98 protein-coding genes, 6 tRNA genes, 3 rRNA genes, 1 pseudogene and 1 riboswitch (1 of these 109 running past the window's edge) are annotated in these 113424 nt (G+C 62.7%); of the genes and pseudogenes, 66 read left to right on the top strand and 42 right to left on the bottom strand.

What is annotated here, in order from left to right; all coding sequences use genetic code 11:
- Window positions 1-368: the beginning of a formate/nitrite transporter family protein gene (locus ACOKS3_RS22895; RefSeq protein ID WP_103449464.1), read on the bottom strand. The gene continues 514 nt to the left of window position 1, outside the view; the window shows 368 of its 882 coding nt (coding positions 1-368); its start codon is at window positions 366-368; its stop codon lies off the left edge, out of view.
- Between the two features lie 456 nt (window positions 369-824).
- Here ACOKS3_RS22895 and ACOKS3_RS22890 point away from each other — a divergent pair.
- From ACOKS3_RS22890 to ACOKS3_RS22840, 11 genes are all read left to right on the top strand, one after another.
- Window positions 825-2361 (top strand): 16S ribosomal RNA (locus tag ACOKS3_RS22890).
- Between the two features lie 85 nt (window positions 2362-2446).
- Window positions 2447-2523 (top strand) — tRNA-Ile (locus ACOKS3_RS22885).
- A 21-nt stretch (window positions 2524-2544) separates the two neighbouring features.
- Window positions 2545-2620 (top strand) — tRNA-Ala (locus ACOKS3_RS22880).
- A 236-nt stretch (window positions 2621-2856) separates the two neighbouring features.
- A 23S ribosomal RNA gene (locus tag ACOKS3_RS22875) occupies window positions 2857-5748 on the top strand.
- Between the two features lie 130 nt (window positions 5749-5878).
- A 5S ribosomal RNA gene (gene rrf, locus ACOKS3_RS22870) occupies window positions 5879-5994 on the top strand.
- Together the 16S, 23S and 5S rRNA genes with 2 tRNA genes alongside form the textbook arrangement of a ribosomal RNA operon.
- A 300-nt stretch (window positions 5995-6294) precedes the next feature.
- Window positions 6295-7938: an acetolactate synthase large subunit gene (locus ACOKS3_RS22865; RefSeq protein ID WP_103449465.1), complete on the top strand. Its 1644-nt coding sequence runs from the start codon at window positions 6295-6297 to the stop codon at window positions 7936-7938.
- A gap of 126 nt (window positions 7939-8064) precedes the next feature.
- Window positions 8065-8619, top strand: coding sequence for a UPF0149 family protein (locus ACOKS3_RS22860; protein ID WP_103449466.1), 555 nt, complete (start codon window positions 8065-8067; stop codon window positions 8617-8619).
- A 76-nt stretch (window positions 8620-8695) separates the two neighbouring features.
- Complete coding sequence (locus tag ACOKS3_RS22855) at window positions 8696-9367, top strand: glutathione S-transferase family protein (RefSeq protein WP_103449467.1); 672 nt, start codon at window positions 8696-8698, stop codon at window positions 9365-9367.
- Between the two features lie 28 nt (window positions 9368-9395).
- Window positions 9396-11411: a pyridoxamine 5'-phosphate oxidase family protein gene (locus tag ACOKS3_RS22850; RefSeq protein ID WP_103449468.1), complete on the top strand. Its 2016-nt coding sequence runs from the start codon at window positions 9396-9398 to the stop codon at window positions 11409-11411.
- A gap of 61 nt (window positions 11412-11472) precedes the next feature.
- Complete coding sequence (locus ACOKS3_RS22845; protein ID WP_103449469.1) at window positions 11473-12369, top strand: LysR family transcriptional regulator; 897 nt, start codon at window positions 11473-11475, stop codon at window positions 12367-12369.
- A 195-nt stretch (window positions 12370-12564) separates the two neighbouring features.
- Entirely contained in the window at window positions 12565-13866 is a 1302-nt protein-coding gene (locus tag ACOKS3_RS22840; RefSeq protein WP_103449470.1) for an MFS transporter, read from the top strand.
- Here the strand turns inward: ACOKS3_RS22840 and ACOKS3_RS22835 are convergent.
- The 8 genes from ACOKS3_RS22835 to ACOKS3_RS22800 all read right to left on the bottom strand — a co-directional run bounded on the left by ACOKS3_RS22835 (window position 13841) and on the right by ACOKS3_RS22800 (window position 21784).
- Window positions 13841-14710 carry an aldose 1-epimerase gene (locus tag ACOKS3_RS22835; protein WP_103449471.1) on the bottom strand — a complete coding sequence of 290 codons (870 nt, stop codon included), beginning with the start codon at window positions 14708-14710 and terminating at the stop codon, window positions 13841-13843. The genes ACOKS3_RS22840 and ACOKS3_RS22835 overlap by 26 nt on opposite strands.
- The gene (locus ACOKS3_RS22830; RefSeq protein ID WP_103449472.1) at window positions 14710-15630 is read right to left on the bottom strand and encodes an EamA family transporter; all 921 of its coding nucleotides are present in this window, start codon (window positions 15628-15630) and stop codon (window positions 14710-14712) included. Before ACOKS3_RS22830 ends, ACOKS3_RS22835 begins: the two co-directional genes overlap by 1 nt.
- Before the next feature lie 160 nt (window positions 15631-15790).
- Complete coding sequence (locus ACOKS3_RS22825) at window positions 15791-17071, bottom strand: TRAP transporter large permease (RefSeq protein WP_103449473.1); 1281 nt, start codon at window positions 17069-17071, stop codon at window positions 15791-15793.
- On the bottom strand, window positions 17072-17599 hold the full coding sequence (locus ACOKS3_RS22820; protein ID WP_103449474.1) for a TRAP transporter small permease: 528 nt from the start codon (window positions 17597-17599) through the stop codon (window positions 17072-17074).
- 67 nt (window positions 17600-17666) lie between these two features.
- Window positions 17667-18638 carry a TRAP transporter substrate-binding protein gene (locus ACOKS3_RS22815; RefSeq protein WP_103449475.1) on the bottom strand — a complete coding sequence of 324 codons (972 nt, stop codon included), beginning with the start codon at window positions 18636-18638 and terminating at the stop codon, window positions 17667-17669.
- A gap of 74 nt (window positions 18639-18712) precedes the next feature.
- Window positions 18713-19588, bottom strand: coding sequence for a glucurono-1,5-lactonase (locus tag ACOKS3_RS22810; RefSeq protein WP_103449476.1), 876 nt, complete (start codon window positions 19586-19588; stop codon window positions 18713-18715).
- 25 nt (window positions 19589-19613) lie between these two features.
- Window positions 19614-20420 (bottom strand): NAD-dependent epimerase/dehydratase family protein, encoded by an 807-nt coding sequence (locus ACOKS3_RS22805; RefSeq protein WP_103449477.1) that lies wholly within the window; start codon window positions 20418-20420, stop codon window positions 19614-19616.
- A gap of 119 nt (window positions 20421-20539) precedes the next feature.
- Window positions 20540-21784: an OprD family porin gene (locus ACOKS3_RS22800; RefSeq protein WP_103449478.1), complete on the bottom strand. Its 1245-nt coding sequence runs from the start codon at window positions 21782-21784 to the stop codon at window positions 20540-20542.
- A 311-nt stretch (window positions 21785-22095) separates the two neighbouring features.
- On the opposite strand from ACOKS3_RS22800, the gene ACOKS3_RS22795 reads away from it, so the two are divergent.
- The 3 genes from ACOKS3_RS22795 (at window position 22096) to ACOKS3_RS22785 (ending at window position 25402) form a co-directional block, all read left to right on the top strand.
- The gene (locus ACOKS3_RS22795) at window positions 22096-24477 is read left to right on the top strand and encodes a glucose/quinate/shikimate family membrane-bound PQQ-dependent dehydrogenase (RefSeq protein ID WP_103449479.1); all 2382 of its coding nucleotides are present in this window, start codon (window positions 22096-22098) and stop codon (window positions 24475-24477) included.
- 441 nt (window positions 24478-24918) lie between these two features.
- Window positions 24919-25158 (top strand): type II toxin-antitoxin system RelB/DinJ family antitoxin, encoded by a 240-nt coding sequence (locus ACOKS3_RS22790; protein ID WP_103449480.1) that lies wholly within the window; start codon window positions 24919-24921, stop codon window positions 25156-25158.
- Window positions 25148-25402, top strand: coding sequence for a type II toxin-antitoxin system RelE family toxin (locus ACOKS3_RS22785; RefSeq protein ID WP_103449481.1), 255 nt, complete (start codon window positions 25148-25150; stop codon window positions 25400-25402). The genes ACOKS3_RS22790 and ACOKS3_RS22785 overlap by 11 nt, the downstream gene beginning before the upstream one ends.
- Before the next feature lie 232 nt (window positions 25403-25634).
- On the opposite strand, the gene ACOKS3_RS22780 is transcribed toward ACOKS3_RS22785, so the two are convergent.
- From ACOKS3_RS22780 to ACOKS3_RS22765, 4 genes are all read right to left on the bottom strand, one after another.
- Window positions 25635-25889, bottom strand: a complete 255-nt coding sequence (locus ACOKS3_RS22780; RefSeq protein ID WP_146048992.1) for a hypothetical protein — start codon at window positions 25887-25889, stop codon at window positions 25635-25637.
- Between the two features lie 187 nt (window positions 25890-26076).
- Window positions 26077-27327: a ribonucleotide-diphosphate reductase subunit beta gene (locus ACOKS3_RS22775; protein ID WP_027918055.1), complete on the bottom strand. Its 1251-nt coding sequence runs from the start codon at window positions 27325-27327 to the stop codon at window positions 26077-26079.
- A 409-nt stretch (window positions 27328-27736) separates the two neighbouring features.
- Complete coding sequence (locus ACOKS3_RS22770; RefSeq protein WP_422762943.1) at window positions 27737-27865, bottom strand: hypothetical protein; 129 nt, start codon at window positions 27863-27865, stop codon at window positions 27737-27739.
- Window positions 27866-28004: 139 nt separating this feature from the next.
- Entirely contained in the window at window positions 28005-30884 is a 2880-nt protein-coding gene (locus ACOKS3_RS22765; RefSeq protein ID WP_422762944.1) for a ribonucleoside-diphosphate reductase subunit alpha, read from the bottom strand.
- Window positions 30885-31542: 658 nt separating this feature from the next.
- Between ACOKS3_RS22765 and ACOKS3_RS22760 the strand changes: the two genes are divergently transcribed.
- Together ACOKS3_RS22760 and ACOKS3_RS22755 are read left to right on the top strand one after the other, a co-directional pair.
- Window positions 31543-32241, top strand: coding sequence for a response regulator (locus ACOKS3_RS22760; protein ID WP_103449483.1), 699 nt, complete (start codon window positions 31543-31545; stop codon window positions 32239-32241).
- Window positions 32238-33839 (top strand): ATP-binding protein, encoded by a 1602-nt coding sequence (locus ACOKS3_RS22755; RefSeq protein ID WP_422762945.1) that lies wholly within the window; start codon window positions 32238-32240, stop codon window positions 33837-33839. Before ACOKS3_RS22760 ends, ACOKS3_RS22755 begins: the two co-directional genes overlap by 4 nt.
- Window positions 33840-33842: 3 nt before the next feature.
- Here the strand turns inward: ACOKS3_RS22755 and ACOKS3_RS22750 are convergent, their stop codons facing one another.
- Window positions 33843-34544 carry a 4'-phosphopantetheinyl transferase family protein gene (locus ACOKS3_RS22750; protein ID WP_422762946.1) on the bottom strand — a complete coding sequence of 234 codons (702 nt, stop codon included), beginning with the start codon at window positions 34542-34544 and terminating at the stop codon, window positions 33843-33845.
- A 67-nt stretch (window positions 34545-34611) separates the two neighbouring features.
- On the bottom strand, window positions 34612-35406 hold the full coding sequence (locus ACOKS3_RS22745; protein ID WP_422762947.1) for a dienelactone hydrolase family protein: 795 nt from the start codon (window positions 35404-35406) through the stop codon (window positions 34612-34614).
- Window positions 35407-35531: 125 nt separating this feature from the next.
- On the opposite strand from ACOKS3_RS22745, the gene ACOKS3_RS22740 reads away from it, so the two are divergent.
- The 4 genes from ACOKS3_RS22740 (at window position 35532) to ACOKS3_RS22725 (ending at window position 39927) form a co-directional block, all read left to right on the top strand.
- Complete coding sequence (locus ACOKS3_RS22740) at window positions 35532-36137, top strand: outer membrane protein (RefSeq protein WP_103449487.1); 606 nt, start codon at window positions 35532-35534, stop codon at window positions 36135-36137.
- Window positions 36138-36288: 151 nt separating this feature from the next.
- On the top strand, window positions 36289-36966 hold the full coding sequence (locus ACOKS3_RS22735) for a response regulator (protein ID WP_103449488.1): 678 nt from the start codon (window positions 36289-36291) through the stop codon (window positions 36964-36966).
- Window positions 36963-38309, top strand: a complete 1347-nt coding sequence (locus ACOKS3_RS22730) for an ATP-binding protein (RefSeq protein WP_103449489.1) — start codon at window positions 36963-36965, stop codon at window positions 38307-38309. The genes ACOKS3_RS22735 and ACOKS3_RS22730 overlap by 4 nt, the downstream gene beginning before the upstream one ends.
- Before the next feature lie 295 nt (window positions 38310-38604).
- Complete coding sequence (locus ACOKS3_RS22725) at window positions 38605-39927, top strand: dicarboxylate/amino acid:cation symporter (RefSeq protein ID WP_060509215.1); 1323 nt, start codon at window positions 38605-38607, stop codon at window positions 39925-39927.
- A 53-nt stretch (window positions 39928-39980) separates the two neighbouring features.
- Here the strand turns inward: ACOKS3_RS22725 and ACOKS3_RS22720 are convergent, their stop codons facing one another.
- Together ACOKS3_RS22720 and ACOKS3_RS22715 are read right to left on the bottom strand one after the other, a co-directional pair.
- Window positions 39981-40475: a SprT family zinc-dependent metalloprotease gene (locus ACOKS3_RS22720; RefSeq protein ID WP_422762948.1), complete on the bottom strand. Its 495-nt coding sequence runs from the start codon at window positions 40473-40475 to the stop codon at window positions 39981-39983.
- 145 nt (window positions 40476-40620) lie between these two features.
- Entirely contained in the window at window positions 40621-41220 is a 600-nt protein-coding gene (locus ACOKS3_RS22715; RefSeq protein ID WP_103449491.1) for a Yip1 family protein, read from the bottom strand.
- A 263-nt stretch (window positions 41221-41483) separates the two neighbouring features.
- On the opposite strand from ACOKS3_RS22715, the gene ttcA reads away from it, so the two are divergent.
- Complete coding sequence (gene ttcA / locus ACOKS3_RS22710; RefSeq protein WP_027918067.1) at window positions 41484-42308, top strand: tRNA 2-thiocytidine(32) synthetase TtcA; 825 nt, start codon at window positions 41484-41486, stop codon at window positions 42306-42308.
- A 4-nt stretch (window positions 42309-42312) separates the two neighbouring features.
- Window positions 42313-42984, top strand: coding sequence for a DNA-3-methyladenine glycosylase I (locus tag ACOKS3_RS22705; RefSeq protein WP_103449492.1), 672 nt, complete (start codon window positions 42313-42315; stop codon window positions 42982-42984).
- Between the two features lie 31 nt (window positions 42985-43015).
- Here ACOKS3_RS22705 and ACOKS3_RS22700 read toward each other — a convergent pair whose 3' ends face one another.
- Genes ACOKS3_RS22700 through arsC form a run of 3 tightly spaced genes read right to left on the bottom strand, consistent with a single transcriptional unit; the run spans window position 43016 to window position 44377 of the window.
- Entirely contained in the window at window positions 43016-43429 is a 414-nt protein-coding gene (locus ACOKS3_RS22700; RefSeq protein ID WP_103449493.1) for a DUF2069 domain-containing protein, read from the bottom strand.
- A complete protein-coding gene (gene wrbA / locus ACOKS3_RS22695) occupies window positions 43422-44027 on the bottom strand; it encodes an NAD(P)H:quinone oxidoreductase (protein ID WP_016501124.1) in 606 nt (201 codons plus the stop codon). The genes ACOKS3_RS22700 and wrbA overlap by 8 nt, the downstream gene beginning before the upstream one ends.
- Complete coding sequence (gene arsC, locus ACOKS3_RS22690; protein ID WP_103449494.1) at window positions 44024-44377, bottom strand: arsenate reductase (glutaredoxin); 354 nt, start codon at window positions 44375-44377, stop codon at window positions 44024-44026. Before arsC ends, wrbA begins: the two co-directional genes overlap by 4 nt.
- Before the next feature lie 85 nt (window positions 44378-44462).
- Here arsC and ACOKS3_RS22685 point away from each other — a divergent pair, with 85 nt between their 5' ends.
- The gene (locus ACOKS3_RS22685) at window positions 44463-44927 is read left to right on the top strand and encodes a TlpA disulfide reductase family protein (protein ID WP_103449495.1); all 465 of its coding nucleotides are present in this window, start codon (window positions 44463-44465) and stop codon (window positions 44925-44927) included.
- 34 nt (window positions 44928-44961) lie between these two features.
- Here ACOKS3_RS22685 and ACOKS3_RS22680 read toward each other — a convergent pair whose 3' ends face one another.
- The 4 genes from ACOKS3_RS22680 to ACOKS3_RS22665 all read right to left on the bottom strand — a co-directional run bounded on the left by ACOKS3_RS22680 (window position 44962) and on the right by ACOKS3_RS22665 (window position 49682).
- Window positions 44962-45366, bottom strand: a complete 405-nt coding sequence (locus ACOKS3_RS22680; RefSeq protein ID WP_422762949.1) for an META domain-containing protein — start codon at window positions 45364-45366, stop codon at window positions 44962-44964.
- Window positions 45363-45800, bottom strand: coding sequence for a hypothetical protein (locus tag ACOKS3_RS22675; RefSeq protein ID WP_079226860.1), 438 nt, complete (start codon window positions 45798-45800; stop codon window positions 45363-45365). The genes ACOKS3_RS22680 and ACOKS3_RS22675 overlap by 4 nt, the downstream gene beginning before the upstream one ends.
- A 31-nt stretch (window positions 45801-45831) precedes the next feature.
- Entirely contained in the window at window positions 45832-46821 is a 990-nt protein-coding gene (locus ACOKS3_RS22670) for a 2-hydroxyacid dehydrogenase (protein ID WP_103449496.1), read from the bottom strand.
- 101 nt (window positions 46822-46922) lie between these two features.
- Window positions 46923-49682 (bottom strand): response regulator, encoded by a 2760-nt coding sequence (locus ACOKS3_RS22665; protein ID WP_422762950.1) that lies wholly within the window; start codon window positions 49680-49682, stop codon window positions 46923-46925.
- A gap of 193 nt (window positions 49683-49875) precedes the next feature.
- Here ACOKS3_RS22665 and ACOKS3_RS22660 point away from each other — a divergent pair, with 193 nt between their 5' ends.
- From ACOKS3_RS22660 to ACOKS3_RS22630, 7 genes are all read left to right on the top strand, one after another.
- Window positions 49876-50592 (top strand): response regulator transcription factor, encoded by a 717-nt coding sequence (locus ACOKS3_RS22660; RefSeq protein ID WP_463581455.1) that lies wholly within the window; start codon window positions 49876-49878, stop codon window positions 50590-50592.
- 3 nt (window positions 50593-50595) lie between these two features.
- Window positions 50596-51993 carry a histidine kinase sensor domain-containing protein gene (locus ACOKS3_RS22655; RefSeq protein WP_422762952.1) on the top strand — a complete coding sequence of 466 codons (1398 nt, stop codon included), beginning with the start codon at window positions 50596-50598 and terminating at the stop codon, window positions 51991-51993.
- A 108-nt stretch (window positions 51994-52101) separates the two neighbouring features.
- On the top strand, window positions 52102-53001 hold the full coding sequence (gene cysM, locus ACOKS3_RS22650; RefSeq protein WP_422762953.1) for a cysteine synthase CysM: 900 nt from the start codon (window positions 52102-52104) through the stop codon (window positions 52999-53001).
- Window positions 53002-54360: a 23S rRNA (uracil(1939)-C(5))-methyltransferase RlmD gene (gene rlmD, locus ACOKS3_RS22645; RefSeq protein ID WP_422762954.1), complete on the top strand. Its 1359-nt coding sequence runs from the start codon at window positions 53002-53004 to the stop codon at window positions 54358-54360. It begins immediately after the preceding gene.
- Window positions 54361-54456: 96 nt separating this feature from the next.
- Window positions 54457-56697, top strand: coding sequence for a GTP diphosphokinase (gene relA / locus ACOKS3_RS22640; protein ID WP_103449502.1), 2241 nt, complete (start codon window positions 54457-54459; stop codon window positions 56695-56697).
- A 62-nt stretch (window positions 56698-56759) separates the two neighbouring features.
- The gene (gene mazG, locus ACOKS3_RS22635; RefSeq protein ID WP_422762955.1) at window positions 56760-57593 is read left to right on the top strand and encodes a nucleoside triphosphate pyrophosphohydrolase; all 834 of its coding nucleotides are present in this window, start codon (window positions 56760-56762) and stop codon (window positions 57591-57593) included.
- Window positions 57594-57619: 26 nt separating this feature from the next.
- Complete coding sequence (locus tag ACOKS3_RS22630) at window positions 57620-58159, top strand: DUF2058 domain-containing protein (RefSeq protein WP_103449504.1); 540 nt, start codon at window positions 57620-57622, stop codon at window positions 58157-58159.
- Window positions 58160-58219: 60 nt separating this feature from the next.
- Here the strand turns inward: ACOKS3_RS22630 and ACOKS3_RS22625 are convergent, their stop codons facing one another.
- From ACOKS3_RS22625 to purM, 4 genes are all read right to left on the bottom strand, one after another.
- Complete coding sequence (locus ACOKS3_RS22625) at window positions 58220-58402, bottom strand: hypothetical protein (RefSeq protein ID WP_103449505.1); 183 nt, start codon at window positions 58400-58402, stop codon at window positions 58220-58222.
- 170 nt (window positions 58403-58572) lie between these two features.
- A complete protein-coding gene (locus ACOKS3_RS22620; protein ID WP_103449506.1) occupies window positions 58573-59283 on the bottom strand; it encodes a DUF3108 domain-containing protein in 711 nt (236 codons plus the stop codon).
- A gap of 8 nt (window positions 59284-59291) precedes the next feature.
- Window positions 59292-59945: a phosphoribosylglycinamide formyltransferase gene (gene purN, locus ACOKS3_RS22615; protein WP_422762956.1), complete on the bottom strand. Its 654-nt coding sequence runs from the start codon at window positions 59943-59945 to the stop codon at window positions 59292-59294.
- On the bottom strand, window positions 59945-61003 hold the full coding sequence (gene purM / locus ACOKS3_RS22610) for a phosphoribosylformylglycinamidine cyclo-ligase (protein ID WP_103449508.1): 1059 nt from the start codon (window positions 61001-61003) through the stop codon (window positions 59945-59947). Before purM ends, purN begins: the two co-directional genes overlap by 1 nt.
- 254 nt (window positions 61004-61257) lie before the next feature.
- On the opposite strand from purM, the gene ACOKS3_RS22605 reads away from it, so the two are divergent.
- The 5 genes from ACOKS3_RS22605 (at window position 61258) to ACOKS3_RS22585 (ending at window position 65713) form a co-directional block, all read left to right on the top strand.
- Window positions 61258-62328, top strand: coding sequence for a DUF2066 domain-containing protein (locus ACOKS3_RS22605; RefSeq protein WP_103449509.1), 1071 nt, complete (start codon window positions 61258-61260; stop codon window positions 62326-62328).
- An 11-nt stretch (window positions 62329-62339) separates the two neighbouring features.
- Entirely contained in the window at window positions 62340-63413 is a 1074-nt protein-coding gene (locus ACOKS3_RS22600; protein ID WP_422762957.1) for an AI-2E family transporter, read from the top strand.
- Window positions 63414-63566: 153 nt separating this feature from the next.
- Window positions 63567-64274 (top strand): DnaA regulatory inactivator Hda, encoded by a 708-nt coding sequence (hda, locus tag ACOKS3_RS22595; protein ID WP_008092169.1) that lies wholly within the window; start codon window positions 63567-63569, stop codon window positions 64272-64274.
- 127 nt (window positions 64275-64401) lie between these two features.
- Window positions 64402-65040 carry a C40 family peptidase gene (locus ACOKS3_RS22590; protein WP_103449511.1) on the top strand — a complete coding sequence of 213 codons (639 nt, stop codon included), beginning with the start codon at window positions 64402-64404 and terminating at the stop codon, window positions 65038-65040.
- 139 nt (window positions 65041-65179) lie between these two features.
- On the top strand, window positions 65180-65713 hold the full coding sequence (locus tag ACOKS3_RS22585; protein WP_103449512.1) for a C40 family peptidase: 534 nt from the start codon (window positions 65180-65182) through the stop codon (window positions 65711-65713).
- Between the two features lie 91 nt (window positions 65714-65804).
- Here the strand turns inward: ACOKS3_RS22585 and ACOKS3_RS22580 are convergent, their stop codons facing one another.
- Entirely contained in the window at window positions 65805-66383 is a 579-nt protein-coding gene (locus ACOKS3_RS22580; protein WP_103449513.1) for a hypothetical protein, read from the bottom strand.
- A 165-nt stretch (window positions 66384-66548) separates the two neighbouring features.
- Window positions 66549-66770, top strand: a riboswitch (cobalamin riboswitch).
- A 119-nt stretch (window positions 66771-66889) separates the two neighbouring features.
- Between ACOKS3_RS22580 and cobO the strand changes: the two genes are divergently transcribed.
- The 15 genes from cobO (at window position 66890) to ACOKS3_RS22505 (ending at window position 79395) form a co-directional block, all read left to right on the top strand.
- The gene (gene cobO / locus ACOKS3_RS22575) at window positions 66890-67501 is read left to right on the top strand and encodes a cob(I)yrinic acid a,c-diamide adenosyltransferase (RefSeq protein WP_422762958.1); all 612 of its coding nucleotides are present in this window, start codon (window positions 66890-66892) and stop codon (window positions 67499-67501) included.
- Window positions 67498-68793 carry a cobyrinate a,c-diamide synthase gene (locus ACOKS3_RS22570; protein WP_103449515.1) on the top strand — a complete coding sequence of 432 codons (1296 nt, stop codon included), beginning with the start codon at window positions 67498-67500 and terminating at the stop codon, window positions 68791-68793. The genes cobO and ACOKS3_RS22570 overlap by 4 nt, the downstream gene beginning before the upstream one ends.
- Window positions 68790-69440: a 5,6-dimethylbenzimidazole synthase gene (gene bluB / locus ACOKS3_RS22565; RefSeq protein ID WP_103449516.1), complete on the top strand. Its 651-nt coding sequence runs from the start codon at window positions 68790-68792 to the stop codon at window positions 69438-69440. Before ACOKS3_RS22570 ends, bluB begins: the two co-directional genes overlap by 4 nt.
- Window positions 69437-70345, top strand: a complete 909-nt coding sequence (cbiB, locus tag ACOKS3_RS22560; RefSeq protein WP_103449517.1) for an adenosylcobinamide-phosphate synthase CbiB — start codon at window positions 69437-69439, stop codon at window positions 70343-70345. Before bluB ends, cbiB begins: the two co-directional genes overlap by 4 nt.
- On the top strand, window positions 70338-71330 hold the full coding sequence (gene cobD / locus ACOKS3_RS22555; RefSeq protein ID WP_422762959.1) for a threonine-phosphate decarboxylase CobD: 993 nt from the start codon (window positions 70338-70340) through the stop codon (window positions 71328-71330). Before cbiB ends, cobD begins: the two co-directional genes overlap by 8 nt.
- A complete protein-coding gene (locus ACOKS3_RS22550; protein ID WP_422762960.1) occupies window positions 71327-72781 on the top strand; it encodes a cobyric acid synthase in 1455 nt (484 codons plus the stop codon). The genes cobD and ACOKS3_RS22550 overlap by 4 nt, the downstream gene beginning before the upstream one ends.
- A 1-nt stretch (window position 72782) precedes the next feature.
- Window positions 72783-73304, top strand: coding sequence for a bifunctional adenosylcobinamide kinase/adenosylcobinamide-phosphate guanylyltransferase (gene cobU, locus ACOKS3_RS22545; RefSeq protein ID WP_422762961.1), 522 nt, complete (start codon window positions 72783-72785; stop codon window positions 73302-73304).
- On the top strand, window positions 73301-74356 hold the full coding sequence (gene cobT / locus ACOKS3_RS22540; RefSeq protein WP_422762962.1) for a nicotinate-nucleotide--dimethylbenzimidazole phosphoribosyltransferase: 1056 nt from the start codon (window positions 73301-73303) through the stop codon (window positions 74354-74356). The genes cobU and cobT overlap by 4 nt, the downstream gene beginning before the upstream one ends.
- Window positions 74353-74910: an alpha-ribazole phosphatase family protein gene (gene cobC, locus ACOKS3_RS22535; protein WP_103449522.1), complete on the top strand. Its 558-nt coding sequence runs from the start codon at window positions 74353-74355 to the stop codon at window positions 74908-74910. Before cobT ends, cobC begins: the two co-directional genes overlap by 4 nt.
- A gap of 1 nt (window position 74911) precedes the next feature.
- Window positions 74912-75640: an adenosylcobinamide-GDP ribazoletransferase gene (locus ACOKS3_RS22530; RefSeq protein WP_103449523.1), complete on the top strand. Its 729-nt coding sequence runs from the start codon at window positions 74912-74914 to the stop codon at window positions 75638-75640.
- A 146-nt stretch (window positions 75641-75786) separates the two neighbouring features.
- On the top strand, window positions 75787-76965 hold the full coding sequence (locus tag ACOKS3_RS22525) for a glycoside hydrolase family 5 protein (RefSeq protein ID WP_422762963.1): 1179 nt from the start codon (window positions 75787-75789) through the stop codon (window positions 76963-76965).
- 42 nt (window positions 76966-77007) lie between these two features.
- A complete protein-coding gene (locus ACOKS3_RS22520) occupies window positions 77008-77412 on the top strand; it encodes a MarR family winged helix-turn-helix transcriptional regulator (RefSeq protein ID WP_103449525.1) in 405 nt (134 codons plus the stop codon).
- Window positions 77413-77475: 63 nt separating this feature from the next.
- Window positions 77476-78678, top strand: coding sequence for an MFS transporter (locus tag ACOKS3_RS22515; RefSeq protein ID WP_103449526.1), 1203 nt, complete (start codon window positions 77476-77478; stop codon window positions 78676-78678).
- Window positions 78675-78797: a hypothetical protein gene (locus ACOKS3_RS22510; protein WP_258035899.1), complete on the top strand. Its 123-nt coding sequence runs from the start codon at window positions 78675-78677 to the stop codon at window positions 78795-78797. The genes ACOKS3_RS22515 and ACOKS3_RS22510 overlap by 4 nt, the downstream gene beginning before the upstream one ends.
- Window positions 78798-78843: 46 nt before the next feature.
- Window positions 78844-79395 carry a glutathione peroxidase gene (locus ACOKS3_RS22505; RefSeq protein ID WP_103449889.1) on the top strand — a complete coding sequence of 184 codons (552 nt, stop codon included), beginning with the start codon at window positions 78844-78846 and terminating at the stop codon, window positions 79393-79395.
- A 46-nt stretch (window positions 79396-79441) separates the two neighbouring features.
- On the opposite strand, the gene ACOKS3_RS22500 is transcribed toward ACOKS3_RS22505, so the two are convergent.
- A complete protein-coding gene (locus ACOKS3_RS22500; RefSeq protein WP_103449527.1) occupies window positions 79442-79702 on the bottom strand; it encodes a DUF2798 domain-containing protein in 261 nt (86 codons plus the stop codon).
- 114 nt (window positions 79703-79816) lie between these two features.
- Here ACOKS3_RS22500 and ACOKS3_RS22495 point away from each other — a divergent pair, with 114 nt between their 5' ends.
- The gene (locus ACOKS3_RS22495) at window positions 79817-80746 is read left to right on the top strand and encodes a LysR family transcriptional regulator (protein ID WP_103449528.1); all 930 of its coding nucleotides are present in this window, start codon (window positions 79817-79819) and stop codon (window positions 80744-80746) included.
- A gap of 260 nt (window positions 80747-81006) precedes the next feature.
- Here ACOKS3_RS22495 and ACOKS3_RS22490 read toward each other — a convergent pair whose 3' ends face one another.
- From ACOKS3_RS22490 to ACOKS3_RS22475, 4 genes are all read right to left on the bottom strand, one after another.
- The gene (locus tag ACOKS3_RS22490) at window positions 81007-82032 is read right to left on the bottom strand and encodes an IS110 family RNA-guided transposase (RefSeq protein WP_422762964.1); all 1026 of its coding nucleotides are present in this window, start codon (window positions 82030-82032) and stop codon (window positions 81007-81009) included.
- A gap of 111 nt (window positions 82033-82143) precedes the next feature.
- Entirely contained in the window at window positions 82144-83409 is a 1266-nt protein-coding gene (locus ACOKS3_RS22485) for an OmpP1/FadL family transporter (protein WP_103449529.1), read from the bottom strand.
- Between the two features lie 146 nt (window positions 83410-83555).
- Entirely contained in the window at window positions 83556-84038 is a 483-nt protein-coding gene (locus ACOKS3_RS22480) for a hypothetical protein (protein ID WP_103449530.1), read from the bottom strand.
- A gap of 248 nt (window positions 84039-84286) precedes the next feature.
- Window positions 84287-84511: a hypothetical protein gene (locus ACOKS3_RS22475; protein ID WP_103449531.1), complete on the bottom strand. Its 225-nt coding sequence runs from the start codon at window positions 84509-84511 to the stop codon at window positions 84287-84289.
- 956 nt (window positions 84512-85467) lie between these two features.
- Between ACOKS3_RS22475 and ACOKS3_RS22470 the strand changes: the two genes are divergently transcribed.
- Window positions 85468-85827: an SEL1-like repeat protein gene (locus tag ACOKS3_RS22470; protein WP_103449890.1), complete on the top strand. Its 360-nt coding sequence runs from the start codon at window positions 85468-85470 to the stop codon at window positions 85825-85827.
- Window positions 85828-85979: 152 nt separating this feature from the next.
- Window positions 85980-87353, top strand: a complete 1374-nt coding sequence (locus ACOKS3_RS22465) for a DNA recombination protein RmuC (RefSeq protein WP_422763050.1) — start codon at window positions 85980-85982, stop codon at window positions 87351-87353.
- Here the strand turns inward: ACOKS3_RS22465 and ACOKS3_RS22460 are convergent.
- A complete protein-coding gene (locus ACOKS3_RS22460) occupies window positions 87325-90801 on the bottom strand; it encodes a hybrid sensor histidine kinase/response regulator (protein WP_103449533.1) in 3477 nt (1158 codons plus the stop codon). The genes ACOKS3_RS22465 and ACOKS3_RS22460 overlap by 29 nt on opposite strands.
- Before the next feature lie 111 nt (window positions 90802-90912).
- Window positions 90913-92091: an MFS transporter gene (locus ACOKS3_RS22455; RefSeq protein ID WP_422762965.1), complete on the bottom strand. Its 1179-nt coding sequence runs from the start codon at window positions 92089-92091 to the stop codon at window positions 90913-90915.
- A 151-nt stretch (window positions 92092-92242) separates the two neighbouring features.
- Between ACOKS3_RS22455 and ACOKS3_RS22450 the strand changes: the two genes are divergently transcribed.
- The 3 genes from ACOKS3_RS22450 (at window position 92243) to ACOKS3_RS22440 (ending at window position 95202) form a co-directional block, all read left to right on the top strand.
- Window positions 92243-92974 (top strand): GntR family transcriptional regulator, encoded by a 732-nt coding sequence (locus ACOKS3_RS22450; RefSeq protein ID WP_103449535.1) that lies wholly within the window; start codon window positions 92243-92245, stop codon window positions 92972-92974.
- Window positions 92975-93076: 102 nt separating this feature from the next.
- Window positions 93077-94351: an MFS transporter gene (locus ACOKS3_RS22445; protein ID WP_103449536.1), complete on the top strand. Its 1275-nt coding sequence runs from the start codon at window positions 93077-93079 to the stop codon at window positions 94349-94351.
- A 17-nt stretch (window positions 94352-94368) separates the two neighbouring features.
- Window positions 94369-95202 (top strand): amidohydrolase family protein, encoded by an 834-nt coding sequence (locus ACOKS3_RS22440; protein WP_103449891.1) that lies wholly within the window; start codon window positions 94369-94371, stop codon window positions 95200-95202.
- Window positions 95203-95324: 122 nt separating this feature from the next.
- Here the strand turns inward: ACOKS3_RS22440 and ACOKS3_RS22435 are convergent, their stop codons facing one another.
- Both ACOKS3_RS22435 and ACOKS3_RS22430 read right to left on the bottom strand, forming a co-directional pair.
- Entirely contained in the window at window positions 95325-96188 is an 864-nt protein-coding gene (locus ACOKS3_RS22435) for a methyl-accepting chemotaxis protein (RefSeq protein ID WP_374755332.1), read from the bottom strand.
- A pseudogene (locus ACOKS3_RS22430) lies at window positions 96180-97244 on the bottom strand (methyl-accepting chemotaxis protein); the annotation flags it as partial. The pseudogene ACOKS3_RS22430 and the gene ACOKS3_RS22435, both read right to left, overlap by 9 nt.
- A 266-nt stretch (window positions 97245-97510) precedes the next feature.
- On the opposite strand from ACOKS3_RS22430, the gene ACOKS3_RS22425 reads away from it, so the two are divergent.
- The gene (locus ACOKS3_RS22425) at window positions 97511-99388 is read left to right on the top strand and encodes an MFS transporter (RefSeq protein ID WP_103449538.1); all 1878 of its coding nucleotides are present in this window, start codon (window positions 97511-97513) and stop codon (window positions 99386-99388) included.
- Between the two features lie 10 nt (window positions 99389-99398).
- Here the strand turns inward: ACOKS3_RS22425 and sugE are convergent, their stop codons facing one another.
- The 3 genes from sugE to rdgC form a co-directional block, all read right to left on the bottom strand.
- Complete coding sequence (gene sugE / locus ACOKS3_RS22420; RefSeq protein WP_103449539.1) at window positions 99399-99716, bottom strand: quaternary ammonium compound efflux SMR transporter SugE; 318 nt, start codon at window positions 99714-99716, stop codon at window positions 99399-99401.
- 95 nt (window positions 99717-99811) lie between these two features.
- Window positions 99812-100777 (bottom strand): bile acid:sodium symporter family protein, encoded by a 966-nt coding sequence (locus ACOKS3_RS22415; protein WP_422762966.1) that lies wholly within the window; start codon window positions 100775-100777, stop codon window positions 99812-99814.
- Window positions 100778-100885: 108 nt separating this feature from the next.
- Entirely contained in the window at window positions 100886-101806 is a 921-nt protein-coding gene (gene rdgC, locus ACOKS3_RS22410; RefSeq protein ID WP_422762967.1) for a recombination-associated protein RdgC, read from the bottom strand.
- A 216-nt stretch (window positions 101807-102022) separates the two neighbouring features.
- Between rdgC and ACOKS3_RS22405 the strand changes: the two genes are divergently transcribed.
- The 4 genes from ACOKS3_RS22405 (at window position 102023) to ACOKS3_RS22390 (ending at window position 102524) form a co-directional block, all read left to right on the top strand.
- Window positions 102023-102098: transfer RNA gene (locus ACOKS3_RS22405), tRNA-Val, on the top strand.
- Between the two features lie 13 nt (window positions 102099-102111).
- Window positions 102112-102188, top strand: a tRNA-Asp gene (locus ACOKS3_RS22400).
- Between the two features lie 170 nt (window positions 102189-102358).
- Window positions 102359-102434 (top strand) — tRNA-Val (locus tag ACOKS3_RS22395).
- A gap of 13 nt (window positions 102435-102447) precedes the next feature.
- Window positions 102448-102524: transfer RNA gene (locus tag ACOKS3_RS22390), tRNA-Asp, on the top strand.
- Between the two features lie 79 nt (window positions 102525-102603).
- Here the strand turns inward: ACOKS3_RS22390 and map are convergent.
- Entirely contained in the window at window positions 102604-103452 is an 849-nt protein-coding gene (map, locus tag ACOKS3_RS22385; protein WP_422763051.1) for a type I methionyl aminopeptidase, read from the bottom strand.
- A 267-nt stretch (window positions 103453-103719) separates the two neighbouring features.
- Here map and ACOKS3_RS22380 point away from each other — a divergent pair, with 267 nt between their 5' ends.
- The 5 genes from ACOKS3_RS22380 (at window position 103720) to ACOKS3_RS22360 (ending at window position 113180) form a co-directional block, all read left to right on the top strand.
- A complete protein-coding gene (locus ACOKS3_RS22380) occupies window positions 103720-107730 on the top strand; it encodes a molybdopterin-dependent oxidoreductase (RefSeq protein WP_422762968.1) in 4011 nt (1336 codons plus the stop codon).
- 280 nt (window positions 107731-108010) lie between these two features.
- A complete protein-coding gene (nirB, locus tag ACOKS3_RS22375) occupies window positions 108011-110560 on the top strand; it encodes a nitrite reductase large subunit NirB (protein WP_422762969.1) in 2550 nt (849 codons plus the stop codon).
- A complete protein-coding gene (nirD, locus tag ACOKS3_RS22370; protein ID WP_103449545.1) occupies window positions 110560-110922 on the top strand; it encodes a nitrite reductase small subunit NirD in 363 nt (120 codons plus the stop codon). The genes nirB and nirD overlap by 1 nt, the downstream gene beginning before the upstream one ends.
- A 66-nt stretch (window positions 110923-110988) precedes the next feature.
- Window positions 110989-111921, top strand: coding sequence for a pca operon transcription factor PcaQ (pcaQ, locus tag ACOKS3_RS22365; protein WP_103449546.1), 933 nt, complete (start codon window positions 110989-110991; stop codon window positions 111919-111921).
- A gap of 503 nt (window positions 111922-112424) precedes the next feature.
- Window positions 112425-113180 carry an FKBP-type peptidyl-prolyl cis-trans isomerase gene (locus ACOKS3_RS22360; protein ID WP_027918134.1) on the top strand — a complete coding sequence of 252 codons (756 nt, stop codon included), beginning with the start codon at window positions 112425-112427 and terminating at the stop codon, window positions 113178-113180.
- Window positions 113181-113424: the final 244 nt, after the last annotated feature.

Genomic DNA, 113424 nt, shown 5'->3' with positions numbered 1-113424 from the left:
TTGGCCAGAGTTGGCCTGGTCATGACCGGCAGCACGGCGGTGAGGGTGTTTTCGGTGAACAGTTGCTGACGTGCCAGGATCACCGCGAGAAAACCGGCGCTGTAGCCGATGCTGGCGATGACCTGGGCGCTTTCACCTTCAGGCAGTCGGGCATAGAACAGCCCCATGGCCATTAATGACAGGCCCATGGTCAGGCCGGCGGCAAGGGCAGACCACCACAGTGCCGCGAGCGTGCGCTCCAGTTCCTGATCGCCCTGGTAACGAATGATTTCGTGCAACACCGCAGCCCGCGGCGGCTGGTTATGGCTGACTTCCTTTTCTTCGTCCGCCGACAGGCCAGGGGTCTTTTCGCTCTGCGCATCGCTCATGGCCGTCACGCTCCACAGGTTGTTTCTCTACAGAGCGGCGCTTCATGCATTTAGTTGCCAGGTGGCCGCAGATGAAGATCGAAAGTTTTTCAGATCAAGGTGTTGACTCTGATTTCAAAGCGCGTATTATTCGCCTCCTCGCAGCGTTGAACGCAACGAGGCAAGCGGTAAGTTGTTGAAGTTGAACGCTTTTGAAAGAAAGCAGCTTCGAAAGAACTTCAAAATAACGCTTGACAGCAAGTGAGGAAAGCGTAGAATGCGCGCCTCGGTTGAGACGAAAAGCTCTTAACCAAACGCTCTTTAACAAATCGAATCAAGCAATTCGTGTGGGTGCTTGTGAGTACGGACTGATAGTCACAAAGATTATCAGCATCACAAGTGGCCATGCGAGAAATCACATAGTCATTTGAGATTGCTGAGCCAAGTTTAGGGTTTCTTAAAAACCCAAGCAGTATTGAACTGAAGAGTTTGATCATGGCTCAGATTGAACGCTGGCGGCAGGCCTAACACATGCAAGTCGAGCGGATGACGGGAGCTTGCTCCTTGATTCAGCGGCGGACGGGTGAGTAATGCCTAGGAATCTGCCTGGTAGTGGGGGACAACGTTTCGAAAGGAACGCTAATACCGCATACGTCCTACGGGAGAAAGCAGGGGACCTTCGGGCCTTGCGCTATCAGATGAGCCTAGGTCGGATTAGCTAGTTGGTGGGGTAATGGCTCACCAAGGCGACGATCCGTAACTGGTCTGAGAGGATGATCAGTCACACTGGAACTGAGACACGGTCCAGACTCCTACGGGAGGCAGCAGTGGGGAATATTGGACAATGGGCGAAAGCCTGATCCAGCCATGCCGCGTGTGTGAAGAAGGTCTTCGGATTGTAAAGCACTTTAAGTTGGGAGGAAGGGCAGTAAGTTAATACCTTGCTGTTTTGACGTTACCGACAGAATAAGCACCGGCTAACTCTGTGCCAGCAGCCGCGGTAATACAGAGGGTGCAAGCGTTAATCGGAATTACTGGGCGTAAAGCGCGCGTAGGTGGTTTGTTAAGTTGGATGTGAAAGCCCCGGGCTCAACCTGGGAACTGCATCCAAAACTGGCAAGCTAGAGTACGGTAGAGGGTGGTGGAATTTCCTGTGTAGCGGTGAAATGCGTAGATATAGGAAGGAACACCAGTGGCGAAGGCGACCACCTGGACTGATACTGACACTGAGGTGCGAAAGCGTGGGGAGCAAACAGGATTAGATACCCTGGTAGTCCACGCCGTAAACGATGTCAACTAGCCGTTGGAATCCTTGAGATTTTAGTGGCGCAGCTAACGCATTAAGTTGACCGCCTGGGGAGTACGGCCGCAAGGTTAAAACTCAAATGAATTGACGGGGGCCCGCACAAGCGGTGGAGCATGTGGTTTAATTCGAAGCAACGCGAAGAACCTTACCAGGCCTTGACATGCAGAGAACTTTCCAGAGATGGATTGGTGCCTTCGGGAACTCTGACACAGGTGCTGCATGGCTGTCGTCAGCTCGTGTCGTGAGATGTTGGGTTAAGTCCCGTAACGAGCGCAACCCTTGTCCTTAGTTACCAGCACGTTATGGTGGGCACTCTAAGGAGACTGCCGGTGACAAACCGGAGGAAGGTGGGGATGACGTCAAGTCATCATGGCCCTTACGGCCTGGGCTACACACGTGCTACAATGGTCGGTACAGAGGGTTGCCAAGCCGCGAGGTGGAGCTAATCTCACAAAACCGATCGTAGTCCGGATCGCAGTCTGCAACTCGACTGCGTGAAGTCGGAATCGCTAGTAATCGCGAATCAGAATGTCGCGGTGAATACGTTCCCGGGCCTTGTACACACCGCCCGTCACACCATGGGAGTGGGTTGCACCAGAAGTAGCTAGTCTAACCTTCGGGAGGACGGTTACCACGGTGTGATTCATGACTGGGGTGAAGTCGTAACAAGGTAGCCGTAGGGGAACCTGCGGCTGGATCACCTCCTTAATCGACGACATCAGCCTGCTGATGAGCTCCCACACGAATTGCTTGATTCATTGTAAAAGACGATGCTGTAACGCGACCCTGTTATAGGTCTGTAGCTCAGTTGGTTAGAGCGCACCCCTGATAAGGGTGAGGTCGGCAGTTCAAATCTGCCCAGACCTACCATTACTTGGTTCAGCCGTATACGGGGCCATAGCTCAGCTGGGAGAGCGCCTGCCTTGCACGCAGGAGGTCAGCGGTTCGATCCCGCTTGGCTCCACCACTTTGCATCACTGTTCAGAACTTAGAAATGAGCATTCGGTTTGAATGTTGATTTCTGACTTTTGTCAGATCGTTCTTTAAAAATTCGGATATGTGATAGATATAGACTGAACACCAGTTTCACTGCTGGTGGATCAGGCTAAGGTAAAATTTGTGAGTTCTGCTCTTAATTGAGCGAAATGCGAATTTTCGGCGAATGTCGTCTTCACAGTATAACCAGATTGCTTGGGGTTATATGGTCAAGTGAAGAAGCGCATACGGTGGATGCCTTGGCAGTCAGAGGCGATGAAAGACGTGGTAGCCTGCGATAAGCTTTGGGGAGTCGGCAAACAGACTGTGATCCAGAGATCTCTGAATGGGGGAACCCACTCAGCATAAGCTGAGTATCTTGTACTGAATACATAGGTGCAAGAGGCGAACCAGGGGAACTGAAACATCTAAGTACCCTGAGGAAAAGAAATCAACCGAGATTCCCTTAGTAGTGGCGAGCGAACGGGGACCAGCCCTTAAGTTGGTTTGAGATTAGTGGAACGCTCTGGAAAGTGCGGCCATAGTGGGTGATAGCCCCGTACACGAAAATCTCTTATCAATGAAATCGAGTAGGACGGAGCACGAGAAACTTTGTCTGAACATGGGGGGACCATCCTCCAAGGCTAAATACTACTGACTGACCGATAGTGAACCAGTACCGTGAGGGAAAGGCGAAAAGAACCCCGGAGAGGGGAGTGAAATAGAACCTGAAACCGTATGCGTACAAGCAGTGGGAGCCTACTTTGTTAGGTGACTGCGTACCTTTTGTATAATGGGTCAGCGACTTATATTCAGTGGCGAGCTTAACCGAATAGGGGAGGCGTAGCGAAAGCGAGTCTTAATAGGGCGTTTAGTCGCTGGGTATAGACCCGAAACCGGGCGATCTATCCATGGGCAGGTTGAAGGTTAGGTAACACTGACTGGAGGACCGAACCGACTACCGTTGAAAAGTTAGCGGATGACCTGTGGATCGGAGTGAAAGGCTAATCAAGCTCGGAGATAGCTGGTTCTCCTCGAAAGCTATTTAGGTAGCGCCTCATGTATCACTGTAGGGGGTAGAGCACTGTTTCGGCTAGGGGGTCATCCCGACTTACCAAACCGATGCAAACTCCGAATACCTACAAGTGCCGAGCATGGGAGACACACGGCGGGTGCTAACGTCCGTCGTGAAAAGGGAAACAACCCAGACCGTCAGCTAAGGTCCCAAAGTCATGGTTAAGTGGGAAACGATGTGGGAAGGCTTAGACAGCTAGGAGGTTGGCTTAGAAGCAGCCACCCTTTAAAGAAAGCGTAATAGCTCACTAGTCGAGTCGGCCTGCGCGGAAGATGTAACGGGGCTCAAACCATGCACCGAAGCTACGGGTGTCATCTTTGATGACGCGGTAGAGGAGCGTTCTGTAAGCCTGTGAAGGTGAGTTGAGAAGCTTGCTGGAGGTATCAGAAGTGCGAATGCTGACATGAGTAACGACAATGCGAGTGAAAAACTCGCACGCCGAAAGACCAAGGTTTCCTGCGCAACGTTAATCGACGCAGGGTTAGTCGGTCCCTAAGGCGAGGCTGAAAAGCGTAGTCGATGGAAAACAGGTTAATATTCCTGTACTTCCAGTTATTGCGATGGAGGGACGGAGAAGGCTAGGCCAGCTTGGCGTTGGTTGTCCAAGTTTAAGGTGGTAGGCTGAAATCTTAGGCAAATCCGGGATTTCAAGGCCGAGAGCTGATGACGAGTGCTCATTAGAGCGCGAAGTGGTTGATGCCATGCTTCCAAGAAAAGCTCCTAAGCTTCAGATAACTGGGAACCGTACCCCAAACCGACACAGGTGGTTAGGTAGAGAATACCAAGGCGCTTGAGAGAACTCGGGTGAAGGAACTAGGCAAAATGGCACCGTAACTTCGGGAGAAGGTGCGCCGGCGAGGGTGAAGGACTTGCTCCGTAAGCCCATGCCGGTCGAAGATACCAGGCCGCTGCGACTGTTTATTAAAAACACAGCACTCTGCAAACACGAAAGTGGACGTATAGGGTGTGACGCCTGCCCGGTGCCGGAAGGTTAATTGATGGGGTTAGCGCAAGCGAAGCTCTTGATCGAAGCCCCGGTAAACGGCGGCCGTAACTATAACGGTCCTAAGGTAGCGAAATTCCTTGTCGGGTAAGTTCCGACCTGCACGAATGGCGTAACGATGGCGGCGCTGTCTCCACCCGAGACTCAGTGAAATTGAAATCGCTGTGAAGATGCAGTGTATCCGCGGCTAGACGGAAAGACCCCGTGAACCTTTACTATAGCTTTGCACTGGACTTTGAATTTGCTTGTGTAGGATAGGTGGGAGGCTTTGAAGTGGGGACGCCAGTTCTCATGGAGCCATCCTTGAAATACCACCCTGGCAACTTTGAGGTTCTAACTCAGGTCCGTTATCCGGATCGAGGACAGTGTATGGTGGGTAGTTTGACTGGGGCGGTCTCCTCCCAAAGAGTAACGGAGGAGTACGAAGGTGCGCTCAGACCGGTCGGAAATCGGTCGTAGAGTATAAAGGCAAAAGCGCGCTTGACTGCGAGACAAACACGTCGAGCAGGTACGAAAGTAGGTCTTAGTGATCCGGTGGTTCTGTATGGAAGGGCCATCGCTCAACGGATAAAAGGTACTCCGGGGATAACAGGCTGATACCGCCCAAGAGTTCATATCGACGGCGGTGTTTGGCACCTCGATGTCGGCTCATCACATCCTGGGGCTGAAGCCGGTCCCAAGGGTATGGCTGTTCGCCATTTAAAGTGGTACGCGAGCTGGGTTTAGAACGTCGTGAGACAGTTCGGTCCCTATCTGCCGTGGACGTTTGAGATTTGAGAGGGGCTGCTCCTAGTACGAGAGGACCGGAGTGGACGAACCTCTGGTGTTCCGGTTGTCACGCCAGTGGCATTGCCGGGTAGCTATGTTCGGAAGAGATAACCGCTGAAAGCATCTAAGCGGGAAACTTGCCTCAAGATGAGATCTCACTGGGATCTTGAATCCCCTAAAGGGCCGTCGAAGACTACGACGTTGATAGGTTGGGTGTGTAAGCGCTGTGAGGCGTTGAGCTAACCAATACTAATTGCCCGTGAGGCTTGACCATATAACACCCAAGCAATTTGCTAACGCAGATTGCGGTGGTGAAGACGAAAGAACCGAAAGTTCGCAACATCACAAATTCACATATCCGAATTCGCCAAGAGTGTTCAACAGACATTCTGGCTACAGAATTTCTTGACGACCATAGAGCATTGGAACCACCTGATCCCATCCCGAACTCAGTAGTGAAACGATGCATCGCCGATGGTAGTGTGGGGTTTCCCCATGTGAGAGTAGGTCATCGTCAAGATTCATTTCGCAAAACCCCTATCTGCGCATGCAGGTAGGGGTTTTGTCTTTTCTGCCCTCTGGCTTTCCCGCCCTGCGGCGCTTTGGCGCTGCAGCCAAATGTCTTTTGTCTGTATCCTCCTATCTGCACCGTTTGTACGGTGCGACAATATTTCTCGCAAATTAACGTGACTTATTTACGCTTAAGCTGCGTCAAGACTTAAGTTCGGGGCAATCCTGGCCCCCGAACCGAGCGATGCCAGCGTACCGTGCTGCGCATTTCTGGACTTCCACTGTCCGATCACTTGAGGTTACAAGCAAGATGGCCAAGGCCGCCGATGTCGTTGTGCAATGCCTGGAAAACGAAGGTGTCGAGTATGTGTTCGGCATTCCTGGTGAGGAAAACCTCGACCTGCTGGAATCCCTGCGCAAGTCGAAGATCAAGCTGGTACTGACCCGCCACGAGCAGTCCGCGGGCTTCATGGCCGCCACCTATGGCCGCCTGACCGGCAAGACCGGCGTCAGCCTGTCGACCCTGGGCCCTGGTGCAACCAACCTGGTAACCGCCAGTGCCTACGCCTACCTGGGCGGCATGCCGATGATGATGATCACCGGCCAGAAGCCGATCAAGAAGTCCAAGCAGGGCCGCTTCCAGATCATCGACGTGTGCGGCATGATGGACCCCATCACCAAGTACACCCACCAGTTCGCCTCGGCCGACAACATCCCGGCGCGTATGCGCGAAGCGTTCCGCCTGGCTGAAGAAGAAAAGCCGGGTGCAGTGCACCTTGAGCTGCCGGAAGACATCGCCGCCGAGCAGACCGACGCCCTGCCGATCCCGCGCAGCCTGCACCGTCGCCCGCTGGCCGAGCACGTGGCCATCGAAGCTGCCGTCGAGAAACTGCAGAAGGCCCGCAGCCCGATCCTGGTGATCGGCGCCGGCGCCAACCGCAAGATGACCGCCAAGGTCCTCAAGCAGCTGATCGACAAGACCGGCATCCCGTTCATCACCACGCAGATGGGTAAAGGTGTGGTCGACGAGCGTCACCCGCGCTTCCTGGGTAACGCGGCGCTGTCCTCCGGTGACTTCGTCCACCGTGCCATCGAAGCGGCGGACCTGATCATCAACATCGGCCACGACGTGATCGAGAAGCCACCGTTCTTCATGGTCCGTGGCGGCACCGAAGTCATCCACATCAGCTTCCGCTCCGCTGAAGTCGATGCCGTGTACTTCCCGCAGGTCGAAGTGATCGGTGACATCGCCAACGCCGTGTGGCAGATCAGCGAAGCGCTGAACGACACCGCGCATTGGGACTTCACCCGCCTGATGGCGATCCGTGAAGCCAACGAAGTACAGATCGCCGAAGGGGCCGACGACAACCGCTTCCCGGTCTACCCGCAGCGCTTGGTCGCCGACATCCGTCGCGCATTGCCGTCCGAAGGCATCGTGGCCCTGGACAACGGCATCTACAAGATCTGGTTCGCCCGTAACTACAAAGCGCACAAGCCGAACACCGTGCTGCTCGACAACGCCCTGGCGACCATGGGTGCTGGCCTGCCATCGGCAATGGCTTCGCATCTGGTGTACCCGGATCGCCCGGTCATCTCGGTATGCGGCGACGGCGGTTTCATGATGAACAGCCAGGAGCTGGAAACTGCAGTTCGTCTGGGCATGCACATCACCGTGGTGATCCTGCGTGACGACGGCTACGGCATGATCCGCTGGAAGCAGGCCAACATGGGCTTCACCGATTTCGGCCTGGACTACGGCAACCCGGACTTCGTCAAGTACGCCGAAGCCTACGGTGCCAATGGCCACCGCGTGGAGAGCGCCGAAGCCTTCCTGCCGCTGCTCGAGCACTGCATCAAGACCCCAGGCGTGCACGTGATCGACTGCCCGGTCGACTACAGCGAGAACGACCGCATCCTCAACAGCGAGCTGCGTGAGCGCGCGTTGGCGGTATAAGGCTTAGCTGCCTGATCGCGGGGCAAGTCGGGTCGCCGCACCCGACTTGCCCCGCGAATGCTTTCTGCAGACGCAATCCCCCATGTGCTAGGGTGCACGCAAATCTTCACCCCAGGACACCCACACATGCTTCCCGCCCTCAGCGAAAAAGAACTCGCCCGCCTCGAAGACCTGCTGATCACCTACGGCAACGACTATTCGGTGCTCAACCTGGCCGAGCTCAATGGTTTTTTCACCGCCCTGGCCAGTTCCCCGGTCGACGTGCTGCCAGAGCAATGGCTGCCCACCGTCGCGGGCGGCAAGGTACCGAAGTTCAAGAAACCCGCCCATGAGGAGGCTTACACCGCCTTGATGCTGCGCTATGCCTACCAGGTTGCCGAGCAATTGGCGGAGAACCTCGAAGGCTTCCAACCGCTGTTCGAAGAAAGCGAGGCCGAAGAAGGGCCGGCGATCATCATGGAAGAGTGGTGCTTCGGCTACATGCGCGGCACTCAGGTAGCGGCTTGGGGCGAGTTGCCGCCCGAGCAGGATCAACTGCTCAAGGCGATTTCACTGCATGGGCTGGAAGACAACTTCGAGTTGCTCGATGCCATGAGCTTCGCTGAGTTGCAGGCTTGTGTACCGCATGTGGTCGAGGCTGCGCGGGGCCTGTATCGCTATCAGAAGCAGTCGCGGCACTGATCACCCGATTATTTCGCCAGTCGAAATTATGGTTTGTTCCTTGCACTGATTCTGCTGCCAGCCGAATCAGGGCAGGATGGGCTCCAGCTGGCACCACCCCGGTGCCAACCCTGGAGCCCAGCCCGTGATCACACTCTACAACTTTCCCAAGTCCGGCCACGCCCACCGCATTGAGCTGATGCTGTCGTTGCTGAAGCTGCCCACCGAACTGGTATTCGTCGACCTGGCCAAAGGCGCGCACAAGCAGCCGGAGTTCCTCGCCCTCAATCCGTTCGGCCAGGTACCGGTGATCGATGACAACGGCATCGTGATCGCCGATTCCAATGCAATTCTCGTCTACCTGGCGAGCACCTACGACAAGGCGGGCAAGTGGCTCCCCCATGACCCGGTAAAGGCCGCCCGCGTCCAGCGCTGGTTGTCGGTTGCCGCCGGCCCATTGGCCTTCGGCCCTGCAGCGGCTCGCCTGGTGACGGTGTTCGGCGCTTCGTTCAACACCGACGAAGTCATCGCTCGCGCGCACACCTTGCTCAAGGTGATGGACGCTGAGCTGGCCAAGTCGGCGTTCCTCGTCGGCATTGAACCGACCATCGCCGATGTCGCCAACTACTCGTACATCGCCCACGCCCCCGAGGGCAATGTCTCGCTGGAACCTTACCCCAACGTGCGTGCCTGGCTGGCGCGGATCGAAGCGTTGCCTGGCTTCGTCGCCATGCCACGTACTGCCGTCGGCCTGCAGACCACCGTCTGAGCCGCCATCCCACGCGAGGAATGCCGCCATGGCGCAACTCCCCGATCATCGCACCTCCTCGCCCTGGCATGCCGGCGAGAAGCGCCTGCAGGAGCATGCAGGTGTGTCGGAGCGCATGGACGTGTTCGGGCAGAAAGTCATTCGTGACCACATGCCCGACCAGCACCGCACGTTCTACCAGCAGTTGCCATTTATCGTCGCCGGCGCTGTGGATCAGGGCGGCAGGCCGTGGGCGACGCTGCTCGAAGGCCCGGAAGGCTTCGTCAGCTCGCCCGACCCTCGGCAACTGCTGATCGATATCCACCCGGCCAGCGATGACCCGGCAACGCCTGGGCTGGCAACTGGCGGGGCCATCGGCCTGCTCGGCATCGAGTTGCACACACGCCGGCGCAACCGCATCAACGGTCTGATCGCTCAGGCCGCTGATGGGCGGCTGGACGTGCAGGTGGAGCAGTCGTTCGGCAATTGCCCGCAGTACATCCAGCTGCGCGAATACACGCGCGTCGATGAACCGGCGCAAGGTAGAATCGATGCGCAAGGGCTGGATGCCACGGCCGTCCAGATGATCACGAACGCGGACACGTTGTTCGTCGCCAGTTATATCGATCACCCCGACGGCATGCGTTCGGTGGACGTCTCGCACCGTGGCGGGCGCCCCGGCTTCGTCAGGGTCGAAGGCAATCGCCTGACCCTTCCCGACTATGCCGGCAACCTGCATTTCAACACCCTCGGCAACCTGCTGGAGAATCCGCGAGCCGGGCTGTTGTTCGTCGATTTCAGCAGCGGTGATGTACTGCAGGTGACCGGGCGCACCGAGGTGATACTCGACAGCCCGCTGATCACGGCATTCGAGGGCGCCGAGCGGCTGTGGACGCTGGACATCGAGCACGTGGTACTGCGCCGTGCGGCGGTGAGTTTGCGCTGGGCCTTTCAGGAATATGCGCCAACCAGCCTGATGACCGGCACCTGGGCCGAGGCGCAGCTGCGGCTCCAGCAGCGTGAACGGCAGCGCCAGTGGCTCGCCTGGCGGGTGGCGCGTGTGGAGCAGGAGAGTCGCGACATCCGCTCGTTCTATTTCGCTGCGGACCAATCGGTGGCGTTCTTGCCCGGCCAGCACATTCCCGTGCGTATCCCGCTGGGTACCGATGCACCCCTGATACGCACCTACAGCCTGTCCTGCGCGCCGTCCGACGGCTACCTGCGGATCAGCGTCAAGGCACAGGGCCCGGCGTCGCGCTATCTGCATGAGCGTGTCAGGGCAGGGGACAGGCTGGAGGTGCGTCTGCCCATGGGCAGCTTCACCCTGGATAGCGCCAGCGACAGGCCTGTCGTGCTGATCGGTGCAGGCGTGGGCATTACACCGCTCATCGCCATGTTGCGCGAGTTGTTGGCGAACGGGCAGGGGCGCCGCATCCATCTGTTCCACGGGGCCCGCAGCCTGAATGATCTGCCATTCCAGCAGGAACTGGCCCAATTGCGTCAGCGAGCCGGTACAGCCTTGAGCGTGCATCGTTCGTTGAGCCAGCCTGAGGCCGAAGCCGTACAAGGGCGTGACTACGAGCACAGCGGGCGCCTGGGCATCGAGCAGGTGAAGGCAACGCTGGCGCTGGATGATTACGACTTCTACCTGTGTGGGCCGGCCAGCTTCACCCAGGACTTGTATGAGGGACTGCGCAGCGTGCATGTGCCGGATGCCCGCATTCATGCCGAAGCCTTCGGGCCATCAACGCTGCGGCGGCATGGCGACGACAACCGGCCCACGCTGCAACAGCCAGCGGCTGCCAGCGAGCCGGTGCCAGTGTACTTTGCCGGCTCTGCCAAGGAGGCGCGTTGGGCGCCTGGGGCTGGCACCTTGCTAGAGCTGGCCGAGGCACGCGGGCTGTCGCCGGAGTTCAGCTGCCGGGGTGGTTCTTGCGGGACGTGCAAGACCAAGGTGGTGAGTGGGCAGGTGCATTACCCGAATCCACCTGCCGAGATGCCAGAGGAGGGCACTGCACTGATCTGTTGTGCGGTGCCGGCCCAAGCGTTGGTGCTGGACCTATGAAGCCGGCACCGGTAACGCAAATAGCCGATAATCCCCGGACCCCCATTGCCCAGGAACCCGCATGGACCAGATCCACCTGATGAAGGTGTTCGTCGCTGTCGGCGAGCTGGAAAGCTTCGCCGCGGCCGCCCGTCGCCTGGACATCTCACCTGCCGCTGTCACCCGTGCCGTCAGCGCCCTCGAAGAGCAGATCGGGGTCAAGCTGCTGTTGCGTACCACCCGTAGCGTGCGCCTGACCGAGGCGGGCAGCCGCTACCTGGAAGACACCCGGCATATCCTCGCAAGCATCCATGAAGCCAATGAAGCCGCGGCCGGTATCAACGCCACGCCCAAAGGTGAGCTGGCGATCACCGCGCCGATCCTGTTCGGCAAGAAGTTCGTCATGCCTTGCATCGTGCGTTACTTGCAGCAATACCCCGAGGTCGATGTGTCGGCGTACTTTCTCGACCGCGTGGTGAACATGGTCGAGGAGGGCATGGACGTGGCCGTGCGCATCGGGCCGCTGCCCGACTCCGGCCTCAAGGCGCTGCGTGTGGGCCGGGTGCGGCGGATGCTGTGCGCATCGCCCGACTACCTCGCACGCGTGGGCGAGCCGCAGCATCCTTCGGACTTGCCGGACCATGCAGTGATCGCCACCACCAACCTCTCGCCGCGCGCCGGCTGGCGCTTCGGCCTGGCCGACGAACCGACCCTGGTGCGCATGAAACCGCGGCTGACGGTCACCAGCAACGATGGTGCGATCGCTGCGGCAGTGAGCGGGTTGGGCATCGCCCGGCTGCTGTCGTATCAGATAGTCGATGAACTGGCCAGCGGCCAGTTGCAGGTCATTCTTGCCGAATACGAGGAGGCCCCCTGGCCGATCCATGTCTTGCACCGCGAGAGCAAGTACGGCTCGGCCAAAGTGCGATCGTTCATCGACATGCTGGCGCGGGACCTGCGGGCTCGGCAATTGGATTGATCGTTGAGATCGTACAACAAAACTGGGTTTTCTTCATTCTCAATGATTTCCTCCCATTTTGCTGACCAATAACATTTGCTGTTGTACGACGACCTATGACATGGCACTCTTCACCTGAAACAATTTGTCTCATTTCGCCCTGCCGGCGCGTGAGGCAGATCACCCGTCACTCTAAAAACAAGATTCAGGTGAACAATGAAGATCAAAGGCATCCGTTGGTGGATGGTCAGCCTTGTCACGGCCGGGCTCGTCGTCAACTACCTCGCCCGCAACACCCTCTCGGTGGCAGCCCCCACGCTGATGACCGACCTCTCCATCACCACCGAGCAATACGCCAAGATCGTCGCGACCTGGCAGATGTGCTATGCGCTCATGCAGCCGATCGCTGGCTGGCTCATTGATTTCGTCGGCACCAAACTGGGCTTTGCCGTGTTCGCCCTGGCCTGGTCGCTGGCCTGTGCGGGGGCCGCCCTGGCCAGCGGTTGGCAGAGCATGGCGTTCCTGCGCGGGTTGCTGGGCATGACCGAGGCCGCCGGCTTGCCGGCCGGGGTCAAGGCCACCACTGAATGGTTCCCAGCCAAAGAACGCTCGGTCGCCATTGGCTGGTTCAACATCGGTTCGTCGCTGGGGGCATTGCTGGCGCCACCGCTGGTGGTCTGGGCGATCCTGCACAGTGGCTGGCAGCTGGCGTTTGTCATCGTCGGCGTGTCCGGTGTGCTGTGGACCTTGCTGTGGATGCTGCTGTACAAGCACCCGCGTGATCAGAAGCGCCTGAGTAACGAGGAACGTGACTACATCCTGTCCGGCCAGGAAGCTCACTTCAAGGCCGAGAAGCGCGAGAAGGGGGCTTGGAGGCGCATCTTCAAGACCCGCAACTTCTACGCCATCGCTTCGGCACGCATCCTCTCCGAGCCGGCCTGGCAGACCTTCAACGCCTGGATTCCGCTGTACCTGATGACCGAGCGGCACATGAACATCAAGGAAGTGGCGATGTTCGCCTGGTTGCCGTTCCTCGCTGCCGACATCGGCTGCGTGCTCGGTGGTTACCTGAGCCCGATGTTCCATCGTTACTTCAAGGTTTCGCTGTTCACCTCGCGCAAGATGGTGCTGGTGTTCGGCGCCAGCTGCATGATCGGCCCGGCCTGCATCGGCCTGGTCGAAAGCCCGTACACGGCGATCCTGCTACTGTGCATAGGCGGCTTTGCCCACCAGACTTTATCGGGGGCGCTGTACTCGATCACCTCGGATTCCTTCAGCAAGGACCAGGTGGCGACCGCGACCGGCATGGGCGGCATGTGTGGTTATCTGGGGGCGGCGGTGTTTACCCTGGTGTTTGGCATTCTGGTCACGCAGATTGGCTACAGCCCGCTGTTCGTGGTGCTGGCGGCGTTCGATATCGTGGCGGCGGTGCTGGTGTGGAAGGTCGCACGCGAGGTGAATGGGGCTGCAAAGCAGCCCCATTATCAGGTAGTCACAATGCCTGATACTGCATCCTGAATCCCAGGCTGGTTGCTTCGCCTTTCTGCAACAGTCTCAGGCCCGGTCTTCCCGGCAGATGATGTGCATTGATCGGGTGGCTGACCGGCTCGAAACAGAAGAACGGCTGCTCATGCGGGCAGAACAATAGAAAATGCTCAGCGCCGCTGGCGCTGCACACCAGCCGATACCCCGCGCCCGGTTGCTCGATCACGCAGTTGCCGGGCCATTCGCTGAAGGCATGGTCGACCACCGTTTTTGGCAATCTACGTGCGCAGGTGAAATTCCAGTGATCAGGTATCTCGGCTTGCCGTGACGGCAACGGGCCATTCTCCGCCAGCCACACGGTGCGCGCTTGAGCATGCAATCGCGTATCGGGATGGCGCGGGAAGTAAGGATGCAGCCCCAGTCCATACCAGGTGGCCGGCGAATCCAGATGCGTCACCTGCAGGTCGAGGCTCAGGCAGCCCTCGTGCAGGTGCACATCCAGCGTTGCCCGGTAGGCAAACGGTATTGTGCTGTCGAGCCTCAGGCGGGCGTGGTGTTCGCTGTGCTGCTCAACCTGCCAGGGTTGCTGCCAGGCACTGCCGTGGATCGGGTAGGGGTCATGCCCGGTGTTCGGAGCCAGGGCCAGCCAGCCATCAGGGCGCTGGAAGCCGCCCTCGGCGATGCGGTTGGACCACGGCGCCAACGGGTAGCAGCCCAGGCGCCGCGGGCTGCCGCTGGCCAGGGCGGCTTCGTCGGCGGGGCGCAGCAACGCTTGCCCATTGGCGCTGGCTTGCCAGTTGACCAGGCTGGCACCCAGGTCGGGGGCGATGCTCAGGCGGGTAAGTCGGTCTTGCAGGTGCAACAGGGGGACGCTCATCAAGGCCTCCGGTAGGTCAACAGGACGATGCCGCACACCACCACGGCACCGCCAATCAATTGCATGCTACTGAGTTGCTGGCCGAGCAACGCCCAGCCCAGCAGCAACGTAGCGATGGGCTCGACGTTCATTACCGGTGCGTTCTGCGCCATGTTCAGCTTGGGTACGCAGACGAATAGCAAGGTGAAGGCAACGCCATACAATGCCACCAGGCTGGCCAGCGCTATCCAGCCGCTGGCGCTGCCCGGCAACGACAAGCCGGCCGGCATCACACCGCTGATGCCGGCGACCAGCATGCTGGTGAACACGATCAGCAAGGTCAGCAGGCTGCGCACCGGGCCGCGCACGGCGGCCAGCTTGTGGTCGGTGATCCACAGGGCGCAGGCGAACACGCAGGCGGCGCAGAACGCCAGGCCCACCCCCAAGGTCCAGTGCGGGTTGGCATCGCCACCGTCGGCCAAGCGTGCCGGAACATCCAGCGCCAGCACCAGGCCGCACAGGATCAGCCCCATGAACAACACCGTGCGCCCGCTCGGGCGGGTACCGCCCAGTGCCCAGGTCAGCAGCGCCAGGAGCATGGGGAAGGTATTGCCCACCAGCAGCGCCAGGGCCACCGGAATGCGTGCCACTGCCGAATACAGGCACAGGCTCTGGGTCGCGATCAGCAGGCCCAGTAGCAGCTGCCAGCGCCGTGTGCCGGAAGGCAGGCGCAGCGGTTGGCGCTGCCACAGCACCAGGCTGGCCAGCACCAGGAACGTGATTCCCGAGCGGCAGAGAATGGCCAGCAGCACGCCGGTGTCGTCGTCGAAGGCGATGCGTGCGGCGATGTGGTTGCCGGCGAACGAGCAGGCCAGCAGGGCCAACAGGGCAATGGCCAGTTTGCGCGGGAAGAGGGTTGTAGCAGAAGAGGGGGCAGCCATGTGCAGGATCCGTTTGCAGGGAAGAACCTGGGGCCGCTTCGCGACCCATTCGCGGTACAAGCCCGCTCCTACAGGGATCGCACAATGCCCAGGTTTGTGTGATGCCTGTAGGAGCGGGCTTGTCCCGCGAATGGGCTGCAAAGCAGCCCCAATACCAGAATTACAGGACGACGCTCGGCAGCCATAGTGAGATGGCCGGAATGTAGGTCACCGCCATCAGCACCAGGAACAGCGCCACGTAGAACGGCAGCAGCGCCTTCACCGTGGCTTCGATGCTGACCTTGCCAATCGCTGACCCGACGAACAGCACCGCACCCACCGGCGGTGTGATCAGCCCGATCCCCAGGTTGACCAGCATGATCATGCCGAAATGCACTGGGTCCACGCCGATACCGGTGATCACCGGCAGCAGGATCGGCGTGAGGATCAGGATCAGTGGCGCCATGTCCATCACCGTGCCCAGCAGCAGGAGCATGAAGTTGATGCACATCAGGATCACATAGCGGTTGTCCGATAGGGTCAGGAAGGCGGTGGTGATCTTCGACGGGATCTGCATCAGGGTCATCACGTAGCCGAAGCTGGCGGCGAAGGCGATCAGGATCATCACGATCGAGATGGTCCGTACCGTGCGGTGCATCAGCTTGGGCAGGTCGCGCCACTTGTAGTCGCGGTAGATGAACATGGTCACGAAGAACGACCACACCACCGCCACAGCCGCCGATTCGGTCGCCGTGAACACGCCCGACAGAATGCCGCCGAGGATGATCACCATAGCCATCAGGCCCCACAGCGCTTCACCGGCGATCTTCAGCGCCTCGCGCAGCGGAATCACCTCGCCCTTGGGGTAGTTGCGCTTCTTGGCGAAGATCAGGCACAGGCCCATCATCACCGCGCTCAGTAGCAGCCCGGGCATCACCCCGGCCATGAACAGCGACGCGATCGACACCGTGCCACCCGCTGCCAGCGAGTACAGCACCGAGTTGTGGCTGGGCGGGGTCAGCAGCGCCTGCACCGAGCCGCTGACGGTCACGGCAGTGGAGAACTCGCGCGGGTAGCCCTTGCGTTCCATTTCCGGGATCAGCACCGAGCCTACCGACGCGGTATCGGCCACCGACGAGCCGGAGATGGCGCCGAAGAAGGTCGACGCGGTGATGTTCACCAGCGACAGCCCGCCGCGCACGAAGCCCACCAGCACCCCGGCGAATGCCACCAGGCGCCGCGACATGCCGCCCTCCGCCATGATCGCGCCGGCCAGTACGAAGAACGGAATGGCCAGCAGCGAGAACTTGTTAACCCCACTTGCTACCTGGATCATCATCGCCTGCAGCGGGATGTCGATGTACCAGGCGCCAATCAGCGCCGACAGGCCCAAGGCGTACGCCACCGGCATGCCCAACAGGATCAGCGCGACGAAACTGCCCAACAGAATGAACGCATCCATTTACGCCGCCCCCTCGTTTTCTTCCACCAGGTCGTACTGCACCACCTTGCGCTGGCTCTGATCGCCTAGCAGGAGTTTCTCCAGCACGAAGATCAGCGTCAGCACGCCGCCGATCGGGATCGGCGCATAGCTCATGCCCACCCGAACGCTGGGCAGCGAGGCCATGTACTGGTTCCAGGTGGTAATGCACAGCTTGAAGCCGTACCAGGTCATGAACACACAGACGCCAACCATCAACAGCTGGGTGAACACCGCCACCAGGCGGCGCAGCGGTGCTGGCAGGCGGTCGGTGACCATCGCCACCGCCATGTGCGCGCCGGCGCGGTAACTGGCAGCGGCGCCGATGAAGGTGAACAGCACCATCAGCAGGATCGCGACCGGCTCCGGCCAGCTGGCGCCGGTGCCGAGCACGTAGCGGGCAAAGATGCCCCAGGGAATGATCAGCGACATGCTCAGCACCGACAGGCCGGCAACCCAGATGCAGGCGCGGTAGAGCGTGTCGTTGACGCTCAGGAAAAGCATTTTCATAGGCATCACCAAAGCGGCAGGGCGACGGGTATCGCACTGCCGAGGTCATTTGCGAGGAGGGCCGGGATTACTGGACTGCGTCGATACGCTTCATCAGGTCGGCGTACTGCGCACCGTACTTCTCGCGCACCGGGGCGGTGGCGTCGTAGAACGGCTTGGTGTCGACGGTGATGAACTCGACTCCGGCTGCCTTGAGCTTCTCTTCGCTGGCGGCGGACTTGGCGTCCCACAGTGCGCGTTCTTCCATCTGCGCTTCGCGGGCGACTTTCTTTACCAGGGCCTGCTGCTCGGACGAAAGCTTGTTCCAGGTGGTCTTGGACATCACCACTGGCTCCGGCAAGATCAGGTGATTGGTCAGGGTGAAGTACTTGGCGCTCTGGTAGTGGTTGTGTTCGAGCAGGGTCGGCGGGTTGTTCTCGGCGCCGTCGATCACTCCGGTCTGCAGGGCGCTGAAGATCTCGCCGGTGTCCATGGCGATGCCGTTGCCGCCCATGGCATTCATCATGTCGATGAACAGCGGGTTGCCCTGCACGCGGATCTTCATACCCTTGAGGTCTTCAAGGCTGCGCACCGGTTTCTTGGTGTAGAGGCTGCGCGAGCCGCCATCCATCCACGCCAGCGCGACCAGGTTGAATTCGGAATTGGTGATCTTGTCGAGGATTTCCTGGCCGATATCGCCGTCGATGATCTTGCGCATGTGCTCATGGTCGCGGAACACGAACGGCATGTTGAACACGTTCACGTCCGGCACCACCGGGCCGACGATGCCGAGGCTGACGCGGGTCATCTGCACCGCACCGATCTGTGCCTGCTCGATCACTTCCTTCTCCGAGCCGAGCACGCCGCCAGGGAACATCTTGAAGGTGATTTCGCCATTGCTGGCCTGTTCGAGCTTCTTGCCCATGTTCTGTTCGGCGACCACGGTCGGGTAACCGGCCGGGTGGATCTCGGCAAACTTGATGTCGAGTGCCGAGGCCGGCAGCGACAGGCTGAAAGCGAACGGGAGTGCGGCAAGAAGCAGCTTGCGTTTGAAGGTCATGGTGAAACTCCGTGGTTTTTATTATCTGGTTTCGCGCGTGAGTGTTGGATGCTGCGATGTTGCGTGAGCCGTGGTCAGCCGCGCCAGGCAGGTTCCTCCAGGCCCTGGACGCCGGGGCGCAGGGCGAACACACCACCGGCCAGGGGCTGATCGCTGAGGTCGTTGCCTGCAGGGCGGATCGAGGTGACAAACAAGGTGTCGAGGTTGGCGCCGCCGAAGGCGCACATCGCCGGCTTCTTCACCGGCACGCTGAGCGAGCGGTCGAGGCGACCGTCGGGGGTGAATCGGTGGATCTGCCCGGCGTCGTTGCCGCAGATCCAGTAGCAGCCGTCTGCGTCGATGGCGGCGCCGTCGGGGCGGCCGGGGAAGGCGCGCATGTCGACGAACAGCCGTTGGTTGTGCGGCGTGCCGCTGTCGATGTCGTAATCGAAAGTCCAGATCTTCTGCACGTTGGGGTGCGAGTCGGACAGGTACATGCGTGCGCCGTCCGGGCTGAAGGCCAAGCCGTTGGGCACGATCATGTCCTTGAGCTGCTGGCGCAACTGGCCTTCGCCATCGACCCGGTACAGCGCGCCGACGTGGGCACCTTGCTGCATGTCCATGAGCATGCTGCCGGCCCAGAAACGGCCCTGGCGGTCGCAGCGGCCATCGTTGAAGCGCATGCCGTGTTGCGGGTGTTCGACTGCGGCGAACAGGCGGCTGTCGAGGCTGCCGTCGGCCTGGGCCTGCAGCTGGAAGATGCCGCTCTGCATGCCGGCGACCCAACCCTGCTCGGTACGGGCGATGCAGGCGAGCATCTCGTCGCCTTGCCAGACCTGATGGGCGCCGTCCTGCCAGCGGTGCAGCTGGCGGGCCGGGATGTCGACCCAGTACAGGGCTTGTTCGCTGGGGTGCCACACCGGGCTTTCACCGGTGCCGTTGCGGGCGTCGACGATCAGTTCGCAGTGCATGCTGGAGCCTCTTGGCAGGGCAGTCTCAGTTGAATGGGCCGGCAGCGACGAAGGCGCCACCCTGGTAGACCATGCTCGGGTCGTCGGCTGCAGGCGCAGGTTTGGCCTCTACCGCGGCGCGGAATACTTCCGAACTGTCCTTGGGCTGGTAGCCCAGGTGCGCGGCATGGCGGTTGTCCCACCAGACGGTACGGTTGTCGGAAGCGCCGTAGACCACGGTGTGGCCGACATCGGCGGTGAACAGGCCGCGCTCGATCAGCTGGGTGAGGTCGTCGTAGCTCAGCCAGGTGCTGAGCATGCGTGGGTTCTGTGGCTCGTCGAACGAGGAGCCGATACGGATGCTGACGGTCTCGATGCCGTAGCGGTCGAAGTAGAAGCTGGCGACATCCTCGCCATAGCACTTGGACAAGCCGTAGTAGCTGTCGGGCCGGCGCAGGGCATGGGCGTCGATTGTCTGATCCTGGCGGTAGAAACCGATCACATGGTTGGAGCTGGCGAAGATGATGCGCCTTACCCCGTGCTTGCGTGCGGCTTCGTAGATGTGGAAGACGCCGCAGATGTTGGGGCCGAGGATCTCTTCGAAAGAATGCTCGGTGGACACGCCACCGAAGTGGACGATGGCGTCGACGCCTTCGACCAGGGCATGGACCGCAGCCTTGTCGGCCAGGTCGCAAGGGATGATTTCTTCATGGGGGCCGGTGGCGGGAGCCATCGGCGCGATGTCGGAAAGGCGCAGGACTTCGGCGCAGCCATTGAGGCGTTGGCGAAGCACCTTGCCCAGGCCGCCTGCGGCTCCGGTGAGCAGCAGGCGCTTGAAGGGGGTGGTGGTCATGGCGGCTCTACTTGTGATTGTTGTAAGTTGTCGTATGACTTTGCTGATTATCGGCAGCGGTTTCCGGGGTTGTCAATGCTGCTCGATTTTTAAAAGCTGGCGCGATCCCTGTGGGAGCGTTACAGCAACGACAGGGGATAGTTGAAGATCAACCGGTTCTCATCGAACTCGTTGCTGCTGTAATCGCGGCGAATGGTCGAGTTGCGCCACTTCACGCTCAGATCCTTGAACGGCCCGCTCTGGATCACATAGGCCAGTTCCGACTCGCGCACCCACTCCTTGCCGTCGGTCACCACCCCGGAATGCACATCGCGGCCACTGATATAGCGGTTCATCAAGGTCAGCCCCGGTACCCCGAGCGTCACGAAGTTGAAGTCATGGCGCACCTGCCACGAGCGCTCTTCGGCATTGTCGAAACTGGAGTTGTAGCTGTCGTTGGCCAGGGTTCCGCCGCTGGTGCCGTTGACCCGCATCCAGGTATCGCCATCGACCTTCTGCAGCCCGACCCAGAAGGTGTTGCCGCCGTACTTGGCCGAGAACATGCCCGAGTAGGTCTTGTTGTCCAGCTTGCCGGCGCGTTCCGAGCCGTCCTCGCCACCGTGGAAGTAGCCCAGGTTGGCGCCGAGGGTCCAGTCGCCCAGCGGCTGGCTGTGGCTCAGTTGCAGGTACTGCTGCTCGTAGACATCCTTGAGCACCGCGTTCCACAGCCCGACCAGGGTGCGGTCCTGGTTGAACTTGTATTCGCCGCCGACAAAGTTGAAGCGGTCCGACACGCCGCCGCCGTAACTCATGTCTTCCATGCTTGCGTCGTTGCGCGGGCTGTTGCCACGGAACTGGCCACCGTAGAGGGTCAGCCCGGCAATTTCGTTGGAGGTCACCTGGCCGCCGCGGAAGGTCTGCGGCAGCGAGCGGCCATCGTCCGAGCGCAGGATCGGCAGCACCGGCATCCATTCGCCAATCTTCAGTTCGGTCTTGGAAATACGTGCCTTGCCCGCCACGGCGAGGCGACCGTAGTCATCTGCCGGCCGCCCATCGTCATGGCGCGGCAGCAGCGCGGTGCCATAGGTGCCGCCACCACCGTCGAGTTTCACCGACCATAGCCCCAGCACATCCACGCCAAACCCCACCGGCCCCTGGGTGAAGCCGGAGCGGGCATCGAGAATGAAGCTCTGGGTCCACTCTTCGGCCTTGCTCTGCGGGTTGCTGGGGTTGGTGAAATTGCGGTTGATGTAGAAGTTGCGCAGGCCCAGTACGGCCTTGCTGTCATCGACGAAACCTTCGGCTTGGCTGACGCCCGGTGCACCGGTAAGCAGGCCGGCACCGAACAGCGCGAAGGGGAGAGCCTTGTGGCAAATTTTCGACATGGAGTTCGTCCGCTATGTTGTTTTTGTTATGTGTTGTCGTACAACTGCAGCGTTTTTTATCAAGCGGGAAATACACTGTCAACGCTGAAAATCGCAATCAGCCAGAGGCGTCAAGTGAAACATCGCCTCCGAGCGCTCTAGATCAAGGTCTTGAAAAAACATGAGTCATACTATGACGTGGGCAAATATTGTTACATTTGCGGCAATGGACTCATTTTGCTGCGACGGTTAGTCGCAGAATCATTTCGTAATACTATTCTTCGTTCCTGAATGGCTAATCGATTCAGTCCAATGAAACGGAGAATTCACCCATGAGCACTACCCGTGCTTCGCAACCCTCACCCTTGCTGCCCAGGCTGCTAGGCGTGCTCTTTCTGCTGATGGGCCTGGCCCTGGTGGCCGGCGGCATCAAGCTGATGGGCCTCGGCGGCTCGCTGTATTACCTCTTGGCCGGCATCGGCATCCTGATCACCGCTGGCCTGCTGCTGGCCGTGCGCCGCGAGGCGTTGAGCGTGTATGGCATCGTGCTGCTGCTGACCACCCTGTGGTCACTGATGGAAGTGGGCCTGGACTGGTGGCAGCTGGTGCCGCGCCTGGCCCTCTGGTTCGTCCTGGGCCTGGTGCTGCTGTTGCCCTGGTTGCGCAGGCCGCTGACCCTCGGTGAGCCGTATCCGCTAGGGACCGGGGTGCTGGGCGTGGGCGTGGTGGCGGCGGGGCTGATGGCCCTGGCCAGCCAGTTCACCAACCCCAACACCATCGTCGGTCATCTCGATCGCGACACCGCTGGCACCACGAACACCGCACCGACAATGCCCGACGGTGACTGGCAGTCTTACGGCCGTACGGAATTCGGCGACCGTTACTCGCCACTCAAGCAGATCACCCCGGAGAACGTCGGCAAGCTCAAGCTGGCCTGGACCTACCGCACCGGCGACATTCCCGGCCCCAATGACCCGGGCGAAACCACCGCGGAAAACACCCCGCTCAAGGTCAACGGCAAGCTCTACGTGTGCACCCCGCACAGCCAGGTGATCGCCTTGGACCCGGACAGCGGCAAGGAACTGTGGCGCTTCGATCCCAAGCTCAGCACCCAGAACGCAGCCAACTTCAAGGGCTGGGCGCACATGACGTGTCGCGGCGTGGCCTATTTCGACACCGCCAAGTCGCAAGCGAGCCCTGCCGAAGGTCAAGCCTGCGCCAAGCGGGTCTACGTGCCCACCGCCGACACCCGCCTGATCGCCCTGGATGCCGATACCGGCAAGCAGTGCGAAGGCTTCGGCGACAACGGCCAGGTCGACCTGACCCGCAACATCGGCACCTTTACCGCCGGTGGCTACTATTCCACCTCACCACCCACCGTGGCCGGGGGCCTGCTGATCCTCGGCGGCCACGTCACCGACAACGTCTCCACCGACGAGCCGTCCGGTGTGGTGCGCGCCTATGACGCCATCACCGGCCAGCTGGTGTGGAACTGGGACAGCGGCAAGCCCGATGCCACCGCGCCGATCGCTGACGGCCAGTTCTACACGCGCAACTCGCCGAATGTGTGGTCGGTGATCAGCGCCGACGAAAAACTTGGCCTGCTGTACCTGCCCATGGGCAACCAGATGCCCGACCAGTGGGGGGGTAACCGCACGCCGGAAGCCGAGAAGTTCAGTGCCGGCCTGGTGGCCTTGGACATCGCCACCGGCAAGGTGCGCTGGAACTACCAGTTCACCCACCATGACCTGTGGGACATGGACGTCGGCGGCCAGCCGAGCCTGATCGACATCAAGACTGCCGACGGGGTTAAACCTGCGGTCATGGCTTCGACCAAGCAGGGCAGCATCTACGTGCTCGATCGCAGCAACGGCCAGCCGCTGGTGCCGATCCACGAAACGCCCGTTCCCCAGGGGGCAGTGGAAGGCGACCATACCTCTGCGACCCAGCCGATGTCCGAGCTCAACTTCATGCCGCCGACCTTGCACGAGCGCGACATGTGGGGCGTGACGCCGTTCGACCAGATGCTCTGCCGCATCGACTTCCGTTCGATGCGTTATGACGGCATCTTCACCCCACCGTCGCTGCAGGGTTCGCTGGTGTACCCGGGCAACTTCGGCGTGTTCGACTGGGGTGGCATTTCCGTCGACCCGGTGCGCCAGATCGCCTTCGTCAACCCCAGCTACATGGCCTTCAAGTCCCAGCTGATTCCAGCTTCCAAGATCGCCAGCCAGCCTGCGCGCAAGAGCGAAACCGAAGGTATCCAGCCGAACAAGGGCGCGCCATACGGGGTGATCATGGGCGCCTTCCTGTCGCCGATGGGGCTGCCGTGCCAGGCGCCGTCCTGGGGCTACGTGGCAGCCGTGGACCTGACCACGCACAAGGTGATCTGGAAGCACAAGAACGGCACCGTGCGGGACAGCTCGCCGGTCCCGATCCCGCTGACCATGGGTGTGCCGAGCCTGGGCGGGACCTTCATGACCGCCAGTGGCCTGGCGTTCCTCAGTGGCACCCTCGACCAGTACCTGCGTGCCTATGACGTGCGCGACGGCAAGGTGCTCTGGGAAGGGCGCCTGCCGGCAGGCGCGCAGACCACGCCGATGACCTACACCGGCAAGGACGGGCGCCAGTATGTGCTGGTGATGGCTGGCGGGCATGGCTCGCTGGGCACCAAGCAAGGGGACTACGTGATGGCGTTTGCCTTGCCTGAATAACGCGTTTTTTGTGGGAGCGGCCTTGCGCCGCGAAAAGGGCCGCTTTGCGGCCCTTTTCGCATCATTCACGTTTACCGCTGAACAAATTGCAACAAGTCATGTCGCAAAGGGTGCTCGCGCAAGGCGGGCCGAGGCGAGAGCCGAAGTGGTGTCCGAATCTGTTTCACTACTACGATGAAGGCGCCGATGGCGCCTTTTTTCGTTGTCTTTAGCCATGTACAACCTCGGCCCTAGCGCCGAGCAGTGTGGGAGATTCTGTCTTGCTCATTTCTAAAAAACGGCGCGCGATCCCTGTGGGAGCGGGCTTGCCCCGCGAACACCGGCGGAGCCGGTGCCATGCAGTCCCGTCATTCGTGGATTTCTGAAAGACGGACAGCAGTTGCGCAATGGCAAAGATAAGCGCATTGTAATGACGAATGTCTTTACCAAGAGGGCCATCCCATGGCGTCCATCAATATCCGCGTCGATGACGAACTCAAAGCCCGCGCCTATCAGGAACTAGAGCGGCTAGGCGTAACCCCGTCCGAGCTCATGCGCCAGGCACTGCAATACGTGGCCGAACGAGGCAAGCTACCTTTTCGACCCGTGCTGATGACTGAGGAAGACGAAGACCTGATCGCGATTGTGAGAGAGCGACTTGCCTCCCCGCAGCGCGTGAGGGTGCAGCTGGATGACCTATAGCCTCGACTTCGATTCACGTGCGATGAAAGAGTGGAAGAAGCTCGGTGATACGGTTCGTCAGCAGTTCAAGAAGAAGCTGGCCGAGGTTCTGCTGAACCCGCGGGTGGAGGCTAATCGGCTCAGCTCGCTGCCCGATTGCTACAAGATAAAGCTTCGCAGCAGTGGCTACCGCTTGGAGTTTGTGGTGGCCGTTGATCGCCGAGAGCGCGATGAGGTTTATCGGAAGGCGGCCCAGCGACTTTAGTGATCTTCATTCGGCGTGCTGTTCTCCCTGTCTGATGCTTGCTTCGCAGACAACCTTTCGCATCCAAGCAGGCACATCACCGTCGTGGGGCTCGGTCTCACCTTGCCTGCAATGGGCTCAGCTTCGGCCGCATATATATGCCTCGTACGATCCGCTCCAGTTTACCAGCCTGAACCAGCTGTGAAAGCGCCTCGCGGACGGCTTGTCTTGAGACGAACTTGCGGGCCGATTCTTATTTTTTCTTTGTTTCCGTTTGATAAGTTCCAGTTGTTGTGGGTAATGTCGTATCCGATAGTGATGCCTTCGGGAGACACCTCTTCAATGTGCTGAATGAAAAATCAGCATATGTGTAATAAGTTTGTTTTCGGTTGGATGTTTTGAATCCGGTTTTTAGATTGTGGAATGCGCAACAAGCCAGGGCGAGTACAGTCGATTTTCCTGAGCCGTTGCGGCCTGCAATTGCAGTAATTGGAAAATCAATTGATATGTCGAGATTGGAAACGCCCTTATGCTTCCAGTCACGACTCTTATTCTTCTTAAGTGCGCATTGGAGAAGTCTTTCTCAAACCACTTGCGAAGCTCTCGGTCCTTATTGCTTTAGCTGTACTTCAAGTTTAACGCTGCTAAAAAACCCCGCTATTGCGGGGTTAGATGATTTTATATCGGTATTGAGATCAGTCCCAGCTCAGCGCCCCACCGGTCTGATACTCAATCACACGCGTCTCGAAGAAGTTCTTCTCCTTCTTCAAGTCCATGATCTCACTCATCCATGGGAACGGGTTGGTAGTCCCTGGGTACTCTTCCTTCAGGCCAATCTGGGTCAGGCGACGGTTGGCGATGAACTTGAGGTAGTCCTCCATCATGGCTGCGTTCATGCCCAGCACGCCGCGTGGCATGGTGTCGCGGGCGTATTCGATCTCCAGCTGGGTCCCTTGCAGGATCATCTGGGTCGCTTCTTCCTTCATCGCCGCGTCCCACAGATGCGGGTTCTCGATCTTGATCTGGTTGATCACGTCGATACCGAAGTTCAGGTGCATCGACTCGTCGCGCAGGATGTACTGGAACTGCTCGGCGACGCCGGTCATCTTGTTGCGGCGGCCCATCGACAGAATCTGGGTGAAGCCGCAGTAGAAGAAGATGCCTTCCAGTACGCAGTAGTAGGCGATCAGGTTGCGCAGCAGCTCTTTATCGGTCTCGACAGTACCGGTGTTGAATTCCGGGTCGGAGATGGCGCGCGTGTACTTCAGGCCCCAGGCGGCTTTCTTCGCGACCGACGGGATCTCGTGGTACATGTTGAAGATCTCGCCTTCATCCATGCCCAGCGATTCGATGCAGTACTGGTAGGCGTGGGTGTGGATCGCCTCTTCGAAGGCCTGGCGCAGGATGTACTGGCGGCACTCCGGGTTGGTGATCAGGCGGTACACGGCCAGGGCCAGGTTGTTGGCAACCAGGGAGTCGGCGGTGGAGAAGAAGCCGAGGTTGCGCATGACGATGCGGCGCTCGTCTTCGGTCAGGCCGTCCATGCTCTTCCACAGGGCGATGTCGGCGGTCATGTTGACCTCTTGCGGCATCCAGTGGTTGGCGCAGCCGTCGAGGTACTTCTGCCAGGCCCAGTCGTACTTGAACGGTACCAGTTGGTTGAGGTCGGCGCGGCAGTTGATCATGCGCTTTTCGTCAACGGCGACACGGGCCGAGGAGCCTTCCAGCTCGGCCAGGCCTTCGGCGATGTCGAGGGCGTCGAGGGCGGCCTTGGCGCGCTTCACTGCGTCGGAGTCGGCAGCGGTGGCAGCACGGGCTTCTAGGGCGGCGGCACCGCCGGCGCTGTCGAGCTTGTCGAGGGTGGCGGCGGCAGTGGCCTGCGCAGGGGTGTTGCCTTTGGCGGCTACTTCGCCGTCTTCCTTGTCGAATTCGTCCCAGCTCAGCATGGTGATTGGCTCCTGCTTGAGGGTTGCCCTGGGGCAACCGGTTGGATTTTAAGAATGTGATGCCTGACGCAAGGCCGTTACGGCGAATGGACAGCTCGAGAGGCTGACTCTCGTTACATCTGGTTCGTGCCTGGCCAGGCCTCGGGGAGGGGCCAGGGACTTGAATGGGTGCCCTTTTCAGAGGGGGCGAAGTATACCGGAATTCGCCTTGGATCGGGGCGCGTGTCTTGCGGGCGAAGGTAACTTTTCCGACCGAAAATGCATGCGTCCGTTCACCGGGTTTACATCGTTTGCTATGAGGAGGGAGTGTAGCGGTAAAAAGCAAAAGGCACTACATATTGTGCCTTTTAATTTATTTCATACATCATGTGGTGTTGGCGCGCTCATGAGGGTGCGCGCCAATTCGCAGCTAGCGAGTCGAGCGCAGTGTTTCGACAATGTGTGTCTTGGGGTGCTTGCGCGCTTGTTCGACCGTGGTGAAACGGCCGGTTTCAGCATTGCGACCGATCTTGCGAGATGCCACTTTTTTCCGCGCCATGGGCTTGCGTCCTTTTTTGAGAGGTCCTGTTTTTTTACCCAGCTGCGCGAGCGCTGGGCAAAGGGCAAGGTTTCTCGGGGACGCGGATACAAAAATGCCGCAAGGGGCACCCGTGGGCACCCCTCGCGGCATTCAAGCCTTACTGGCAGGCTTCGCAGTCAGGCTCGTCGATCGCGCAGGCCTTTGGCACTGGCGCTGGGCCGGCTGCCTGGATCGGGGCGCTGTCGCCGCCGCTGGAAACGGCGTTGAGCTTGCCGGTGTTGATGGTCGACTTCTCGGTGCTGGTCGCGGCCAGGGCACGGAGGTAGTAGGTGGTCTTCAGACCACGGTACCAGGCCATGCGGTAGGTCACGTCCAGCTTCTTGCCCGAGGCGCCGGCGATGTACAGGTTCAGCGACTGAGCCTGGTCGATCCACTTCTGGCGACGCGAGGCGGCGTCGACGATCCACTTGGTTTCGACTTCGAACGCAGTGGCGTACAGGTCTTTCAGTTCTTGCGGGATACGCTCGATCTGCTGCACCGAACCGTCGTAGTACTTCAGGTCGTTGATCATGACCGAGTCCCACAGGCCGCGGGCCTTCAGGTCGCGGACCAGGTACGGGTTGATCACGGTGAACTCGCCCGACAGGTTCGATTTCACGTACAGGTTCTGGTAGGTCGGCTCGATCGACTGCGACACGCCGGTGATGTTGGCGATGGTCGCGGTTGGCGCGATGGCCATGATGTTCGAGTTACGAATGCCTTTCTGCACGCGGGCACGGACCGGCGCCCAGTCCAGCGACTCTTCCAGGTTGACGTCGATGTACTTCTGGCCACGGGCCTCGATCAGGATCTGTTGCGAATCCAGCGGCAGGATGCCCTTGGACCACAGCGAACCCTGGAAGGTCTCGTAGGCGCCACGTTCGTCGGCCAGGTCGCAGGAGGCCTGGATCGCGTAGTAGCTGACCGCTTCCATCGACTTGTCGGCGAACTCGACGGCAGCGTCGGAGCCGTACGGGATGTGCTGCAGGTACAGCGCGTCCTGGAAGCCCATGATGCCCAGGCCGACCGGACGGTGCTTGAAGTTCGAGTTACGCGCTTGCGGCACCGAGTAGTAGTTGATGTCGATCACGTTGTCGAGCATGCGCACGGCGGTGTTCACGGTGCGTTGCAGCTTGGCGGTGTCCAGCTTGCCGTCGACGATGTGGTTCGGCAGGTTGATCGAGCCCAGGTTGCAGACCGCGATCTCGTCCTTGTTGGTGTTCAGGGTGATCTCGGTGCACAGGTTCGAGCTGTGCACCACGCCCACGTGCTGCTGCGGCGAACGCAGGTTGCACGGGTCCTTGAAGGTCAGCCACGGGTGGCCGGTCTCGAACAGCATCGACAGCATCTTGCGCCACAGGTCTTTGGCCTGGATGGTCTTGAATACCTTGATCTTGTTGTACTCGGTCAGGGCTTCGTAGTACTCGTAGCGCTCTTCGAAGGCCTTGCCGGTCAGGTCGTGCAGATCAGGCACTTCCGATGGCGAGAAAAGGGTCCACTTGCCGTCATCGAAGACGCGCTTCATGAACAGGTCAGGGATCCAGTTGGCGGTGTTCATATCGTGGGTACGACGACGGTCATCACCGGTGTTCTTGCGCAGCTCGATGAATTCTTCGATGTCCAGGTGCCAGGTTTCCAGGTAGGCACACACGGCGCCTTTGCGCTTGCCACCCTGGTTCACGGCGACGGCGGTGTCGTTGACCACTTTCAGGAACGGCACGACGCCCTGGGATTTGCCGTTGGTGCCCTTGATGTAGGAGCCCAGTGCACGCACAGGGGTCCAGTCGTTGCCCAGGCCACCGGCGAATTTCGACAGCATGGCGTTGTCGTGGATCGCGTGGTAGATGCCCGACAGGTCGTCCGGCACGGTGGTCAGGTAGCAGCTCGACAGCTGTGGACGCAGGGTACCGGCGTTGAACAGGGTCGGGGTCGAAGCCATGTAGTCGAACGACGAGAGCAGGTTGTAGAACTCGATCGCACGGGCTTCTTTGTCTTTTTCTTCCAGCGCCAGGCCCATAGCCACACGCATGAAGAACACCTGTGGCAGCTCGAAGCGCACGCCATCCTTGTGGATGAAGTAGCGGTCGTACAGGGTCTGCAGGCCCAGGTAGGTGAACTGCTGGTCGCGCTCGTGGTTGATCGCCTTGCCCAGTTTTTCCAGGTCGAAGTCGGCCAGTGCCGGGTTCAGCAGCTCGAACTCGATACCTTTGGCGACATAGGCCGGCAGGGCCTTGGCGTACAGGTCGGCCATCTCGTGGTGGGTGGCGCTGTCGGCGACGTTGAGGAAGCCCAGGCCTTCGGCACGCAGGGTGTCCATCAGCAGGCGGGCGGTGACGAAAGAGTAGTTCGGCTCACGCTCGACCAGGGTACGGGCGGTCATCACCAGGGCGGTGTTGACGTCCTTGATGGCCACGCCGTCGTACAGGTTCTTCAGGGTTTCGCGCTGGATCAGGTCGCCATCGACTTCGGCCAGGCCTTCGCAGGCTTCGCTGATGATGGTGTTCAGGCGCGCCATGTCCAGCGGCGCCAGGCTGCCGTCGGCCAGGGTGATGCGGATGCTTGGGTGCGGCTCGACCACGGCGTCGGTGTGGGCGCGGGTGGCACGCTCCTTGGCGCGCTGGTCGCGGTAGATCACGTAGTCACGGGCGACTTTCTGCTCGCCGGCACGCATCAGGGCCAGTTCGACCTGGTCCTGGATTTCTTCGATGTGGATGGTGCCACCCGATGGCATGCGACGCTTGAACGTGGCAGTGACCTGCTCGGTCAGGCGCGCGACGGTGTCGTGGATGCGCGACGAGGCAGCGGCGGTGCCGCCTTCAACTGCGAGGAACGCCTTGGTGATGGCCACGGTGATCTTGTCGTCGGTGTAGGGGACGACAGTGCCGTTGCGCTTGATCACGCGCAGTTGGCCTGGGGCGGTGGCGGCCAGATCCTGGTTGGAATCGGCGGCCTGCGGCGCCTTGGCCTGCGGGCTCTCGCGAGTTGTGTCGGTTTGCATGGGTGGGTGTCTCCACAGTTTCTATAGTGTTCAGGCGCCTTTGGGGCGCCCACCGTTCCGTCCACTTGCTCGATGGCCTTGGCGAGGATGCGTCATGCACGCGCATCCACCCGCTCGGGCGTACCGACTTCGGGACAGATCAGGAAATGGGGGCAAGAACCTTGCCGCTCCCTGGCCGAAGTCAAATGCCCTGGGGTGAGCCAGAGCAGGCTGTTCAGTATCCGCTAGGAGCGGTTGGATCGATGAAACCACGACGAGTTCTGCCAGAAAAAAACCTTGAATTTTTCTGCTGACTCATGCTTGGCGTTGGTGACTGAAACCCAACATCTAGTGGTTTGCTGTGCTGGGGATACAAGATAATGCGGTACAGGGGTCTTTGCAAGGCGACCGCCTGTGGATAACTTGTGCGTACTTTGTGAGTGAATAGTGGGTAATCGCTGTAGGCCTAGTGCCAAGTGGCGTGCACTATTTTTCTCTCGGTCGCTGCCCCCAGGCAGAATTTTTCGGGCGCGAACCCTACCACAAAAATCGGTTCAGTCGAGGCTGCCGTCGGGCGGGTTGGCAGTGCCGACGGGCGGCACGTAGTATCCGGGGGTGATGTTGCCTTTTGGTTAAAGGCCGGTACCGACAGTACAACAACAATTCAAAGGCAGGGGCCATGGACCAACCCAGCAACCGCATCCTCATCGTCGAAGACGACCAGCGCCTGGCCGAGCTCACTGCCGAATACTTGCAGGCCAACGGCTACGAGGTCGCCGTGGAGGGCGATGGCGCCCGCGCCGCGCGCCGCATTGTCGACAGCCAGCCGGACCTGGTGATTCTCGATCTGATGCTCCCCGGTGAAGACGGCCTGAGCATCTGCCGCCGCGTGCGTGGCCAGTATCCCGGCCCGATTCTGATGCTGACGGCCCGTAGCGACGAACTCGATCAGGTCCAGGGCCTGGACCTGGGGGCCGACGACTATGTGTGCAAGCCGGTGCGGCCGCGCTTGCTGCTGGCGCGGATCCAGGCCCTGCTGCGGCGCAGCGAAGGCCCCGACAACAAACGCCACGACTTGGCCTTCGGGCCGCTGCGCATCGACAACCGCCTGCGTGAAGCCTGGCTCGACGCGCAGCAGATCGACCTCACCGGTGCTGAATTCGACCTGCTCTGGCTGCTGGCCAGCAACGCCGGGCGGGTGCTGACGCGCGAGCAGATCTTCACTGCCTTGCGCGGGGTCGGTTACGACGGCCAGGACCGCTCCATCGATGTGCGCATTTCCAGGATTCGCCCCAAGATCGGCGACGACCCGATCCACCCGCGGCTGATCAAAACGCTGCGCAGCAAGGGTTACCTGTTCGTCGGCGATGCCCCATGAACCGTTCGATCTTCCTGCGCATCTACGGCGGGATGCTTGCGGTGCTGGTGCTGGTGGCGTTGCTCGGCGTGCTCAGCCTGCATCTGGTCAACGAAGTGCGCGCGGCCCAGCACCGCGAGCGGTTGGCCCAGGGTACGTTCAGCCTTATGGCCGACAACCTGGCGCAGCAGAATGAAACCGAGCGCAAGCGCTCGCTGCTGATGTGGGGGCGGTTGCTGGGCGTGCCACTCGAACTGCAGCCGATGACGGCGCGCACTTTGGATGGTGGCCAGCGCGCCCGCCTGTACCGTGGCCTGGTGGTGGTGGAGAAGACCGGGCCGCACGCTGCCCAGGTGCTGCGCAAGGTCGGCCAGGAGGACTTGTTGCTGGTGGCCCAGGTCAAGCAGGTCAGCGAGCAGCTGGCGCGTGCCACGCTTTACCTGCTGGCCGATGAGCTGGTGCGCTACCCGGTGACCGAGCAGCAACAGCGCCTGGCAGAAATCACCCAGAGCAAGGGCTTCGGCTTTGGCGTCGCCTTGCAACGCATCGAGCGGGTCGGCCTGGACGATGATCAGCGGCGCCGGGTGGAGGAAGGGGACACGGTGATGGCGCTGGGCCGCGATGGCGATTCCATCCGCGTGTTCGCCGGCCTGCCAGGCTCTCCACTGGTGCTGGAGATCGGCCCGCTGTATCAGCTCAACCCTTATCCGCCACAGTTGTTGATCCTGATCGCCTTCCTTGGCCTGTGCCTGATCGGCCTGGTGGTGTATCTGCTGGTGCGCCAGCTGGAACGGCGCGTGTCAGGCATGGAAATCGCCGCCACGCGCATCGCCCAGGGCAGCCTGGACACCCGCGTGCCGGCCGGTGATGCCGATTCGGTGGGGCGCCTGGCCGCTGCGTTCAATGGCATGGCCGAGCACCTGCAGCGTTCGCTTAACATGCAACGCGAGCTGGTGCGCGCGGTGTCCCACGAACTGCGCACGCCAGTGGCACGCTTGCGCTTTGGCCTGGAGATGATCGAAAGCGCGCCCACCGAGCAGGCACGCGCCAAGCACCTGGTCGGCATGGATGGCGATATCCAGGACCTCGACAGGCTGGTCGACGAGATGCTGACCTACGCACGCCTGGAGCAGGGCGCGCCGGCGCTGAAATTCCAGCGTGTCGAGCTGGATGCGCTGTTCGACCGGGTGATCGAAGAGCTGGCGCCGCTCAACAGCAAGGTCCGCTTGCTGCGCGGGGCGTGCCAGGCCAGCGACGGCTGCTGGGTCGAGGCCGAGCCGCGTTACCTGCATCGTGCGCTGCAGAACCTGGTGAGCAATGCGCTGCGCCATGCTGGCAGTGAAGTACGCTTGAGCTACCAGCTGGGCCAGCAGCGTTGCCGCATCGATGTGGAAGACGATGGCCCGGGCATCCCCGAGGGTTTCTGGGATCGCATCTTCACCCCCTTCACCCGGCTCGACGACAGCCGCACCCGCGCTTCTGGTGGGCATGGCCTGGGCCTGTCGATCGTGCGGCGGATCATCTACTGGCATGCCGGCCGCGCTACGGTAGGGCGCAGCGAGGCGCTGGGCGGGGCCTGCTTCAGCCTCAACTGGCCGCGTGAGCAGGCGCCGCAGTAGGGCTCAGACGCTGATCAGGCTGAGCAGGTGGCCGTCTTGCAAGCAGAACTGGCCTTCGACTTCGGCGCCGTGTCGCCATTCGGGTGACAGGTCGGTGAGAAGGCGCAGGCGCGCCAGGCCATCGACTGACCATTCCAGCACCTCGGCGTGCTCGAAATAGAAGCGCTGCCGGGTCAGTGGGTAGAGCGCCTTGAACAGGCTTTCCTTGAGCGAGAAGGTCAGGGTGACCGTCAGGCCCAGCTGGCTGCGGTCCAGGCGCTCGCGTTCGGCAGGCGTCAGAATCTCGCCCATCAGCCGCTCGGCGCGCTCATCTTCCAGCAGCGCTTCCTGGTCCAGGCCCAGGCTGCGGCAGGCCCCATCGGCAGCGACCACAGCGGCGGCCCAGCCTTTGCCATGGGTGATCGAGCCGTGGATATCCGCGGGCCAGATCGGTGAGCGGTCCTCATGGGTGCCAGGGACGTAGTCGCGGCCATCCAGGCGCAGCAGCGCGGCACGGGCGCAGACACGGCCGGCCAGGTACTCGGCCTGGCGCTTGGCCACCGAGCATTGCAGGCTGGCGCTGGGTACGATACCGGCGCGCTGGAAGTCATCGGCGGCCAGGTGGGCGGGGTCGAAGGCGCAACTGACCAGCACCGCGCCGGGCAGCGGGCGGGGCAGGGGCCAGTGATGCTGGAGCGGGGCGCAGCAGGCGGGGAGTGTGTTCATGACCGGTATTGTGCCAGCCGGGAGTCTCATGTGGGAGATGGTGGCCGCACAGCGGCCCCAGCGCTCTCTACTTGAATACCTGCTTGAAGAACGCCTGCATGTCTGCCCACGAGCTCTTGTCTGCTGCCTCGTTGTAGCCAATGTCAGGCCCGCCATGATCGCCATGGCTCAGCCGGTCTGCATCCGGGTTGGTGAAACCATGCTTGGCGCCCGGAATGCTGACGAACTGGTAGTTGACCTTGGCTGCATCCATCTCTTTCTTGAAGGCGTCCACCTGCTGCGGGGTGACCATGCTGTCGTCCGCCCCGTGTTCGACCAGCAGGTAGGCCCGCACCACGCCAGGCTCGGTGACCGGTGTCTGGGTGGCCAGTGCGCCGTGGAAACTCACCACGCCATCCAGCCGCGCGCCCCGGCGTGCGGCATCCAGCACCACCTTGCCGCCGAAGCAGTAGCCCACCGCGCCGAGCTTGTGCTTGTCGGTATAGGGTTGTTTCCTCAGCAGGTCGAGCCCGGCGTCGAAGCGCCTGGCCGCCGCTTTCGGGTCCTTCATCGCCGCGGCCATGAATGCCTGGGCGTCCTGCGGGTGCTCGGTGTGCTTGCCTTCGCCATACATGTCGATGGCCAGCGCGCTGTAGCCCAGCCCGGCAAGATCGCGCGCACGGCGTTTGGCATAGTCGTTCAGCCCCCACCATTCGTGCACTACCAGCACACCCGGGCGCTCGCCCTTCACGGCATCGTCGTAGGCGTAATAGCCCATCAGCGCGGTGCCGTCGGCATCTTGGTAACGGATCTCGCGGGTCTGCACCGCCGCTTGGGCGAGGGCGGCGCTGCACATCAGGGTCAGGGCCAGCAGGGCACGCATGTTCACTACTCCTTGTTCAACAGATCGTTCAGCCGCGGTTCAGCCAGGGTTCAGTCGCGGTTCAGGGCACCTTGCTTACTCTAGCTTCCAGACCGCAACAGCGCATTCAACTGGAGTAAGAAGCCATGAAAACCTTCAACACCCTGCTCGCTGCCATGGCCGTTTGCGCCGCTGGCATGACCTCTGCCCAGGCGGCCGAAGATACTTTCGCCAGCTTCACGTACGGGCAGACCAGCGACAAGGTCCGCAAGTCCGGACTGCTGCAGAGCAACACCGACCACCTGAACGCCGACGGCATCATCGGCAAGGATGATACCTGGGGCGTGCGCCTGGGCAAGATCAATGATCAGGCACGCTACTACCTGACCTACGACAACGTTTCCGGCGACCACAGTGGTTACAAGTTGCGCCAGGAAAACCTGCTCGGCAGCTACGACCTGCTCCTGCCGGTGGGGGATACCACCAAGCTGTTCGGCGGTGGCAGCCTGGGCATGACCAAGCTGACCCAGGATTCGCCAGGGGCCAGCCGCGATACCGACTATGGCTATGCCTACGGCTTGCAGGCCGGCGTTATCCAGGACATCACCGACCAGGCTTCGGTCGAGCTGGGCTACCGTTACCTGCGTACCAATGCTGCAACGGAGGTGGGCGCCAGTGGCGGGCCGAAGGAAGGCACCCTGCGCCTGACCAGCAGTGCCCAGACCTACCTGGCAGCCAGCTACAAGTTCTGACCGGCGAGCCGGGTTATCCTGTGCCGGCCCTTTCGCGGGACAAGCCCGCTCCTACAGGGATTGCACAGCCTTCGAACCTGTGCGATCCCTGTAGGAGCGGGCTTGTCCCGCGAAGAGGCCAGCACAGGCAATACATAAATAGGAGTGCTACATGAAATTGCTGGTGGTCGAGGACGAAGCCCTGCTGCGGCACCACCTCCACACGCGCCTGGGTGAAAGCGGCCATGTGGTCGAAGCCGTGGCCAATGCCGAAGAAGCGCTGTACCAGGCCGAGCACTTCCATTTCGACCTGGCCATTGTCGACCTGGGCCTGCCTGGCATCAGCGGTCTCGAGCTGATCGGCCGCCTGCGCAGCCAGGGCAAGACCTTCCCCATCCTCATTCTCACCGCCCGTGGCAACTGGCAGGACAAGGTCGAAGGCCTGGCAGCCGGTGCCGACGACTATCTGGTCAAGCCGTTCCAGTTCGAGGAGCTCGAAGCGCGCCTGAACGCCTTGCTGCGTCGTTCCAGCGGTTTCACCCAGTCGACCATTGCCGCCGGCCCCCTGGTGCTGGACCTCAATCGCAAACAGGCAACCCTGGATGAGCAGCCGCTGGCACTGACGGCCTATGAGTACCGCATCCTCGAGTACCTCATGCGTCATCACCAGCAAGTGGTGGCCAAGGACCGCCTGATGGAGCAGCTCTATCCCGGCGACGAGGAACGCGACCCCAACGTCATCGAGGTGCTGGTCGGTCGCCTGCGTCGCAAGCTCGAGGGTGAGAGCGGCTTCAAGCCGATCGACACGGTGCGCGGCCTCGGCTATCTGTTCACCGAGCGCTGCAGATGATCCGCTCGCTGCGGGTACGCCTGATGCTCGCGGCAGCGGTGCTGGCGCTGCTGTTCATGCTGGCGCTGTTGCCGGCGCTGCAGAAGGCATTCAGCCTCGCCCTGCAGGAGTCGATCGAGCAGCGCCTGGCGTCGGACGTGACCACGCTGATCTCCGCGGCGCGCATCGAGCATGGCCAGTTGCTGATGCCCGAGCTGCTGCCGGACGAGCGCTACAACCTGCCATACACCGGCCTGCTGGGCTACATCTTCGACCGTGACGGCAACCTGGTCTGGCGCTCGCGCGCCACCGCCGATCGGCACATCAATTACCGCCCGCGCTACGACGGGCGTGGTAACGAGTTCGCCCGTATCCACCAGGAGGATGGCGAAGAGTTCTTCGTCTATGACGTCGAGATCAAACTGCTCGGTGGCCAGAGCGCGGCCTACAGCATCGTGGCGCTGCAGCCAGTGAGTGAATACAAGGCCACGCTCAATGGTCTGCGCGAAAAGCTTTACCTAGGTTTTGGTGCGGCCCTGCTGGCCTTGCTGGCACTGCTCTGGGCCGGCCTGACCTGGGGATTGCGCTCATTACGTCGGCTGAGCCTTGAGCTGGATGAGGTGGAGTCCGGCGCACGTGATGGCCTCAGCGGCGAGCACCCCCGCGAATTGCTGCGCCTGACACGCTCGCTGAACCGGTTGCTGAGCAGCGAACGCGAGCAGCGCACCCGCTATCGCGATTCACTAGGCGACCTGGCACACAGCCTGAAGACTCCGCTGGCAGTGTTGCAGGGCGTGGGAGAGAGCATGCAGCAGCGTGCTGGCGAACGCGAACAGGCACAGGTGCTGCAGAGCCAGATCGAGCGCATGAGCCAGCAGATCGATTACCAGCTGCAGCGAGCCAGCCTGCGCAAGAGCGGCCTGGTGCGCCACAGCGTATTGCTGCTGCCGGTGCTGGAGAGCTTGTGCAGCACCTTGGCCAAGGTCTATCGCGACAAGCGGGTGGAGGTCGAGCTGGATGTGCCTGCGCAGTCGCATGTGCCGATCGAGCAGGGTGCGTTGCTGGAGCTGCTGGGCAATCTGCTGGAGAACGCCTACCGGTTGAGCCTGGGGCACCTGCGGGTGAGCCTGCAGGAGGGGCGCGGCACGCTGACACTGTGCGTCGAGGACGACGGCCCCGGGGTGCCGGCTGACCAGCGTGAACGAATTCTCGAACGCGGTGAACGGCTGGACCGGCAACATCCGGGGCAGGGCATTGGCCTGGCGGTGGTCAAGGACATCGTCGACAGCTATGGCGCCGAGCTGACGCTGGATGAATCCGCGCTGGGCGGGGCCGCCTTCTGCATCACCTTGCACCTCGATTGATCTGCCGCCCGGGCGGAATCCCGCCACATCCCCTGTACATTTCCCGCCACCGGGCGGAAATCCGCCACCACATCTCAGGGAATTCGCCCCGTCGTTGGGCATTTACGCCCAGCAAACACTGCCTTTGCACCCTTGCTGGGCACTTTGGCATCGCCCTTGCTATTCCACTTGGCAGAGGCCTGCCCAGGCAGCTCGAACACAACGACAAATCCCTCCGGGTGCAGGAGGGTTAGCGATTCAGGTGCTTGCACACCCTGGGAAGGGTGAAGCCGGCACACTTGAGGAAAAATGAGCCATGACGACACGTCAGCCGCTGTACAAATCCCTGTATGTCCAGGTGTTGGTCGCCATCACCATCGGCATCCTGCTCGGCCACTTCTACCCCGAAACCGGCGTCGCCCTTAAGCCTTTGGGTGATGGTTTCGTCAAACTGATCAAGATGGTCATCGCGCCCATCATCTTCTGTACCGTGGTCAGCGGCATCGCCGGCATGCAGAGCATGAAGTCGGTCGGCAAGACTGGCGGCTACGCACTGCTGTACTTTGAAATCGTCTCTACCATCGCCCTGATCATCGGCCTGGTGGTCGTCAACGTGGTTCAGCCGGGTGCAGGCATGCACATCGACGTCAGCACCCTGAACGCCAGCAGCGTGGCCGCCTACGCCGCCGCCGGCGCGCAGCAGACCACCGTCGGCTTCCTGCTCAACATCATCCCCAACACCGTGGTGGGTGCCTTCGCCAACGGCGATATCCTGCAAGTGCTGATGTTCTCGGTGATCTTCGGCTTCGCCCTGCACCGCCTGGGCAGCTACGGCAAGCCGGTACTGGACCTGATCGATCGCTTCGCCCACGTCATGTTCAACATCATCAACATGATCATGAAGCTGGCCCCTGTCGGTGCCTTCGGTGCCATGGCCTTCACCATCGGCCAGTACGGCGTGGGTTCGCTGGTGCAGCTGGGCTACCTGATGGCTTGCTTCTACATCACCTGCCTGCTGTTCGTGCTGGTGGTGCTGGGCGGTATCTGCCGCGCTCACGGCTTCAGTGTCCTCAAGCTGATCCGCTACATCCGTGAAGAGCTGATGATCGTGCTGGGCACTTCCTCCTCGGAATCGGCTCTGCCACGCATGCTGGCCAAGATGGAGCGCCTGGGTGCCAAGAAGTCGGTCGTCGGCCTGGTGATCCCGACCGGCTACTCGTTCAACCTTGACGGTACCTCGATCTACCTGACCATGGCTGCGGTGTTCATCGCCCAGGCCACCGATACCCATATGGACATCACCCACCAGATCACCCTGCTGCTGGTGCTGCTGGTCGCGTCCAAAGGTGCTGCCGGCGTGACCGGTTCGGGCTTCATCGTGCTGGCTGCCACCCTGTCGGCCGTCGGCCACCTGCCGGTTGCCGGCCTGGCGCTGATCCTCGGCATCGACCGCTTCATGTCCGAAGCCCGCGCACTGACCAACCTGGTCGGCAACGCCGTGGCCACCGTGGTCGTGGCCAAGTGGGTGAAAGAGATGGATGACGACAAGCTGGCCTCCGAGCTGGCTTCCGGTGGCGCGCCGCTGGAGTTGTCGGTACCTACCGATGATCTGGGCGTTGCAGAAACCCCGGTGCGTTGATCCCGATGCGGTAAAAAAGAAGGCGACCCTCGGGTCGCCTTTCTTGTGCCTGCCTATTCGACGCGGGTTTCGCCGCTGTACACCAATATCGCCCGGCAGCGTCGGCACAGATAGCGCCGCCCTTGGCGCACCAGCTTGTGCCGCTGCGCGGTAAACGGGAAATCACCCTCCGGGCATGGGCAGCGGTAGATGTAACGGGTCACCACCCGCCGCTGCACTTCATAGTTGTGGCAGCGATTCGGCGGCAGCTCATACACCCCGCGCATGATCAGCTGCCACTCCTCACCATGGGCCTGGATGCGGTCACCAAACAGCTGGTGGGCCACCAGGTGCGCCACTTCATGGGCCACGGTCTGGCGCAGGAAGTCGTCCTGGTTCTCGCGATACAGCTGCAGGTTGAAGCGCAGCAGGTTTTCGTGCAGGTGGGCGACACCGGCCTTCTGGCCGCGCAGCTTGAAGCTGACTTCCGGGCGCGGGAAGGGGCGTTTGAAGAAGGCTTCGGCTTGCTGGTAACAGGTTTCGACGCGTTGTTTGAGCAGCTCGGGCATGGCGGGGTGGTTCTCCTGACCGGGCATTATGCCGGATGCCTGTCGCGGTTGCCGAGCCGCCGGTCAGCAGGCAGGCATCATGACAAAGACAAAGGCCGCCTTGCGGCGGCCTCTGGCTTGATGCCCTATGTTGGCTGGATCTGATCTAGTTGGTGTACACGGGCCCCACGCCCAAACCCCAGATGATCACGGTTGCAGCCATGATCGCCACCAGCACAACGAGGCCCACTGCCAGCACGGAGCTTGAGAACAGGAAGCCTTCATCTGACGGTATGTTCATGAACGTCGGCAAGCCGACATACAGCAGGTACACGGTGTAGCAAATGGCAGCGGTCCCCACCAGCATGCCCAGCCACAAGTGCGGATAGAGCGCCGCCAGGCCGCCGAGGAACAGCGGGGTGGCGGTGTAGGTGGCAAAGGCTATGCATTGCGCCATGGACGGGCTGGCGTCGTAGGTGCGGGCCATCCAGTGGATGAAGGCACCCATCACCGCCACCCCGGCGAGCATCGCCACGTAGGACATGATGCTCATCCAGATCGCGCTGTCCATGGTCAGCATCACCGCCGGTCGGCCGCCGATTACCCAGCCTACCTGGGTTGTGCCGATAAAGGCCGAAATGGCGGGAATCGCCGCCAGGATGAGCGTATGAGTCAGGTACATGTGGCTGATGCTTTCTTCTTCGCCACGAATCTCCCGCCATTCCTGGTCGGGATGGGTAAACAGCCCCACAACGTGATGAATCATGCCGGTCACTCCTCTCAATGTTGCCAATCGCCCCCCACATGGAGCTCAAGCGGCCCGAGGCCAGGACACCGAAGCAGAACGGTAATGTGGCCTTATGTCGCAGTATAGGAAGCCAATCCCTGCACAAACTGCGCTTTTTAGAGCAAATTGCGCTGTCAGGGCCGTTGTTGATTCCCTTGAAGTCTTTATCGGAATCCCTACAGATGCGCGTGGTTTGTGCGTAAAATAGCCGGCTTTTGTCACACCTCGCGGATCCAAGCGCTATGGGCACCCTCTCGGTCAACCAGAACAAACTGCAAAAACGCCTGCGTCGTCTCGCTGGCGAAGCCATCACCGACTACAACATGATCGAAGATGGCGACAAGGTCATGGTCTGCCTGTCTGGCGGCAAGGACAGCTACACCATGCTCGACGTTCTGTTGCACCTGCAGAAGGTGGCACCGATCAAGTTCGAGATCGTCGCGGTGAACATGGACCAGAAGCAGCCAGGCTTCCCAGAACATGTGCTGCCGGCCTACCTCAAGGAGCTGGGCGTCGAGTACCACATCGTCGAGAAGGACACCTACTCGGTGGTCAAGGAGCTGGTGCCCGAGGGCAAGACCACCTGCTCGCTGTGCTCGCGTCTGCGCCGTGGCACCCTGTATACCTTCGCCGATGAAATCGGTGCGACCAAGATGGCCCTCGGGCACCACCGCGACGACATCGTCGAAACCTTCTTCCTCAACATGTTCTTCAACGGCGCGCTCAAGGGCATGCCACCGAAGCTGCGCGCCGACGACGGCCGCAACGTGGTCATCCGTCCGCTGGCCTACTGCAGCGAAAAGGACATCCAGGCCTATTCGGACATGAAGGAATTCCCGATCATCCCGTGCAACCTCTGCGGCTCGCAGGAGAACCTGCAGCGCCAGGTAGTCAAGGACATGCTGGTGGAGTGGGAGCGCAAGCACCCTGGCCGCACCGAGAGCATCTTCCGCGCCATGCAGAACGTGGCCCCGTCGCAGCTGGCCGACCGCAATCTGTTCGACTTCACCAGCCTGAAGATCGACGAGAACGCTACCCCGCGTTTCCTCGACGTGGTGAACATCTGAGGCCATGCGCGATTACCAGTGGCTGCACGCATATTGCCTGAACCGCTTCGGCTCGGCCGAGGCGCTGGAAGCCTTCCTGCCGCAGCCGCGCACGCCGGCGCAGCTGCGCGCCATCGCTGACGACCGCTACCTGTCGACCCTGGCCCTGCGCGTGTTCCGCGCCGGGCTCAAGCACAGCCTGGTGGATGCCAAGTGGCCTGCGTTCGAGCAGGTGTTCTTCGGCTTCGACCCGGAAAAGGTGGTGCTGATGGGCGCCGAGCACCTGGAGCGGTTGATGCACGACGAGCGCATCATCCGCCATCTGGGCAAGCTCAAGAGCGTGCCGCGCAATGCGCAGATGATCCTCGACGTGGCGAAGGAGAAGGGCAGCTTCGGCGCGTTCATCGCCGACTGGCCGGAGACCGACATCGTCGGGCTGTGGAAGTACCTGGCCAAGCACGGCAACCAGCTGGGCGGATTGTCGGCACCGCGCTTCCTGCGCATGGTCGGCAAGGACACCTTCATCCCCACTGAAGACATGGCGGCGGCGTTGATTGCACAGAAGGTGATCGACAAGCAGCCGACCAGCCAGCGCGACCTGGCCCTGGTGCAGCAAGCGTTCAATCAATGGCACGCAGAGAGCGGGCGACCGCTGTGCCAGTTGTCGGTAATGCTGGCGCATACCGTCAACCATTGAGATCGCCGGGGCCGCAAAGCGGCCCCCGAACTCAACTGCCTTCGCCCGCCATGCGCCGTTCGAACTGGAATTTCCAGCGCACATACAGCAGCCCGGCAATGAACAACCCCAGGCTCACCAGCACTTCCACCCAACCAAACACTGCACGCGCCGGGTCGAACGCCGCCAGCACGCCCTTGATGAAATAGATATTCACCACGAAGCAGGTCCAGGCATGCGCCCGGGCGCTGCCCATCAGCATGCCCGGCAGCAGCAACAGCAGCGGCACCAACTCGATCGCCAGGATCACTTCGACCCGTGCCCCATGCAGGTTGGCAAACCACAGATTGTTCACCACCAGCAGCGCGATCAGGCCAAAGAAGCATGCCAGGCTCAACGCCCGCGTAAGGCGCAGCCGCGGTGCCAGCCATTCGAGTGAGGGCAATACCTTGGGCTTTTTAGCCACGCGCGGCCTCCAGGGCCTTGGCCGTGGTCGCCAGGCGTTGGCCAAGGGCGCGGCACAAAGCGATCTCGTGTTGGTCCAGCTCACGCTTGCCATCGGCGCCGGCATGGTGGCTGGCGCCGTAAGGGGTGCCGCCACCACGGGTCTCCAGCAGTGCCGATTCACTGTAAGGCAGGCCCATCACCAACATGCCGTGGTGCATCAGCGGCAGCATCATCGACAGCAGGGTGGTCTCCTGGCCGCCGTGCAGGCTGGCGGTGGAGGTGAACACGCCAGCCGGTTTGCCGACCAGTTCGCCACCCAGCCACAGGCTGCTGGTGCCATCGAGGAAATACTTCAGCGGTGCGGCCATGTTGCCGAAGCGGGTCGGGCTGCCCAGCACCAGGCCGGCGCAGTGGCGCAGGTCGTCGAGGGTGGCGTACAGCGCGCCGCTGGCCGGGATGTCCGGGGCCACCGCTTCGCACTCGGTGGAAATCGCCGGCACTGTGCGCAGGCGCGCTTCCATGCCGGCCAGCTCGATGCCGCGGGCGATATGCCGGGCCATCTCGCTGGTCGAACCGTGACGGCTGTAATACAGCACCAGGATGTAGGGCGCGCTCACGGCAGGATCTCCAGCACCTTCTCTGGCGGGCGGCCGATCACGGCCTTGTCACCAGCAATCAGGATCGGCCGTTCGATCAGTTTGGGATTTTTGACCATGGCGTCGATCAGTTGCGCGTCGGTCAGCGCCAGGTTGCCCAGGTCCAGGGCCTTGTATTCGTCTTCGCCGCTGCGCAGCAGCTGGCGCGGGGCGATACCCAGCTTGCCGAGCAGGGCCTTGAGGGTGGCCGCGTCGGGCGGGGTTTCCAGGTAGCGCACGATGGTCGGTGCCAGGCCGCGTTGTTCGAGCAGTTCCAGCGCGCCGCGGGATTTCGAGCAGCGCGGGTTATGATAGAGCGTCAAGTCAGTCATGTCGGGTCGCATCCAGCTGGGTGTGGCGGCTATTCTAACCGCAGCGACTGACCTATTTGCTTGAAACTTCGAGAAGGATTGACCCATGGCAAGGCGTCTGGCAGCAGTACTGGCCATCACCGCGAGCCTGTTGCTCGGTGGTTGCGGTGCCGATTACGGCGTGGACCAAGATGGCAAGACGGTAAAGGCGGAACAGATCGACGGGCACTGGGTAGTGCTCAATTACTGGGCCGAATGGTGTGGCCCGTGCCGTACCGAGGTACCCGAGCTGAACCAGGCGGCCAAGCAATGGGCGGCCGATGGCATCAAGGTGTTCGGGGTGAACTTCGATGGCCTGCAGGGGCCGGAACTGAAGCAGGCAGCGGAAGCCTTGGGCATCGGCTTCACCGTGCTGGCGCAGGACCCGGCCGAGCGTTATGACCTGCCACGCAGCGAGGCGCTGCCGGTGACCTACATCATCGATGACAAGGGCAAGGTGCGTGAGCAACTGCTGGGTGAGCAGACCCTGGAAGGGCTGCAGGCCAAAATCAAGGCGCTCAAAGGCGCCTGATGCATTTGGGGCCGCAATGCGGCCCCAAACATTCTCAGCCTTGTTCAGGCCAGAAACGCAGTGGCTTGCCTTCGGCTGGCCAGAAACGCATCTGCTCGACGGGCGACACATCCCAGCGCTGCACGGTCTCCAGCGCCTGCAGGAAGCGCTTTTCCTGCTCCATCAATGCCGGGGCGCACAGTTTGCGGGTCTTGCCGACCTTGCCGAAGCTCAGGTGCTCACCCTCCAGCGTGTACGGCGCAAACCAGTGGTTGCAGCCGGCATTGCCATAGGCGCGGCCATCGCTGGCCAGGGTCAGGGTCAGGTGGCTGTAGTCGATCAGCGGACGCTCACCGATCCACTCCAGTACGTAGCTGCGTTCCTGCTGCAGCTTCGAAGGTTCGGCAGCACAGCCGAGCAGGCCGGTGGCAATCAGCACACCGGTCAGCAGATTCTTCACTCGGCGCTCTCCTGGCAACGCGGGCACAGATGCTTGTCGCCACGGCTGGCCCAGCCCAGTTCTGCGATACGGGCGCTGGCGGCCGGCTGACGGGCTGCCTTGCCAAGTTTGGCGTCGACGGCGAACTCGAAGTCCAGCACCGCGTCGCAGCTGTCGCACTCGACCTTCCAGGTGAGAATCTCCAGCTCGTTGAACACCGGGCCGCTGGCCACGGCCACCCACTGGCCGCGTGGGTTGATCAGGTGGCGCACGCTCTCCACGGTCAGGCGCATGGCCAGGTCCTTGCTGCCCTTGAGGGTCACGATCAGGACGTCGCCTTTGTGCATCGAGCCACCGTTGCCGGTCACCTGGTAACGGCCCGGAACCAGGGCGCGGCACTCGATCAAGGTGTGTTGCGGGTTGAAAAGGGTGTAGCGAAAATCGTGTTCGACCATGGGTCCTCCAGAAATGCCGCGTATCCTAGCATCAACCGGTGACCAGATTCTGCGGATTACCCGCCGCCCAGCGGATGATGTTGTCCAGGGTAGTGGTGGCGATGGCGTCCAGTGCTTCGTGGGTCAGGAATGCCTGGTGCGCGGTGATGATCACGTTGGGGAAGGTCAGCAACCGTGCCAGCACATCATCCTGCAGCGGCAGGTCGGAACGGTCCTCGAAAAAGAGCTGGGCTTCCTCTTCATACACATCCAGGCCCAGGTAGCCGAGCTGGCCACTTTTCAGGGCGTCGATCAGCGCCGGCGTGTCGACTAGCGCACCGCGGCCGGTGTTGATCAGCATGGCGCCTGGCTGCAAGTGGTTCAGGCTCTGCGCATTGATCAGGTGCCGGGTGTGCTCGGTCAGCGGGCAGTGCAGGCTGATGATTCGCGCCTCGCGCAGCAGTTCGGGCAGGTCCAGGTAGCGGGCCCCCAGGGCCAGCAGCTCCGGGTTGGGGTAGGGGTCATACGCGAGCAGTTGGCAGCCGAAGCCGGCCATGATACGGGCGAAGGCTGCGCCGATCTGGCCGGTGCCGACCACGCCGACGGTCTTGCCATGCAGGTCGAAGCCAGTCAGCCCGTGGAGGGTGAAGTCACCTTCGCGGGTGCGGTTGTAGGCCCGGTGCAGGCGGCGGTTGAGGGCAAGGATCAGGGCCACGGCGTGCTCGGCCACGGCATGCGGCGAATAGGCCGGCACCCGCACCACCGCCAGGCCAAGGCGCTGGGCGGCAGCCAGGTCGACATGGTTGTAGCCGGCCGAGCGCAGGGCGATCAGCCGTGTACCGCCAGCGGCCAGGCGCTGCAGTACCTGGGCGCCGAGCTCGTCGTTGATGAAGGCGCAGACGACCTCGTAGCCCTGGGCCAGGGCGGCGGTGTCGAGGGTCAGGCGGGTGGGCTGGAAGTGCAGGTCAAGGCCGCTGCCTTGGGCGGCCTGGGTGAAGCTTTCCTGGTCGTAGTGCTGGCTGCTGAACAACAGAACGCGCATGGTGGGCTTCCTCTGAAGTGCATGTCTTGGCTTGTGTGGCGCCTGTGAGATTGAGCGCCGCCCGCGCGGCGCTCGATCTCACAGGCGCCGAAAATATCCCGTCAAGCGCTCAGACGCGCCTGCGCAGCCAAGCGGTTGATCGCCGCATCCAGCTCATCCAGCGCCTGCGTTGCCTGTGGGCTGTCCTGCTTGAGCAGGGTCTCGCTGCGCTGACACGCCGCGCGCAGCTGGGGCACGCCGCAATAGCGCGAGGCACCGTTGAGCCGGTGCACCTGCTCGATCAATGTCGACGGATCATCCGCCTCGCGCGCAGCGCGAATCGCCTGGCGGTCGCTTTCCAGCGACGCCAGCAGCATGGCCAGCATGTCGGCAGCCAGGTCCGGCTTGCCGGCGGCCAGGCGCAAGCCTTCGTCAGGGTCCAGTACCGGCAGCTCATGGCTGTCGCCATGCGGCCCGCTGGCATACTCCAATGGCGATGTGCCCAGGCTCAGCCCGGTCCACTTCATGACCACCTGGGCCAGCTGTCGCTCGCTGATCGGCTTGGTCAGGTAATCGTCCATGCCGCTGTGCAACAAGGCGCGTTTTTCGTTGGCCATGGCGTGGGCAGTCAGGGCGACGATCGGCAACGGGTTGCCACTCTGGGTCTTTTCCCACAGGCGGATCTGCTCGGTGCAGGCCCGTCCGTCCATACCGGGCATCTGCACGTCCATCAACACCAGGTCGAAAGGCTCGGCCTGTACCGCGTGCACGGCGGCATGGCCGTTGTCGACTGCCAGCACTTCGGCGCCCAGGTCTTCAAGCAGCGTCTGCACCAGCAGGAGGTTGGCGGCGTTGTCGTCGACGCACAGGATCTTCGCTCGGTGTTGGCCGCTGCTGACCAGTGCCGGTTCGGCCAGCGTGCGGCGCGGTTGCACCAGCTCCAGCAACAGGCGGCGCAACTTGCGCGTGCAGGTCGGTTTGGACAGCAACTGACCATGACCGTTAGGCAGGAAGGGGTGGTACAGCGCCTGCTCGGTGGTCGGGCACAGCACCACGCACTGGCAGTGCAACCGTTCCAGCTGCTGGTTGTACTGACCGAGCTGCTCCGGCGAAAGCGTGCCGAGGTTGGCGCCGAGTACCGCAAACTCGAATGGCAAGCCGGCCTGGAAGCCTGCCTGCACGCCTTGCAGCAATTGGTCGTAAGAGGCGAACAGGCTGACGCTCAGGCCACAGTCCTCGAGCTGGTGCTCCAGGGCCTGGCGCGCCAGTTCATGGCTGTCGACAATGGCCGCTCTGCGCCCCAGCAACGGTTGCAGTGGTTGCTCCTCGATGTCGTCGTGGGCCTTGGGCAGGCTCAAGCTGATCCAGAACTGCGAGCCTTCGCCCGGCGTGCTGTCGACGCCGATCTCACCGCCCATCTGCTCGATCAGGCGCTTGGAAATCACCAGCCCCAGGCCGGTACCACCGGGCTGGCGGGCCAGCGAGTTGTCGGCCTGGCTGAACGCCTGGAACAAGGTACGCACGTCCTGTGGCGACAGGCCGATGCCGGTGTCCTGCACGCTGATGCGCAACTGGGCGCTGTCATCCTGTTCGTCCTCGAGCATGGCCCTGACGACGATGGTGCCTTCGCGGGTGAACTTGATCGCGTTGCTCACCAGGTTGGTGAGGATCTGCTTCAGCCGCAACGGGTCGCCGATCAGCGACGTCGGCGTGTCGCGGTAGATCAGGCTGAGCAGTTCGAGCTGTTTGGCGTGGGCGGCGGGGGCGAGGATGGTCAAGGTGTCCTGGACCAGGTCGCGCAAGTTGAACGGGACACTGTCGAGCACCAGCTTGCCGGCCTCGATCTTGGAGAAGTCGAGGATCTCGTTGATGATCCCCAGCAGGTTGTCGGCGGACTTCTCAATGGTGCTCAGGTAATCCAGCTGCCGTGGAGTCATCTCGCTCTTCTGCAGCAGGTGGGTGAAGCCGAGGATGCCATTGAGCGGCGTGCGGATCTCGTGGCTCATGTTGGCCAGGAACTCCGACTTGATGCGGCTGGCCTCCAGGGCCTCCTTGCGTGCCATGTCCAGCTCGATGTTCTGGATTTCGATGGTTTCCAGGTTCTGGCGCACATCCTCGGTGGCTTGGTCGATGCTGTGCTGCAGCTCCTCGTGGGCGCCGTGCAGGGTTTCGGCCATGCGGTTGATGCCGCGGGCCAGTTCGTCCAGTTCATGGCTGCCCATGGCTGGCAAGCGTTCGTCGAGGTGGCCGTCCTTGAGCTGGTTGACCGCGTGCTTGATGCGTGCAATCGGGTCATTGATGGTGCGGCTCATGCGCATCGCCAGCAGACCACTAAGGGCCAGGCAGGCGAGGATCAGCAGCACGCTGGTGAACAGGTTGCGGTAGCCGCGCAACAACGTGCCGTCGTGGGACAGCTCGATCTCGACCCAGCCCAGCAGGCGCTCGGCCTCGGCCGGTACGGCATCGGTGGCCAGGTCGCGGTGGTGGCCGAACACCGGCATCAGGTAACGGGTGGCGTCGTTGCCGGTGCGCTGCAGCAACTGAGTGCCGGTGCCGCCGCTGGGGGCCTGGTTGATCATGCTCGGCCCGGCATGGGCCAGGCGGCTGCGGTCGGGGGCGAGGAACGCCACGGCGCGCACGTCGGCCTGCTCCAGGGTCTGCGCGGCGATGCGCTCCAGCTGGGCGGGTGCCTGCCGTGCCAGGGCCGGTGCGGCCAGCGGTGCCAGCTGCTCGGCGAGCATCTTGCCGCGCTGCAGCAACTGGGTGCGCAACTGGTCTTGTTGCAGCCAGGTGAAATAGCTGCCCAGCACCAGTGCCATCAGGCTGGCCGGCAGCAGTGCAAGCAGCAGCACCCGGCTTCTGATTCCCAAACGATCGAGCACACTCGCCTCCTGTGATGTGCCTGGACACCGTCGTCGCTACGACGGAACAAAGCGGAAAGTTACTCCGCTGGCTGCGCTAATGCACCCACTGAATGTCATTTCGTTACTTGGCCAACGCATTGGTCGCAGGGCGGTTGCCTGGAAGAAGACCATGCACAATAATTGCGCAACTGAGAATGAATGGCAGTTGCTAATGAATCCTGTGGCTAATTACATATCCCGCATCCTGGCGATCGAGGACGATCCGGTCCTGGGTGCGTACCTGCATGAAGAGCTGCAGCGTGGCGGCTTCCAGGTCACCTGGTGCCGCAATGGCCTGGATGGCCTGGAGGCGGCCGGTCGGCAAAGCTTCGACGTGGTGCTGATGGACATCCTGCTGCCTGGCCTCAATGGCCTGGATGCCCTGGCCCGGCTGCGCCAGCATAGCGCCACGCCGGTGATCCTGATGTCGGCGCTGGGCGCCGAGGCCGACCGCATCAGCGGCTTCCAGCGTGGTGCCGATGATTACCTGCCCAAGCCCTTCAGCATGGCCGAGCTGCAGGTGCGGATCGAGGCGATCCTGCGCCGGGTCGCCCTTGAGCGGCGTCATCACCCGCCGCTGGCGCCCGCCGCAGACGCGCTGCATTTCCACGAAGGCCTGTGTGACGTCAGCCTGGGTGGTCAGCTAGCCGGCATGACCCCCAGCGAATACCGCCTGTTCGACGTTCTCTACCGCAATGTCGATGAAGTGCTGAGCAAGCCCTTCCTTTATCAGCAGGTGCTGCAGCGCGGTTACTCGCGACACGACCGCAGCCTCGACATGCACGTCAGTCAGATCCGCCGCAAGCTCAAGAGTATCGGCTATCACGAGCGAGAGGTCCGCACTGTGTGGGGCAAAGGCTACGTGCTCAGCGTTGGCGAAGCGGAGTAGGCCATGCTCGATCGCCATTCGCTGTTCTGGAAGCTGGCCATCCTGCTGGTGGGTTTCTGCCTGTTGATGATCGGCCTCAGCTACACCTGGGGCCGCCACATGGAAACCCAGAACGCCTTTCTCGATGAGTCGGCCCGCAAGGTGCTGCGCAACTATGCCAGTGAGGCGGAAACGGCCTGGCGTGGCGGAGGGCGGGAGGGGCTGGACCGTTGGGTGGCGGCGATGCAGCAGCGCGAACGCGGCTGGGTCGGTGTGCTCGACCTCAACCTGCGGCCCCTCGACAGTGCCATTCTCGGCCCCGAGATCATGCAGCGGCTCACCCGCCTGCGTGGCGTCGACTGGCCCATGAGCCGGCGCAGCGTCGACCAGCCGTGGCTGCGCATTCCGTTCCCCGGCGCGCCGCAACAGGGCATGCTGGTGATCGAGCTGCCACAACGGCTCAACCCGGGCCACTACCGGCTGGCCTGGCAAGTCGTTACCAACGGCATCATCCCCGGCCTGTTTACCTTGCTGCTGTGTGCTGGCCTGTACCGCATGCTGATCGTCCCGCTAAACCAGCTGCGCGAGCAGGCCAATGCCTGGCGTGCCGACCAGCTTTCGGCCCGCCTGGATTCACGGACCACGGCCCGCCATGACGAGCTGGGCGAACTGGCCCGAGCTTTCGATCAGATGGCCGAGCGCCTGCAAAGTACCGTGGTGATGCAGCAGCAGCTGTTGCGCGACCTGTCCCATGAGATGCGCACGCCGCTCAGCCGCCTGCGCGTGGCCTGTGACGGCGAGACCGACCTTGCGCGCTTGCGAGAACGCCTGGGGCGTGAGGTGGACTGCATGCAGCAGCTGGTCGAGAACACGTTGCAACTGGCTTGGCAGGACGCCGAGCGTACGCCGATGAACCTAGAACCGATCCAGGTCAAGGCACTGTGGGGCCTGCTGGTCGAGGACGCCAGCTATGAAAGTGGCTGGTCGGCCGAGCGGTTGCGCTGCGAGCTGCCGAGCAGTTGCTGGGTGGAGGGCAATCTCAACCACCTGGCCCAGGCCGTGGAGAACATGCTGCGCAATGCTATCCGCCATTCGCCGGAAAATGGCTTGGTGCGGCTGGGTGGGCAGCGCGAGGGCGGGTATTGGCGTTTGTGGCTGGAAGACGAGGGCGGGGGTGTGGCCAATGAAGACCTGGAGCGGATCTTTGCACCGTTCTCCCGGCTCGATGGCTCACGACCGGGAGATGGCGGTTTTGGTCTGGGGTTGAGCATTGCCCGCAGTGCGATCCAGCGCCAAGGCGGAACCTTGTGGGCGGAGAATGGCAAGCGCGGGCTGCGGCTGTGCATGAGGTTGCCGATTCATGTGCCGGCCTCTTCGCGGGACAAGCTCGCTCCTACAGGGGCAACGATAGGCTGCTCGTAACTTATGGCTTATAGCTTGTAGCTATAGCAACCACAGATTGCGTGATATGGCCGGGAAGTGTTTGCCGGTATGATAGGCACCCCTGCCGTCCGGATTGTGAAATACGCCATGACCTTGCAGTACCCAACCATCGCCGATTGCGTCGGCAATACGCCCCTGGTTCGCCTGCAGCGCATCGCTGGCGAAACCAGCAATACCCTCCTGCTCAAGCTCGAAGGTAACAATCCAGCCGGCTCGGTGAAGGACCGCCCGGCACTGTCGATGATCACCCGCGCCGAACTGCGCGGCCAGATCAAGCCAGGCGACACCCTGATCGAAGCCACCTCCGGCAATACCGGCATCGCCTTGGCGATGGCAGCGGCGATCAAGGGTTACAAGATGATCCTGATCATGCCCGACAACTCCACCGCCGAACGCAAGGCAGCCATGACCGCCTACGGCGCCGAGCTGATCCTGGTGACCAAGGAAGAGGGCATGGAAGGCGCCCGCGACCTCGCTGAGAAGTTGCAGGCCGAAGGCCGCGGCCTGGTCCTCGACCAGTTCGCCAACGGCGACAACCCGATCGCCCACTACACCAGCACCGGCCCGGAAATCTGGCAGCAGACCCAGGGCACCATCACCTATTTCGTCAGTTCCATGGGGACCACCGGTACCATCATGGGCTGTTCGCAGTACCTCAAGGAACAGAACCCCAACGTGCAGATCGTCGGCCTGCAACCGATGGAAGGCTCGGCCATTCCGGGGATCCGCCGCTGGCCCGAGGAGTATCTGCCAAAGATTTTCGATGCCACCCGTGTCGACCGTGTGATGGACATGTCCCAGCAGGAGGCCGAGGACACCACTCGCCGCCTCGCGCGCGAAGAGGGCATTTTCTGTGGCGTGTCTTCCGGTGGTGCGGTGGCAGCCATGCTGCGCCTGTCCCGCGAAGTGGAAAACGCCGTGATGGTCGCGATCATCTGTGACCGCGGCGACCGTTATCTGTCCACCGGCCTGTTTGACCCGAGCTAAATGTCCAAGAAAAAGAGCAACAGCGGCCTGCGCTTCCAGCCGGCCGGCGGCAACCGCACGCCCCAGGTCCCCGTGGGCAAGAAGCAGCGTCTGGATATCGAGCGCCTGGCCGGTGACGGCCGTGGCATCGCCTTCCTGGAGGGGCGCACCTGGTTCGTCAGTGGCGCCCTGGCCGGTGAAGCGGTCGAGGCGCGGGTGCTCAACGCCCGCGGCAAGGTCGTCGAGGCGCGCCTGGAGCGCGTGCTGCAAGCCAGCCCCGAACGCCGCCAGGCGCCGTGCCGCCACTACGAGCGTTGCGGTGGCTGCAACCTGCAGCACCTGCCGCACGACGCCCAGCTGGCGCTCAAGCAGCGCACCCTGGCCGAACAGCTGCAACGGGTGGCCGGCGTGCAGCCCGAAGAATGGGCCGCGCCCCTGAGCGGGCCGGAGTTCGGCTACCGGCGCCGGGCGCGGGTGGCAGTGCGCTGGGATGTGAAGGCAAAGCACCTGGATGTCGGCTTGCGCGCCGAAGCGAGCCAGGAAATTGTCTCCATCGATGACTGCGTCGTGCTGGTACAGCCTTTGCAATCTATTCTTCGCCACTTGCCGGCTGTGCTGCGCTCGCTGGGCAAGCCACAGGCGATCGGCCATGTGGAGCTGTTCAGTGGCACCGCCGAAGCCGTGCTGGTGCGCCATGTGGCGCCGCTGTCGGCGGACGACCTGGCACGCTTGCAGGCATTCTGTGACGAGGCCAAGGCCCAGCTCTGGCTGCAGGGCGAGGGTGAGCCGGCCCCTGTGGATGCCGAGGCGAAACTGGGCTTTGCCCTGGCGCCCTGGCAGCTGGAACTGGCCTGGCGCCCGGGCGATTTCGTCCAGGTCAACGCCCAGGTCAACACGGCGATGATTGAGCAGGCCCTGGCCTGGCTCGCACCGCAGGCTGACGAGCGCGTGCTGGACCTGTTCTGCGGCCTGGGCAACTTCGCCCTGCCGCTGGCGCGTCAGGCACGTGAAGTGGTGGCGGTAGAAGGTGTACAGGCCATGGTCGATCGGGCCGCGGCCAATGCCCGGAACAACGATGTGCATAACGCCGCGTTTTTTCAGGCCGATTTATCGCAGCCTTTGGCAGGCGCCGGATGGGCCGCCGAGGGCTTTTCTGCGGTACTCTTGGATCCACCGCGCGACGGTGCATATGAGGTGGTGCAAGGCATCGCCCGCCTCAACGCCAAGCGCTTGGTGTATGTATCGTGCAACCCGGCCACGCTGGCGCGAGATGCCCAGGTGCTGGTCGGTCAGGGGTACCGGTTAAAAAGGGCCGGGATTCTCGACATGTTTCCTCAGACGGCGCATGTCGAAGCCATGGCGTTATTCGAAGCGGGCTAGCGAACTGGCCCCTTGGTGCGGCTTCCACGGAAGGGAAGCTGCACGGTGATAGCCAGTGCACCCGTGTGGTGCGCTGTATGGAAAGGTAAAACAAAGATGGTACAGGTGAGAGTGCACCAGCCGGTCAACACAGACGGCAGTATCAATCTCGAAGCATGGCTGGATCACGTGGTGAGCGTCGATTCGGCACTGGATCGCGTGGCGCTGAAAGAAGCCTGCGAGTTCACCCAGGAAATCGAAAAGAAGGGCAACTCGGCCAAGCATTCGTGGGCCGACGGTACGTCCAGTTATCAGGCCGGCCTGGAAATCGCCGAAATCCTCGCCGACCTCAAGCTCGACCAGGATTCGTTGGTTGCGGCGGTGATCTATCGCTCGGTACGTGAAGGCAAGGTGACCCTGGCCGAAGTCGGCCAGCGTTTTGGCCCGGTGGTGTCCAAGTTGATCGACGGCGTGCTGCGCATGGCCGCCATCAGCGCCAGCCTGAGCCCGCGCCAGTCGCTGGTGCTGGGCTCGCAGGCGCAGGTCGAGAACCTGCGCAAGATGCTCGTGGCCATGGTCGACGACGTGCGCGTGGCGCTGATCAAGCTGGCCGAGCGTACCTGTGCGATCCGGGCGGTGAAGTCTGCCGATGACGAAAAACGCCTGCGTGTGGCGCGCGAGGTGTTCGACATCTATGCGCCGCTGGCCCACAGGTTGGGCATCGGCCATATCAAATGGGAGCTGGAAGACCTGTCCTTCCGCTACCTGGAGCCTGACCAGTACAAGCAGATCGCCAAGCTGTTGCACGAGCGCCGGCTGGACCGTGAGCGCTTCATCAGCGACGTGATGAACCAGCTGCAAAACGAATTGCTGGCCACCGGGGTCAAGGCTGACATCAGCGGCCGGGCGAAACACATCTATTCGATCTGGCGCAAGATGCAGCGCAAAGGCCTGGAATTCAGCCAGATCTACGACGTGCGTGCGGTGCGCGTGCTGGTGCCTGAGGTGCGTGACTGCTATACCGCGCTGGGTATCGTGCACACCCTGTGGCGGCACATCCCCAAGGAGTTCGACGACTATATCGCCAACCCCAAGGAAAACGGCTATCGCTCACTGCACACTGCGGTGATCGGCCCCGAGGGCAAGGTGCTGGAAGTGCAGATCCGTACCCACGGCATGCACGAAGAAGCCGAGCTCGGTGTCTGCGCCCACTGGCGCTACAAGGGCACCGACGTCAAGCCGAGCTCCAATCACTACGAAGAGAAGATCTCCTGGCTGCGCCAGGTGCTCGAATGGCATGAAGAGCTGGGCGACATCGGTGGCCTGGCCGAGCAGTTGCGGGTCGATATCGAACCCGACCGGGTCTACGTGTTCACCCCTGATGGCCACGCCATCGACCTGCCCAAGGGTGCCACGCCGCTGGACTTTGCCTACCGCGTGCATACCGAGATCGGCCACAACTGCCGTGGCGCCAAGATCAACGGGCGCATCGTGCCGCTCAACTACAGCCTGCAAACCGGCGAGCAGGTGGAGATCATCACCAGCAAGCACGGCAACCCGAGCCGTGACTGGCTGAACTCCAACCTCGGCTACGTCACCACATCGCGGGCGCGGGCCAAGATCGTCCATTGGTTCAAGCTGCAGGCGCGTGACCAGAACGTCGCTGCCGGCAAGACCTTGCTCGAACGTGAACTGAGCCGCCTGGGCTTGCCGCAGGTGGACTTCGAGCGCCTGGCCGAGAAGACCAATGTCAAGACCGCCGAGGACATGTTTGCCTCGCTCGGTGCCGGTGACCTGCGCCTGGCGCACCTGGTCAACGCCGCCCAGCAGCTGCTCGAGCCCGAGCGCATCGAGCAGATCGAGCTGGTGCCGCGCAAGCCTACCGGCCCGCGTACCGGTAAGCGTGGCGACATCCAGATCCAGGGTGTCGGCAACCTGCTCACGCAGATGGCCGGCTGCTGCCAGCCGCTGCCAGGCGATGCCATCGTCGGCTACATCACCCAGGGCCGCGGCGTCAGCATCCACCGCCAGGACTGCGCTTCGGCGCTGCAGCTGGCCGGGCGCGAGCCGGAGCGGATGATCCAGGTAAGCTGGGGGCCAATCCCGGTGCAGACCTATCCGGTCGACATCGTCATCCGTGCCTACGACCGCCCAGGGTTGCTGCGCGACGTGTCGCAGGTGCTGCTCAACGAGAAGATCAACGTGCTGGCGGTCAACACCCGCTCGAACAAGGAAGACAACACCGCTTTGATGTCGCTGACCATCGAGATTCCGGGCCTGGATGCGCTTGGGCGCCTCCTGGGCAGGATTTCGCAGTTGCCGAACATCATCGAAACACGGCGTAATCGAACCCCTTGAGACCGCGGCGCCTGCTTCGCGGGTAAACCCGCGAAGAAGGCACCACCGAAGGACCTGCTTAAATGACCTATACCCTCGAAGATCTGCTGCACCTCATGGCCCGCCTGCGCGACCCGCAGTACGGCTGCCCGTGGGACCTGAAGCAGAACTACGCGAGCATCGTGCAGCACACCATCGAAGAGGCCTACGAAGTCGCCGACACCATCGAGCGCGGCGATTTCGAACACCTGCAGGGCGAGCTCGGCGACCTGTTGTTCCAGGTGGTCTATTACAGCCAGCTGGCCCGGGAAGAAGGGCGTTTCGAGTTCGATGGCGTGGTCGACAGCATCACCCGCAAGCTGATCCGTCGTCACCCCCACGTATTCCCGACGGGCGAGCTGTACGCACCACTGGACACCCCAAGCCTCAACGAGGCCCAGGTCAAGTCGCGGTGGGAGGAGATCAAGGCCGAGGAGCGCGCCGAGAAAAGCACCCCTGAACAACTGTCGCTGCTCGATGACGTACCGGCGGCATTGCCGGCGCTGTCGCGGGCGGCCAAACTGCAGAAGCGCGCGGCCACCGTCGGTTTCGACTGGCCAGCGGCACTGCCGGTGCTGGACAAGGTGCGCGAGGAACTCGACGAAGTGTTGCAGGCCATGGCCGACCACGACGCCGACGCCCTCGAGGATGAAGTCGGCGACCTGCTGTTTGCCGCCGTGAACCTGGCCCGCCACCTCAAGCAAGACCCGGAAAACGCCCTGCGCCGCGCCAACCGCAAGTTCGAGCGGCGTTTCCGCTTCATCGAACAGGCATTGCGTGACAGCGGCCGGCCGATTGAACATTGTAACCTTGACGAGCTGGACGCCCTTTGGGGTGAAGCCAAGCGTCAGGAAAAGAACCTGCCCAGCTGCGGCTGAGCTGTTGCATAAGTGAGTGAACATTCATGAGCCTTTCCCTTCGCGACCAATTGCTCAAAGCCGGTCTGGTCAACCAGAAACAGGTCTCGCAGACCAACAAAGCTGAAAAGAAACAGAAGCGCATGGAGCACAAAGGCCAGGTCGAAGTCGACGACAGCCAGCAGCGCTTGGCCAAGGAAGCCATGGCCGAAAAGGCCAAACGTGACCAGGAGCTGAATCGCCAGCAGCAGGAAAAGGCCGAGCAGAAGGCCCGCGTGGCACAGATCAAGCAGTTGATCGAAGCCACCCGCCTGCCCAAGCTGACCACCGAGGACTACTACAACTTCGTCGACGACAAGAAGGTCAAGCGCATTGCCGTCAACGCCCTGATGCGCACCCGCCTTAGCAACGGCGCGCTGGCCATCGTGTCGCATGCTGGCGGCTACGAGGTGATCCCGCGCGAGGCGGCGGTGAAGATCCAGGAGCGCGACCCGAACCGAATCCTGCTGCTCAATACCCATGTCGAGGAAGCGGACGAGGACGATCCGTACGCTGCCTACAAGATCCCAGACGATCTGATGTGGTAAGCACGAAAAACCCCGCCTCGGCGGGGTTTTTTATTGGAAGACTGTGTAAAGGGGTCTGGCTTATTGCGTGGTGCGCTGGTTTTCCAGCTCTTCGAGCTCTGCCCGGTACTGGTGAGCTTCATGTTCCTGGTGGAACATGCCGACCAGTTGGCCTTGCTGGTGCACATCCCAGATCCGCACGCCAGCGGCCAGGCCTTCGTGGGACATTTTCGATTCGTCGCGTTCGGTTACTTGGACTGTCATCGGTAAACTCCACTGCTTTGAGTTGACTGCGACACTGTGTCGCACAACCCCTTTATAGAATTTGTTAGCAGGCTAAGTAAATAAAACAGGCATGAAACAAGTTTCATGAAAGCCGGGCAAAAAGAAGCCCCGCACAGGGCGGGGCTTCGGATACTGCGGGCTGCAGGGGATCAGTTACCCTTCACCGTCCTGCCGTCGACCGTGCCATCCTGCAGCACGATCACGTACTCCTTGCCATCGGTCTCGACCTGGCGCAGCTGCACCAGCAGGTAGTCCCAGTCCTTGGCGAACCATAGCTCGGTAACACGCTTGTTCTGGGCTGGGGCACGCACGCGTTCGACCTTCACCGCCTCGACCTGGCCGGTCTTGGTGGTGATCTTCTCGGTGCCGAGCACGCGGAAGTCGTAGTTGTCGATCTCGTCGCCATCGACTACCTGGTAGGTCATGCTCTTCTTGCCAGCGGCCACATCGTGCTGCAGTGCCAGCTGGTAGGACGACTTGTCCAGCACACCGCGGTTGAGCGGCAGGTTGATGGCATCCTTGCGGTCGGTACCGGTGATCTTCTTGGCGTTCCAGTCGAAGGTCAGGTCGACGGTCTTGGCCTTGCCCAGGCCGCCACGCTCGAAGTGGTACTTCTGCGGCAGCAGGGTGTCGTTGTCCATGCGCAGGGTGCTTTGCTCGGTCAGGCTGGCGATCATCATGGAAGCCTTGAAATTAAGGTCCCAGGTACCGTTGGCATTTTTGACCAGGCTGCGCTCGGCGGTGCCGCTCATGGGCAGTTGCTTCCAGTCGGCGGTGTAGCTGGCCGAGAATGGCTTGAGTTCAGCTGCCTGGAGGGGCAGGGCGAGCACGGCGAGAGCCAATAGCAGGGCACGACGCATAAATTCTCCTAGGGTCGGATCAAGTGACCACTGGCCGGCAGCGGCAGGTCATCCAGTAATGCACCCTGTTCACCCAGGCGCAAGCGCCCTTGGGCAAACCAGTGCACCGCCAGCGGGTAGATCTGGTGTTCCTGATGGTGGACCCTTTGGGCCAGGCTTTCCACCGTGTCTTCAGGCAGCACCGGTACCACAGCCTGTACGACCAGAGGCCCGCCATCGAGTTCCTCGGTGACGAAGTGTACGCTGCAGCCATGCTCGGCGTCGCCTGCCTCCAGTGCCCGGCGGTGGGTATGCAGGCCCTTGTAGCGGGGCAGCAACGACGGGTGGATGTTGAGCAGGCGGCCTTGGTAGTGGCGCACGAAGTCGCCACTGAGGATGCGCATGAAGCCGGCGAGCACCACCAGGTCCGGGGTGAAATCGTCGATACGCGCCATCAGCGCGGCATCGAAGGCTTCGCGGCCGTCGAACTGGGTGTGGTCGAGCACCACGGTGTCGATACCGACCGCCTGGGCCCGTTGCAGGCCATAGGCATCGGCGCGGTTGGAGACCACTGCGGCGATGCGCACCTGGCTGTCCTGCACACGGCAACTGTCGATCAACGCTTGCAGGTTGCTGCCGGAACCCGACAGCAGTACCACTACATTGCAGGGCTTGCTCGGCATCAGTGTGCCTTGAGGTTCTGCAGCTCGACCTGGGCGGCGCCTTCGGCGGCTTCGGCGATGCGGCCGATGACCCAAGGCTGCTCACCGGCGGCGCGCAGTTCGTTCAGGGCAGCTTCGACCTGGTCCTGGGCCACACAGATGACCATGCCGACACCGCAGTTCAGCACACGGTGCATCTCGTGCTCGTCGACGTTGCCTTTTTCCTGCAGGAAGTCGAACACCGCCGGGCGCTGCCAGCTGGCCACGTCAACCACGGCTTGGGCATTCTTAGGCAGGACGCGCGGGATGTTGTCCAGCAGGCCGCCACCGGTGATGTGGGCCATGGCCTTGACTGCGCCAGTGTTCTTGATCAACTGCAGCAGTGGCTTGACGTAGATGCGGGTCGGCGCCATCAGCAGGTCTGTCAGCGGCTTGCCGTCGAGCTGGGTGTTCTCGATATCGGTGCCGGACACTTCGAGGATCTTGCGGATCAGCGAGTAGCCGTTGGAGTGCGGGCCGGAGGACGGCAGGGCGATCAGCGCGTCACCGGTGGCAACCTTGGAGCCGTCGATGATCTCGGCCTTTTCCACGACGCCGACGCAGAAGCCGGCCAGGTCGTAGTCTTCGCCTTCGTACATGCCCGGCATTTCGGCGGTTTCGCCGCCGACCAGGGAGCAGCCAGCCAGTTCACAGCCAGCGCCGATGCCGGTGACCACGGTGGCGGCCACGTCGACATTCAGCTTGCCGGTGGCGTAGTAGTCGAGGAAGAACAGCGGCTCGGCGCCGCAGACCACCAGGTCGTTGACGCACATGGCGACCAGGTCCTGGCCGATGCTGTCGTGCTTGTTCAGGTTCAGTGCCAGGCGCAGCTTGGTGCCGACGCCGTCGGTGCCGGAGACCAGCACCGGCTGCTTGTAGCCGGCCGGGATCTCGCAGAGGGCGCCGAAGCCACCCAGGCCACCCATGACTTCAGGGCGTGCGGTGCGTTTTGCCACGCCCTTGATGCGTTCGACCAGTGCTTCGCCGGCGTCGATGTCTACACCGGCGTCCTTGTAGCTCAGGGAGGGTTGCTTGCTCATTGATCCAGGCCTTTAAGAGGGAGGGATTCGTAAAAACGACCATGACGGCCAAGGCCGGCTGGAAAGCGGCGGCTGCCTGAAACGTCAGTGGTCTGTGAAGGCGCGCGATTTTATCAGGGTTGCCGTGCAGCGGCCATCCTCAGGCCGACGGGCAGGGCGGTAAATTGCTGAAAAAGGTGTGTGGGTGGTTGATGCGCCTCCTTCTGTATAAGCTGCAAGCCACATGCTTCATGCGCAATCGGACAGGAATCCCCATGCGACTATTCAATTATCTGGCAGCAGGGTGCCTTGCACTGGCCTGCCTCACTGCGCAGGCCGAAACCGTCTCCGGGCTTTATCAAGTGCGCGAGCCGGTCGAAGGGCAGGGCGCCGAAGCCCGCTCCGCAGCCACTGCCAAGGCCTTCGATACCTTGGTACTGCGCCTGACTGGCGATCCCAGGGCGGCGCAGAACCCGGCGCTGGCCGACCTGCGCAAGGCCCCGCAACAAATCATCAACCAGGTCGGCACCGAAGCCGGGCCGCCGGAATCGGTGCTGGTCGAGTTCGACCCTGGCAGCACCGAGCGTGCCTTGCGCAAGGCCGGCCTGGCGCTGTGGGGCAGCAACCGGCCCTCCATCCTCGGCTGGTGGCTCAATGACAGCGCCGAAGGCAGCAACCTGGTCGGCGACGGCCAGGCCAGCGCCCAGCCGCTGCGTCGAGCGGCCCAGCACCGAGGCTTGCCGCTGCGCTTGCCGCTGGCCGACCTGCAAGAGCAACTGGTGGCCAACGCCAAGCAGCTCGAAGGCAATGATCCGGCACCCCTGCGCGATGCTGCGCAGCGCTACGGTGCCGACGCCATGCTGGCGGTGCATGCCCATGAAGCCGATGGCAAATGGCAAGGTACATGGCAGCTGTGGCTGGGCGACAAGCGCGAGCAGGGCAACGCCGAAGGCGCTGACCAGGCGGCTCTGGCGGACGCCGTCATGCTGGCGGTCAGCAACCGTCTGGCGCCGCGCTATGTGGTCAAGGCCGGTGCCAGCAGCCAGTTGCAGTTGCAAGTGCAAGGCATGAACCTGCAACGCTATGCCGAGCTGAGCCGTGTGCTGGAGCCTTATGGCCCACGCCTGCAGCTGGCCGAAGGCAGTACCTTGACCTATGCGGTCACCGGTAATCGCGAGCAACTGCGTGCCCAACTGGGCTTGGCCAAATTGCAGGAGGTGCCACTCGAGCAGGCTCCGCCGACACCGGCCACACCTGCTCCGGCCCCGGCTGCCGCTCCAGGCCAGCCGGCGGCACCCACTCCTGTCGCCGCCAAGCCGTTCGACGGCTTGCGATTTCGTTGGTAAGGGCGCTATCCATGACTGACATGCGTCGCTGGATTGGCTGGGGTGCTGCACTGCTGATCGCTGTGCTTCTCTATAGCCTGCACAACATCCTTACGCCGTTCCTGGTCGGCATCTTGCTGGCCTACCTGGCTGACCCCCTGGTCGACCGTCTGGAGCGCGTTGGCCTGTCGCGTACCTGGGGTGTGGTGGTGGTGTTCGGCCTGTTCACCCTGGTGCTGCTGGCCTTGCTGCTGGTGCTGGTGCCGCTGCTGGCCAAGCAGTTGCTACGCCTGTACGAGTTGGCGCCGCAAATGCTCGACTGGCTCGAACACGTGGCGCTGCCCTGGGTGCAGGGCCGTCTGGGCCTGGCCGATGGCTTCTGGAAATTCGACAAGATCAAGGCCTCCATCGGCGAGCACATGGGCCAGACTACCGACATCGTTGGCATGTTGTTGTCCCATGCCACTGCCTCGAGCCTGGCGCTGATCGCCTGGCTGGCCAACATGGTGCTGATCCCGGTGGTGGGCTTCTATCTGCTACGTGATTGGGACCTCATGATGGCCAAGCTGCGCGGCCTGCTGCCGCGTCAGCGCGAACCGCAGGTGGTGGGCCTGGCCGGTGAATGCCATGAAGTACTGGGGGCGTTCGTCCGTGGCCAGTTGATGGTGATGCTTGCGCTGGGCGTCATCTATTCCGCCGGCCTGATGCTGGTGGGGCTTGAGCTGGGCCTGCTGATCGGCATGCTCGCGGGCCTGGCGGCCATCGTGCCGTACATGGGCTTCATCATTGGTATCGGCGCGGCGCTGGTAGCCGGGCTGTTCCAGTTTGGTGGTGACCTGTACCCGATGCTTGGCATCGTTGCCGTGTTCATGGTCGGGCAAGCGCTGGAGGGCATGGTGCTGACCCCGCTGCTGGTGGGGGATCGCATCGGCCTGCACCCGGTGGCGGTGATCTTCGCCATTCTTGCCGGTGGCGAACTGTTCGGCTTTACCGGGGTGCTGCTGGCGCTGCCGGTGGCGGCGGTGATCATGGTACTGCTGCGGCATGTGCATGATCTGTACAAGGAATCGGACATGTATGCCGGGGATGTCGACCCGGATCTGTGACCTGAGTACCGGGTTGCGTCGCCTCAAGGTGGCGCAACTCGTTGATTTTGCTTGCGCTCTGCGCCTGCATGATTGTGCGCCCTGCAATGCGGGTATAGACTTTGCACATTGTTCACCAAAGGCCCCCTGCGGTCGTGACGACCGCCCGCGAGCATGAAACCACCGATCCAGTTGCCCCTGGGTGTGCGCCTGCGCGATGACGCCACCTTCATCAACTACTATCCGGGCGCCAATGCCGCGGCGTTGGGCTATGTCGAGCGGCTATGCGAAGCCGACGCCGGCTGGACCGAGAGCCTCATTTACCTGTGGGGCAAGCAGGGCGTTGGGCGCAGCCACCTGTTGCAGGCCGCCACCCACCGTTTCCAGCAGCGCGGCGAACCCGCCGTGTACTTGCCATTGGCGCAATTGCTCGATCGCGGCGTGGAGCTGCTCGATTACCTGGCTCAATACGAACTGGTATGCATCGACGACCTGCACGTGATTGCTGGCAAGGCGGACTGGGAAGAGGCGATGTTCCATCTGTTCAACCGCTTGCGCGACAGCGGTCGGCGCCTGTTGTTGGCGGCCTCCGCTTCACCTCGCGAACTGCCGATCAAGCTGCCCGATCTCAAGTCGCGCCTGACTTTGGCGCTGGTCTTCCAGATGCGCGGCCTGTCCGACGAGGACAAGCTGCGCGCCCTGCAATTGCGTGCTTCGCGCCGTGGCCTGCACCTGACTGACGAAGTTGGCCATTTCATCCTGACCCGTGGAACGCGCAGCATGAGCGCGCTGTTCGACCTGCTTGAGCGCCTTGATCAGGCCTCTTTGCAGGCCCAGCGCAAGCTGACCATCCCCTTCCTGAAGGAAACGCTTGGCTGGTAAGGCCCGTTAACACTGGGCTCTGAGGTGCAAAACGAAAAAGTCACATCTTTTTCGATAAAATTTGCAAATGGCCATGATAGAGGGCATAGTTTCACCCTTCTAAAGGATTACAGACACGGTCGTGCCCATGCTGAAGCGCTTCGCACCCCTCGTGCCACTCGCACTCGTGACCCTGCTTTTTGGCTGCGCGGCCCACGGCCCGGATTCCCAGCCCCAGGATCACACCCCGATTGCCTCGCAATCGGTCAACAAGGCCAAGGCTTCGCCTTCGTCCGTTTTCGGCGAAGAAGAACAGGCCACTGAAGATGACCTGGAGGCCTTCTCCAGCAGCAAGCCTTATCAGCTCCCGGTGCTGGCAGACAGCATCCTCGAGCGTGGCATGTCGCTGATCGGCACCCGCTATCGCTTCGGTGGTACCTCGGAAGCCTCCGGTTTCGACTGCAGCGGTTTCATCGGCTACCTGTTCCGCGAAGAGGCTGGCATGAACCTGCCGCGCTCGACCCGCGAAATGATCAACGTCGATGCGCCCAAGGTGGCCCGCAACAAGCTCAAGCCAGGCGATTTGCTGTTCTTCAGCACCAATGGCCGTGGCCGTGTCAGCCATGCTGGCATCTACCTGGGTGACAACCAGTTCATCCACTCCAGCAGCCGCCGCAGCGGTGGTGTGCGCATCGACAGCCTCGGTGATCGCTACTGGAGCAAGACCTTCATCGAAGCCAAGCGTGCCTTGGCCATGGCGCCGAGCACTAATATCGCGCGCAACTGATATCAAAATGATATAACCTGCCACGGCGGCGTAGCTTGAAAAAAAGCTCGCCGCCGTGCGCATTTACAGAAAGCGTCTAATCTAAATTCTCAACTCTTTTCGGCTGCGGCCGTTCGGTCTCAGACAGGAAGTTCTGGCCATGGCGATGATGGCGCGCTTCGCATTCCTTTCCTTGGTGGCATTGCTTGCCGCCTGCTCCAGCCGTGCCCCGGCACCGGCCCCTGTGGTACAGCCACGGGTTACCTACAGCCAGCCCGAAGGCTCGCCCCTCGCCGACGACGTGTTGATCCGTGCGATCGGCCTGGTCGGCACACCCTATCGCTGGGGTGGCAACACACCGGATTCCGGATTCGATTGCAGCGGCCTGATTGGCTACGTGTACCGCGATGCTGCGGGCATCAGCCTGCCGCGCTCGACACGCGAGATGATCGTCATGCGCGCGCCAACCGTGGACATCAATTCACTGCAGTCGGGTGACCTGGTGTTCTTCGCCACCGGTGGTGGTTCACAGGTCAGCCATGCCGGCATCTACGTCGGGGAAGGGCGCTTCGTGCATGCGCCTCGCACAGGCGGTACAGTACGCCTGGATTACCTGTCCAACAGCTATTGGTCCAAAGCCTACCTGCAGGCCAAGCGGGTTATCCCGCAAGAGCATCTGGCACAGAACCCCTGATTTCTCGCCTGCCGCGGCGACGACGCCTTCCCTCACCATGCTGCAGCGGCAAAGCCGATACACATTCGGTGAGGGGGACGGGCCGCATGGTTCAGGCCTGCTTGAGCAGCAACGCCACGCCCGGGTAGTACTGCCCTGTCTCGTTGTGCAGCTTGCGGTAGGCGTACGGGAAGTACCAGGCGATGGCGCAGGCCGTGTGCTTTTGCAGGTCGTCCACCAGATCCTGCAACTCCTCGGGGCTGGCATGTTGGCCAACCTTCCAGGGGGTGATGAACAGAGCGCCCGCTTTCAGTTGGCTGGCATACGCCTTGTGGCGGGCGAGGGCAGTCGTTTCCTGCAGTGCCGGCGCCATGTCCAGCCGCGCGACTTTCGGCCAGCGCTGGCTGACGCTCAGGTATAGCGTTTCATCTGCGCTGCAGATTGACAGGTCGCAGCGCCCCTCCTGTTCGCCTTCGTCACGCTGTTTCTTGCTGGTGAACTGCTGCAGCGCCGCCAGTTCGGCCTGCCAGGCGGCCGCAGCCAGCATGCCGATGTTTGCTTGGGTGCCATGCCAGTAGGGGGACTCGGCATCGCCATTGAACTGGTTGAAGCGATCGATGCAGTCGACCCAGCGTTCCAGTACGGGGCGGAGGAATTCCAGGTTCGGGTTGTTGATGATCTGGCCTTGCATGCTGCGCACTCCTGTTATCGTTGTGATCGCGTTCAGCGCAAAATAATGGCTATGTGATATCACTGTGATCAGTGTGGCACAACCTGACAGATCGGCCATTGACCCAGGCCTGTTGCGCCGAAGTAAAAGGCCACGTTCGATTGACGCTCCCGGTGCAACCCTCTAACCTTCGCGCGTGTTTCAGGTGCCCTGCCAGCCCCGTCTGGGCGGGGTGAAACTGGGAAGCCGGTGGCCGCCAGCATGGCGCGATTCCGGCGCTGCCCCCGCAACGGTAGGTGAGAAGCAGCTGCGCAGGGCCACTGGGTAAAAGCACCCGGGAAGGCGCGCAGGTCTGGGCCGGATGGCCCGCTCACGAGCCCGGAGACCGGCCTGAAACTGCCAACGGCATCACGGAGGGTGATGCGCGGTGCATCGTGGCTCCGGTCACGGCTCCTGCGCGTTCTCCGGCTGCCCGCCTATTACCTGTCGCCGCTGTTCACGTGGCGTCAGCCTGCGGAGAACCCTTCATGAGCGAATCCACCGAACGCGACGAACGCCACCTGGCGCGCATGCAGCGCAAGAAGGCGGTCATCGACGAGCGCATTGCCAATTCCCCCAACGAATGCGGCCTGCTGCTGGTGCTCACCGGCAACGGCAAGGGCAAGAGCAGCTCGGCTTTCGGCATGCTTGCCCGCGCCTTGGGCCATGGCATGCAGTGCGGCGTGGTGCAGTTCATCAAGGGCCGCAACAGCACCGGCGAAGAGCTGTTCTTCCGCCGCTTCCCCGAGCAGGTGCGCTATCACGTGATGGGTGAGGGCTTCACTTGGGAGACCCAGGACCGCCAACGCGACATGGCCGCCGCCGAAGCGGCCTGGGCGGTCTCGCGCCAGCTGCTGCAAGACCCGAGCGTGCAATTCGTGGTGCTCGATGAGCTGAACATCGCCCTGAAGCACGGCTACCTCGACCTCGACCAGGTGCTAAGCGACATTCAGGCCCGGCCGCCAATGCAGCACGTGATCGTCACCGGCCGTGCAGCCAAGCCCGAAATGATCGAGCTGGCTGACACCGTCACCGAGATGGGCATGCTCAAGCATGCGTTCCAGGCCGGTATCCGTGCGCAGAAGGGCGTCGAACTGTGAGTGAAACGCGCAACTGTCCGGCGGTGCTGATTGCAGCCCCCGCCTCCGGCCAGGGCAAGACCACCGTGACTGCGGCACTGGCGCGCTTGCACCGCAACCTTGGGCGTAAAGTCCGGGTGTTCAAGTGTGGCCCTGACTTCCTGGACCCGATGATCCTGGAGCGGGCCAGTGGCGCGCCGGTGTACCAGCTCGATCTGTGGATGATCGGTGCCGAAGAAAGCCGTCGACTGCTGTGGCAAGCCGCAGAAGAAGCCGACCTGATTCTGATCGAAGGGGTCATGGGCCTGTTCGACGGTACCCCTTCGAGCGCCGATCTGGCCCGCCACTTCGGCGTGCCGGTACTGGCGGTGATCGACGGCACGGCCATGGCCCAGACCTTCGGCGCTCTGGCCCTGGGCCTGGCGCGTTATCAGCCCGATCTGCCGTTCGCCGGCGTGCTGGCCAACAGGGTCGGTAGCCTGCGCCACGCGCAACTGCTCGAAGGTAGCCTGACCGAGGGCCTGCGCTGGTACGGCGGCCTGTCGCGTGAGCGCGGCATCGAGCTGCCCAGCCGCCACCTGGGGCTGGTTCAGGCCAGCGAACTGAATGACCTGGATGCCCGCCTGGATGCCGCTGCCGAAGCCCTCGGCGCCAGCTGCGATGCTGCCTTGCCGCCGCCAGTGGCCTTTGCGGCGCCTGAACCGCAGCCGTGTGCTACGTCGCTGAGCGGTGTACGCATCGGTGTGGCGCGTGACGAAGCGTTTGCCTTCACCTATGGCGCGAACCTTGATCTGCTGCGCGACCAGGGCGCGCAGCTGTCGTTTTTCTCCCCTCTGCACGATCATGAACTGCCGGTGGTGGACAGCCTGTATCTGCCAGGGGGGTATCCGGAACTGCATCATCACGCATTGGCAGCCAATCCGCCGATGTGCGAGGCGATCCGTGCCCATCATGCCCAGGGCAAGCCATTGCTGGCCGAGTGCGGTGGCATGCTGTACCTGCTCGATGCGCTGACCGATGTCGCTGGCGAGCGTGCCAAACTGCTGGGCCTGCTGCCAGGCGAGGCAACCATGCAGAAGCGCCTGGCGGCCCTGGCCCTGCAGGCCGTGGAACTGCCGGAAGGCACCCTGCGCGGGCACACTTACCACCACTCGCTGACGACCACCGAGCTGGAGCCGATCGCCCGGGGCTTGAGCCCCAATGGCGGGCGCGGCAACGAAGCGGTGTATCGACTGGGCCGGCTGACCGCTTCCTACGTGCACTTCTACTTCCCGTCCAACCCTGAGGCGGCGGCGGCGCTGTTGCGGCCATGAGCGATCACGCCTACAGCGCCGACGAGCGCGCCGCCATCTACCGCGCAATCGGTGAGCGCCGCGACATGCGCCACTTTGCCGGTGGCTCGGTCGCGCCCGAGCTGCTCGGTCGCCTGCTGGCTGCCGCGCACCAGGCGCCCAGTGTCGGCCTGATGCAGCCTTGGCGCTTCATCCGCATCACTCAACGCGAGCTGCGCGGGCGCATTCAGGGCCTGGTCGAGGAGGAGCGGGTGCGTACCGCCGAAGCCCTGGGCGAGCGCTCCGATGACTTCATGAAACTCAAGGTCGAGGGCATCAGCGACTGCGCCGAAGTGCTGGTCGCGGCGTTGATGGACAATCGCGAGCCCCACATCTTCGGCCGCCGCACCTTGCCGGAAATGGACCTGGCCTCCTTGGCCTGCGCCATCCAGAACCTGTGGCTGGTCGCCCGTGCCGAGGGCCTGGGGTTGGGCTGGGTATCGCTGTTCGACCCGCAGGCCCTGGCCGCCCTGCTGGGTATGCCCGCTGGCGCCAAGCCGGTGGCGGTGTTGTGCCTGGGGCCGGTCAGCGAGTTCTACGCTCAGCCCATGCTGGTGCAGGAAAACTGGGCGCAAGAACGCCCCTTGAGTGAAATGCTGTTCGAGAACCAATGGGGAGAGCGCCCATGAGCGTGGCCTTGCTGACTGTGGTTGGAGTGGCCCTCGATGCGCTGCTGGGCGAGCCGCAGCGCCGGCACCCGCTGGTGGGCTTCGGCAACCTGGCGTCGAGCCTGGAGCGCCGGCTGAATGCCGGTGGGCGCGGCTGGCGCAGCCATGGCGTGAGCGCCTGGTTCGTGGCCGTGATACCGCTGACCCTGGTGGCGCTGATCCTGTCCTGGCTGCCCTATGTCGGCTGGCTGGTGGACGTGCTGGCGCTGTATTGCGCCTTGGGTTTGCGCAGCCTCGGCGAGCATGTGCTGCCGGTGGCCAACGCCTTGCGCCAAGGTGACCTGGAAGAGGCGCGGCGCCGTGTCGGTTATCTGGTCAGCCGTGAAACCCGCGAACTGGACGAGCCCGCCGTGGCGCGCGCAGCCACCGAATCGGTGCTGGAAAACGGCAGCGATGCGGTGTTCGCCGCGCTGTTCTGGTTCGTCGTGGCCGGTGCGCCGGGGGTGGTGCTGTACCGCCTGAGCAATACCCTGGATGCGATGTGGGGGTACCGCAATGCACGCTTCGAGCGCTTCGGCTGGTGCGCCGCACGCATCGACGATGGGCTGAACTATATTCCTGCCAGGCTCGTGGCGCTGACCTACGCGCTGCTGGGCAAGACGCGCCTGGCCCTGGCCTGCTGGCGCAAGCAGGCGCCGCTGTGGGACAGTCCCAACGCGGGGCCGGTAATGGCCTCCGGCGCCGGTGCGCTGGGTGTCGAACTGGGCGGCCCGGCGGTGTACCACGGTGAACTGCACGAGCGCCCGCGCCTGGGTGAAGGGCCGATGGCCGATACCGATGCCATCGAGCGCGGCTGGAGCCTGGTGCAGCGTGGCGTCTGGTTATGGGTACTGCTGATCTGCGTGGGAGCCTATCTGAATGCTTGAGCATGGTGGCCGCCTGCTGCGGGCAGTGCGGCAATACGCAATCGCCCGCGAAGACTGGCTGGACCTATCCAGTGGCATTGCCCCCTGGCCTTACCCGATTCCCCCGATTCCGCTGGACGCCTGGGCCCGCTTGCCGGAAGCCGACGACGGTCTGGAAGACGCTGCGCGACACTATTATGGCGTGCGGCAACTGTTGCCGGTGGCAGGCTCCCAGGCGGCCATCCAGGCCTTGCCCCTGTTGCGCCCGCTGGGGCGCGTGGGTGTGCTGACGCCGTGCTACGCCGAGCACCCGCATGCCTGGCAGCGGGCGGGGCATCACTTGATCGAGCTGGATGAAAGCCAGGTCGAGGCGCAGCTCGATCAGCTCGACGTGCTGGTGCTGGTCAATCCGAACAACCCGACCGGGCGGCTTGTATCCCGTGAGCAGTTGCTGGCGTGGCATGCGCGGCTCGCGAAGGGTGGCGGCTGGCTGCTGGTGGACGAAGCGTTCATGGATAACTCACCCGAACACAGCGTGGCTGAGTGCGCCGAGCGCCCAGGCCTGATTGTGCTGCGTTCGTTTGGCAAGTTCTTTGGTCTGGCCGGTGTGCGCCTGGGCTGCGTAGTGGCCGAGCTGCCGCTGTTGCAACGGCTTGCAGCGCTGCTCGGGCCTTGGACTGTCAGTGGCCCGACCCGGGTGCTGGCGCAAGCGTGCTTTGCCGACCACGCGGCTCATCAGGCTCAGATCGAGCGTTGCGCCCAGGCCAGTCAACGCCTGGCAACGCTGCTGCAAAGCTACGGCCTGGCGCCCAGCGGCGGCTGTGACCTGTTCCAGTACGTGCGCAGCGAGCGCGCAGCCCACTTGCATGACTTTCTCGCCCGCCGCGGCATCCTCGTGCGTCTGTTCGAGCAGCCGGCCGCCGTGCGCCTTGGCCTGCCGGCAACTGCCGCAGACGAGCAGCGCCTGGACCAGGCCTTGGCCGATTATCAGAAGGAAACGGCATGACCACCCTCATGGTGCAAGGCACCACCTCCGATGCCGGCAAGAGCACGCTAGTTACCGCCCTGTGCCGCTGGCTGTTGCGCCAGGGCGTCGGCGTGGTGCCGTTCAAACCGCAGAACATGGCGCTCAACAGCGCGGTGACCGCCGACGGTGGCGAAATCGGCCGTGCCCAGGCCGTGCAGGCCCAGGCCTGCCGGCTGGCACCGCACACCGACATGAACCCGGTGCTGCTCAAGCCCAACAGCGACACGGGTGCCCAGGTGATCATCCATGGTCGTGCGGTCACCAGCATGAACGCGGTGGCTTATCACGACTACAAGGCCATCGCCATGCAGGCGGTCCTGGCCTCGCATCAGCGCCTCAGTGCGGCCTACCCGGTGGTGATGGTCGAGGGGGCTGGGTCGCCGGCCGAGATCAACCTGCGCGCCGGCGACATCGCCAACATGGGCTTTGCCGAGGCGGTCGATTGCCCGGTGATCCTGGTGGCCGACATCAATCGTGGAGGGGTGTTCGCTCACCTGGTAGGCACCCTCGAACTGCTGTCGCCAAGCGAGCAGGCGCGGGTCAAGGGCTTCGTCATCAACCGCTTCCGCGGCGATATCGCGCTGCTGCAGCCGGGCCTGGACTGGCTGCAGCAACGTACTGGCAAACCGGTACTGGGCGTGCTGCCCTATGTCACCGACCTGCACCTGGAAGCCGAGGATGGCATCGACATCCGCCAGGGCTCCAAGCAGGATCGTGTGCTCAAGGTGATCGTCCCGGTGTTGCCGCGCATCAGCAACCACACCGATTTCGACCCGCTGCGCCTGCACCCGCAGGTCGACCTGCAGTTCATCGGCCCGGGCCAGCCGATTCCAGCCGCTGACCTGATCATCCTGCCTGGCTCGAAGAGCGTGCGTGGCGACCTGGCGCAACTGCGTGAGCGCGGTTGGGACAAGGCCATCGAGCGGCACCTGCGCTATGGCGGCAAGCTGATCGGAATCTGTGGCGGCCTGCAGATGCTCGGCCGCGAAGTTCACGACCCGCTTGGCCTCGAAGGCGCCGCCGGTTCCAGTCCCGGGCTTGGCCTGTTCGATTACGAGACGGTGCTCGAAGCCGACAAGCAACTGCGCAACGTGGCTGGGACCCTGAACCTGGAGGCCGCGCCGGTCGCCGGTTATGAGATTCATGCTGGTGTCACCGCAGGGCCTGCCTTGGAGCAGCCTGCGGTGCAGCTCGCCGATGGTCGCAGTGATGGCGCGGTCAGTGCCGATGGCCAGCTTCTCGCCACCTACCTGCATGGCCTGTTCGAGGGCAGCCAGTCGTGTGCCGCGCTGCTGCGCTGGGCGGGGCTGGAACATGTGCAGACCATCGATTACGAAGCCCTGCGCGAACGTGACATCGAGCGCCTGGCCGACCTGGTGGAAACGCATCTGGATACCGCGCACCTGCGCGCGCTGTGTGGAGTCGCCTGACATGCGCAACCTGATCCTCGGCGGCGCCCGCTCGGGCAAGAGCCGCCTGGCCGAGCAACTGGCCAGCGACAGCGGCCTGCCAGTCACCTACATCGCCACCAGTGAGCCGCTCGATGGCGAAATGAACGAGCGGGTGCGCTTGCACCGCCAGCGTCGGCCTGAACACTGGGGGCTGATCGAAGAGCCACTGGCCCTGGCGGGCGTGCTGCGTGCAGAAGCCGCCGAAGGCCGTTGCCTGCTGGTGGACTGCCTGACCTTGTGGCTGACCAACCTGCTGATGCTCGAAGATCCCCAGCGGCTGGCCGCAGAGCGCGATGCGCTGCTCGACTGCCTGGAGCACTTGCCTGGCACCCTCATTCTGGTCAGCAACGAAACCGGCCTGGGCGTAGTGCCCATGGGCGAGCTGACCCGCCGTTATGTCGACCTGGCCGGCTGGCTGCACCAGGCCGTTGCCGAACGCTGTCAGCGCGTGGTACTGACCGTCGCCGGCCTACCTCTCATGCTCAAAGGACCCGCTCTATGAACCAAGCCTGGTGGCGTGATGCCTGCCAACCCCTCGACAACGCCGCCATGGACCAGGCCCGCGCCCGTCAGCAGCAGCTGACAAAACCTGCCGGCTCGCTCGGCCAGCTGGAAGGCCTGGCCGTGCAACTGGCCGGCCTGCAAGGCCGCGAGCGGCCAACCCTGGATCAGGTCGCAATCACCATTTTTGCGGGTGACCACGGCGTGGTCGAAGAGGGTATTTCGGCCTACCCGCAGGCAGTCACCGGGCAGATGCTGCGCAACTTCGTCGGCGGTGGCGCGGCGATCAGCGTGCTCGCGCGCCAGCTGCAGGCCAGCCTTGAAGTGGTCGACCTCGGCACCATCGACCCTGAGCTGGAACTGCCAGGGGTGCTGCACCTGCGCCTCGGCACTGGCACCGCCAACTTCGCCCGCCAGCCGGCCATGACCGATGCCCAGCTGCAGGCTGCCTTGCAGGCTGGTCGCGACAGTGCCCTGCGTGCAGAGGCCAATGGTGCGCAGTTGTTCATCGGTGGCGAGATGGGCATCGGCAACACCTCTGCCGCTGCCGCGCTGGCCAGCACCTTGCTGGCCAGCCCGGCGCGGGAGTTGAGTGGGCCGGGTACCGGCCTGGACAGCGCCGGCGTTCGCCACAAGGCCGAAGTGATCGAGCGCGCCCTGGTGCTGCACGGCCTGCGCGCCGACCAACCGCTGCAGGCGCTGGCCTGTGTCGGCGGCTTCGAGATCGCTGCGCTGACGGGAGCCTACCTGGCCTGCGCCCAGCAAGGCATTGCCGTGCTGGTGGATGGCTTCATCTGCAGCGTCGCGGCATTGCTGGCGGTGCGCCTCAATCCGCAGAGCCGTGACTGGCTGCTGTTCGCTCACCAAGGCGCCGAGCCTGGGCACAAGACCCTGCTCGCGGCACTGCAAGCCCAGCCATTGCTGGCGTTGGACCTGCGCCTGGGCGAAGGCAGTGGCGCCGCCCTGGCGGTGCCGCTGATGCGTCTGGCCTGCGCCCTGCATGGGCAGATGGCGACCTTTGCCGAAGCGGCGGTGGCGGACCGCCCGGCATGATCCTTGACCTGCTGCGTCACGGTGAAACGGAGCAGGGCGGCGGCCTGCGTGGCAGCCTGGACGATGCCTTGACCGACAAGGGCTGGGGCCAGATGCGTGACGCGCTGACAGGTGCAGGCCCCTGGGATGTGCTGGTCAGTTCGCCGTTGCAGCGCTGTGCGCGTTTTGCCGAGCAGCTGGGCATGCCGGTTCAGCTGGAAGCTGATCTGCAAGAACTGCATTTCGGTGAGTGGGAAGGGCGCAGCGCCTTGCAGATCATGCAAACGCAGGCTGACGAGCTTGGGCGTTTCTGGGCCGATCCGTACAGCTACACACCGCCCGCAGGGGAGCTTGTCGCGGCCTTTGCCGAGCGTGTGCTCTTTGCCGTCGGGCGCCTGCGCCAGCAGCATGCCGGCAAGCGCGTGCTGCTGGTCACCCATGGCGGTGTCATGCGCCTGCTGCTGGCACGCGCCCGTGGGCTGCCCAAGGAGCAGTTGCTGCAGGTCGAGGTTGGCCATGGCGCCCTGGTGCGCCTGGCGGTGGATGAGAGCGGCGCCATGCACGAGGTGCTTTGACATGCTGCCGTTCTGGATTGCCCTGCAGTTTCTCAGCAGCCTGCCGGTGCGTTTGCCGGGGATGCCCGAGCCACGTGAGATGGGCCGCTCGTTGTTGTGCTACCCGTTGGTAGGGTTGCTGTTCGGCCTGTTGCTGTGGCTGGCCAACTACCTGCTGCTGGGGGCTGCGGCGCCGCTGCACGCGGCCCTGCTGCTGGCGCTGTGGGTGTTGCTCAGTGGCGCGTTGCATCTGGATGGCCTGGCTGACAGTGCCGATGCCTGGCTGGGGGGCTTCGGTGACCGCGAGCGCACGCTGCAGATCATGAAAGATCCGCGCAGTGGGCCGATAGCCGTGGTCACCCTGGTGCTGGTGTTGCTGCTGAAGTTCTGTGCCCTGTGGGTGCTGGTGGAGCAGGGCGCGGGCATGGCCTTGCTGCTGGCGCCGGTGGTGGGGCGGGCGGCGATGCTCGGGTTGTTTCTCGGCACGCCTTACGTGCGTCGCGGGGGCCTGGGGCAGGCGCTGGCCGAGCACTTGCCGCGGCGTACGGCCGCGTGGGTTCTGCTGGCCAGTTTGCTGTTGTGTTTGTTGGTGGGTGGCGCGCGCGCGATCTTGCCGATGCTGGCGGCGATGGCTGTATTCATCGGGCTGCGCCGGTTGATGTGTAAGCGTCTGGGTGGGACCACGGGTGATACCGCAGGCGCCATGCTGGAAATTCTTGAGCTAACTGTGCTGTTGGGTTTGGCGATTTAGGAAGAGTCCTACAGTTTTTGGCGAATATCCTTTCGGATAAGACTGGCTGCAGAATTGCGGAAAAATGCTGATAAAATTCAGGAAATGACGTCTTTTCTGCAACTATCTATGCTCGCGGTTTTCTTTCCACCGCGAAGGCATGGACAATGCGACGATTCCTGCTGGCCTTGTTGCTGGTCACCGTCAGTGGCTCCGTTACTGCAGCCGACCTGATCGACTTCTGGAACACCCCGCGCCACGGCGGCAACAGCTTCAATCGCTTGCCGCCGGACCAGGCTTACTTCGATGCGTTGAGTGCATATGGCGCGAGCTGGGTCCGGCTGTCCTACGACAAGTGGAAGCCAGCGCAGCGTGATTTCCTGTTGGGTGATGCGGACCGGTATGAGCAGTTGCCCGCTGCCGATCTCAAGCTATTGCGCGATACCCTGGATCGCGCGCACAGGGCAGGGCTCAAGGTGGTCATTGCGCCGCTATCGCTACCCGGCATGCGTTGGTCGCAAAACAACCAGGGGCAGTTCGATGACCGTCTTTGGCAAGGCAACGGTTACGCACGGCAAGCAGCCAGCTTCTGGCGCGATCTGGCGCGGGAGTTGAAAGATCATCCTGCCATCGCCGCCTACAACCTGATCAACGAACCTGCGCCCGAGAAACTTGGCGGCCTGGCCGAACATGCTGCGGCTGAACACATGCGGCAATGGTACGCCGAGGTGCAGGGTGGGGCGCGTGACCTGCCTGTGCTGTACGCGCAATTGATCGCGGCAATACGCGAGGTGGATGCCAAGACCCCGATCATGGTCGACGCGGGCTGGTTCGCCAGCGCCGACGCCTTCGGATACTGGCAATCGCCCTTGCAGGATGATCGAGTGCTCTACAGCGTCCACATGTATGAACCCTATGCGGCCACCAGTGCGCCGAACCTGTTGCGCAAGGCCCCCATCGACTACCCCGGCCCGGCGCCGTTCGGTGGTGAAAGTCAGCAGTGGGATGCCGAGCGGGTTCGTCAGTATCTGAGCCTGCCATTGGCCTGGATGGAGCGCATGAAGCTGCCGTCTTCCCGGCTGGTCGTGGGGGAGTTCGGGTGCATGCGCCGACTGCCCGGTTGCAGCGAGTACCTGGAAGACGTCCTCTCGGTCATGGACCGGCATCGGTTGCACTGGGCGTTCTACAGCTTCCGTGAAGACAACTGGGATGGTATGGACTACGAACTAGGGTCGGCAAAGGTGCCTTGGCGTTATTGGCAGGCGATCGAGCAAGGCACTCCTGACCCGTTGGCACGCAAGGCCACAGCGGAATTCGAGCCGATTCGGCGACGTTTGGCAGACTGAAACTTCTTGCAACAGCCTGGGTGCGGGTATATACACGTATTGATGTTGACCAGCGAATGCATCTGCACCCACCTGCGTCGCGCCGCCCGCGGGGTGAGCCGGCATTATGACGAGGCCCTTGCCGGCTTCGGCATCAATGTCGCCCAGTTTTCCCTGTTGCGCCACCTGCAACGGCTCGATCGCCCCAGTATTACCACGCTCGCCGAGGCCATGGGCCTGGAGCGCAGCACCTTGGGCCGTAACTTGCGCGTACTGGAGGCCGAAGGCCTGGTCGCCCTCGCCGATGGCGATGACCAGCGCAACCGTGTGGTGTTGCTGACCGAGGCGGGTGCAGCACGCTTGCAGGAGGCTCATCCAGCCTGGGAGCAGGCGCAATTGATGCTGGTCGAGCAGTTGGGCGAAGGACAGCGTGACGAGCTTGTGCGCTTGCTGGAGCGGCTTGCCTGAATCATAACGACTAGAAGCGGGTATATACCCGTAAAACCTTGCGATGTGCTGGAGATAACGACAATGACTTCGGTTTGGCGAACCAGCGGGTGGGTACTTGTGGGGGCAGCGTTGATCCTGGCGCTGTCCTTGGGTGTGCGGCACGGTTTTGGCCTGTTCCTGGCGCCGATGAGCGCTGACTTCGGCTGGGGCCGTGAAGTGTTCGCCTTTGCCATCGCCCTGCAGAACCTGATCTGGGGCCTGGCACAACCGTTTGCCGGTGCGCTGGCCGACCGCCTCGGCGCGGCGCGAGTGGTGATCATCGGTGGCATTCTCTATGCCGCTGGCCTGCTGTTGATGAGCACCGCCGATTCGGCCTGGTCGCTGTCGCTCAGTGCCGGCCTGCTGATCGGTATCGGCCTGTCTGGCACCTCGTTCTCGGTGATCCTCGGGGTGGTCGGCCGCGCCGTGCCGGCGGAAAAACGCAGCATGGCCATGGGTATTGCCAGCGCTGCCGGATCCTTCGGCCAGTTCGCCATGCTCCCCGGTACCCTTGGCTTGATCGAATGGCTGGGCTGGTCGTCGGCACTGTTGGTGCTTGGCTTGCTGGTGGTGTTGATCGTGCCCTTTGTCGGGCTCCTGCGTGACCGCCCGCTGCCCAGTCATGGTGCGGAGCAGACGTTGGGCGAGGCCCTGCGCGAGGCGTGCTCGCACTCCGGCTTCTGGCTGCTGGCCCTGGGCTTCTTCGTCTGCGGCTTCCAAGTGGTTTTCATTGGCGTGCACCTGCCTGCCTATCTGGTTGACCAGCACCTGCCGGCGGCTACCGGCACCACGGTGCTGGCGTTGGTCGGGTTGTTCAACATCGTCGGTACCTACACAGCCGGCTGGCTGGGTGGGCGCATGTCCAAGCCACGTCTGCTCACCACGTTGTATTTGCTACGTGCGGTGGTGATTGCGCTGTTCCTGTGGGGGCCGGTGACTCAGGTCAGTGCCTACCTGTTCGGTATTGCCATGGGGCTGCTGTGGCTTTCCACCGTGCCTTTGACCAATGGCACCGTGGCCACGGTCTTCGGCGTGCGCAACCTGTCGATGCTCGGCGGCATCGTCTTCCTGTTCCACCAGCTGGGCGCCTTCCTGGGGGGCTGGCTTGGAGGCGTGGTGTACGACCAGACCGGCAACTATGACCTGGTCTGGCAGATTTCGATTCTGCTCAGTGTGCTGGCTGCCGCGCTTAATTGGCCGGTACGTGAACGGCCGGTCGCCCGCTTGCAGGTGCAAGCGGCATGAACCGCTACCTGGCCCGCGGGCTGGTGCTGGTAGTTGCGGCATTGTTGCTGGTGCTGGCGTGGTGGGGCTGGCAGCGGGGCGGGTTGGCGTTGATGCAGCTGGGCATGAGCGTTTGTTAAGCGCTACCCTGCAAGTTCGAGGAGAGTCTTGCCGGAGGAATGAATGATGCGTGCCCATTGGTTGACGATGCCGTTGCTGGCGCTGCTGGCTGCCAGTACCAGCTGGGCTACCGACTGCCCGGCGCTGTTGCAGGGCAGCCTGCCTGAATTGCGTGGCAAGGGGCAGGTCGACCTGTGCCAACGCTTCGGCGGTAAGCCGCTGGTGGTGGTCAATACGGCCAGCTATTGCGGTTTCGCACCGCAGTTCGAGGGGTTGGAGTCGACGTACAAGGAGTATCACGAGCAGGGCCTGGAAATGCTGGGCGTACCGTCCAATGACTTCAAGCAGGAAGACGCTGATAGCGAGAAGACTGCCAAGGTCTGCTACGCCAACTACGGTGTAACCTTCACCATGACCAAGACCCAGCCGGTTCGCGGTAAGGATGCGATACCGCTGTTTGTCGAGCTGGCGCACCAGAGCAGCGCGCCGAAGTGGAATTTCTACAAGTACGTGGTGGATCGCCGAGGCAATGTGATCGGCAACTTCTCCAGCTTGACCAAGCCCGATGATCCCGCCTTCAGGGCCGCTATCGAGAAGGCGATCGCCTCGCATCCATAAGTGACCCATCGTAGGGGGAAGGTGTTCGCGTAGGGGCGGACACCTGTCAGTGTGGCTGCACCGTCATTGCCACCAGCTTCAACACCACCGGCCTTACCATCAGCACGCACACAAATGCCACTGGCATCGCCAATTGGTATGCCTTCAGAACATTGCTCAGGTAGTCCGGGTTCACCCCGGCATTCGCCGCAGTGATCACGAAGCACATCAGTAGCGCCATGATCGACGACATGTAGAAGGCGAACACGTACGGCGTAGCGCTTGGGCGTAGCTTGCGCCGGCTGCGCGTGTGGGACAGATTGCTCATGCGATCTCCTGAAGGTTGGCTGAGGGCGCAGGTTAGCAATGCCTGCGGCACCGGCTGTAGACCGGCTGGATTGAGTTCTTTATAAAGAGATTCTTACGAATCGAAGAGCTTGCCATGGATCTGCTCAACGCCATCCGCAGCTTCATCAAGGTGGTCGAAGCTGGCAGCATCGCCGCTGGCGCCCGCAACCTCGGCCTCAGCCCGGCGGCGGTCAGCCAGAACCTGGCGCGACTGGAAGGGCACCTTCACGTGCGCTTGCTCAGCCGTACCACTCGCAGCATGGCGCTGACGCCTGCCGGTAGCCAGTACTATGAGCGGGTCAGGCACATCGAGCGCGACCTGGCCCTTGCCGAACAAGCGGTCACCACGCCCGACAGTGAGCCACAAGGGAGGCTGTGCATCGCCTCGACCTCTGCTTTTGGTCGCCATGTGCTGGCGCCGCTGATCCCGGCCTTCAGCGCCCGCTATCCACTGCTTTCGATAGAGTTGATAACGACTGATCGCAAGGTCAATCACGCCCGCGAAGATGTCGATGTCAGCTTGCGCATCACCCCGCAACTGGAAGACCAACTGCTGGCGCGGCACATCGCCCGCATCCCGTTCACCTGCTGCGCGTCACCGGGTTACCTCGCCAGTGCCGGTTTGCCGACCGCCCCGGAAGTGTTGCGGGATCATCGCTGTCTGGTCTTCCGTTATCCGGTGGACGGCCGTTTCCTGCGTTGGGGCTTTGTGCGTGATGGCATGCGTTTCGAAGCGGAATTCGGCACCGTATTGATCAGTGATGACATCGATGCCCTGACTCAGATGGCCCTCAACGATGGCGGCATCACCCGCTTGGCTGAGTTTATCGTCAGGCCGCATCTGGCCTCGGGGGCACTGGTGCCGCTATTCGAATACCGCGACAGCGGCCAGGCCTATGCCCAGACCGAGCCAATGGATATCTACCTGTGCGTAGCTGACCGTTTCGCCATGACCGCAAAGGTGCGTGCGTTCATGGACTACCTGCGTGAGTCGTTGGGCGATAGCTGGCAAGTGCAGGCATGAAAAATCTATGGTCACCCCATTTTTTGCAATACTGATTAACGGATGAAATGGATGGCTTGCTTAAATCTATCCGGCGTCAAATTGGGGCAAGCCCCGCGCCACGATGAGAGCCGCGCCTGACGATCCTTAAAAACCGCTCGGCTTCGAGAGCCGATTTTTATGTCAGGATCCTCGTCAGGCCGGTAGGCCGTTTATTTCATCTATTGCTCAGCTATCGCAAAACCTGAAAGGTGAATCGTGGTACAGCAACAACCACAGGGTCAGGCGTTCAAGGCGCCTGGCCCTGTTTCGTATTGGGAGTGATGAGCAGAAATCGCCCAAGCTATGCGGGCGAATTTATTGGCCAGTGCACAGGCGACCACGTTTGAGTGTCGGCGCGTCATAAGCGCTCGCACCCAGTCCGCCAGAGCCCCCTTCTGCCGCGCCAGGTTCTGCATGTAGACCCTGGCGCATTGCACCAAAAGGCGTCGCAGATTCTTGTCGCCTCGCTTGCTGATCCCTAGCAAGTTAGCTTTGCCGCCAGTGCTGTACTGCCTGGGCACCAAGCCTAGAGAAGCGGCAAAATCGCGACTGCAGCCGTATTGCTGACCATCGCCCATTTCCACAGCCAGCAGGCTGGCGGTGATCGGCCCGACACAGGGCATGCTCAACAAACGACGCCCTAGATCATCGTCGGCCAGCTGGCCAACCAGCTCTTTATCCAGTGCCTTGACCTGCTCGTCCAAATAGGCGAAATGGTCATGCAGACGTTGCAGCAGCACTGTCAGCCGAGCAGGCAGCTCGTGCTCCGCTAGAACAGCAGACAAACGCTTCATGACCGCCAGGCCCTGAGGCAAGCTGATGCCGAACTCAAGCAAGAACCCATGCATCTGGTTGACGGCCTTAGTGCGGTCACAGATCAGTGACTCGCGTAGGCGATGTAACACAGAAAGAGTCTGCTGAGCTTCGGTCTTGGGCGAAACGAAACGCATCGAAGGGCGCGAAGCGGCTTCGCAGATAGCTTGCGCATCGACGAAATCGTTTTTGTTGCCTTTGACAAAGGGCTTAACGAACTGAGGAGAAATCAGCCTCGCCTGATGCCCCAGGGCGGTCAGCTCAAGAGCGACGAAATGTGCGCCGGCGCATGCTTCCATCACCACGGTGCACGCTGGCAGGTTGGCGAAGAACCGCATCATTTGCTGTCGTGAGAGCTTCTTGCGAAACAGCTCCCGGCCGGGCTTATCCTGGCCGTGCAGATGAAAGGTATGTTTGCCGAGGTCGATACCGACCAGCGCCAAATCGCTCATGATGATGGCCTCCGGAATGAAAACACCCTGCGAAAGCGTAGCCCTCGCAGGGTGTCGGGGTGACCATCTCATTAACCGCCACGAGGGCGGTTTTTCATGCAACGGTACGAATCAGAAGCGGTAGGTGAGCGAGGCACCGATACCGTGCGCGCTGTTTTCGTACTTGGCCTGGTAGCGGCCCTTGGTGGGGCTTGCCAGGTTGACCTTGGTGTCCTCTTCCCACAAGTAGGAGTAGGCCACATCGATGGTCATGTCGTCGGTTGGGCTGTAACCGGCACCGATGCTGATCGCCTTGCGATCACCCGTAGGAATGCGCGGCGAGCGGTCGGTGTTGTTGGTTGGCGACTGGTCGACGGAGAAGCCAGTACGCAGCACCCACTCCTTGTTCACCTTGTAGGAGGCGCCAATGGCGTGAGCCCAGGTATCGTGCCAGTTCTGCTCTTCGGTAATGGTACCGAACTGGGCTCTTAGCGGTGCCGGGACGTCGTTGTTGACGGTGATGTTCTCCAGGCGGCTCCAGCGAGTCCAGGTGCTGCCTGCATACAGGGTCCACTGGTCGTCCAGTTCGTGGGTGACCGAGAAGTCCACCGACTCAGGCGTCTTGATCTTCAGGGTGGCGTCGAACTTGCTGCCACTGAAAGGCCCGATCAGGGCGTTGTTGATCTTGGTATCGCCTTCGAGTTTGTAGTCGACCATCGAGTGGTAGGTCAGGCCGACGCGGGTGCGGTCGGTGGCCTGTACCAGGATACCGACGTTGTAACCGACGGCGGTGTCGTCACCTTTGATCTTCACCTCGCCATCGTTCACGCCTGGAGAGCGCGGGTTGATGGTGTTCGAGCCCAGCTCGCCCTTGATGCGGTTGATGGTCGGGCCGAAACCGATCGACACCTTGTCGTTGAAGGCGTAGCTGACGGTAGGCTGGAAGGTGATGACCTCGACGTGGCTCTTTTTACCCCAGTAGCGAGCGGCGTCGCCGCTGCCGTAGTCGGTCACCAGGCCGTATGGGACGTAAACACCAAAACCGACGCTCCAGTGCTCATCGATCGGTTTCACGTAGTAGCCCATTGGTACGCCGACGGTAGGCACCATGTCGCCGTCGGTTTCGCCTGGCAGTGGGCTGCTGCCCGGGCCCGAAATGTCAGTCTTGGCGATTACAGCTGCTCCGCCCACGGTCACTTGCTGACGTTTGAGGCGCGACATGCCGGCCGGGTTGCCATACACGGTGCTGGCGTCATCGGCAGAAGAAGAACGACCTGCGAAACCTGTTCCCATGCCGCTGATGCTTTGTTCGTTAAGTGCGAAGCCGGCAGCGAACAGTTGGCTTGATGCCAGGGCAACGGCTACGCCGAGGGAGGTTTTGAGCATTGCTTTTTTCATTATTAGAAACTCCTTGTGATCTCCGGGGCGAAAAGCTACCAACAATTTACGCGCCGCGCTATAGCCTGGATCACAGGAGATAGCGCGGTTTTGTAGGACAATCCGACCAAAATTCCATTTTTTCCGGTAATGGTGTAGGACGCTTCTTAAGATGCCTGTGGCAATTTCTGCTCAATGCACAATTGCCAGGCCTGTGTGAAGTCGCGCAGGCGACCTTGAGGGTGGAAAATCTGCCGCCAGATACGTGCGAGGCCGAGCAAGTCGTCGGCCGCTGGCAGCGCCATGGATTGCTCTTCGATGAGCATCCAGGCGATGGCGGTGGAGTAGCGCAGGTTCACCGTGAGCTCCAGATGCGGCCCGCCGAGGAAGGCGTGCTGGCTGGCCAGGCCACGTACCAGGCTGGCCAGTTCCGGGTCACGCGCAAGAAAGTGGTCCCAGACGGCCTGGTGACGGCTTTCGCCAATGCGGTAGAGGCCGTGGCCACGGCGGTCGTGCAAGGCTGAACCAAGTGCCGACTGGCAGGCCGCGATACCGAGCAAAAGGGCCTCGGCACTGGCGCAGTGACGATTCAGATAGACCAGAGTTGGTCGAATCACATACTGACACAATTCATTCGCCGCAATACCCATGATGCCCTCGAGCAGTAAAGGGCCGACGGGCGCTGGAGCTTGGCAGCTGGAAATTGGTCAGGCCCGCCGGAAGCGGTAAGGACCGCTCGAGTTGAAGTGTAGTGTGATAATCGTGGTGTAAAGGGCTGTTTTTAAATCGATTGCTGCCTGCGGTCCAGCGCTATATGCCTTGCAGCACTTAGGCCAAGAACGATCAGGCAGCATGTGGCAGGTGCCATTCAGTCTCTGAATACCCCGATATTCGCCAATCACGCGGTGAGCGATTGGCGGGTGCGGGCGATCACCGCCTGCAGCGGTTCCGAGCGGTTGTACTGTTCAGGGTACAGGCGTTCGGTGTGGCAGGCGACGCCGTGCTCGTCCACCAGGGTGAAGCTGAAGTTGCCCTTGCGTGGGGCGGTGATCAGGCACTTCAACGGCGAGAAGGCCTGGGAGAGGGTGCCAATGGCAGCCTGAATTTGATGATGAGTTTGCATGTTGTTGGAGGTTCCTGCTTTAAGCACGGGAGATATGATCCGTGCATGATAGAAACGTTCCAGTGACGCCTTTATTAAGGGACGAACGAACCTGACTGGAACAGGGCAGCCAGAGATAGCGCATTCAAAGTGTGGGCGCTTGGGCTGACTGGTAGGTACTTCAGAAGGCAGGCAGCACGCCGGGGCCAAGGTTCTAGGCCGTCGAGGTGGAATCCTGATCAATCTTCCGGTTGATTCGTGCTTGAACAGCGCTGGGCTGGCGAGTGAATCATCGAGTGGGGCCGGTCCTGGTTTCAGCAGCGATCGTTTGGGAGAGCGATGGGCTGCAAGGACGCTTCTGGCCAGAATTGACTTTCAGCTTGGGTACTAACGGTGCGCACCTTACCGAAAATGTAAGACCTTTGCAAGCTTTGTACGTTTCTTCAGGTGAGCCGCGCAGTATGGCCTCTCTTTCGCCTTATGGGAAGAGGGGGCACCTGGCCTCCAACCGGCCTGATGTGCCATTTTCGTGCATCCAAATGCGGGCTTTCGGTGCACTTGTTCACATTCGAGGCGTGACTTGTAACAGCCTGGCAACAGCCCTGATCAGGCCCGCCAATGACTTGACTGGCACCTTAAGTCAATGAAAAAAAACACTAATTTTTGCTGGTGAAAAAATCGTCAGTTTGACTGTAGGCCCCATTTCATGGGGGTTTGCGGGCTCATTGGAGGGGTTGTCCACCGAGTTATCCACAGGAACTGTGGATTGTCCCGAGCGCTTGCTCTAGGACGGGCGTGCCAGCAAATTAGAGAACTGTCCGACAATCGACAGGCATCAGTCGACCAGCCAGTCATCCACTCGGAAACGTCAAGAAAAAATCATCGAAAAAAAATTTCAATCCTCCGGAAATCGACACGTCATGCACGAAAAAAAGGAGTAGAGTGGCGCGCCTTTCGAGTTGCCATCCCTGTCGGTCATGAAGTTTCGCGGTAAATCCCTCGCCAGCCCCGCTGTTGCCTCGTCAGCCCCCTCGCCCAAACGCTTTTCCCTGAAAGTGGCCCTGTGGCTGCTCGACAGCCCGCGCCTGGGTGAAAAGCAGCAGGTCAAGCACATCGCTGGGCGCCTGCTCAAGCAGCCCGCGCGTGAAGGTGTGGTGGTTGCGCAGAGCCGGTTGGGGCAGATGCTCTGCCGTGATTGCGGCAATGCCCGCGACCGACGCATCGGCCATGAACTGCTGCGCCAGGCGGCGCGGGCCGGGGACCGGCGGGCGCAGCTGGAGTATGCGCGGCTGTTCCAGGCCGATGCGCCGGAACAGGCGCCCGCCCCAGCAGACTGATAAGCTGCACTCAACTCGCAACAGTGATCGGGGTAAGCATGGCAGTGGATCTGACCAGCATTCTGCTGGGCTTGGTGGCAGGGGCCTTGCCTTGCCTGGGTTGGGTCATGCAGGTGCAGCGCCGTCAGGCCGCACGCCAGGGCGAGCAGGCCCTGCTCGAGGAGCGTCTGAGCAGTGCGCAGCTGGCTCAGGCCGGCCTGCAGGCGCAACTGGATGCCAGCCGCGACGAGATCAGCGACCTCAGCGAAGCCAACACCGTCAAGCAGACTCAACTGGCCGCCCAGGGCCGTGAACTGGAGCTGCTGCAGATCGACCGCGACAACGCCCGCGATGCCGCCCACGCCTGGCACCTCGAACGCGCCACTCGCGAAGCCGAGCTGCGGCGCCTGGAGGCCCAGACCGCACGCCTGGAGGCCGAGCTGCGTGAACAGCAGGACAGCCACCAGCAGCGCCTGGAAGACCTCCAGGAGGCCCGTGATACCCTGCGCGCCCAGTTCGCCGACCTGGCCACGAAGATCTTCGACGAGCGCGAGCAGCGCTTCGCCCAGACCAGTCAGCAGCATCTGGGCCAGTTGCTCGACCCGCTCAAGGAGCGCATCCAGGCGTTCGAAAAACGCGTCGAGGAAAGCTACCAGCAGGAAGCCCGCGAGCGCTTCTCGCTGGGCAAGGAACTAGAGCGCCTGCAGCAACTCAACCTGCGCCTGTCCGACGAAGCCACCAACCTCACCCAGGCACTCAAGGGGCAGAAAACCCAGGGCAACTGGGGCGAGCTGATCCTCGAGCGGGTGCTGGAGCATGCCGGCCTGGAAAAAGGTCGCGAGTACCAGACTCAGGTCAGCCTCAAGAGCGCCGATGGCGAGCGCTTCCAGCCTGATGTGCTGATCATGCTGCCCGGTGACAAGCAGGTGGTGGTCGATGCCAAGGTCAGTCTCACCGCCTACCAGCAATTTGTCAGCAGCAACGATGAAGCCGCGCTCAAGCAGCACGTGCAGTCGCTGCGCAGCCACGTCAAAGGCCTGTCGAGCAAGGACTACAACCGCCTCGAAGGCCTGCACAGCCTGGACTTCGTGCTGCTGTTCGTGCCGATCGAGGCCGCCTTCTCGGCAGCCCTGCAGGCCGAGCCCAACTTGTTCCAGGAAGCGTTCGACCGGCAGATCGTGATCGTCAGCCCGACCACCTTGCTGGCCACCCTGCGGGTCATCGACAGCCTGTGGAAGCAGGAGCGCCAGGGCCAGAACGCCCGCGAGATCGCCGAGCGCGCCGGTTGGCTGTACGACAAGTTCGTGCTGTTCATCCAGGACCTGGATGAACTGGGCAACCGCCTGCAACAGGTCGACAAGGCCTACGCCGCAGCACGCAACAAGCTGTGCGAAGGGCGCGGCAACCTGGTCAGCCGCAGCGAGCAGCTCAAACTGCTTGGGGCCCGTGCCAGCAAGAGCCTGCCGACCGAGCTGCTGGAACGGGCACTGTCAGACGAAGCAATGGCCGACGAGGCGGTTACTGAACCAGGCTCAGATGGCGATTGAGCAGGGCGCGCAAGGCCGCCGGTTTCACCGGTTTGGCCAGGTAGTCCAGGCCGGCGGCATGCACGGTGGCCAAGGTTTCCTTGCTGCCGTCGGCGCTGATTACCACGCCGGGCACCGGCTCGCCCAGGCGCGCACGTAACCAGCCCATCAGCCCGGTACCGGTTTCGCCGTCATCCAGGTGGAAGTCCACCAGCGCCAGGTGCGGGCGCATGCCCTTGGCCAGCAGCGCTTCGCATTCGGCGCGGTTGCGCGCGGTCCACACCTGGCAGCCCCATCGGCTGAGCAGGCTGTTCATGCCAATCAGGATGCTGTCTTCGTTGTCCACGCACAGTACCTGCAAGCCGGCCAGCGGCTGGCTCGCGGCTTCCACCGGGGCGCTCGGCGCTGCTGCGGCCTGGTGGGCTATCGGCACATTGACGCGGAACACCGTGCCCTTGCCGGGCCAGGAGCGCACTTCCAGCTTGTGGCCAAGTACCCGGCACAGGCCGTCGGCAATCGCCAGGCCCAGGCCCAGGCCTTTTTCGGCGCGGGTCTGGTGGCTGTCCAGGCGCTTGAACTCCTGGAAAATCACCTGCAGCTTGTCGTCGGCAATGCCTGGGCCACGGTCCCACACCTCCAGCCACAGCTGCTCACCGTGACGGCGTACCCCCAGCAGGATCGGGCTCTTGCCGTAGCGCAGGGCATTGGTAAGGAAGTTCTGCAGCACCCGGCGCAGCAGTTTCATATCGCTGTCGACCCGCAGGCGGCTGCCGCGCAGGCGGAACTCCAGGCCCTTTTCGGCCGCCAGCACCTTGAACTCGGCGCCGAGGGTGTCGAACAGTTCGTTGAGGGCGAAGGGTTTGGCGTCGGGGGTGATCTTGCCGTTTTCCAGGCGCGAGATGTCTAGCAGGTCGCTGATCAACTCTTCGGCCGAGCGCAGCGAACTGTCCATGTGCTGCACCAGCTGCTGGGCCTCTTCGTTCATGCCTTCGGCCTGCTGCGACAGAGCAGCGGAGAACAGCCGCGCAGCGTTCAGCGGCTGCATCAGGTCGTGGCTGACTGCAGCCAGGAAGCGGGTCTTGGATTTGCTCACCGCTTCGGCCTGGCTCTTGGCTTCCGACAGCGCCTGATTGAGTTGCGACAGCTCGTGAGTCCGCTCGGCCACGCGCTGCTCCAGGCCTTCGTTGGCGTCGCGCAGCGCCTGTTCGGCCTCGCGGAAAGGGGTGATGTCGGTGAAGCTCATGACAAAGCCGCCACCGGGCATCGGGTTGCCGATCAGCTCGATCACCCGGCCATTGGGGAACAGCCGCTCGGAGGAGTGGGCTCGGCCCTGGCGCATCCAGTGCAGGCGCCGCGCCACGTGGACTTGCGCCTCGCCAGGGCCGCACAGGCCACGCTCGGCGTTGTAGCGGATGATGTCGGCGATCGGGCGGCCGACGCTGATCAGCCCGTCGGGGTAGTTGAACAGTTCCAGGTAGCGGCGGTTCCAGGCCACCAGGTGCAGGTTCTGGTCGACCACGCTGATGCCCTGGTTGATGTTCTCGATGGCGCCCTGCAGCAAGGCCCGGTTGAACTGCAGCACCTCGCTGGCTTCGTCGGCGATGCGCACCACGTCCTCGAGCTGCATGTCGCGGCCCTCGATGGCGGCCTTGACCACGGCGCGGGTCGAGGAGCTGCCAAGCACACCGGCGAGCAGGCGTTCGGTGTGCTCGATCCAGTCGCCGTCGGCGTTCTGGTTGGGGTTGAAACCCTTGCCCTGGCGGTAAGCGAAACGGATGAAGCTCTGCCGTGCGCGTTCCTCGCCGACAAAGCGCGAGGCCAGGTTGAGCAAGTCATCGATCTGCACCGCCAGCAACGGTTTGCTGCTGGGCCGGGCGCTGGTCTGCTGGCCGATGAAGCGGCCCGCTTGCCAATGTTCCGACACGCGGGTGCGCGACAGCATCGACACCCACACGAACAGGGTGAAGTTGCCCGCCAGCGACAGCACCACACCCTGGGTCAAGGGGCTGATCGGCAGGTCGAGCGGGTTGCCGTGCAGCCAGGCCAGGCCCGGGAACAGCCCCAGCGACAGGCCCAGGCTATGGGCGATGATGGGCAGCACCAGGGTGTAGAACCACAGGAAGATGCCCGCCGCCAGGCCGGCAAACACACCACGGCGGTTGGCCTGCTTCCAGTACAGCGCGCCGAGCATGGCTGGCGTCAGCTGGGTGACGGCGGCGAAGGCAATCTGGCCGATGGTGGCCAGGCTCGCGGTGGAGCCGAGCAGGCGGTAGCTGACATAGGCCAGCAGCAGGATCACCACGATGGTCACCCGGCGTACCGACAGCATCCAGTGGCGGAACGCCTCGAACGGCCGCTCGGCGTTGTTGCGGCGCAACAGCCAGGGCAGCAGCATGTCGTTGGAGACCATGGTCGACAGCGCCACGGCCTCGACGATGACCATGCCAGTGGCGGCCGAAGCACCGCCGATGAAGGCCAGCAGGGCCAGGCTCGGGTGCGCTTCGGCCAGTGGCAGGCTGATGACGAAGGAGTCGGAAATCACCGTGCCCGGCAGCAGCATCTGCCCAGCCAGGGCAATTGGCACCACGAACAGCGCGGCCAGGGCCAGGTACAGCGGGAACACCCAGCGCGCCAGGCGCATGTCCTGGGCTTCGATGTTCTCCACCACGGTGACATGGAACTGCCGTGGCAGGCAGATGATCGCCATCATCGCCACCGCGGTCTGCACCACCATCGACGGCCAGTTGATGGTTTCCTGCCAGTAGCTGTCCAGCTGCACCGACTGGCGCGCCTGGGTCAGCAGGTCGTCGAAGCCGTCGTACAGGTTGAACACCACGAACACGCCCACGGCGAGGAATGCCAGCAGCTTGATCAGCGACTCGAAGGCAATCGCCAGGACCATGCCGCGGTGGTGCTCGGTGACGTCCAGGCTGCGTGTGCCGAAGACGATGGCGAACAGCGCCAGCACCAGCGACACCACCAGCGCGGTGTCCTGCACGCGGGTGCCGGTGGCGTCGGCATTGGCGCCGATCAGCAGGTTGACGCCGAGCACGATGCCTTTGAGCTGCAGGGCAATGTAGGGCAGCACGCCAACCAGGCAGATCAGCGCCACCACCACCGCCAGGGACTGCGACTTGCCGTAGCGGGCGGCGATGAAGTCGGCGATCGAGGTGATGTTCTGCTGCTTGCTGATCAGCACCATCTTCTGCAGTACCCACGGCGCGAAGATCAGCAGCAGGATCGGGCCAAGGTAGATCGGCAGGAACGCCCAGAGCTGTTCGGCAGCCTGGCCGACCGCGCCGAAGAACGTCCAGCTGGTGCAGTACACCGCCAGCGACAGGCTGTACACCCAGGCACGCAGGCGCGGCGGCAACGGTGTGCTGCGGCGGTCGCCGTAGAAGGCGATGGCGAACATGATGGCCATATAGGCCAGGGCGACCACGGCGATCAGCCCGCTGGACAACGACATGAAAACTCCGGAGCAAAAAAGATAACGCGGTCCCGATCAATCAGTCTGGCACGCGGGCGGCGGTTCGTCAGCGCCGACGATGGTCGCAGCGGCGAGTCGTCGCAGGCAGCATCAAGCTCGACGGGTACCCAGCCAGTAGAACACCCCTGCCAGTATCACCGACATCACCAGCAGGTAGAAGATCACCCCCGGCCACCATCGCCCCAGGGCAAACCCCACCAGCACCGGCCCCAGCGCTGCCCCGAGGTTGGACAGGTTCTGCGCCCCGTAATACACCCCGCGCAGGTGCTCCGGTGCAATCAGGTCGATGAACATGTACTCGGCAGGGATGACGATGATCTCGCCCAAAGTGAATACCAGCATCGCCAGGCACCAGGCCACGGCCGACCCGGCCATGGCGAACCCCAGCAACCCGGCGATGAACAACGTCATGCCGGCCAGCAGCCAGGGCATCAGCTGCTGGCGGGCAATGCGCCGGCCGATCAGGTACTGCAGGGCAATCACCGTGACCGCGTTGGTGGTCACCAGGTAGCCGACCAGCCGCGCCGCCTCGCTGGCGCTGCTGGTCACCACCAGATATTGCGACAGATAAGCGGTGAACTGGCCGAACACCACCGCGCTCAGTACGCCGCCCAAGGTGAAGCACACCAGCCGGCGGTCACGCGCCAGCCCCAGCGCCACCTGGCTGAACCCGACGCCCGGCTGCTCTTGGGCGCTGGCCTGCAGCCCACGGTCGCCGAGCCGCCAGTAGGCCAGGCACATGCCCAGGCCGGTCAGCGCCGAGGCAATGAAAGGCAGGTGATCGTCCAACTCCAGCATGGCCACGCCGAGCAGCGGGCCGACGGCATAACCGACGTTGCTCAGGGTGTACTTGATAGCGAACACCTCGGCCCGTTGCTCCACCGGCAGCAACGCGCAGAAGCCGGCCTTGGCGGCGATGTCGACCACTGCCAGGGCCAGGTTGATCAGCACCAGGCAGGTGAAGAACAGCCACACCGAACGGCCGGCGATGGCCGCCACGAAGGCGAGGGCGAAGACCAGGGTGCTGGCGCTGACCAGGGTGTGGTTGCGCACGGTGTCGACCAGGTGCCCGCCGTACAGGCTCAGCAGCGAGGCTACGATCAATGCGCCACCGATCAGCAGGCCGATCTGGCCGACCGACAGCTGGAAGTTGTCAGCCAGGTAGACGACCAGGTAGGGCAGGGTGAGGGCCCGGGCCACGGTGAGGGTGAAGGTGGTGGCCAGCAGCAGGCGGACACTGGCGGGGTAGCCTTTCAGGGCGGCGAGCATTACCACGTCCTTGTTGTGGGTTTTTGCGATGCTTGAGGATAAGTGAGGCCGGCAACGGCGACCAGCCGAGGATTGACAGCCCTGACCTTGCGGGGGAATACTCTCCGAAAAATTCATATATATGTCTACATAACAAGACGAGAGCCGACCCATGCACCCACTGTCCGGTGATGCTCGACTGCCACGCTATCAACAGCTGCGCGATCACCTGATCGAGCAGATCGCCAACAACCGCTGGCGCCCTGGCGAAGCCATTCCGACCGAAGCCGCCCTGGCCACCGAGTTCGACATGTCCGTCGGTACGGTGCGCAAGGCCGTGGACGTGCTGGTCGCCGAAGGCGTGCTGGAGCGTCAGCAGGGCCGCGGCACGTTCATTCGTCGCCCGCAGTTCCAGTCTTCGCTGTTCCGCTTCTTTCGCTTTGAAAGCGCCACCGGCGAGCGACTGATGCCGGAAAGCCGCATCCTCTCGATCGAGCCGGTACCGGCACCGTCGGCCGTTGCCGAAGCGCTGGGCCTGGCCGCCGAGGCCGAGGTCATTCGCATTGTCCGTACCCGTCTGCTCGGCGCCCAGCCGGTGCTTGCCGAGGAAATCTGGCTGCCGCGCCAGACCTTCCAGCCGCTGCTCGACGTCGATCTGGACAGCAAAGGCCCGCTGCTCTACCCGATCTACGAGGAGCTGTGCGGCCAGGTAGTCGCCTACGCCGAAGAGACCCTGACCGCCGAAGCGGTCGATGCGGTCCATGGTCGCTTGCTGCAACTGCCGGCCGACAGCCCGGTGGTGGTGATCGAGCGCCTGGCCCGCGATTACGCCGGCAAACCGCTGGAATGGCGCCGCTCGCGCGGTCACGCGCAGCACTTCCGCTACCGCGTCGACATTCGCTGAGCCGTTAAACCGGCCGCGTTACCCGTTACCCGTCTGCGCCGTTCTGCCACGGCGCAGTGGCTTCGCCTGCCCGCAACACTTACAACTAGAAGGATAACAATCATGTTCAGCTGGTATCGCCAGATCACTTCACGGGAACGCAAGACGTTCTGGGCCTGTTTCGGTGGCTGGTCGCTCGATGCGCTGGAAGTGCAGATGTTCGGCCTGGCCATCCCCGCGCTGATCGCCGCGTTCTCCCTGACCAAGGGTGATGCCGGCCTGATCAGCGGCCTGACCCTGGTCACCTCGGCGATCGGTGGCTGGCTCGGCGGCACCCTGTCGGACCGCTATGGCCGGGTGCGGACCCTGCAGTGGATGATCCTCTGGTTTTCCTTCTTCACCTTCCTCTCGGCGTTCGTCACCGGCTTCTACCCGCTGCTGTTCGTCAAGGCCATGCAGGGCTTCGGCATCGGTGGCGAGTGGGCGGCTGGCGCGGTGTTGATGGCCGAGACCATCAACCCGAAGTACCGCGGCAAGGTCATGGGCACTGTCCAGAGCGCCTGGGCCGTGGGCTGGGGCCTGGCGGTGGGCCTGTTCACCCTGATCTATTCGCTGGTGCCGGCTGAGTACGCCTGGCGGGTGATGTTCTTCGTCGGCCTGCTGCCGTCGCTGCTGATCATCTGGGTGCGCCGCAACGTGCCGGAGCCAGACAGCTTCCAGCGCCTGCAAAAGGACAAGGCCATTCCCGGCAGCTTCTTCAAGTCAATGTCCGGCATTTTCCGTCCGGAACTGCTGCGCGTTACCCTGCTCGGCGGCCTGCTGGGCCTGGGTGCCCACGGTGGTTACCACGCGGTGATGACCTGGCTGCCGACCTTCCTCAAGACCGAACGCAACTTGTCGGTCCTGAACTCCGGTGGCTACCTGGCGGTGATCATCTTCGCCTTCTGGTGTGGTTGCGTGGCCAGTGGCCTGCTGATCGACCGTATCGGCCGCCGCAAGAACATCCTGCTGTTCGCGCTGTGCTGCGTACTCACCGTGCAGGCCTATGTGTTCTTCCCGCTGACCAATACCCAGATGCTGTTCCTCGGCTTCCCGCTGGGCTTCTTCGCCGCCGGCATCCCGGCCAGCCTGGGGGCGTTCTTCAACGAGCTGTACCCGGCCGACGTGCGCGGTGCCGGGGTCGGCTTCTGCTACAACTTCGGCCGCGTGCTGTCGGCGGTGTTCCCGTTCCTGGTCGGCCACATGAGCGAATCCATGTCGCTGGGTAGCGCGATCGGTATCGATGCTGGCATCGCCTACGGCGTGGCCATGCTAGCCGCGCTGTGCCTGCCGGAAACCCGTGGGCGCAACCTCGAAGCCACGCCTGCGCCGGCAATGGCTGGCGCTGTTGCCAAGTAACCTGTCCTGTGATGACCATGCCCGACGTTCCTGTTTCACACCTGACCGCCATCGACAGCCATGCCCACGTGTTCAGGCGTGGGCTGAACCTGGCCAGCGAGCGGCGTTACGCGCCCAGCTACGATGCGCCGCTGGGCGATTACCTGGGCCAGTTGCTGGCCCATGGTTTCAGCCATGGCGTACTGGTGCAGCCCAGTTTCCTGGGCACCGACAACCGCTACTTGCTCAGCGCCCTGCAGAACGTGCCGGGGCAACTGCGCGGGGTGGTGATGCTTGACCGGGGCGTCGAGCGCGAGACCTTGCAGGAGATGGATCGGCTTGGGGTCAGGGGCGTGCGCCTGAACCTCATGGGCCAGGGCCTTCCAGACCTGACGGGCGACGAATGGCGGCCCCTGCTGGAGCGCATCGGCGAGCAGGGCTGGCATCTGGAACTGCACCGCCATGTGGCGGATATTCCTGCGCTGGTGCGCGCGCTCGAGCCTTATGGCCTGGATATCGTCGTCGATCACTTTGGCCGCCCCGATGCCCGTCTGGGCTTGGGGCAGCCGGGCTTTGCCGAACTGTTGACGCTGGGCGGCAAGGGCAAGGTGTGGGTCAAGGTGTCGGGTATCTACCGGCTGGAAGGCACGCCGGAGCAGAACCTGGCGTTTGCACGCCAGGCCCTGTGTGCTCTGGAAACTCACTACGGTGCCGAGCGGCTGATGTGGGGCAGTGACTGGCCGCATACCCAGCATGAGTCAGCGGTGAGCTTTGCCAGGGTAGTCGAGCAGTTCGATGCCTTGGGCTGCTCGGCTGAATTGCGCCGGGCGCTGCTGGTGGATACCGCGCGGAAGCTGTTCGGGTTCGAGTGATGTAGTGTTTGTGCCGGCCTCTTCGCGGGGCAAGCCCGCTCCTACAGGTTTCGCATTGTCCCTGGGGCACGCGCAATACCTGTAGGAGCGGGCTTGCCCCGCGAAGAGGCGGCACAGGAAAATCAGAAGCGGAACCGGCTGATCATCTGCTGCAACTGCCCACCCAACCGCGCCAGCTCCACACTGGACACCGAAGTCTGCTGACTGGCCTCGGCGGTCTGTTCGGAAATATCCCGCACCGTCACCACGCTGCGGCTGATCTCTTCAGCCACTGCGCTCTGCTGCTCCGAGGCCGCCGCAATCTGCTGGTTCATCAGCTGAATCGCCGACACACGCTGGGTAATCCCCTCCAGCGCAACCCCGGCCTCACGCACCAGCGCCACGCTGCTTTCGGTCAGGCTCTGGCTCTGCTCCATCAACTCGCTCACCGAACGGGTGCCGTCCTCAAGGCTGCCAATTGCCGACTCGATCTCCAGTGTCGACGCCTGGGTACGCTGTGCCAGGCTGCGCACTTCATCGGCCACCACTGCAAAACCACGGCCCGCTTCACCGGCCCGTGCCGCTTCGATGGCGGCATTGAGCGCCAGCAGGTTGGTCTGTTCGGCCACGGCCTTGATCACGTCCATGACCTTGCCGATACGCTGGCTCTCGGTGCGCAGTGCCCCCATGGCTTCGCCAGTGGCCTCTACCTGGCTGGCCAGGCGACTGATCTGGGCCACGGCGCGGTTGACCACGCCGTCGCCTTCACGGGCTTCTTCGTCAGTGGCGCTGGCGGCCGCAGAGGCTTCACCGGCATTGCGCGCCACTTCATGCACGGTGGCAGCCATTTCCTGCATGGCCGTGGCCACCTGGTCGGTTTCCACCTTCTGGCTGTTGGCACCGGCGCTGGTCTGCTCGGTGATCGCCGAAAGCTCCTCGGTGGCGCTGGCAATCTGCGAAATGCCATCGCGCACCTGGGCGATCAGCTCGCGCAGGTTGCGGGTCATGCCTTGCAGTGCGTTCTGCAACTGGCCGACTTCGTCGCGGCGGCGGCTGGTGGGTTGTTCGCTAAGGTCACCGGCAGCGACCTGTTCCATGGCCTTGAGTGCCTGACGCAGCGGCTGGCTGATCTGCCGGGCAATGACCACGGCAGCCAGGGCGCCGATCAGCAAGGCGAGCAGGGTGGTGGCGATTTGCAGGGTACGGGCGAAGTGGCTGTCCTTGGCGACCAGCACAGCCTGGTCATCCAGCAGTTGGCCGATGACACCATTGAGGGTCTCGATGTCGTTGGCCATGGCGGTGCGGTAGCCCACCAGGTGGCTGACCTCGCCACGGAATGCCTCGACGGCCTTCGCATAGGCTTGTACCTGCTGCTCCAGCTGCTGGAACTGCTGCGGGAAATTGCCGTTGAACCGGGCGACTAGCCCGGGCAGGTCATCCACCGTGGTGGCGATCTGGGCGTTCATCAGCTTCTCGGTCTCGGCGTTGGTGTTACCGGTATAACCGCGAACGTGGTAGCGCAGCAGAATCAGGTTTTCGCGAATCTGGTTGATCGCCTCAATGCGCACGAACCGCTGCTCGGCATCGGGCAAGGCACGCACCTGATTGCGAATCAGCTCGATGCTGGCGAACGACTGGGTGGCCAGCACGCCCATTTCCTTCTGCGCGGCGCGCATCTTTTCATAGGAGCGGAAACTGGCGGCCTGGTTGCTGCTGTAGCCCTGCAGTGCCTGGTCGGCGGTATTGAGCAGCGCATGGGTCTGCGCCTTGATCATCACCTCGCGCAGCTTTTGCAGTGTCGGCTTGAAGGCCTCCAGCGCAACCTGCAGTTGCTTGCTCTCGGCTGGAGCGCCGTTGGCCATGGCGTGACGCAAGCGCGCTTCGCGCAAGTCGCCGAGGGCGTCGTTGAGGCGCGAAACATCGCTGACCACCTCGCTGCGCCGTACCAGGCTGCCCAGGCCGTCCCAGCTGATCAGCGACTGCACGAGTGTCAGGCACAGCACCAGGCCGAAACCGAGGAAGAGTTTATGAGCGATCCTGAGGTCGCCAAACCAGGTAAACATTACTGCCGAGCTCCTTTTCTTGTGCGTTGGAGGAGACCTGAGGTCTGTTCCTTCTGCTAGATATAGTCATCTATATGAATTATCGGCGTGAGTGACTTAATCTGAACAGTGATTGAGCGGAAATTAATATCACTGTGATATCAAGGTGTGAGCGGGTTCCTGAATTGCCTCGTGTTCCTTGCCATGCGCAAGCATTCCCATGCAGATTTGTGGCTCGCAGCGCTCCGCGTGCCTCCAATGACAAAAGACACTCAGGAACAAGGACGATGAGTCACCCCTCGCAATTCACCTTGCTTCGCAAGCGGCGTTTCCTGCCGTTCTTCGTCACCCAGTTGCTGGGTGCCTTCAACGACAACCTGTTCAAGCAGTCTCTGATCCTGGCGATCCTGTTCAAGCTCAGCCTGGGCGACGGCGACCGTTCGATCTGGGTCAACCTCTGCGCGCTGCTGTTCATCTTGCCGTTCTTCCTGTTCTCGGCGCTGGGCGGGCAGTTCGGCGAGAAGTTCGCCAAGGACGCGCTGATCCGCGCGATCAAGCTGGCCGAAATCGTCATCATGGCGGTCGGCGCCATCGGCTTCGTCACCAACCACCTCACACTGATGCTGGTGGCGCTGTTCGGCATGGGCACCCACTCGGCGCTGTTCGGCCCGGTGAAGTACTCGATCCTGCCCCAGGCCCTGCGTGAAGAAGAGCTGGTCGGTGGTAACGGCCTGGTGGAGATGGGCACCTTCCTCGCCATCCTGGTCGGCACCATTGGCGCCGGGGTGATGATGGCCCACGACAGCTACGCCACGGTGGTGGCCGGTGGCGTGGTCGGCACCGCCGTGCTGGGCTACCTCGCCAGCCGCTGGATCCCACGGGCCGCGGCCGCTTCGCCGCAGATGGCGCTGGACTGGAACATCTTCAAGCAGTCGTGGGTGATCCTGCGCATGGGCCTGGGGCAGACCCCTGCGGTGTCGCGCTCGATCGTCGGCAACTCGTGGTTCTGGTTCGTCGGTGCCATCTACCTGACGCAGATCCCGACTTATGCTCAGGAGTGGCTGCACGGCGACGAGACCGCCGTGACCCTGGTGCTGACCCTGTTCTCGGTGGGCATTGCCCTGGGTTCGCTGCTGTGCGAACGCCTCAGCGGGCGCAAGGTGGAAATAGGCCTGGTACCGTTCGGCTCGTTCGGCCTGACCCTGTTCGGCCTGCTCTGGTGGTGGCACTCGGGGGATGTACCGGCCGGCGCCCAGCCGCACGACTGGCTGGCGCTGCTGGGCATGCACCAGGCCTGGTGGATCCTGCTTTCGATCGTCGGCCTCGGCGTGTTCGGCGGCTTCTACATCGTGCCGCTGTACGCCCTGATCCAGGCACGCACCGCCGAAGATCAGCGGGCCCGGGTGATCGCCTCCAACAACATTCTCAATGCCCTGTTCATGGTGGTCTCGGCAATCTTCACCATCGTCCTGCTGAGCGTGCTCAAACTGAGTATTCCGCAGCTGTTCCTGGTGGTGTCACTGCTGAACGTGCTGGTCAATGCCTACATCTTCAGGATCGTGCCTGAGTTCACCATGCGCTTCCTGATCTGGCTGCTCAGCCATTCGATGTACCGCGTGCAGCACCGCGACCTCGAACGCATCCCTGACGAAGGCGCGGCGCTGCTGGTGTGCAACCACGTGTCCTTCGTCGATGCATTGCTGCTGGGCGGGGCGATCCGCCGGCCGATCCGCTTCGTCATGTACTACAAGATCTACAACCTGCCGGTGCTCAACTTCGTGTTCCGCACGGCGGGCGCCATTCCGATTGCCGGGCGCAATGAGGACCAGGCCACCTACGAGCGAGCCTTCGCACGTATCGCCGAATACCTGGCGGACGGTGAACTGGTGTGCATCTTCCCGGAGGGCAAGCTGACCGGCGACGGCGAGATCGATGTGTTCAAGGGGGGCGTCAGCCGTATCCTCGACGAAACCCCGGTGCCGGTGATTCCGCTGGCGCTGCAGGGCCTGTGGGGGAGCTTCTTCAGCCGCGACCCGGCCAAGGGCTTCTTCAAGCGCCTGTGGTCGCGGGTGACCATCGTGGCCGGCGCCGCCATCCCGGTGGAGGCGGCGCAGCCAGACGCCTTGCGTGAGCAGGTCAGCCGCTTGCGCGGCGGCCTGCGTTAAGGCATGGGAATCAGCTGGCGCTGACTTTCAGGCCGATCAGGCCGGTGACGATCAGCGCCACGCTGGCCAGCCGCACCAGGGCCATCGATTCGCCGAACAGGATTATCCCGGCGATCACCGTGCCGACGGCGCCGACGCCGGTCCAGATGGCATAGGCGGTGCCCAGCGGCAGTTCCTTCATGGCCAGGCCCAGCAGGCCCAGGCTGATGGCCATGGCGGCGACGGTCAGTACGGTAGGCAGGGGTTTGCTGAAGCCGTCGGTGTATTTCAGGCCGACGGCCCAGCCGACCTCGAACAGGCCGGCGAAGAACAGGATGATCCAGGACATGATGCGTCTCCATCGTTGCGAATGATGGGGCCGTCCCCAGGATGGTCACGCGGTGCGTCGTGAGGTCGTCCTCACAGTGGCCATCAGGGTACACATCAATGCCTGGCTGGCTCAACCTCTTCAACTGCGGCCGATGGGGCTTCCATTCGCCGGAACCAGGTCGACAGCAGTGCCCCGGAGATATTGTGCCAGACGCTGAAAAGCGCGCTCGGCACCGCTGCCAGCGGCGAAAAATGCGCCGCAGCCAGCGCCGCTCCGAGCCCCGAGTTCTGCATCCCCACCTCCAGCGCCAGCGACTTGCGCTGGGCCAGCGGCAGGTTGCAGAGCCGGCCGGTGAGGTAGCCCAGCAGATAGCCGAAGGTGTTGTGCAGCACCACCACCGCCATGATCAGCAACCCCGATTCAGCGATCTTGGCCTGGCTGGCCGCCACCACCGCACAGACGATCATCACGATGCTCACTACCGACACCAGCGGCAGCACCTGCACCGCCGTCTGCACCCGCGCGCCCAGCAAGCGCTGGGTCAGCACGCCGAGGACGATCGGCAGCATCACCAGCTGCAGGATCGACCAGAACATGTCCATGAAGGACACCGGCAGCCAAGCCGAAGCCAGGAACCAGATCAGCGCCGGGGTCAGCAGTGGGGCGAGCAGGGTGGTGACCGCAGCGATCGCCACCGCCAGCGCCAGGTCGCCCTTGGACAGCCAGACCATCACGTTCGACGCCGTGCCGCTCGGGCAGCAGCCGACCAGGATAACGCCCACGGCGATTTCCGCCGGCAGGTGGAACAGCTGGCACAGCAGCCAGGCCATGCCCGGCATGATCATGAAGTGCGCCACCACGCCCAGGGCCACACGCCAGGGCTGGCGGGCGAGGGCGGCGAAGTCGTCGAGCTTGAGGGTCAGGCCCATGCCGAACATCACCAGACCCAGCAGTGGAACGATGGCGACCTTCAGGGCGATGAACCACTGGGGCATCAGGAAGGCCAGCACGGCGAACACCAGCACCCACAGGGCGAAGGTGTTGCCGACGAAGCGGCTGAGGGCGGCGAGGGCACGCATGGGGCAATTCCTTTTCTATTTATAGCTTTATGAATTTCACTTGTCCCGCGAAAGGGCCGGAACTGGCGACAACCGAACATCAGGCCAGCACCGGCATTTCAAACCGAATCAGACCCCTTGCGGAATCTCTTCGCCACCGAGCACTTCGAACAGCGCCGGCAGGAACTCGGCAAAGGTCATCATCATCAGCTGGAAGCTGGCATCGAACTGCTGCGCAGCCTCCTCGCCACCGTCCTGCTCGGCCTGCTCCTGCAGCAGCTCCTCGAACTTCAGGCGCTTGATCACCATCTTGTCGTCGAGCACGAACGACAGCTTGTCCTGCCAGGCCAGGGCCAGCTGGGTGACCACCTTGCCGGTGCTCAGGTGCAGCTGGATTTCCTCGCTGGTCAGGTCCTGGCGCTTGCAGCGCACGATGCCGCCGTCTTCTGCGGTGTCGCGCAGCTCACACTCGTCCAGCACGTAGAAGCCTTCGGCAGCCTGTTGCGACTTGACCCAGTCGGTCATGGTCGCGGTCGGTGCGATCTTCACGGTGACCGGGCGCACTGGCAGCGAGCCCATCACTTCGCGCAGGGTCGACAGCAGGTCTTCGGCGCGTTTGGCGCTGGCCGAGTTGACCAGGATCATCCCTAAGCGCGGGGCGATGGCGGCGAAGATCATCGAGCGGCGGATAAACGCGCGCGGCAGGAAAGCCTGGATGATCTCGTCCTTGATCTGGTCGCGCTCTTTTTTATAGACCTTGCGCATCTGCTCGGTCTCGATCTCTTCGACCTTTTCTTTCACCGCATCGTTGACCACGCTGCTCGGCAGGATGCGTTCTTCCTTACGCGCGGCAACCAGTAGGAACTCGCCACTGACGTGCACCAGGGGAGCCTCTTCACCCTTGCCGAACGGCGCGATGAAACCGTAGGTGGTCAGCTCCTGGCTGGCGCAGGGGCGGGCTGGCTTGGTGGCCAGCGCGGCTTCCAGCGCTTCAGGCTCGAACGGTACTTCCTGGGTCAGGCGGTAGGACAGCAGGTTCTTGAACCACATGGGGGGCAATCTCTCCTTAATGCATAAGGCGGGCATTATTCTCCGAGCAGTGCCCGCAGGCCAACCCTGTCAGAGGGCCAGTAGCCGTTTATAAGGGAAGAAAAGCCCAGGCTGCGCTAGGTCTTTGAAAGGCTTGGAATTTTTTTTGAGAAAAATTAAAAAAGTGCTTGCCAGGGTGGCAGGCCCTCCGTAGAATGCGCGCCACACCGAGACGAAGGGTGATTAGCTCAGCCGGGAGAGCATCTGCCTTACAAGCAGAGGGTCGGCGGTTCGATCCCGTCATCACCCACCACTCGATGTATAGCGCAGCGGTAGTTCAGTCGGTTAGAATACCGGCCTGTCACGCCGGGGGTCGCGGGTTCGAGTCCCGTCCGCTGCGCCATATTCCACTTCCAGGGCCCACTGAACACCCGGAAGTATCAAAGAAAGCGACCTTAGGGTCGCTTTTTTTGTGCCTGGAATTTGCGATTGAGATTTTTTGCGAAAAAGTTGCATCAATGGCTTGCCAGGCTGCTGGTTCGTCCGTAGAATGCGCGCCTCACCGAGACGAATGGGTGATTAGCTCAGCCGGGAGAGCATCTGCCTTACAAGCAGAGGGTCGGCGGTTCGATCCCGTCATCACCCACCACTCGTTGAATAGCGCAGCGGTAGTTCAGTCGGTTAGAATACCGGCCTGTCACGCCGGGGGTCGCGGGTTCGAGTCCCGTCCGCTGCGCCATATTCCGCTTCCAGGGCCCACTGAACACCCGGAAGCCACAAAGAAAGCGACCTTAGGGTCGCTTTTTTTGTTTCTGCTCTTACTGGCTGCGCTCTTCTTCGCGCAACGTCAGCACCTCGACCCCATCCTCGGTCACCGCTACCGTGTGCTCCCACTGTGCCGACAGGCAGTGGTCCCGGGTAATCACCGTCCAGCCATCCTTCAGCGTCCGCGTCCCGCGCCCGCCCTGGTTGATCATCGGTTCGATGGTGAACACCATCCCTGGCTGCAACTTCATGCCCATGCCGCGCTGGCCGAAATGCAGCACTTCGGGCCCTTCATGCATCTGCTGGCCGATGCCATGGCCGCAGTACTCGCGTACCACGCTGTAGCCGGCCGTTTCGGCATGGGCCTGGATGGCATGGCCGATGTCACCCAGCGTCGCCCCGGGGCGTACCTGTTCGATGCCTTTCCACAGCGCGTGGTAGGTGGTGTCGACCAATCGCCGGGCGTCTTCGCTGATTGCTCCGATGCTGTACATCTTTGACGAGTCGGCAATGTAGCCGCCCTGTTCGAGGGTAATGTCGACGTTGATGATCGAGCCTTCCTTCAGCACTTCATCGACCTTGGGGATGCCGTGGCAAACTACATGGTCCACCGAAGTATTGAGCGAGTAGGGGAAGCCGTACTGGCCCTTGCTGGCCGGGCGGGCCTTGAGGGTATCGACGATGAAGGCCTCGGCGCGGTCGTTGATCTGCATCGTAGTCACGCCGGGGCGGATGAAGCTGTCGAGTTCGGCGAACACCTGGGCCAACAGCCGGCCGGCGTTGCGCATCAGTTCGAGTTGGGCGGGGGTCTTGAGGATCACCTTGGACATGGAATGCGGGCTGTAGCTCTTGCTGGAAATTGCCCCAGCATAGCGCCATGGGTCAATCGCTTGCCACCGTATGGTGCGCTGCCTGTGCCGGCCTCTTTGCGGGGCAAGCCCGCTCCTGCAGGATATCCGTGCGCTCGGAGCCTCTCGATTCCTGTAGGAGCGGGCTTGCCACGCGAAAGGGCCGGCACAGCTGGCCCACTAATTGCTGAATGACCACCATCCAGGGCTATCAACGTCGACAGCCCAAACAACTCACGACAAAGGCGCCGTGTTGCCCCGCTTGCCATGCAAGCCCGGGCAGCCGGCGCTTTTTTGCGTTCCTGAAAGGGGAGATCGCCCATGACCACCCGCGAAGTACGCAGCGTCTGCCCCTACTGTGGCGTCGGTTGCGGCATTGTCATGAGCGTTGCCGACGGTAAGGTCAGCAAGATCAGCGGCGACAAGCAGCACCCGAGCAACTTCGGCCGCCTGTGCACCAAAGGCCTCACCGCCCACCTGCCACTGACCGCCGCCGGGCGCATGGAGGACGCTTACGTGCGCCAGCAACGCAGTCAGCAGCCGGCGCGCAGCAGCATGGACCAGGCCATTGCCCAGGCCGGCCAGCGCTTGCGCGGCATCATCGACCAGCACGGCGCGGACGCCGTGGCGCTGTATGTGTCCGGGCAGATGTCGCTGGAAGCCCAGTACCTGGCCAACAAACTGGCCAAGGGCTTTATCCGCACCCGGCATATCGAGTCCAACTCGCGGCTGTGCATGGCCAGTGCCGGCAGTGGCTACAAGCTGTCACTGGGCGCCGACGGCCCGCCCGGCAGCTACCAGGATTTCGACCGCGCCGAGGTGTTTCTGGTGATCGGCGCAAACATGGCCGACTGTCACCCGATCCTGTTCCTGCGCCTGCTCGACCGGGTCAAGGTCGGCGCCAAGCTGATCGTCGTCGACCCACGGCGCACTGCCACGGCCGACAAAGCCGACCTGTTCCTGCAGGTGCGCCCCGGCAGTGACATGGCCTTGCTCAACGGCCTGCTGCACCTGCTGCAGCATAACGGCCACACCGACCCCGCGTTCATCGCCCGTCACACCGAAGGCTGGGACGAGCTGGCGGCCTTTCTCGACGATTACACCCCGGAGCGCGTGGCCGCCATTACCGGCCTGCGTGAAGCCGACATCCGCCAGGCAGCAGAATGGATCGGCACTGCCGGGGAGTGGATGAGCTGCTGGACCATGGGCCTCAACCAGAGCGTCCACGGTACCTGGCACAGCAACGCCCTGTGCAACCTGCACCTGGCCACCGGCGCTATCTGCCGTCCCGGCAGCGGGCCGTTTTCGCTGACCGGCCAGCCCAATGCCATGGGCGGCCGCGAGATGGGCTACATGGGCCCCGGCCTGCCGGGCCAGCGTTCAGCGCTGGTGGCGGCGGACCGCGCCTTCGTCGAGGAGCAATGGCGCCTGCAACCGGGCAGCCTGCGCAGCGAGGGCGGCGAGGGTACGATCGCGTTGTTCGAGCAGATGAAGGCGGGCGAGGTGAAAGCCTGCTGGGTGATCTGCAGCAACCCGGTGGCCAGCGTTGCCAACCGCCAACAAGTGATCGACGGCCTGCGCCAGGCCGATCTGGTGATCACCCAGGACGCCTTCCTCGACACCGAGACCAACCGCTACGCCGACATCCTCCTGCCTGCCGCGCTGTGGGCCGAAGGCGAGGGCGTGATGATCAATAGCGAACGCAACCTGACGCTGATGCCACCTGCGGTCCAGGCCCCGGGCCAGAGCCTGGCGGACTGGCAGATCATTGCCCGGGTCGCCTGCGCCATGGGCTTCACCGAGGCCTTCGATTACCCCAACGCCGAGGCGGTGTACGACGAGATTCGGCGTTTCTGGAACCCGGCGACCGGCTACGACCTGCGTGGCGTCGGTTATGAACAATTGCGCCACGGTCCACGGCAATGGCCCTGCGCGCCGGGTCGCGAAGATGACCGCAGCCCACTGCGTTATCTGAACGACGGCAGCAGCCAGCCACTGTTGCACGATGCCGAGGGCAATGCACCTGCCCTGGCATTCCCCACCACCAGCGGCAAGGCGCGCTTCTTCGCTCGGCCCTGGCTGCCAGCCCCCGAACTGCCAGACGCCGACTACCCGCTGGTGCTCAACACCGGCCGCGTGCAGCACCAGTGGCACACCCTGACCAAGACCGGCAAGGTTCCGGCGCTGAACAAGCTGGAGCCTGGGCCCTTCGTTGAAGTCCACCCTGATGATGCTGCCCGCCTGGGCATCGCCGACAAGGACCAGGTTGCCATCCGCTCACGTCGCGGTCAGGCCATATTGCCAGCGCGCATCAGCGATCGGGTCATGCCCGGCAACTGCTTTGCGCCGTTCCACTGGAATGACCTGATCGGCGAGCAGCTGGCGATCAATGCCGTCACCTGCGCTGCAGTCGACCCGCTGTCGCTGCAGCCGGCGTTCAAACATTGCGCGGTGGCGCTGGAACGGGTTGCTGGCGAGCGCATCGATGCCCTTGAACTGAACACTGCCATCCCGGAGCTTGCCCGCATGCCGACCGCGTCCCTGTCCCGCCTGCTTGGCCTGGACACCCTGCCAGCTCCGGTGCTGGCGGATGACGAGCGTCATTACCTGCAGGGCTTCCTGCTCGGCCTCGACCAGGTGCGTGCCGAGGGCGTGCCCAGCCTGCCAGCCAGCGCGCCATTGGCTGCTTCGCGGCGGCTGTTCGTCGATGGTTTGCTGGCAGGTTTGTTTGCGCAACCAGCCGCCACCCCGGCCATCGCCGCGCCGCGCCACCAGGTGCTGTGGGCTTCGCAGACGGGCAATGGCGAGGCGCTTGCCGAGCGTTGCGCCGAGCGCCTGCGCAGCGCGGGTCTGAAGGTACAGGTCAGCTGCATGGAGGCGGTCAGCCCCAGCCAGTTGCAAGGCGCCGCCAGTGTGGTGCTGATCACCAGCACCTTCGGTGACGGTGACGCGCCTGACAGCGCCACGGCATTCTGGCAGGCGCTGCAGGGTGAGCAAGGCGCCTGCTGCGCGGAGCTGCCATACGCCGTGCTGGCCCTGGGTGACTCCAGTTACGACCAGTTCTGTGGCTTTGGCCGCAAGCTCGACCAGCGTCTGGCCGAACTGGGCGGGCGCCGCTTGCTGCAGCGAGTCGATTGTGAACCGGATTTTGACGAGGCATTCACCGGTTGGCTCGAAGCCTTGCTGCCCGTACTCGGCAGCACGGGGGCATCAGCACCCGTCAGTGCGCCATCGTCTGTCGCTCGTTACAGCAAGCAGCAGCCGTGGTCGGCCCCACTGATTGCCAATCAACTGCTCAATGGCCCGGGTGCGCGCAAGGAAACCCGCCAGCTGGTGTTCGACCTTTCCGGCAGCGGCTTCAGCTATGTCGCCGGTGATGCCTTGGGCGTATGGCCGCGCAACTGCCCGACGCTGGTCGAGGAATTGCTGGCGCTGATGCACCTCGATGGCCAGGCGTCGGTGGAATTGAAAGGGCAGCCGGCGATGCCACTGGCCGAGGCCCTGGAAAGCCATCTGGAAATCGCCAAGGTTACCCCGCAGCAACTGCAGGTGTTCAGTACGCATGCCGCCGACCTGCAGCGCCTGCTGCAACCCGAGTGCAAGGCCGAACTGCAGGACTGGCTGTGGGGCCGGCAGTTGGTCGACGTGCTGCGGGCGTTCCCTCAGCAGTTGCCGCTGGCCACTTGGCTCGATCTGCTCAAGCCGCTGCAGCCGCGGCTGTATTCGATCAGCTCAAGTCCATTGGCTCATCCGGACCAGGTACACCTGACCGTCTCTACGGTGCGCTATGGCGAGCGCAAAGGCGTGTGCTCCACCTTCCTCGCCGATCGGGCGAAATCACTGAAGGTGGCGATCTTCCCGCAGGTATCGAAGCACTTTCGTCTGCCCGAGGACGACACGGTGGCAGTGATCATGGTCGGCCCCGGCACCGGTATCGCGCCGTTCCTTGCCTTCCTCGAAGAACGTGAGGCACAGGGTGCCAAAGGGGGTAACTGGCTGTTCTTCGGCGAACAGTATGCGGCCACGGATTTCTACTATCAGGAACAGCTTCAGGCCTGGCAGGCGAGCGGGCATCTGCGCCTGGACACGGCGTTCTCGCGGGACCAGGCCGAGAAGATCTATGTACAGCAGCGCATGGTCGAACAGGGGGCGCAGTTGTGGCAGTGGTTGGAGGCGGGGGCGTACTTCTATGTGTGTGGTGATGCGCAGCGCATGGCCAAGGATGTGGATGCGGCGTTGCGTGAGGTCATAGCCGTGCACGGAGGCGTGGATGCCGATGCCTATGTCGAAGCGTTGAGCAAGGCCAAGCGGTACCGGCGTGATGTGTATTGATGTGCTCCAGGATGGGGAGTGTTGCACTTTAAATGTGCGTTGGCAGTGCCGGCCCTTTCGCGGGACAAGCCCGCTCCTACAGGTAATTTGTAGGAGCGGGCTTGTCCCGCGAAAGGGCCGGCACAGGAAAACACTATTGGCACGGTCTCTGCTTTACCTCTAGTACAACAAAGCCCACTGATCAACGGCGATCAACCTGGGCCACCCACCGTGATGAATACAGGCAAAGGCGCCTGGAGCTTCGGCTCCAGGCGCTTTTTTTTTGATCGAGGATCGGCTTATGAAGGCAACAGCGAGCGGGCAACGAGAGCGACTGGTCATCGTCGGCAACGGCATGGTCGGCCACCACTGCGTGGAGCAACTGGTCGAACGCGGTGCCCTTGAGCGCTTCGAGCTGCACGTGTTCGGTGAAGAGCGCCAGCGGGCCTACGACCGCGTTCACCTGTCGGAGTATTTTGCCGGCAGCTGTGCCGAGACCCTGGCCCTGTGTGGGCAGGACTACTACGGCAACAGCGGCGTGTACCTGCATCTGGGCGAAGCGGTGCTGGAGATCGACCGCGAACGCTGCGAGGTGGTGACTGCCGAGGGCCGCTACGGCTATGACCAGTTGGTCCTGGCCACGGGGTCCTACCCGTTCGTGCCTCCGATCGAAGGCTCCAGCGGCAACGCCCGCCTGGTCTACCGTACCCTCGACGACCTCGATGCCATTCGCGCTGCTGCCGGCCAGGCGCGCCGCGGCGTGGTAGTCGGTGGCGGCCTGCTCGGCCTGGAAGCCGCCAACGCATTGAAGTCCCTCGGCCTTGAGGCGCACGTGGTGGAATTCGCCCCGCGGCTGATGCCGGTGCAGCTGGACGGTGAAGGCGGCGCCGCGCTCAAGGCGCAGATCGAAGCGTTGGGCGTGGGCGTGCACCTGTCGCGTGCCACCCAGTCGATCTGCGCGGGTGAGGCCTACCGCTACCGCATGAATTTCGACGGCGGCGAACACCTGGAAACCGACCTGATCGTGTTCTCTGCCGGTATCCGCCCACAGGATGCCCTCGGCCGTGCCAGCGGCCTGGAGATCGCCGCACGCGGTGGCGTGGTGATCGACAACCACTGCCGCAGCAGCGACCCGCGCATCTTCGCCATCGGTGAATGCGCCTCGTGGAATGGCAGCGTGTTTGGCCTGGTCGCTCCGGGCTATAGCATGGCGCGCAACCTGGCTGCGTTGTTGACGGGCGAAGCCGCCAGCGCCTTCACCGGTGCCGACATGTCGACCAAACTCAAGCTGCTGGGCGTGGATGTCGGCTCCATCGGCGATGCCCACGGCGCCACGCCGGGTTCGCGCAGCTACCGCTTCATCGACGAGGCCAACAGCGCCTATCGCCGGCTGGTGGTGGATGCCAGCGGCAAGCACGTGCTCGGCGCGGTGCTGGTGGGCGACAACAGTTACTACGACACCCTGCTGCAGTACGCGCAGAACGGCATTGCCCTGCCGGCCGACCCGGCAGCGTTGATCCTGCCGCAGAGTGGCGGTGCGCCTGCGCTCGGCGCCGACGCGCTGCCCGACAGCGCGACCATCTGCTCGTGCCACAACGTCAGCAAGGGCGCGGTGTGCGCGGCCATCGACAGTGGCTGCGGCGACCTGGCTGCGGTCAAGGGCTGCACCAAGGCCGGCAGCGGCTGTGGCGGTTGCGCGGCGCTGCTCAAGCAGGTGTTCGAGCACGAGCTCACCGCCCGCGGCGTGACGGTCGACAAGAGCCTTTGCGAACACTTCGCCTACACCCGTCAGGAGCTCTACGGGCTGGTGCGGGTCGAGGGCATTCGCACCTTCAACGAATTGCTCGAACGCCACGGCAAGGGCCATGTCGGCTGCGACATCTGCAAGCCGGCGGTGGGCTCGATCCTCGCCTCGTGCTGGAACCAGCCGATCATGGACTCGGCGCTGGTGCCGCTGCAGGACACCAACGATACCTTCATGGCCAACATGCAGAAGAACGGCACCTACTCAGTGGTGCCGCGTATCCCGGGTGGCGAGATCACCCCTGACAAGCTGATCGTGATCGGTCAGGTGGCGAAAAAGTACGACCTCTACACCAAGATCACCGGCGGCCAGCGCATCGACCTGTTCGGCGCCCAGTTGCACGAGCTGCCGCTGATCTGGGGCGAGCTGATCGCAGCCGGCTTCGAGACCGGCCACGCCTATGGCAAGTCGACGCGCACGGTGAAGTCGTGCGTGGGCAGCACCTGGTGCCGCTACGGCGTGCAGGACAGTGTCGGCATGGCCCTGCGCCTGGAGGACCGCTACAAGGGCCTGCGCAGCCCGCACAAGCTCAAGTTTGCCGTATCCGGCTGCACTCGTGAGTGCGCCGAGGCGCAGAGCAAGGACATCGGCGTGATCGCCACCGACAAGGGCTGGAACCTGTACATCTGCGGTAACGGCGGGATGCGGCCGCGCCACGCCGAACTGTTCGCCACTGACCTGGACGACGAAACCCTGGTGCGTCTGATCGACCGTGTGCTGATGTTCTACATCCGCACGGCTGACAAGCTGCAGCGCACCTCGGTCTGGCGCGAAAGCCTGGAAGGCGGTCTGGAATACCTCAAGCAGGTGATCCTCGACGACAGCCTGGGCCTGGCGGCCGAGCTGGAGGCGCAAATGCAGCATGTGGTCGACCAGTATGAATGCGAATGGGCCAACGCCCTCAGCGACCCCGAGAAGCTCAAGCGCTTCCGCACCTTCGTCAACGACAAGCGCGCCGACCCGGACGTGCACTTTGTGCGCGAACGCGAACAACGCCGGCCGGCTGCACCGCTGCACCTGATCCCAAACGTCGAGGAGGCTGTCTGATGAACCTGTCCAATGCTGCTGTGAAAACCCAAGAGAACTGGCAGACGGTGTGCCAGGCCGATGACCTGGTGGCCGACTCCGGCGTGGTGGTGTGGCTCGACGGTGCACAGGTGGCGTTGTTCTACCTGCCGGGGCTGGAGCAGAGCCTGTATGCGGTGGACAACCGCGATCCGCGGTCGGGGGCCAACATTATCGGGCGTGGGCTGGTGGGTAGCTTGCAGGGGGAGCTGGTGGTGGCGGCGCCGTTGTACAAGCAGCACTTCAGCCTGCAGAGCGGGGCGTGCCTGGAGGATGCCGGGCAACGGCTGCGGGTGTGGCCGGTGCGGATGAAGGGTGGGGCGGTGGAGCTGGCGGTGGCGTGATAGACCGCTGGGGCTGCAGCGCAGCCCCGGATACACCGTAGCTGGCGATGCGGTAAGCTTGCCGGCATGAACCTCGACACCCGTATCAAGTACCGCCACCTGCTGTGTTTTCTGGAGATTGCCCGGCAGGGCAGCCTGGCCAGGGCGGCGGACATCCTGGCGATCAGCCAGCCGGCGATTTCCAAGACCCTCAAGGAGCTTGAGGACCTGCTCGAAGCACGCCTGTTCGAGCGCAGCCGCCAGGGTGTCGAGCTGACCCCGGCTGGCACGCGCTTCATGCGCTACGCCGGGCCCAGCGTTCAGGCGCTGCGTGATGGCGTCAGCAGCCTGCGTGGCGAAGCGCGGGCGCCGTCGCAGGTGCGCATTGGCGTGCTGTCGACTGTCGAGGGGCTGCTGATGCCCGAGGTACTGTGCCGCCTGCATCAGCGCCACGAGGCGCTGGTGATCAGCGTGGTGACCGGGATCAGTGCGCAGTTGCTCGGGCAACTGCGCCTGGGTGAGCTGGAGCTGGTAGTTGGGCGCATGACCGACAGCCCGCAGATCCAAGGGTTGTCGTTCGAGCACCTGTACAGCGAGTCAATGGCACTGGTGGTGCGCCCTGGCCATCCCTTGCTTTCCAGCGCACTGGTGGAGCGGCAGCGGGTAGGCCAGTATCCGTTGGTGCTGCCACCGCCGGGCACCACGATCCGCCAGCATGCTGACAGCCTGTTCGTGCAGTGCGGCATCCAGATGCCGGCGCAGCGTCTGGAGACCTTGTCGTTGGCATTGAGCCGTCGTTACCTGTTGGGTAGCGATGCGCTGTGGGTGGCGCCGCGTGATGCGGTGCTGCTGGATTTGCGCCGGGGTGAGCTGGCCGAACTGGATCTCGGAGTCCGTGAGCCGGGTGGTTCGGTGGGAATTTGCCGTAATGCGGCATTGCCGTTGAGCCTGCCGGGGCAGTGGGTTTGCGAGGTGCTGCGCGAGCTCGCTGAGCAGTATCGGGAGGGGCGGTATCCTTGAGGTGCATGCCGCAAGATTTTCAGCGCCTGTGAGATCGAGCGCCGCCCGCGCGGCGCATCGCGAGCTTTGCTCGCTCCTACTTTTGTTTTTGGCCAGTAACGCCTGTGACAGGCGCGCGCGACCGCCTTGTCTGTACGACGCGATATCGCGCCAAGCGCCAAGGCGTTCACGCGCAAATCCCCCAGGAATAACTGGCCCGAAACAAACGTAGGAGCGAGCGCAGCTCGCGATGCGCCGCGCGGGCGGCGCTCGATTTCACAGGCGCTGAAGATCTTGCGGCAGGCACTCAGAACCCCCCGAAATAAAAAGCCACAAAAACCAGGAAAACCCGGCACAAAGGGTCAATACTGGCCAATGGCTGTAAAGCTTCCATGAAGAAGCCTTTACCTACTGAACTTCCTTACGAAAACCCGCTCTTATGCCGGTAGCCATTGGTGATGGCCGCCTGATAAGCTCGCGGCTTTACCCTGATTGCCCTTATGGCGCATGAACAAGGAAATAGCATGAAACAGCATCGTCTGGCGGCTGCGGTTGCCCTGGTAGGCCTGGTACTGGCTGGCTGTGATCAACAAGCCAGCAGCCCCGAGCTGAAGACTCCGGCACAGAAAGCCTCCTACGGTATCGGCCTGAACATGGGCAAGAGCCTGGCTCAGGAAGGCATGGAAGACCTTGATTCGAAAGCGGTCGCCCTCGGCATCGAAGACGCTGTCGGCAAGAAGGAGCAACGCATCAAGGACGAAGAGCTGGTAGAAGCCTTCACCGCGCTGCAGAAGCGCGCCGAAGAGCGCCTGGCCAAGGCCAGCGAAGAAGCCGCCAGCGCCGGCAAGAAATTCCTCGAAGAAAACGCCAAGAAGCCTGGCGTGGTCACCACCGCCTCCGGCCTGCAGTACGAAGTCGTGAAGAAGGCCGACGGTCCGCAGCCGAAGCCGACCGACGTGGTCACCGTTCACTACGAAGGCAAGCTGATCGATGGCAAGGTGTTCGACAGCTCGGTCGAGCGCGGCAGCCCGATCGACCTGCCAGTCAGCGGTGTGATCCCGGGCTGGGTCGAAGGCCTGCAGCTGATGCACGTTGGCGAGAAGTACAAGCTGTTCATCCCGGCTGAGCTGGCCTACGGCGCCCAGAGCCCGAGCCCGCTGATCCCGGCCAACTCGGTTCTGGTGTTCGACCTGGAACTGATCGCCATCAAGGACCCTGCCCAGCTGCAGGGTGGCGAAGCGCCGGAAGCTGAAGCCCCGGCTGAAGCACCTGCCAAGTAATAACGGCTGGTACCTGCACAACGCCCCGTCCTGACGGGGCGTTGTCGTTTGTGGGGAATGATTCGGCGAACCTCATGCGGCTGCCATGGTCCGAGCAAGAGCAGTGTGAAGAAGCCGCAAGCGTCCTGACGCAAATCGTTTGCGGAACTGAAACGACTGTGTAAAAAACGCCCGATCTGACCGGGGCCCTTGCCTTGTGGGCGCCTGCCGTCACAAACTTCACCCTGTTCACAAGGTTATCCAC

The organism is Pseudomonas sp. HS6-2, assembly GCF_049325675.2.
GTDB lineage: Bacteria > Pseudomonadota > Gammaproteobacteria > Pseudomonadales > Pseudomonadaceae > Aquipseudomonas > Aquipseudomonas putida_N.
This window is presented reverse-complemented; position numbering and strand designations above follow the sequence as displayed.

Bases quoted from the DNA above. Each gene is read 5' to 3' on its own strand.
- cobU (WP_422762961.1), top strand. From the start codon at position 72,783: ATGCGCAACCTGATCCTCGGCGGCGCCCGCTCGGGCAAGAGCCGCCTG.
- ACOKS3_RS22590 (WP_103449511.1), top strand. From the start codon at position 64,402: ATGCTGAAGCGCTTCGCACCCCTCGTGCCACTCGCACTCGTGACCCTG.
- ACOKS3_RS22585 (WP_103449512.1), top strand. From the start codon at position 65,180: ATGGCGATGATGGCGCGCTTCGCATTCCTTTCCTTGGTGGCATTGCTT.
- cysM (WP_422762953.1), top strand. From the start codon at position 52,102: ATGACCTTGCAGTACCCAACCATCGCCGATTGCGTCGGCAATACGCCC.
- ACOKS3_RS22495 (WP_103449528.1), top strand. From the start codon at position 79,817: ATGGATCTGCTCAACGCCATCCGCAGCTTCATCAAGGTGGTCGAAGCT.
- ACOKS3_RS22460 (WP_103449533.1), bottom strand. From the start codon at position 90,801: ATGTCGTTGTCCAGCGGGCTGATCGCCGTGGTCGCCCTGGCCTATATG.
- ACOKS3_RS22765 (WP_422762944.1), bottom strand. From the start codon at position 30,884: ATGCAAACCGACACAACTCGCGAGAGCCCGCAGGCCAAGGCGCCGCAG.
- ACOKS3_RS22800 (WP_103449478.1), bottom strand. From the start codon at position 21,784: ATGTCGAAAATTTGCCACAAGGCTCTCCCCTTCGCGCTGTTCGGTGCC.
- ACOKS3_RS22490 (WP_422762964.1), bottom strand. From the start codon at position 82,032: ATGAGCGATTTGGCGCTGGTCGGTATCGACCTCGGCAAACATACCTTT.
- ACOKS3_RS22655 (WP_422762952.1), top strand. From the start codon at position 50,596: ATGCTCGATCGCCATTCGCTGTTCTGGAAGCTGGCCATCCTGCTGGTG.
- mazG (WP_422762955.1), top strand. From the start codon at position 56,760: ATGACCTATACCCTCGAAGATCTGCTGCACCTCATGGCCCGCCTGCGC.
- ACOKS3_RS22625 (WP_103449505.1), bottom strand. From the start codon at position 58,402: ATGACAGTCCAAGTAACCGAACGCGACGAATCGAAAATGTCCCACGAA.
- nirB (WP_422762969.1), top strand. From the start codon at position 108,011: ATGAAGGCAACAGCGAGCGGGCAACGAGAGCGACTGGTCATCGTCGGC.
- ACOKS3_RS22865 (WP_103449465.1), top strand. From the start codon at position 6,295: ATGGCCAAGGCCGCCGATGTCGTTGTGCAATGCCTGGAAAACGAAGGT.
- ACOKS3_RS22425 (WP_103449538.1), top strand. From the start codon at position 97,511: ATGAGTCACCCCTCGCAATTCACCTTGCTTCGCAAGCGGCGTTTCCTG.
- ACOKS3_RS22675 (WP_079226860.1), bottom strand. From the start codon at position 45,800: ATGGTCGAACACGATTTTCGCTACACCCTTTTCAACCCGCAACACACC.
- ACOKS3_RS22805 (WP_103449477.1), bottom strand. From the start codon at position 20,420: ATGACCACCACCCCCTTCAAGCGCCTGCTGCTCACCGGAGCCGCAGGC.
- ACOKS3_RS22830 (WP_103449472.1), bottom strand. From the start codon at position 15,630: ATGGCTGCCCCCTCTTCTGCTACAACCCTCTTCCCGCGCAAACTGGCC.
- ACOKS3_RS22455 (WP_422762965.1), bottom strand. From the start codon at position 92,091: ATGCTCGCCGCCCTGAAAGGCTACCCCGCCAGTGTCCGCCTGCTGCTG.
- ACOKS3_RS22630 (WP_103449504.1), top strand. From the start codon at position 57,620: ATGAGCCTTTCCCTTCGCGACCAATTGCTCAAAGCCGGTCTGGTCAAC.
- ACOKS3_RS22580 (WP_103449513.1), bottom strand. From the start codon at position 66,383: ATGCAAGGCCAGATCATCAACAACCCGAACCTGGAATTCCTCCGCCCC.
- cbiB (WP_103449517.1), top strand. From the start codon at position 69,437: ATGAGCGTGGCCTTGCTGACTGTGGTTGGAGTGGCCCTCGATGCGCTG.
- ACOKS3_RS22745 (WP_422762947.1), bottom strand. From the start codon at position 35,406: ATGCGTGCCCTGCTGGCCCTGACCCTGATGTGCAGCGCCGCCCTCGCC.
- ACOKS3_RS22435 (WP_374755332.1), bottom strand. From the start codon at position 96,188: ATGACCCGCAACCTGCGCGAGCTGATCGCCCAGGTGCGCGATGGCATT.
- rdgC (WP_422762967.1), bottom strand. From the start codon at position 101,806: ATGTGGTTCAAGAACCTGCTGTCCTACCGCCTGACCCAGGAAGTACCG.
- sugE (WP_103449539.1), bottom strand. From the start codon at position 99,716: ATGTCCTGGATCATCCTGTTCTTCGCCGGCCTGTTCGAGGTCGGCTGG.
- ACOKS3_RS22440 (WP_103449891.1), top strand. From the start codon at position 94,369: ATGCCCGACGTTCCTGTTTCACACCTGACCGCCATCGACAGCCATGCC.
- ACOKS3_RS22825 (WP_103449473.1), bottom strand. From the start codon at position 17,071: ATGGATGCGTTCATTCTGTTGGGCAGTTTCGTCGCGCTGATCCTGTTG.
- ACOKS3_RS22790 (WP_103449480.1), top strand. From the start codon at position 24,919: ATGGCGTCCATCAATATCCGCGTCGATGACGAACTCAAAGCCCGCGCC.
- ACOKS3_RS22415 (WP_422762966.1), bottom strand. From the start codon at position 100,777: ATGCGTGCCCTCGCCGCCCTCAGCCGCTTCGTCGGCAACACCTTCGCC.
- ACOKS3_RS22715 (WP_103449491.1), bottom strand. From the start codon at position 41,220: ATGATTCATCACGTTGTGGGGCTGTTTACCCATCCCGACCAGGAATGG.
- cobT (WP_422762962.1), top strand. From the start codon at position 73,301: ATGAACCAAGCCTGGTGGCGTGATGCCTGCCAACCCCTCGACAACGCC.
- ACOKS3_RS22835 (WP_103449471.1), bottom strand. From the start codon at position 14,710: ATGAGCGTCCCCCTGTTGCACCTGCAAGACCGACTTACCCGCCTGAGC.
- cobC (WP_103449522.1), top strand. From the start codon at position 74,353: ATGATCCTTGACCTGCTGCGTCACGGTGAAACGGAGCAGGGCGGCGGC.
- ACOKS3_RS22670 (WP_103449496.1), bottom strand. From the start codon at position 46,821: ATGCGCGTTCTGTTGTTCAGCAGCCAGCACTACGACCAGGAAAGCTTC.
- bluB (WP_103449516.1), top strand. From the start codon at position 68,790: ATGAGCGATCACGCCTACAGCGCCGACGAGCGCGCCGCCATCTACCGC.
- ACOKS3_RS22620 (WP_103449506.1), bottom strand. From the start codon at position 59,283: ATGCGTCGTGCCCTGCTATTGGCTCTCGCCGTGCTCGCCCTGCCCCTC.
- hda (WP_008092169.1), top strand. From the start codon at position 63,567: ATGAAACCACCGATCCAGTTGCCCCTGGGTGTGCGCCTGCGCGATGAC.
- ACOKS3_RS22705 (WP_103449492.1), top strand. From the start codon at position 42,313: ATGCGCGATTACCAGTGGCTGCACGCATATTGCCTGAACCGCTTCGGC.
- ACOKS3_RS22605 (WP_103449509.1), top strand. From the start codon at position 61,258: ATGCGACTATTCAATTATCTGGCAGCAGGGTGCCTTGCACTGGCCTGC.
- ACOKS3_RS22480 (WP_103449530.1), bottom strand. From the start codon at position 84,038: ATGGGTATTGCGGCGAATGAATTGTGTCAGTATGTGATTCGACCAACT.
- ACOKS3_RS22815 (WP_103449475.1), bottom strand. From the start codon at position 18,638: ATGACCTTCAAACGCAAGCTGCTTCTTGCCGCACTCCCGTTCGCTTTC.
- nirD (WP_103449545.1), top strand. From the start codon at position 110,560: ATGAACCTGTCCAATGCTGCTGTGAAAACCCAAGAGAACTGGCAGACG.
- ACOKS3_RS22505 (WP_103449889.1), top strand. From the start codon at position 78,844: ATGCGTGCCCATTGGTTGACGATGCCGTTGCTGGCGCTGCTGGCTGCC.
- ACOKS3_RS22485 (WP_103449529.1), bottom strand. From the start codon at position 83,409: ATGAAAAAAGCAATGCTCAAAACCTCCCTCGGCGTAGCCGTTGCCCTG.
- ACOKS3_RS22845 (WP_103449469.1), top strand. From the start codon at position 11,473: ATGGACCAGATCCACCTGATGAAGGTGTTCGTCGCTGTCGGCGAGCTG.
- pcaQ (WP_103449546.1), top strand. From the start codon at position 110,989: ATGAACCTCGACACCCGTATCAAGTACCGCCACCTGCTGTGTTTTCTG.
- ACOKS3_RS22450 (WP_103449535.1), top strand. From the start codon at position 92,243: ATGCACCCACTGTCCGGTGATGCTCGACTGCCACGCTATCAACAGCTG.
- ACOKS3_RS22720 (WP_422762948.1), bottom strand. From the start codon at position 40,475: ATGCCCGAGCTGCTCAAACAACGCGTCGAAACCTGTTACCAGCAAGCC.
- arsC (WP_103449494.1), bottom strand. From the start codon at position 44,377: ATGACTGACTTGACGCTCTATCATAACCCGCGCTGCTCGAAATCCCGC.
- rlmD (WP_422762954.1), top strand. From the start codon at position 53,002: ATGTCCAAGAAAAAGAGCAACAGCGGCCTGCGCTTCCAGCCGGCCGGC.
- ACOKS3_RS22725 (WP_060509215.1), top strand. From the start codon at position 38,605: ATGACGACACGTCAGCCGCTGTACAAATCCCTGTATGTCCAGGTGTTG.
- ACOKS3_RS22475 (WP_103449531.1), bottom strand. From the start codon at position 84,511: ATGCAAACTCATCATCAAATTCAGGCTGCCATTGGCACCCTCTCCCAG.
- ACOKS3_RS22855 (WP_103449467.1), top strand. From the start codon at position 8,696: ATGGGCTCCAGCTGGCACCACCCCGGTGCCAACCCTGGAGCCCAGCCC.
- ACOKS3_RS22840 (WP_103449470.1), top strand. From the start codon at position 12,565: ATGAAGATCAAAGGCATCCGTTGGTGGATGGTCAGCCTTGTCACGGCC.
- cobO (WP_422762958.1), top strand. From the start codon at position 66,890: ATGAGCGAATCCACCGAACGCGACGAACGCCACCTGGCGCGCATGCAG.
- ACOKS3_RS22755 (WP_422762945.1), top strand. From the start codon at position 32,238: ATGAACCGTTCGATCTTCCTGCGCATCTACGGCGGGATGCTTGCGGTG.
- ACOKS3_RS22550 (WP_422762960.1), top strand. From the start codon at position 71,327: ATGACCACCCTCATGGTGCAAGGCACCACCTCCGATGCCGGCAAGAGC.
- ACOKS3_RS22510 (WP_258035899.1), top strand. From the start codon at position 78,675: ATGAACCGCTACCTGGCCCGCGGGCTGGTGCTGGTAGTTGCGGCATTG.
- ACOKS3_RS22850 (WP_103449468.1), top strand. From the start codon at position 9,396: ATGGCGCAACTCCCCGATCATCGCACCTCCTCGCCCTGGCATGCCGGC.
- relA (WP_103449502.1), top strand. From the start codon at position 54,457: ATGGTACAGGTGAGAGTGCACCAGCCGGTCAACACAGACGGCAGTATC.
- purN (WP_422762956.1), bottom strand. From the start codon at position 59,945: ATGCCGAGCAAGCCCTGCAATGTAGTGGTACTGCTGTCGGGTTCCGGC.
- ACOKS3_RS22795 (WP_103449479.1), top strand. From the start codon at position 22,096: ATGAGCACTACCCGTGCTTCGCAACCCTCACCCTTGCTGCCCAGGCTG.
- cobD (WP_422762959.1), top strand. From the start codon at position 70,338: ATGCTTGAGCATGGTGGCCGCCTGCTGCGGGCAGTGCGGCAATACGCA.
- ACOKS3_RS22445 (WP_103449536.1), top strand. From the start codon at position 93,077: ATGTTCAGCTGGTATCGCCAGATCACTTCACGGGAACGCAAGACGTTC.
- ACOKS3_RS22685 (WP_103449495.1), top strand. From the start codon at position 44,463: ATGGCAAGGCGTCTGGCAGCAGTACTGGCCATCACCGCGAGCCTGTTG.
- ACOKS3_RS22515 (WP_103449526.1), top strand. From the start codon at position 77,476: ATGACTTCGGTTTGGCGAACCAGCGGGTGGGTACTTGTGGGGGCAGCG.
- ACOKS3_RS22660 (WP_463581455.1), top strand. From the start codon at position 49,876: ATGAATCCTGTGGCTAATTACATATCCCGCATCCTGGCGATCGAGGAC.
- ACOKS3_RS22860 (WP_103449466.1), top strand. From the start codon at position 8,065: ATGCTTCCCGCCCTCAGCGAAAAAGAACTCGCCCGCCTCGAAGACCTG.
- ACOKS3_RS22520 (WP_103449525.1), top strand. From the start codon at position 77,008: ATGTTGACCAGCGAATGCATCTGCACCCACCTGCGTCGCGCCGCCCGC.
- ACOKS3_RS22785 (WP_103449481.1), top strand. From the start codon at position 25,148: ATGACCTATAGCCTCGACTTCGATTCACGTGCGATGAAAGAGTGGAAG.
- ACOKS3_RS22770 (WP_422762943.1), bottom strand. From the start codon at position 27,865: ATGGCGCGGAAAAAAGTGGCATCTCGCAAGATCGGTCGCAATGCTGAA.
- ACOKS3_RS22820 (WP_103449474.1), bottom strand. From the start codon at position 17,599: ATGAAAATGCTTTTCCTGAGCGTCAACGACACGCTCTACCGCGCCTGC.
- ACOKS3_RS22360 (WP_027918134.1), top strand. From the start codon at position 112,425: ATGAAACAGCATCGTCTGGCGGCTGCGGTTGCCCTGGTAGGCCTGGTA.
- ACOKS3_RS22470 (WP_103449890.1), top strand. From the start codon at position 85,468: ATGAAGTTTCGCGGTAAATCCCTCGCCAGCCCCGCTGTTGCCTCGTCA.
- ACOKS3_RS22600 (WP_422762957.1), top strand. From the start codon at position 62,340: ATGACTGACATGCGTCGCTGGATTGGCTGGGGTGCTGCACTGCTGATC.
- ACOKS3_RS22530 (WP_103449523.1), top strand. From the start codon at position 74,912: ATGCTGCCGTTCTGGATTGCCCTGCAGTTTCTCAGCAGCCTGCCGGTG.
- ACOKS3_RS22740 (WP_103449487.1), top strand. From the start codon at position 35,532: ATGAAAACCTTCAACACCCTGCTCGCTGCCATGGCCGTTTGCGCCGCT.
- ACOKS3_RS22735 (WP_103449488.1), top strand. From the start codon at position 36,289: ATGAAATTGCTGGTGGTCGAGGACGAAGCCCTGCTGCGGCACCACCTC.
- ACOKS3_RS22750 (WP_422762946.1), bottom strand. From the start codon at position 34,544: ATGAACACACTCCCCGCCTGCTGCGCCCCGCTCCAGCATCACTGGCCC.
- ACOKS3_RS22760 (WP_103449483.1), top strand. From the start codon at position 31,543: ATGGACCAACCCAGCAACCGCATCCTCATCGTCGAAGACGACCAGCGC.
- ttcA (WP_027918067.1), top strand. From the start codon at position 41,484: ATGGGCACCCTCTCGGTCAACCAGAACAAACTGCAAAAACGCCTGCGT.
- ACOKS3_RS22730 (WP_103449489.1), top strand. From the start codon at position 36,963: ATGATCCGCTCGCTGCGGGTACGCCTGATGCTCGCGGCAGCGGTGCTG.
- ACOKS3_RS22500 (WP_103449527.1), bottom strand. From the start codon at position 79,702: ATGAGCAATCTGTCCCACACGCGCAGCCGGCGCAAGCTACGCCCAAGC.
- ACOKS3_RS22380 (WP_422762968.1), top strand. From the start codon at position 103,720: ATGACCACCCGCGAAGTACGCAGCGTCTGCCCCTACTGTGGCGTCGGT.
- ACOKS3_RS22525 (WP_422762963.1), top strand. From the start codon at position 75,787: ATGCGACGATTCCTGCTGGCCTTGTTGCTGGTCACCGTCAGTGGCTCC.
- ACOKS3_RS22775 (WP_027918055.1), bottom strand. From the start codon at position 27,327: ATGCTGAGCTGGGACGAATTCGACAAGGAAGACGGCGAAGTAGCCGCC.
- purM (WP_103449508.1), bottom strand. From the start codon at position 61,003: ATGAGCAAGCAACCCTCCCTGAGCTACAAGGACGCCGGTGTAGACATC.
- ACOKS3_RS22810 (WP_103449476.1), bottom strand. From the start codon at position 19,588: ATGCACTGCGAACTGATCGTCGACGCCCGCAACGGCACCGGTGAAAGC.